The sequence below is a fragment of the Nitrosomonas sp. genome, assembly GCA_031316255.1.
Classification (GTDB): domain Bacteria; phylum Pseudomonadota; class Gammaproteobacteria; order Burkholderiales; family Nitrosomonadaceae; genus Nitrosomonas.
Genome location: JALDQW010000001.1, coordinates 3,460,069 through 3,575,411, shown reverse-complemented (window position 1 = coordinate 3,575,411; position 115,343 = coordinate 3,460,069). Strand labels below are relative to the sequence as shown.

Annotated in this window: 107 protein-coding genes and 1 pseudogene (2 of these 108 only partly in view); 72 read left to right on the top strand and 36 right to left on the bottom strand. The window is 45.6% G+C overall.

Annotation, left to right across the window (positions count from 1 at the left end; translation table 11 throughout):
- The 4 genes from MRK00_15865 to MRK00_15850 form a co-directional block, all read right to left on the bottom strand.
- Positions 1-2 carry a 2-nt sliver of a nitric oxide reductase activation protein NorD gene (locus MRK00_15865; protein ID MDR4518846.1) on the bottom strand. Its footprint begins 2,326 nt before the window's first position, so just 2 of its 2,328 coding nucleotides fall inside the window; only part of the start codon is in view: it crosses the left edge, with 2 bases visible at positions 1-2; its stop codon lies beyond the left edge, outside the window.
- Positions 3-59: 57 nt separating this feature from the next.
- Positions 60-866: a CbbQ/NirQ/NorQ/GpvN family protein gene (locus MRK00_15860; protein ID MDR4518845.1), complete on the bottom strand. Its 807-nt coding sequence runs from the start codon at positions 864-866 to the stop codon at positions 60-62.
- Positions 867-1,024: 158 nt separating this feature from the next.
- On the bottom strand, positions 1,025-1,381 hold the full coding sequence (locus tag MRK00_15855; protein MDR4518844.1) for a ribulose bisphosphate carboxylase small subunit: 357 nt from the start codon (positions 1,379-1,381) through the stop codon (positions 1,025-1,027).
- Positions 1,382-1,439: 58 nt separating this feature from the next.
- Positions 1,440-2,861 carry a form I ribulose bisphosphate carboxylase large subunit gene (locus tag MRK00_15850; protein MDR4518843.1) on the bottom strand — a complete coding sequence of 474 codons (1,422 nt, stop codon included), beginning with the start codon at positions 2,859-2,861 and terminating at the stop codon, positions 1,440-1,442.
- A 250-nt stretch (positions 2,862-3,111) separates the two neighbouring features.
- On the opposite strand from MRK00_15850, the gene MRK00_15845 reads away from it, so the two are divergent.
- Complete coding sequence (locus MRK00_15845) at positions 3,112-4,029, top strand: LysR family transcriptional regulator (GenBank protein ID MDR4518842.1); 918 nt, start codon at positions 3,112-3,114, stop codon at positions 4,027-4,029.
- Positions 4,030-4,362: 333 nt separating this feature from the next.
- Complete coding sequence (locus MRK00_15840; GenBank protein MDR4518841.1) at positions 4,363-5,253, top strand: hypothetical protein; 891 nt, start codon at positions 4,363-4,365, stop codon at positions 5,251-5,253.
- A 40-nt stretch (positions 5,254-5,293) separates the two neighbouring features.
- Here the strand turns inward: MRK00_15840 and MRK00_15835 are convergent, their stop codons facing one another.
- Genes MRK00_15835 through MRK00_15820 form a run of 4 tightly spaced genes read right to left on the bottom strand, consistent with a single transcriptional unit; the run spans position 5,294 to position 7,166 of the window.
- The gene (locus MRK00_15835) at positions 5,294-5,830 is read right to left on the bottom strand and encodes a GNAT family N-acetyltransferase (protein MDR4518840.1); all 537 of its coding nucleotides are present in this window, start codon (positions 5,828-5,830) and stop codon (positions 5,294-5,296) included.
- Positions 5,831-5,887: 57 nt separating this feature from the next.
- The gene (locus MRK00_15830) at positions 5,888-6,271 is read right to left on the bottom strand and encodes a SirB2 family protein (GenBank protein ID MDR4518839.1); all 384 of its coding nucleotides are present in this window, start codon (positions 6,269-6,271) and stop codon (positions 5,888-5,890) included.
- Entirely contained in the window at positions 6,268-6,756 is a 489-nt protein-coding gene (locus MRK00_15825; GenBank protein ID MDR4518838.1) for a hypothetical protein, read from the bottom strand. Before MRK00_15825 ends, MRK00_15830 begins: the two co-directional genes overlap by 4 nt.
- A gap of 56 nt (positions 6,757-6,812) precedes the next feature.
- A complete protein-coding gene (locus MRK00_15820) occupies positions 6,813-7,166 on the bottom strand; it encodes an STAS/SEC14 domain-containing protein (GenBank protein ID MDR4518837.1) in 354 nt (117 codons plus the stop codon).
- Between the two features lie 348 nt (positions 7,167-7,514).
- On the opposite strand from MRK00_15820, the gene MRK00_15815 reads away from it, so the two are divergent.
- On the top strand, positions 7,515-9,374 hold the full coding sequence (locus MRK00_15815) for a diguanylate cyclase (GenBank protein ID MDR4518836.1): 1,860 nt from the start codon (positions 7,515-7,517) through the stop codon (positions 9,372-9,374).
- Positions 9,375-9,606: 232 nt separating this feature from the next.
- On the opposite strand, the gene MRK00_15810 is transcribed toward MRK00_15815, so the two are convergent.
- On the bottom strand, positions 9,607-10,818 hold the full coding sequence (locus MRK00_15810; protein ID MDR4518835.1) for an IS256 family transposase: 1,212 nt from the start codon (positions 10,816-10,818) through the stop codon (positions 9,607-9,609).
- A gap of 411 nt (positions 10,819-11,229) precedes the next feature.
- Here MRK00_15810 and MRK00_15805 point away from each other — a divergent pair, with 411 nt between their 5' ends.
- The 11 genes from MRK00_15805 to MRK00_15755 all read left to right on the top strand — a co-directional run bounded on the left by MRK00_15805 (position 11,230) and on the right by MRK00_15755 (position 28,113).
- The gene (locus tag MRK00_15805; protein MDR4518834.1) at positions 11,230-14,022 is read left to right on the top strand and encodes a response regulator; all 2,793 of its coding nucleotides are present in this window, start codon (positions 11,230-11,232) and stop codon (positions 14,020-14,022) included.
- Entirely contained in the window at positions 14,003-16,129 is a 2,127-nt protein-coding gene (locus MRK00_15800) for an EAL domain-containing protein (protein MDR4518833.1), read from the top strand. Before MRK00_15805 ends, MRK00_15800 begins: the two co-directional genes overlap by 20 nt.
- Complete coding sequence (locus MRK00_15795; GenBank protein ID MDR4518832.1) at positions 16,116-18,035, top strand: diguanylate cyclase; 1,920 nt, start codon at positions 16,116-16,118, stop codon at positions 18,033-18,035. The genes MRK00_15800 and MRK00_15795 overlap by 14 nt, the downstream gene beginning before the upstream one ends.
- Positions 18,036-18,142: 107 nt before the next feature.
- Positions 18,143-18,649, top strand: a complete 507-nt coding sequence (locus MRK00_15790; GenBank protein MDR4518831.1) for a YfiR family protein — start codon at positions 18,143-18,145, stop codon at positions 18,647-18,649.
- Complete coding sequence (locus MRK00_15785) at positions 18,649-20,721, top strand: TonB-dependent receptor (GenBank protein MDR4518830.1); 2,073 nt, start codon at positions 18,649-18,651, stop codon at positions 20,719-20,721. Before MRK00_15790 ends, MRK00_15785 begins: the two co-directional genes overlap by 1 nt.
- 299 nt (positions 20,722-21,020) lie before the next feature.
- Complete coding sequence (locus MRK00_15780) at positions 21,021-21,944, top strand: branched-chain amino acid transaminase (GenBank protein MDR4518829.1); 924 nt, start codon at positions 21,021-21,023, stop codon at positions 21,942-21,944.
- Between the two features lie 22 nt (positions 21,945-21,966).
- Positions 21,967-22,170: a zinc-finger domain-containing protein gene (locus tag MRK00_15775; GenBank protein MDR4518828.1), complete on the top strand. Its 204-nt coding sequence runs from the start codon at positions 21,967-21,969 to the stop codon at positions 22,168-22,170.
- A gap of 57 nt (positions 22,171-22,227) precedes the next feature.
- Positions 22,228-23,616: a phosphomannomutase/phosphoglucomutase gene (locus MRK00_15770; GenBank protein ID MDR4518827.1), complete on the top strand. Its 1,389-nt coding sequence runs from the start codon at positions 22,228-22,230 to the stop codon at positions 23,614-23,616.
- A 22-nt stretch (positions 23,617-23,638) separates the two neighbouring features.
- Positions 23,639-25,255: an NAD+ synthase gene (locus MRK00_15765; GenBank protein ID MDR4518826.1), complete on the top strand. Its 1,617-nt coding sequence runs from the start codon at positions 23,639-23,641 to the stop codon at positions 25,253-25,255.
- Between the two features lie 453 nt (positions 25,256-25,708).
- The gene (locus MRK00_15760) at positions 25,709-27,535 is read left to right on the top strand and encodes a TonB-dependent receptor (protein ID MDR4518825.1); all 1,827 of its coding nucleotides are present in this window, start codon (positions 25,709-25,711) and stop codon (positions 27,533-27,535) included.
- 65 nt (positions 27,536-27,600) lie between these two features.
- Positions 27,601-28,113 (top strand): YfiR family protein, encoded by a 513-nt coding sequence (locus MRK00_15755; protein MDR4518824.1) that lies wholly within the window; start codon positions 27,601-27,603, stop codon positions 28,111-28,113.
- An 18-nt stretch (positions 28,114-28,131) separates the two neighbouring features.
- Here MRK00_15755 and MRK00_15750 read toward each other — a convergent pair whose 3' ends face one another.
- A complete protein-coding gene (locus tag MRK00_15750; protein ID MDR4518823.1) occupies positions 28,132-29,295 on the bottom strand; it encodes a slipin family protein in 1,164 nt (387 codons plus the stop codon).
- 78 nt (positions 29,296-29,373) lie between these two features.
- Between MRK00_15750 and MRK00_15745 the strand changes: the two genes are divergently transcribed.
- Positions 29,374-29,556 carry a hypothetical protein gene (locus MRK00_15745; GenBank protein MDR4518822.1) on the top strand — a complete coding sequence of 61 codons (183 nt, stop codon included), beginning with the start codon at positions 29,374-29,376 and terminating at the stop codon, positions 29,554-29,556.
- A gap of 253 nt (positions 29,557-29,809) precedes the next feature.
- On the opposite strand, the gene MRK00_15740 is transcribed toward MRK00_15745, so the two are convergent.
- On the bottom strand, positions 29,810-31,036 hold the full coding sequence (locus MRK00_15740; protein ID MDR4518821.1) for an RtcB family protein: 1,227 nt from the start codon (positions 31,034-31,036) through the stop codon (positions 29,810-29,812).
- A 268-nt stretch (positions 31,037-31,304) separates the two neighbouring features.
- On the opposite strand from MRK00_15740, the gene rtcR reads away from it, so the two are divergent.
- Positions 31,305-32,906: an RNA repair transcriptional activator RtcR gene (gene rtcR, locus MRK00_15735; protein MDR4518820.1), complete on the top strand. Its 1,602-nt coding sequence runs from the start codon at positions 31,305-31,307 to the stop codon at positions 32,904-32,906.
- 693 nt (positions 32,907-33,599) lie between these two features.
- Here rtcR and MRK00_15730 read toward each other — a convergent pair.
- From MRK00_15730 to MRK00_15720, 3 genes are all read right to left on the bottom strand, one after another.
- The gene (locus tag MRK00_15730; protein MDR4518819.1) at positions 33,600-33,962 is read right to left on the bottom strand and encodes a hypothetical protein; all 363 of its coding nucleotides are present in this window, start codon (positions 33,960-33,962) and stop codon (positions 33,600-33,602) included.
- Between the two features lie 111 nt (positions 33,963-34,073).
- Positions 34,074-34,757 (bottom strand): Crp/Fnr family transcriptional regulator, encoded by a 684-nt coding sequence (locus MRK00_15725; GenBank protein ID MDR4518818.1) that lies wholly within the window; start codon positions 34,755-34,757, stop codon positions 34,074-34,076.
- Between the two features lie 389 nt (positions 34,758-35,146).
- Positions 35,147-35,998, bottom strand: coding sequence for an HDOD domain-containing protein (locus tag MRK00_15720; protein MDR4518817.1), 852 nt, complete (start codon positions 35,996-35,998; stop codon positions 35,147-35,149).
- Between the two features lie 107 nt (positions 35,999-36,105).
- Between MRK00_15720 and MRK00_15715 the strand changes: the two genes are divergently transcribed.
- Positions 36,106-36,576, top strand: coding sequence for an MEKHLA domain-containing protein (locus MRK00_15715; GenBank protein ID MDR4518816.1), 471 nt, complete (start codon positions 36,106-36,108; stop codon positions 36,574-36,576).
- 16 nt (positions 36,577-36,592) lie between these two features.
- On the opposite strand, the gene MRK00_15710 is transcribed toward MRK00_15715, so the two are convergent.
- Entirely contained in the window at positions 36,593-37,462 is an 870-nt protein-coding gene (locus MRK00_15710; GenBank protein ID MDR4518815.1) for an HDOD domain-containing protein, read from the bottom strand.
- Between the two features lie 135 nt (positions 37,463-37,597).
- Positions 37,598-38,098: a hypothetical protein gene (locus MRK00_15705; protein MDR4518814.1), complete on the bottom strand. Its 501-nt coding sequence runs from the start codon at positions 38,096-38,098 to the stop codon at positions 37,598-37,600.
- On the opposite strand from MRK00_15705, the gene MRK00_15700 reads away from it, so the two are divergent.
- From MRK00_15700 to MRK00_15665, 8 genes are all read left to right on the top strand, one after another.
- Positions 38,080-38,616 carry a DUF1614 domain-containing protein gene (locus MRK00_15700; protein ID MDR4518813.1) on the top strand — a complete coding sequence of 179 codons (537 nt, stop codon included), beginning with the start codon at positions 38,080-38,082 and terminating at the stop codon, positions 38,614-38,616. The genes MRK00_15705 and MRK00_15700 overlap by 19 nt on opposite strands.
- A gap of 62 nt (positions 38,617-38,678) precedes the next feature.
- Positions 38,679-40,442: an NAD(P)H-dependent oxidoreductase subunit E gene (locus MRK00_15695; protein MDR4518812.1), complete on the top strand. Its 1,764-nt coding sequence runs from the start codon at positions 38,679-38,681 to the stop codon at positions 40,440-40,442.
- A 24-nt stretch (positions 40,443-40,466) separates the two neighbouring features.
- Positions 40,467-41,207 (top strand): 2Fe-2S iron-sulfur cluster-binding protein, encoded by a 741-nt coding sequence (locus MRK00_15690; GenBank protein MDR4518811.1) that lies wholly within the window; start codon positions 40,467-40,469, stop codon positions 41,205-41,207.
- Entirely contained in the window at positions 41,200-41,742 is a 543-nt protein-coding gene (locus MRK00_15685) for an NADP oxidoreductase (GenBank protein MDR4518810.1), read from the top strand. The genes MRK00_15690 and MRK00_15685 overlap by 8 nt, the downstream gene beginning before the upstream one ends.
- An 11-nt stretch (positions 41,743-41,753) precedes the next feature.
- Entirely contained in the window at positions 41,754-43,268 is a 1,515-nt protein-coding gene (locus MRK00_15680) for a Ni/Fe hydrogenase subunit alpha (protein ID MDR4518809.1), read from the top strand.
- 226 nt (positions 43,269-43,494) lie between these two features.
- A complete protein-coding gene (locus tag MRK00_15675) occupies positions 43,495-43,941 on the top strand; it encodes a RimK/LysX family protein (protein MDR4518808.1) in 447 nt (148 codons plus the stop codon).
- A gap of 120 nt (positions 43,942-44,061) precedes the next feature.
- Positions 44,062-44,982, top strand: coding sequence for a 30S ribosomal protein S6--L-glutamate ligase (gene rimK / locus MRK00_15670; protein ID MDR4518807.1), 921 nt, complete (start codon positions 44,062-44,064; stop codon positions 44,980-44,982).
- 215 nt (positions 44,983-45,197) lie between these two features.
- Complete coding sequence (locus MRK00_15665) at positions 45,198-46,241, top strand: succinylglutamate desuccinylase/aspartoacylase family protein (protein MDR4518806.1); 1,044 nt, start codon at positions 45,198-45,200, stop codon at positions 46,239-46,241.
- Between the two features lie 133 nt (positions 46,242-46,374).
- Here MRK00_15665 and MRK00_15660 read toward each other — a convergent pair whose 3' ends face one another.
- From MRK00_15660 to MRK00_15645, 4 genes are all read right to left on the bottom strand, one after another.
- Positions 46,375-46,929, bottom strand: coding sequence for a hypothetical protein (locus tag MRK00_15660; protein ID MDR4518805.1), 555 nt, complete (start codon positions 46,927-46,929; stop codon positions 46,375-46,377).
- A gap of 115 nt (positions 46,930-47,044) precedes the next feature.
- Positions 47,045-47,851, bottom strand: coding sequence for a methane monooxygenase/ammonia monooxygenase subunit C (locus MRK00_15655; GenBank protein MDR4518804.1), 807 nt, complete (start codon positions 47,849-47,851; stop codon positions 47,045-47,047).
- A 358-nt stretch (positions 47,852-48,209) separates the two neighbouring features.
- Complete coding sequence (locus MRK00_15650; GenBank protein ID MDR4518803.1) at positions 48,210-48,884, bottom strand: response regulator transcription factor; 675 nt, start codon at positions 48,882-48,884, stop codon at positions 48,210-48,212.
- A gap of 10 nt (positions 48,885-48,894) precedes the next feature.
- Positions 48,895-50,739, bottom strand: coding sequence for a PAS domain-containing protein (locus MRK00_15645; protein MDR4518802.1), 1,845 nt, complete (start codon positions 50,737-50,739; stop codon positions 48,895-48,897).
- Positions 50,740-50,996: 257 nt separating this feature from the next.
- On the opposite strand from MRK00_15645, the gene MRK00_15640 reads away from it, so the two are divergent.
- From MRK00_15640 to MRK00_15615, 6 genes are all read left to right on the top strand, one after another.
- Positions 50,997-52,319: a toll/interleukin-1 receptor domain-containing protein gene (locus tag MRK00_15640; protein ID MDR4518801.1), complete on the top strand. Its 1,323-nt coding sequence runs from the start codon at positions 50,997-50,999 to the stop codon at positions 52,317-52,319.
- Entirely contained in the window at positions 52,312-53,424 is a 1,113-nt protein-coding gene (locus tag MRK00_15635; GenBank protein MDR4518800.1) for a MoxR family ATPase, read from the top strand. The genes MRK00_15640 and MRK00_15635 overlap by 8 nt, the downstream gene beginning before the upstream one ends.
- Before the next feature lie 14 nt (positions 53,425-53,438).
- Positions 53,439-56,549: a formylglycine-generating enzyme family protein gene (locus MRK00_15630; protein ID MDR4518799.1), complete on the top strand. Its 3,111-nt coding sequence runs from the start codon at positions 53,439-53,441 to the stop codon at positions 56,547-56,549.
- Positions 56,550-56,633: 84 nt separating this feature from the next.
- On the top strand, positions 56,634-56,981 hold the full coding sequence (gene avd / locus MRK00_15625; GenBank protein MDR4518798.1) for a diversity-generating retroelement protein Avd: 348 nt from the start codon (positions 56,634-56,636) through the stop codon (positions 56,979-56,981).
- A gap of 19 nt (positions 56,982-57,000) precedes the next feature.
- On the top strand, positions 57,001-58,140 hold the full coding sequence (locus MRK00_15620) for an RNA-directed DNA polymerase (GenBank protein MDR4518797.1): 1,140 nt from the start codon (positions 57,001-57,003) through the stop codon (positions 58,138-58,140).
- Between the two features lie 309 nt (positions 58,141-58,449).
- Positions 58,450-59,463, top strand: a complete 1,014-nt coding sequence (locus tag MRK00_15615) for a formylglycine-generating enzyme family protein (protein MDR4518796.1) — start codon at positions 58,450-58,452, stop codon at positions 59,461-59,463.
- Between the two features lie 147 nt (positions 59,464-59,610).
- Here MRK00_15615 and MRK00_15610 read toward each other — a convergent pair whose 3' ends face one another.
- Positions 59,611-60,027: a type II toxin-antitoxin system VapC family toxin gene (locus MRK00_15610; protein ID MDR4518795.1), complete on the bottom strand. Its 417-nt coding sequence runs from the start codon at positions 60,025-60,027 to the stop codon at positions 59,611-59,613.
- Complete coding sequence (locus MRK00_15605) at positions 60,024-60,272, bottom strand: hypothetical protein (protein ID MDR4518794.1); 249 nt, start codon at positions 60,270-60,272, stop codon at positions 60,024-60,026. Before MRK00_15605 ends, MRK00_15610 begins: the two co-directional genes overlap by 4 nt.
- Before the next feature lie 159 nt (positions 60,273-60,431).
- Here MRK00_15605 and MRK00_15600 point away from each other — a divergent pair, with 159 nt between their 5' ends.
- Complete coding sequence (locus tag MRK00_15600) at positions 60,432-61,631, top strand: ISNCY family transposase (protein MDR4518793.1); 1,200 nt, start codon at positions 60,432-60,434, stop codon at positions 61,629-61,631.
- 219 nt (positions 61,632-61,850) lie between these two features.
- On the opposite strand, the gene MRK00_15595 is transcribed toward MRK00_15600, so the two are convergent.
- Entirely contained in the window at positions 61,851-62,054 is a 204-nt protein-coding gene (locus MRK00_15595; GenBank protein ID MDR4518792.1) for a DUF2905 domain-containing protein, read from the bottom strand.
- Positions 62,055-62,134: 80 nt separating this feature from the next.
- On the opposite strand from MRK00_15595, the gene MRK00_15590 reads away from it, so the two are divergent.
- From MRK00_15590 to MRK00_15545, 10 genes and pseudogenes are all read left to right on the top strand, one after another.
- Positions 62,135-62,569: a hydrogenase maturation protease gene (locus MRK00_15590; GenBank protein MDR4518791.1), complete on the top strand. Its 435-nt coding sequence runs from the start codon at positions 62,135-62,137 to the stop codon at positions 62,567-62,569.
- A gap of 160 nt (positions 62,570-62,729) precedes the next feature.
- Positions 62,730-63,071: a hydrogenase maturation nickel metallochaperone HypA gene (hypA, locus tag MRK00_15585; protein ID MDR4518790.1), complete on the top strand. Its 342-nt coding sequence runs from the start codon at positions 62,730-62,732 to the stop codon at positions 63,069-63,071.
- 12 nt (positions 63,072-63,083) lie between these two features.
- Entirely contained in the window at positions 63,084-63,938 is an 855-nt protein-coding gene (gene hypB, locus MRK00_15580; GenBank protein MDR4518789.1) for a hydrogenase nickel incorporation protein HypB, read from the top strand.
- Positions 63,931-65,064, top strand: coding sequence for a carbamoyltransferase HypF (locus MRK00_15575; GenBank protein MDR4518788.1), 1,134 nt, complete (start codon positions 63,931-63,933; stop codon positions 65,062-65,064). Before hypB ends, MRK00_15575 begins: the two co-directional genes overlap by 8 nt.
- A 4-nt stretch (positions 65,065-65,068) precedes the next feature.
- Positions 65,069-65,932 carry an Hsp33 family molecular chaperone HslO gene (locus MRK00_15570; protein MDR4518787.1) on the top strand — a complete coding sequence of 288 codons (864 nt, stop codon included), beginning with the start codon at positions 65,069-65,071 and terminating at the stop codon, positions 65,930-65,932.
- 530 nt (positions 65,933-66,462) lie between these two features.
- Positions 66,463-66,855: pseudogene (locus MRK00_15565) on the top strand (TonB-dependent receptor plug domain-containing protein).
- A 21-nt stretch (positions 66,856-66,876) separates the two neighbouring features.
- Positions 66,877-68,373, top strand: a complete 1,497-nt coding sequence (locus MRK00_15560) for a TonB-dependent receptor (GenBank protein MDR4518786.1) — start codon at positions 66,877-66,879, stop codon at positions 68,371-68,373.
- On the top strand, positions 68,361-70,493 hold the full coding sequence (locus MRK00_15555; GenBank protein ID MDR4518785.1) for a TonB-dependent receptor: 2,133 nt from the start codon (positions 68,361-68,363) through the stop codon (positions 70,491-70,493). The genes MRK00_15560 and MRK00_15555 overlap by 13 nt, the downstream gene beginning before the upstream one ends.
- A complete protein-coding gene (locus MRK00_15550) occupies positions 70,493-71,083 on the top strand; it encodes a YfiR family protein (protein ID MDR4518784.1) in 591 nt (196 codons plus the stop codon). The genes MRK00_15555 and MRK00_15550 overlap by 1 nt, the downstream gene beginning before the upstream one ends.
- A 160-nt stretch (positions 71,084-71,243) precedes the next feature.
- Positions 71,244-72,131: a hypothetical protein gene (locus MRK00_15545; GenBank protein ID MDR4518783.1), complete on the top strand. Its 888-nt coding sequence runs from the start codon at positions 71,244-71,246 to the stop codon at positions 72,129-72,131.
- A 159-nt stretch (positions 72,132-72,290) separates the two neighbouring features.
- Here MRK00_15545 and MRK00_15540 read toward each other — a convergent pair whose 3' ends face one another.
- Both MRK00_15540 and fur read right to left on the bottom strand, forming a co-directional pair.
- A complete protein-coding gene (locus MRK00_15540) occupies positions 72,291-73,520 on the bottom strand; it encodes a lytic murein transglycosylase (GenBank protein ID MDR4518782.1) in 1,230 nt (409 codons plus the stop codon).
- A gap of 33 nt (positions 73,521-73,553) precedes the next feature.
- A complete protein-coding gene (gene fur / locus MRK00_15535) occupies positions 73,554-73,994 on the bottom strand; it encodes a ferric iron uptake transcriptional regulator (protein ID MDR4518781.1) in 441 nt (146 codons plus the stop codon).
- Between the two features lie 97 nt (positions 73,995-74,091).
- On the opposite strand from fur, the gene MRK00_15530 reads away from it, so the two are divergent.
- The 3 genes from MRK00_15530 (at position 74,092) to MRK00_15520 (ending at position 76,246) form a co-directional block, all read left to right on the top strand.
- Positions 74,092-74,499, top strand: coding sequence for an outer membrane protein assembly factor BamE (locus MRK00_15530; protein MDR4518780.1), 408 nt, complete (start codon positions 74,092-74,094; stop codon positions 74,497-74,499).
- 34 nt (positions 74,500-74,533) lie between these two features.
- Entirely contained in the window at positions 74,534-75,340 is an 807-nt protein-coding gene (dapB, locus tag MRK00_15525; GenBank protein ID MDR4518779.1) for a 4-hydroxy-tetrahydrodipicolinate reductase, read from the top strand.
- Positions 75,341-75,424: 84 nt separating this feature from the next.
- Positions 75,425-76,246 carry a symmetrical bis(5'-nucleosyl)-tetraphosphatase gene (locus MRK00_15520; protein MDR4518778.1) on the top strand — a complete coding sequence of 274 codons (822 nt, stop codon included), beginning with the start codon at positions 75,425-75,427 and terminating at the stop codon, positions 76,244-76,246.
- Here MRK00_15520 and MRK00_15515 read toward each other — a convergent pair.
- A complete protein-coding gene (locus MRK00_15515; GenBank protein ID MDR4518777.1) occupies positions 76,179-76,973 on the bottom strand; it encodes a 1-acyl-sn-glycerol-3-phosphate acyltransferase in 795 nt (264 codons plus the stop codon). The two genes, MRK00_15520 and MRK00_15515, sit on opposite strands and share 68 nt — an antisense overlap.
- A gap of 166 nt (positions 76,974-77,139) precedes the next feature.
- On the opposite strand from MRK00_15515, the gene leuC reads away from it, so the two are divergent.
- The 16 genes from leuC (at position 77,140) to MRK00_15435 (ending at position 94,516) form a co-directional block, all read left to right on the top strand.
- Positions 77,140-78,555, top strand: coding sequence for a 3-isopropylmalate dehydratase large subunit (gene leuC, locus MRK00_15510; GenBank protein ID MDR4518776.1), 1,416 nt, complete (start codon positions 77,140-77,142; stop codon positions 78,553-78,555).
- A 49-nt stretch (positions 78,556-78,604) separates the two neighbouring features.
- Positions 78,605-78,730 (top strand): entericidin A/B family lipoprotein, encoded by a 126-nt coding sequence (locus MRK00_15505; protein ID MDR4518775.1) that lies wholly within the window; start codon positions 78,605-78,607, stop codon positions 78,728-78,730.
- 8 nt (positions 78,731-78,738) lie between these two features.
- Positions 78,739-79,377 carry a 3-isopropylmalate dehydratase small subunit gene (gene leuD, locus MRK00_15500; protein ID MDR4518774.1) on the top strand — a complete coding sequence of 213 codons (639 nt, stop codon included), beginning with the start codon at positions 78,739-78,741 and terminating at the stop codon, positions 79,375-79,377.
- Between the two features lie 22 nt (positions 79,378-79,399).
- Positions 79,400-80,461, top strand: coding sequence for a 3-isopropylmalate dehydrogenase (gene leuB / locus MRK00_15495; GenBank protein MDR4518773.1), 1,062 nt, complete (start codon positions 79,400-79,402; stop codon positions 80,459-80,461).
- A 74-nt stretch (positions 80,462-80,535) separates the two neighbouring features.
- Complete coding sequence (asd, locus tag MRK00_15490) at positions 80,536-81,648, top strand: aspartate-semialdehyde dehydrogenase (GenBank protein MDR4518772.1); 1,113 nt, start codon at positions 80,536-80,538, stop codon at positions 81,646-81,648.
- A gap of 172 nt (positions 81,649-81,820) precedes the next feature.
- Positions 81,821-84,511, top strand: a complete 2,691-nt coding sequence (locus MRK00_15485; protein MDR4518771.1) for a hypothetical protein — start codon at positions 81,821-81,823, stop codon at positions 84,509-84,511.
- A 74-nt stretch (positions 84,512-84,585) separates the two neighbouring features.
- Positions 84,586-85,380 (top strand): tRNA pseudouridine(38-40) synthase TruA, encoded by a 795-nt coding sequence (truA, locus tag MRK00_15480; protein ID MDR4518770.1) that lies wholly within the window; start codon positions 84,586-84,588, stop codon positions 85,378-85,380.
- A gap of 29 nt (positions 85,381-85,409) precedes the next feature.
- The gene (locus MRK00_15475; GenBank protein MDR4518769.1) at positions 85,410-86,027 is read left to right on the top strand and encodes a phosphoribosylanthranilate isomerase; all 618 of its coding nucleotides are present in this window, start codon (positions 85,410-85,412) and stop codon (positions 86,025-86,027) included.
- The gene (trpB, locus tag MRK00_15470; protein MDR4518768.1) at positions 86,024-87,223 is read left to right on the top strand and encodes a tryptophan synthase subunit beta; all 1,200 of its coding nucleotides are present in this window, start codon (positions 86,024-86,026) and stop codon (positions 87,221-87,223) included. Before MRK00_15475 ends, trpB begins: the two co-directional genes overlap by 4 nt.
- A gap of 96 nt (positions 87,224-87,319) precedes the next feature.
- Positions 87,320-88,132 carry a tryptophan synthase subunit alpha gene (gene trpA / locus MRK00_15465; GenBank protein MDR4518767.1) on the top strand — a complete coding sequence of 271 codons (813 nt, stop codon included), beginning with the start codon at positions 87,320-87,322 and terminating at the stop codon, positions 88,130-88,132.
- Between the two features lie 24 nt (positions 88,133-88,156).
- Positions 88,157-89,035, top strand: coding sequence for an acetyl-CoA carboxylase, carboxyltransferase subunit beta (gene accD, locus MRK00_15460; GenBank protein MDR4518766.1), 879 nt, complete (start codon positions 88,157-88,159; stop codon positions 89,033-89,035).
- An 84-nt stretch (positions 89,036-89,119) separates the two neighbouring features.
- Positions 89,120-90,421, top strand: a complete 1,302-nt coding sequence (gene folC / locus MRK00_15455) for a bifunctional tetrahydrofolate synthase/dihydrofolate synthase (GenBank protein MDR4518765.1) — start codon at positions 89,120-89,122, stop codon at positions 90,419-90,421.
- A 16-nt stretch (positions 90,422-90,437) separates the two neighbouring features.
- Positions 90,438-91,088: an SPOR domain-containing protein gene (locus MRK00_15450; protein ID MDR4518764.1), complete on the top strand. Its 651-nt coding sequence runs from the start codon at positions 90,438-90,440 to the stop codon at positions 91,086-91,088.
- Between the two features lie 77 nt (positions 91,089-91,165).
- Positions 91,166-91,687, top strand: coding sequence for a CvpA family protein (locus MRK00_15445; protein MDR4518763.1), 522 nt, complete (start codon positions 91,166-91,168; stop codon positions 91,685-91,687).
- A 71-nt stretch (positions 91,688-91,758) separates the two neighbouring features.
- Entirely contained in the window at positions 91,759-93,279 is a 1,521-nt protein-coding gene (purF, locus tag MRK00_15440; GenBank protein ID MDR4518762.1) for an amidophosphoribosyltransferase, read from the top strand.
- A gap of 61 nt (positions 93,280-93,340) precedes the next feature.
- Positions 93,341-94,516: an O-succinylhomoserine sulfhydrylase gene (locus MRK00_15435; protein MDR4518761.1), complete on the top strand. Its 1,176-nt coding sequence runs from the start codon at positions 93,341-93,343 to the stop codon at positions 94,514-94,516.
- A 76-nt stretch (positions 94,517-94,592) separates the two neighbouring features.
- Here the strand turns inward: MRK00_15435 and MRK00_15430 are convergent, their stop codons facing one another.
- Together MRK00_15430 and MRK00_15425 are read right to left on the bottom strand one after the other, a co-directional pair.
- Positions 94,593-95,084 (bottom strand): peptidylprolyl isomerase, encoded by a 492-nt coding sequence (locus MRK00_15430; GenBank protein ID MDR4518760.1) that lies wholly within the window; start codon positions 95,082-95,084, stop codon positions 94,593-94,595.
- A 14-nt stretch (positions 95,085-95,098) separates the two neighbouring features.
- Complete coding sequence (locus MRK00_15425) at positions 95,099-95,692, bottom strand: peptidylprolyl isomerase (protein MDR4518759.1); 594 nt, start codon at positions 95,690-95,692, stop codon at positions 95,099-95,101.
- Positions 95,693-95,836: 144 nt separating this feature from the next.
- Between MRK00_15425 and cysS the strand changes: the two genes are divergently transcribed.
- Positions 95,837-97,219, top strand: coding sequence for a cysteine--tRNA ligase (cysS, locus tag MRK00_15420; protein ID MDR4518758.1), 1,383 nt, complete (start codon positions 95,837-95,839; stop codon positions 97,217-97,219).
- A 54-nt stretch (positions 97,220-97,273) separates the two neighbouring features.
- Here the strand turns inward: cysS and MRK00_15415 are convergent, their stop codons facing one another.
- The 6 genes from MRK00_15415 to MRK00_15390 form a co-directional block, all read right to left on the bottom strand.
- Positions 97,274-98,032 carry a class I SAM-dependent methyltransferase gene (locus MRK00_15415; protein MDR4518757.1) on the bottom strand — a complete coding sequence of 253 codons (759 nt, stop codon included), beginning with the start codon at positions 98,030-98,032 and terminating at the stop codon, positions 97,274-97,276.
- A gap of 30 nt (positions 98,033-98,062) precedes the next feature.
- On the bottom strand, positions 98,063-98,995 hold the full coding sequence (gene motB / locus MRK00_15410) for a flagellar motor protein MotB (GenBank protein MDR4518756.1): 933 nt from the start codon (positions 98,993-98,995) through the stop codon (positions 98,063-98,065).
- 40 nt (positions 98,996-99,035) lie between these two features.
- On the bottom strand, positions 99,036-99,896 hold the full coding sequence (gene motA, locus MRK00_15405; GenBank protein MDR4518755.1) for a flagellar motor stator protein MotA: 861 nt from the start codon (positions 99,894-99,896) through the stop codon (positions 99,036-99,038).
- Positions 99,897-100,435: 539 nt separating this feature from the next.
- Positions 100,436-100,948, bottom strand: a complete 513-nt coding sequence (msrB, locus tag MRK00_15400; GenBank protein ID MDR4518754.1) for a peptide-methionine (R)-S-oxide reductase MsrB — start codon at positions 100,946-100,948, stop codon at positions 100,436-100,438.
- Positions 100,949-101,098: 150 nt separating this feature from the next.
- Positions 101,099-101,992, bottom strand: a complete 894-nt coding sequence (locus MRK00_15395) for a TIGR01777 family oxidoreductase (GenBank protein ID MDR4518753.1) — start codon at positions 101,990-101,992, stop codon at positions 101,099-101,101.
- A gap of 188 nt (positions 101,993-102,180) precedes the next feature.
- Positions 102,181-104,037 (bottom strand): response regulator, encoded by a 1,857-nt coding sequence (locus MRK00_15390; protein MDR4518752.1) that lies wholly within the window; start codon positions 104,035-104,037, stop codon positions 102,181-102,183.
- 203 nt (positions 104,038-104,240) lie between these two features.
- Between MRK00_15390 and MRK00_15385 the strand changes: the two genes are divergently transcribed.
- Positions 104,241-104,660, top strand: coding sequence for a secondary thiamine-phosphate synthase enzyme YjbQ (locus MRK00_15385; protein MDR4518751.1), 420 nt, complete (start codon positions 104,241-104,243; stop codon positions 104,658-104,660).
- Between the two features lie 65 nt (positions 104,661-104,725).
- Here the strand turns inward: MRK00_15385 and MRK00_15380 are convergent, their stop codons facing one another.
- The gene (locus tag MRK00_15380) at positions 104,726-104,986 is read right to left on the bottom strand and encodes an acyl carrier protein (protein MDR4518750.1); all 261 of its coding nucleotides are present in this window, start codon (positions 104,984-104,986) and stop codon (positions 104,726-104,728) included.
- Positions 104,987-105,005: 19 nt separating this feature from the next.
- On the bottom strand, positions 105,006-106,223 hold the full coding sequence (fabF, locus tag MRK00_15375) for a beta-ketoacyl-ACP synthase II (GenBank protein MDR4518749.1): 1,218 nt from the start codon (positions 106,221-106,223) through the stop codon (positions 105,006-105,008).
- Between the two features lie 614 nt (positions 106,224-106,837).
- Between fabF and MRK00_15370 the strand changes: the two genes are divergently transcribed.
- The 9 genes from MRK00_15370 to bamB all read left to right on the top strand — a co-directional run.
- On the top strand, positions 106,838-107,218 hold the full coding sequence (locus tag MRK00_15370; GenBank protein MDR4518748.1) for a hypothetical protein: 381 nt from the start codon (positions 106,838-106,840) through the stop codon (positions 107,216-107,218).
- A 148-nt stretch (positions 107,219-107,366) separates the two neighbouring features.
- Entirely contained in the window at positions 107,367-107,792 is a 426-nt protein-coding gene (gene ndk / locus MRK00_15365) for a nucleoside-diphosphate kinase (GenBank protein ID MDR4518747.1), read from the top strand.
- A gap of 32 nt (positions 107,793-107,824) precedes the next feature.
- On the top strand, positions 107,825-108,961 hold the full coding sequence (gene rlmN / locus MRK00_15360) for a 23S rRNA (adenine(2503)-C(2))-methyltransferase RlmN (GenBank protein ID MDR4518746.1): 1,137 nt from the start codon (positions 107,825-107,827) through the stop codon (positions 108,959-108,961).
- 89 nt (positions 108,962-109,050) lie between these two features.
- The gene (pilW, locus tag MRK00_15355; GenBank protein MDR4518745.1) at positions 109,051-109,773 is read left to right on the top strand and encodes a type IV pilus biogenesis/stability protein PilW; all 723 of its coding nucleotides are present in this window, start codon (positions 109,051-109,053) and stop codon (positions 109,771-109,773) included.
- A 1-nt stretch (position 109,774) separates the two neighbouring features.
- A complete protein-coding gene (locus MRK00_15350) occupies positions 109,775-110,869 on the top strand; it encodes a DUF4115 domain-containing protein (protein ID MDR4518744.1) in 1,095 nt (364 codons plus the stop codon).
- Positions 110,870-110,932: 63 nt separating this feature from the next.
- Complete coding sequence (gene ispG / locus MRK00_15345; GenBank protein MDR4518743.1) at positions 110,933-112,171, top strand: flavodoxin-dependent (E)-4-hydroxy-3-methylbut-2-enyl-diphosphate synthase; 1,239 nt, start codon at positions 110,933-110,935, stop codon at positions 112,169-112,171.
- On the top strand, positions 112,171-113,430 hold the full coding sequence (gene hisS, locus MRK00_15340) for a histidine--tRNA ligase (GenBank protein MDR4518742.1): 1,260 nt from the start codon (positions 112,171-112,173) through the stop codon (positions 113,428-113,430). Before ispG ends, hisS begins: the two co-directional genes overlap by 1 nt.
- A 149-nt stretch (positions 113,431-113,579) precedes the next feature.
- Positions 113,580-114,218, top strand: a complete 639-nt coding sequence (locus MRK00_15335) for a tetratricopeptide repeat protein (protein MDR4518741.1) — start codon at positions 113,580-113,582, stop codon at positions 114,216-114,218.
- A gap of 25 nt (positions 114,219-114,243) precedes the next feature.
- On the top strand, positions 114,244-115,343 hold the 5' portion of the coding sequence (gene bamB, locus MRK00_15330) for an outer membrane protein assembly factor BamB (protein MDR4518740.1). Its footprint extends 106 nt past the window's final position; only the first 1,100 of its 1,206 coding nucleotides appear in the window; it begins with the start codon at positions 114,244-114,246; the stop codon falls past the right edge of the window.

The following is a 115,343-nucleotide window of genomic DNA, read 5'->3' as shown; positions in this document are numbered from 1 at the left end:
ATGACGTCACCTGCGTATTGGTAAAATAAATACTGTTAATGTATTTCGTTTTGAAATACTTAATTAAAGAACGTTGATACAGCTGCATCGAGCGCATCGCGCATGTCCGGATCATCAGTAATTGGACGCACCAGGGCAACGCGGCATGCGTCATGTGGCGCTACTTTCTTGGCAATCAGGCTGCCTGCATAAATCAGCATGCGGGTCGATATGCCTTCATCGAGACCGTGACCTTTCAAATTGCGCGCGCGTTCGGCGATCGATACCAGTTTTTCGGCAATTTCCGCGGAAACGCCGGTTTCGTGAGCGACGATCCTGCTTTCGATTTCATGACTGGGGTAATTGAAATCCAGTGCGCCAAAGCGTTGCTTGGTTGATTGCTTGAGGTCTTTCATCAGGCTTTGGTAGCCGGGGTTGTATGAAATGACTATTTGAAAATCTTTATGCGCATGGATTAATTCGCCTTTTTTCTCCAGCGGCAATACCCGGCGGTTATCGGTCAATGGATGAATGACAACCGTGGTATCCTGTCTTGCTTCAACCACTTCGTCGAGATAGCAGATGGCGCCGTGACGTGCTGCAACGGCGAGCGGCCCATCCTGCCAGGTGGTGCCTTTGGCATCCAGCAGATAACGGCCGACCAGATCGGACGCGGTCATGTCCTCGTTACAGGCGACGGTAATCAATGGTTTTTTGAGTTTCCATGCCATATACTCGACAAAACGGGTTTTGCCGCAGCCGGTAGGTCCTTTCAGCATCATGGGCATGCGTACCGAATAAGCCGCTTCATAAAGTTCCACCTCATCCGCGACGGGATGGTAATAGGGTTCAGTTTTAACGTGATACTGGTCGATAATTTTGTTCATAACGAACTCCTGTTTTTAAACATCAGGCTTTTTGAAAACGCTGAAAAATGCAAATCAATTCGAAATTCCTGCACCAGCAGCTTTTTAGGCCGAAAAAAAGCCCCCGCCCCTTTCGGGTAGGGGGCTTTGGGTAATTTTGTATACCCGCTGGTAATCGCTTACACGGTTTTGCCGCGGTAGATAACCATGGATGTGCCTTGGCTTTGCGCGAAGTTATCGTAACCGATCAAACGCACATGATTGTTCGGGTTGGCTTTGTGACAGGCCTCTGCTTCAGCTAAAATACGTGCTACATCGGTCTCGCCAAACATCGGCAGTTTCCACATATACCAGTAGTTATCCATCAGATGCTCCGGTTCGGTATGTTCAATCGCCGGGTTCCAGCCTTTTTTGACGATATATTCCACCTGCTTTTTGATTTGTTTTTTGTCCATTGCCGGCAGGTATGAAAATGTTTCGAATTTGCGGCTGGCAGGATCGCTCAAGCGACTTTTATAATCCAATACTTCAGACATTTATATTACTCCTGATAAATTTAACTGTCGGCGCATGCACCATGCGCCGGAAAATAGTTTACTTGTGTGCCACGTCCAGCTTGTCGACAGTGTCAAACTCGAATTTAATTTCTTTCCAGGTTTCCATGGCAATCTTGAGTTCCGGACTGCTCTTGGCGGCATCGGTTAGAATCGCTTTACCTTCTTTTTCGATCTGTACGCCACGGTTACGCGCTTCTACACAGGCTTCGAGTGCGACACGATTGGCAGCCGCGCCAGCAGCATTACCCCATGGGTGGCCCAGTGTACCGCCGCCAAACTGCAGGCAGGCATCGTCACCAAAAATTGCAACCAGCGCAGGCATATGCCAGACATGAATGCCGCCGGAAGCAACCGGGAATACGCCAGGCATTGAGCCCCAGTCCTGATCAAAGAAGATACCACGATTGCGGTCTTCCTTGACGTAGGATTCGCGCATCAAATCAATCCAGCCCAGTGTTGCTTCACGATCGCCTTCAAGTTTGCCGACAACAGTGCCTGAATGCAGGTGATCACCACCGGACAAGCGCAGGATCTTGGTCAATACACGGAAGTGGATGCCATGATGCGGATTGCGATCCAGTACGGCATGCATCGCGCGGTGGATATGCAGGAGTATACCGTTGTCGCGGCACCAGTTAGCCAGACCCGTATTGGCGCAGAAGCCGCCAGTGATGTAGTCATGCATAATGATCGGCGCACCGATTTCCTTGGCATATTCTGCACGTTTGTACATTTCTTCCGGTGTTGGTGCGGTTACATTCAGATAGTGACCTTTACGTTCGCCAGTTTCGCGTTCTGCTTTGTGAATGGCTTCCATCACAAAATCAAACCGTTGGCGCCAGCGCATGAAAGGTTGGCTGTTTATGTTTTCGTCATCTTTTGTTAGGTCCAAGCCGCCGCGTAAACATTCGTATACGGCGCGGCCATAGTTCTTGGCGGACAGGCCCAGTTTCGGTTTAATAGTACAACCCAAAAAAGCGCGGCCATATTTGTTAAAGATATCGCGTTCAACTTGAATGCCATGAGGCGGTCCGCCGCAGGTTTTGACATAGGCGATCGGGAAGCGAACATCTTCCAGGCGCAAGGCACGAATTGCCTTGAATCCAAATACGTTACCCACCAGTGAAGTGAACACGTTGACAACAGAACCTTCCTCGAACAAATCAATTGGATAAGCAATAAAGGCGTAGAAACAGGTGTCGTCGCCAGGTACGTCTTCAATGTGATAGGCACGGCCTTTGTAATAATCCAGATCGGTGAGCAAGTCAGTCCAGACTGTAGTCCATGTGCCGGTTGAAGATTCCGCCGCAACCGCTGCGGCTGCTTCTTCACGGTCAACACCGGGTTGAGCGGTGATTTTAAAACATGCCAGAATATCTGTATCTAATGGGGTGTATTCGGGCATCCAGTAAGTCTGCCGATATTCTTTAACACCAGCGCTGTATGTTTTCGCCATAATTTTCTCTCCAGTAAAATCCGCTCGATTCAGTTCATGTCGAAAGAAAAGAGCGGAGGTTTAAGTAACAATTAATAAATGACAAGTAATAATTAACGAAACAAATTTGAAAACAAGAATGTACTCAAGTACGAGTACGGTATGAGCATTTGAAACATGGTGTAACTATAAAGAATACTAATCATAAGCACAAATCAATTATTTTGATAAGTATGATAAGCTTATACTTATATAAATCAAGAGACACCAATTAATGCTGCATCTTACGTTACGACAACTGAAAGTATTTGAGACGGTCGCCCGCCATTTAAGTTTTTCCCGCGCTGCGGAAGAGCTGTATTTAACCCAACCAGCTGTTTCCATGCAGATAAAACAACTGGAAGAGAATGTAAGTTTGCCCCTATTTGAGCAAATGGGCAAGCAAATTTATTTGACCGAAGCCGGGAATGAACTGTTCCGGTATAGCCGTGATATTTTACAACGGCTATCGGACCTTGAAGTGACGCTCGATGAACTCAAAGGCATGGAACGCGGCAAATTAAACATCGCGGTTGTAACCACCGCCAATTATTTTGCACCGCATTTGCTGGCAAAATTTTGCCAGCGTTTCAACAATGTTACCGTCAGTTTGAATGTGTCCAATCGCGAGACGATACTCAAACAGCTCGATGATAACGCCATTGATCTGGCGATTATGGGGCAGCCGCCAGAGAATCTGGATATTACCAATCAATCGTTTATGGAAAATCCACTGGTTGTGGTCGCGCCACCGGACCATCCGCTCAGTAAGAAACACAATATTACAGTCAAAAGGCTTGCACAGGAGGTGTTTCTGGTGCGTGAACCCGGTTCAGGCACGCGCAGCGCAATGGAACGTTTTTTCAAACAACATGGCGTGCGAATCAACACCGGTATGGAAACCGATACTACCGAAGCCATCAAACAGGCTGTTCAGGCTGGGATGGGCCTTGGCATCATGTCACAGCATACTGCGGAACTCGAACTTGAAACTGGCCGGCTAAAAATTCTGGATGTACAGGGCTTTCCCATAGTGCGCTACTGGCATGTTGTCATTCGCAAAAACAAACGTCTGTCCGCAGTAGCGCAGGCATTCAGGGATTTTCTGTTGCAGGAAGCGGCCGGATTGGTGCATCAGCCCGAGAAGAGCTGATTATACCAACATACCTCGAAAACAAATTGTGTGGACTTTGACGACGTTGTTTGGTCATGAATTCTCGAATTTCGAAATATGGCTTCGACGAAACTCGCTTTGTTCAATTTCTTGTATCCTGTACTACGTGCGCCATGTTAATTGATCGTTTGTGAATTTCTTTTTGAGGTATCCTGTATTTAAACCTTTTCCCATCCTGACAGAATTAACAGTTTATAAAAAGTTAGAATGGATTTTCTGAGAGGGAACTTAGTCTATAAGTCAGTTTCAGTCTTTGCTGAAATAATGGTGCATAGCATTTTGGAATAAAAACACATTTCAAGGAGATTTGTCATGAATTCAAGCAGTAACAAACAGTATACCTTTACCATTGTCAATGGTGCAGTGGTTGAATTTTTTGAAGTTGAGAACGGTTTTACGGAGCAGGAATCAATCGATAGCAGTGATACGTTTGTTATCGAAGGCAGCCAGATTACCCATACCAAGCAGACTTCAAGTGGTCTTGAGGTAACCGTTTTTTCAGATCCGGAAGGAGACGGTTTTTATAGAGTTGCCTCCCGGTCGGATGACGATTCGGGTTCTGGTGGTTCGGGCAGTGACGACGGTTCTTCTGGCGGTAGTCGTAAAGCGTTTAAATTTGATATTGTAAATGGCGAGGTTGTCGGCGTTTTTGAGTTAGAAGATGGTGTGCTGGAATCCAAATCAATCGATGATGACGGCAGTGAAACTTACGTTGTTGAGGGCGATGTGGTTGTGCGTACCGAGCAAAAAGCGTTTGGCGCCGAGGTTACACGCTATGAGGACCAAGATGGCGACGGACTTTATTTGCGCATTTCCGAACAATGGGTGTCTTCATCCGATGCGCCGTCGGGTGGTTTTGCGCATAAATTGTCCAATCCCCTCAGTTTTTCCTTTACCGATGATGATGATTTCATTGCTGTGCGCGGCGGCGATGATAGTCGCGGCGGTCTTGGTTCTGATCAGTTTGTTATCCGTGAGGCTGCGCATTTACGCATCGAAGACTTTAGTTCAATTGAAGGTGATTTGTTGGTATTTGATACCGGTTATGGCCTAGCGTCAAAGGCGCATTTGGCGCGTTTTATCACAGATATCCATCACAATGGTCAAGATTTTATTGTTGACTTCGGGCCGAATGTGTCCATTACGCTTGTCGGCGTGCAGCCTGGTCAGATCAGTGTGGATGATGTCAGTGTTTTGAGTTAGGGTCCGAGACCGGTTTTATGTAATTACCCGTTGTATGTTGTTAACGGAGTTGTTTTTCCAGGAACTCGATAGTCAGTCCGTCTACTTTTGGAACGCCGATTTTTAATCGTAGCGGATAGGGTTCCTGGCTGCCGGTGGGTTGATAGCCGCGGCGCTGGTAAAATGCAATTAGTTCGGGGCGCTGAGAGACGACGAACATACGAACTTTTGTTGTGGCGTATTGTTGCATGACGATGGCCTCAGCTTGTTGCAGTATATGCTTGCCGACGCCGCGACCCTGGAAGTCTGGGTGCACCGAGAAGAAACCGATATACGCATGGCAGTGTTCTTTTGAGAGATAGATGCACGCCGCAAGCAATTGTTCTTGATAGACGACATAGAACTGCGCGCCGGGTTTTGCCATTGCTGCGGTGACTTCATCGAGGCTGGTTCGGTCGCCGCCGATGATGTGCGTTTCGCGGGTCCACCCCATTTCGCCGCGATAGGTGAGGTTGACCAGATTGCAGATATCCGGGCAATGATCGGGTTTTGCGATTGTGAGAGTGAATCGAGACAGATCGATGATGGTTTGTTTCATTGTTTGGAAAGTTTGAAAAACACGTGCTGGTGACGAAGCATGTTTCTCAAAGGCCTGCTAAAACAGGTTCAGTACGGGACTTTTAGTTAACGCTACGCCAACAATATACGCAAAAACACACTGTGCGGCGATCCACGCGTTGATGCGAGTTTTACGTGATTTGCCAAAGCGCATGGCGATCATGCCCAAACCGATATAAACCAGCAAACCCAGGACTTTGGCAGTGAGCCAGGAATCGCTGATCGGGCTTTGCTGGATTTTATAGGCCAACGTAATGGCGCTGACCAACAGGATGGTGTCGACGACATGCGGCAGAATTTTGACCCAGCGTTGGCGCAGACTGGATGAGTCCTTGATTATCCAAATGCCGCGCAGAAAGAAAAGCAGAAAACTGGTGATTACACTGCCGATATGGATCATTTTCAACAGCGCGTAACTCATGATGCCCCCACTGAAATCAGCCAGCCATGACTGCCGGCAACTGCACCGGCTATGGTGAGCAGGCTTAGAATGAGCAGTGTCATATGTTTGCGCTGGATTTTTGCGAATGTTTGCGCGCTGATTTGTTTTTGTGCAGCTGGGTCTGGCTGTCGCCTTGCGCGCGGCTCAATAATAAACAGCATGACTGTAAACAACAGCCACACCAATACCATGGTATGCATCCACCAATACTGCCACTGGGTAAAACGGGACCAGGCATCAAGTACATGGGTCATGTAAAATCCGCTCAAACCGACAAGCAATGTCGTAAAGCGCGCCTGCGCAGCAAAGCGGCGGCGGAAATCAGTAAAAAAACACATGGCTTCTGTAGGCGATGACATATGCTTTAACGTGGGGAGCAGCACCGTCGTAACCATTGCAACACCGCCAATCCAGAGCACCACAGCCAGTACGTGAATAACACGGGCGAGCGTGAAATCGTCCATTTGCTGTTATGAAAATTGGGTAAATTGATTCAAGTTTGTATTTTTTATACGCTGGACTAGTCGTCTTCGCTTGTTGCCCAGTCTACAGCTTTGTCGTAATCATCAAACACAAGAACGTTAGCGTTGGTAAACAGATTGGAGACCCAGGCGCTCCAGGTTTGCCATTGGTCGTCTGTTACGACGGCAACATGATTAAAGTCGTTGCCGTGCTCGTGCATAAATTTAATATCTTCCCAGGCGACATCAACGGTATAGTCGAGCATGTCGCGTAAATCAACCACGACATTAACTTTTCCTTCAAAACTGGATTGATAGATGACCTGTTCTTCAAATGACTTGTAATCGGTTAATGTAAATTCGCCGATTACAGCAACGATAACCAGACTATTTTGTTTTTGTATTGTAATCATGATTTCACCTCAAAAGACAAGGCCCTATTATCGGCAAATAAGCTCAATGGTGCAAATATTGTGTAAATTCCTGATCGCTTATGCCGTAGTCAGTTTGAACAATTTTAATTGGTGAGTTTTTCTATCGGATTAAGTTTTGATTGGAGCTATCTACGCTTAATTCTACAGCGTGTTAAAAATTAAGGGGTAAAAAAACTTTTGTTTCGCTGGCTGCCAGAAAGAAAAATAAAGTAACATTTATAGCTATAGGGTTTTTACTCAATTTAATGCTGTAAGAACAAAGATATTAGAATCTGGCAATTAAAATAAATGCATTTTTCCTGAAAATAATTTGCTAACAAAAAATTCATGACTCAATCCAATAATATTGCTCCTTCGATCATTGCACGTGAAACACTGTTAAAACTCGGCTCATTAAAACTTCAGCCAACACCGGATAATTACCACAAAATCTACGATGAGATTGCTGGCGTGCCAGTTAACCAGATGCCTGTAAGTACAACGAGAATGCTTGCCATGTTTGCAAACGATTTCCCGCGTCATACACAGGAATTGTCCCGTTTTGCCAATATGCTGGAACAGGCAGTCAAAAATAGAAACTGGAATGAATATAAAGCGGTTTTGATGAAAATGGCTGGCTTGGTCGGCGACCTGGACAAACACGATAGCCTGTCAAGTAGAGCTGCTCCGGTCGATAAAATTTTATGGACTGAGACGATTGCCACACTTTTAAAAAAGCTTGATAAGAATCATGGTCAAGTGACTGCCGCCAGAAAACGCGAAGGCTTGAATCGCGTGTTGGCGAATTCCTCGTTAGATTCTTTTGAACTTCAGAAAAAATTGAATGCGCTGGTTGCATCATGGGATGTTTTGGCAACCGAGGCAAATGAATCTATTGAAGTTGGCAATACTGATGATTCTATGCGGGCAGAAGCGTCAACTGATACGATTGATGAAGAAACAGAGTCTATAGCCGTTCAACACGCGCAAAATAGTGTGTCCGCTGACGGTATGGCCGATGAGATAAAGGCGTTGTTGGTGCAAATGTTGGAACAGGTTGCTTTCATACAATCGGATGATACGGTATTGGGTAGTGACGTGAAGCGTTTGGCGCAGAGTGTTCATTACATTCAGAGTAAGCAAGAGCTGGAACAGTTTGCGACTGATTTCAAGAAATTTCTCGAGAAATTTGAATATTGTGGTAACGATAATGAAAAGCTGCAACAGAGATTATTGAAATTAATGGACCGACTTCTGGACAGTACCGGTGAGTTCCTGTCCGAAGATGAATGGATAAGAAATCATGTTTCCAAACTGCGCAGAACTATAGCGCAGCCATTGGATAAACGTCTGTTGGCTGAGGCTGAAAGTTATTTGGAAGCGATTATTCAAAGGCAGGAAATTATTAAACGCGGACTGGGTGATGCCAAAAATACATTAAAAGAAATGGCCACTTGTCTGATCGGTAATATTGAAGAGCTTTCAGATGAAACGGGTGAATACCATAAAAAAATAGAAAGCTACTCAGAACAGATTAGTCAGACGGAAGATTTAGAGGCGTTGAATCAATTGCTCGTTGAAGTCATGAAAGACACCCGGCAAATGCAGGAAAGTACACAAGGTTATCGGGACGGGTTTATAGCAGCGCGCGCGGAAGTTGAAATTGCTCAGGAAAAAATAGTACAGCTGGAATCCGAAATACTGCAAATGAACGAGAAGATACACGAAGATCATTTGACGGGGGTTCTGAATCGCCGAGGATTGGATCTGGTATTTGACCGCGAAGTAGCGCGCGCCAAACGTCAACAGCAGCCGGTTTGCTATGCATTGCTTGATGTCGATAATTTCAAAGCGCTGAACGATACTTATGGCCACAAGGCCGGCGATGAAGCGCTTGTGTACTTGGTTAATGCTGTAAAAAATGTGACGCGAAGTGATGACGTTGTCGCGCGGTATGGCGGTGAAGAATTTGTAGTTCTGCTACCGAATACGCAACTGAAAGAAGCAGTAGAAGTGCTGTCAAGAGTAAGGCGCGATTTAACCAAAAAGTTCTTTTTGCATGAAAATAAAAAGGTTTTAATTACATTTAGCGCCGGTGTGGCCGAATATAAATCGGGCGAGTTGCAAGATAATATCTTTAAACGCGCAGACGAGGCGTTATACCGGGCAAAAAAGAATGGAAAGAATTTAATCCTGGAAGCTGCATAGAACTCAGTTGCAGTAATGCTGGAGTGTAGTAGTTTAGACTTGATCTGACAGTTATCGACCATAAGGTCAAATTCATTTCAACACATTTTCCGAGGGTGTTCAAAATTCTGTGTCAGTTTGCCAATCACCTAACGCGCTTCGCTTGTTAACCACTGAAACCGGTGACCGATCGACACAATTCGTGTCAATACGCTAACCAGTTTCAGCGGTGACATAAAAATCTGTATTAAATTCATAAATCCAGTGCCGCATCCAAACGCCCCTCAAAATATATCGCAAGCTGGGATAATGTCAAATTCCAGTTTAGTATTGGCATTGTCCATTTTTTGCTGGCGTTTTTGATACCAACATACAATAATTTCAACAGACTGTTTTCATTCGGAAATCCACCTTTGGTTTTTGTCAGTTTGCGAAATTGACGATGAACGGCCTCAATCGTGTTGGTTGTATAAATCACACGGCGTATCGGTTCAGGATATTTGAAGTATACCGATAAATTTTCCCATTTGTTGCGCCAGGATTGAATCACGATGGGATAGTGTTTTCCCCATTTGGCTTCCAGTGCATCAAGCGCATCTTCGGCTGCATCAATGGTCGGCGCTTTGTATACCGGTTTCAGGTCAGCCATGAATGCTTTTTGATTTTTTGACGCCACATATTTCATCGAATTGCGGATTTGATGAATAATGCACAACTGAACCTCGGTTTCAGGAAAAATACTGTTGATTGCCTCAGGAAAACCCACGAGTCCATCAACGGCGGCAATAAGGATATCCCGTACGCCACGGTTATTTAAGTCTGCCAGTACGGAAAGCCAGAACCGGGCGCCTTCGCTTTCCGATACATACAACCCCAGTACTTCCTTCTTTCCTTCAATGTTTAAGCCAAGTACGGTATAGACTGCCTTGCTGATATAACGGCTGTCTTCTTTCACCTTGTGATGTATGGCATCCAGCCATACGAACGGATAGTGACTATCCAGCGGGCGCTGTTGCCATTCCCTAAGCTCCGGAATAAGCTTATCTGTGACTGCGCTGATCGTCGCCGTTGAAACATCAATGCCGTACAGTTCGGCAATATGCCCAGAAATATCCTGATAGCTGGAACCCAACGCAAATAACGATAAAATCTTGCGTTCGATTTCATCGGTAAGATGGGTCTGATGCTTTTTAACCAACTGTGGTTCAAATGTACCGTTGCGGTCTCTGGGTGTTTCCAGTTGAAAACTACCTGATGCTGATTTTACAGTCTTTGGCGTCGTGCCATTCTTCCGGTTCTGTTCATCCCCGGATTTGATATGCTGTTCAAGTTCCGCCGCCAATGCAGCTTCAGTGAGTTGTTTGATCAATGGCGTTAATATGCCATCTTTTCCATTCAAATTCCGCCCCGCTTTCAAGGATTCCAAGGCTTCTTCAAAATCAAATTGCACTGTAGTCTTGTTCATTCGTCACTCCTATAAAATTTAATACTAAAGGAATGACACAGAATTTCTAATACTCCCCATTTTCCCTTTTGATGCACTTGATGCCGTTGTGTGCTAATGCTGAATTCATCTGTATTTGCCGGGTTCTGTGCGCTTGTCGGCGTCCATGCGCTGCCTTCGATTTTTGGCAAAAGAATATCATTTCCTGCAAGGTATACCGTGCTATGTGCCGGGAATTCAATAACATAGTCGGCCAATGCATATTCAGTTTTCTCATCGACATAACCTGTTTAATACCAAATATTTCTATTTATTTGAAATAGAAAGACAATTGCCATGGAGTTTAACGTTTTCCTTACATAAATTTCATTTAATATCTTCCGTTTAAAGAAGGACTACATTTTATTACGGCCTCTTAAAACTAAATCGGTTATGCAAACTTCAACATCCCCATCTGTGACTACATTACGTTCCAGATTGCAAGAAATAAGTTTTGCCACACAAAGCACTGCCATTTTTCTGTTCGCTATTGTTGTCATCTTAAGCAGTTTTCTAATTAATTATTTTTCTTTACTGGAAAAGAGTCATTCCACTGCTAAATTATTGGTTGAAAATGCAACGGCTTCAATAATGTTTCAAGACACTGCGGCAGCGGAAACGCTTTTGCATTCTCTAAGTAACACGAAAGAAGTTCACGCAGCTGCTTTGTATGATGATAAAAGCGTACTCATTTCTCAATATCATATTGGCAGAAATATTCCTCCTCAACAATTAAATTCGCTTAAAGAAGACTTTCAGTGGAATATCAATTTCATTTCAATTATTGAACCTGTTCACATGAACGACCAGCTTCTGGGTGGCCTTTACCTGGAAATTAGTCTGTATACACTCTACCAGCAGATTCTATTGCAAATTGTTATCACAATAGTTGCTGCAATTGCCGCACTGATTATCGCGCATCTGCTATTGCAGCAACTCAATAAATCGGTACTGAATCCACTCAATCAACTTTCTGGTGTTATCGAACATGTTTCGCATAATGCAAACTATTCGGTCAGAACAGTGCCAAGCAATATTCTTGAGCTGAATACGCTGGCTAATGGATTTAATAGCATGCTTGATGTGATCCAAGAGCGCGATGCAAAATTAGCGAATCATTTGGATCATTTGGAAGAAGAAGTTGCTATTCGAACAGAAGAACTGGTGATTGCGAAAGAAGCGGCTGAATCGTCCAGTAAAGCCAAAAGTGAATTTCTTGCAACCATGAGTCACGAAATCCGTACACCGATGAACGGAATTCTTGGCATGATCGATTTACTTTTGGGTAGTCGGTTGAATACAGATCAGAGGCATTTTGCTGAAACAGTACAACGCTCAGGCCAACATTTGTTGGGGATAATAAACGATATTCTCGACTTCTCAAAAATAGAATCCGGTCATTTGCAGCTAGAGACGATTGATTTTTCACTGATAAAGCTAATTGAAGATACAATGCTAATGTTCTCACAGCAGGCCGATGAAAAAAAGCTTGAACTGGCGGTTCAATTTATGCCGCCAGACAACGCTTTCCAGTTTAAAGGAGATTCTTTCCGATTACGCCAGGTCATTGTGAATCTGCTGAGCAATGCCATTAAATTTACAGCAGAGGGAGAGATCGTTGTTCGTGCCCGAGTAGAGAATGAGGCCGAATCCGACGCTACAATCAGTATCAGTGTTGAGGATACAGGGTTGGGTATAGATTCCCATCAACAAGAAAATATTTTCAAACATTTTACTCAAGCAGATGGTTCTACAACGCGTCAATACGGAGGAACAGGTCTTGGTCTGAGTATTTGTAAAAGTTTGATTGAATTAATGGGTGGCACAATTTCAGTTGAAAGTTCGTTGGGCCATGGTTCAAAATTTAGGATTGATCTTCAACTGAAAAAGGCCAATTTTGAACAAAATAGCCTGCAAGAAAATACGTTAGAAAATATGAATGTCCTGGTGGTTGACGACAATAAAACCAACAGAGAGATCCTGGAAGCTTATCTTAAGAACTGGCGGATGAACGCTTCTTGTGCTGACGGCGCTGAGCAGGCGCTCGAACTTATGAATCGAGCATTTGATAATGGGAATCCCTATCAATTCGCCATTTTGGATCTGAATATGCCGGGAATGAACGGGTTGCAGTTGGCGGAAAAAATTCATACGGACACCAATTTGTCTAAAACGCGTGTATTGCTGTTGACTTCAAGTTATTGCCATGTTGACGAGGTCGAAGCGCTGCGACAGAGACTCGGTAATTTGCATTGCGTCAATAAACCCATACGTCAACAAGAATTATTTGAATTAATTTCGAGTGCTATCAATAATTCGCCTGATTTTTCTACTTCAAATCCTCCATCGCGACAAGATTCGCTCGAACAAATTATCTTAAACTCCCGTGGCAAGGTTTTACTTGCTGAAGACAATCCAGTTAACCAGGATGTGGCCTTGGCGATGTTGGCCAAACTCGGTATGGAAGTTGAACTTGCCAAAAATGGCAAGGAAGCGCTGGAGCTTGCTTCCAGAACGCAATACGATATTATCTTGATGGATTGTCAGATGCCAATTATGGATGGTTTCGAGGCAACTTCACTCATTCGTAAAGAATGCGAAAATAATGTGCATACTCCGATTATCGCTGTTACTGCGAATGCTACGACAGACGATCGCGAAAATTGCATCAACATGGGAATGAATGATTTTATTTCAAAACCTTATACGCTTGAACAATTGCAACATGTAATCTCGCATTGGATATCTGCAGAAGCGGTTAAATCAAATAACACTGAAAAAGCAGGCAAGGCGATCGCAAATCTCCAAACAGAGAATACTTCAGTCATAAATTTTAAACAGCTTGATCAAATTCGAGAGCTTGATGCGTCACATGGCAATGAATTGGTGCATAAGATTCTTAGTACCTTTCTTGAAAATACTGAAAGTCTGGTTCGTCAGATTGGACACTCAATCTTATATGGCGATGCTGAGGGGTTACGGCGGACGGCGCATGCCTTAAAATCAAGTTCGGCCAATATTGGTGCTGAAGGATTATCAAATATGGCCAAGGAATTGGAATCCTTTGGCCGTGTAGGGGAACTTGAGCCCGCCACGAAACTGCAAGAAAGTTTAGAGCAACAATACAGTCAAGTCATCGACGAAATAAAAAAGATATTGAGAAATGATGAAAGCAGTGTCATTTAAAGTTCTGGTGGCTGATGATGATGCAACCATCAGACTGCTGATGCAGACTGCATTAGAGAATGCAGGGTTCAGTGTTTCGTTGGCGAGTAATGGCGAGGATGCCATACGTTTGTTTGAAGAACTGCCACATGATTTGGTTATGCTGGATGTGGATATGCCGATTATGGACGGCTATAAAGTTTGTTTGCATCTTCGAAAACTAAAGGGTAATGAACTTCCTATCATCATGGTGACAGGTAACGATGATATGGAGTCTGTCAATCATGCTTTCGAAGTCGGTGCAACGGATTTTATTGCAAAGCCTATAAACTGGAGTTTGATCGGTTATCGTGTACAGTACTTAAAACGTGCTTATTTGAATCTGCTCGAACTAAAAACAGTCAATGCGCGCAATACGGCAATTTTTAGTACTATTCCCGATGCGATGTTTATTCTTAATGACAGCGGTTATGTTGTCAATGTATGTGTCTGTCCTGAACATTCCATATGGCAAACACTAAACTGTGGAGAGTCAATTGATCAGTTTTTTCCAGAAGATATCGCAAAAGTTTTTTTAAATAGCATATTCCGTGCACGTGAGGACGGCAATGTTGCGCATTTTGAGTTTGATTTGCAAATAGAGAATGAGAGAACAAGGAGCTATGAAACCCGGGTTGTAACTATAAAATCTCATGAAACACTTTGTTTAATCCGTGATATTACCGATCGCAAGGAGTCAGAAAATAAAATATTCCGCCTCGCCAATTTTAATTTTCTTACGGGATTGCCCAACCGCAAATTTTTAAAGGAACGGTTAAAAAGAGAAATAAACCGTACTAAGGATGTAGGCAGCATACATGCGGTATTTCATATGGATATTGACGGATTCAAAAGTATTAATGAAGCTATGGGGCATCATACCGGGGATGAAATTCTTCGAAATATCGCAAAACGCCTTCAACGCTGTGCTGATGACCTTGGATCAATACAAAATAATCAACATGCCTCATCCTTTGAGATTGAGTTTGCCCATCTTGGAGGAGACGAGTTTGCAGCGGTCATTCCTAATTTACATCGTGTTGAAGATGCCTTGATTGTCGCAAATCGATTGCATGAGATCATGCGCAATCCTTTTCATCTGGACAGCCTGGATGTTGTGCTGACAATGAGTGTGGGTATTGCTTTGTATCCTATTGATGGTAATGATACTGAAACTTTATTTAATCATGCTGATACCGCCATGCATCACGCGAAGAGTAAAGGAAGAAATAACAGCCAATTCTATAGTAATTCCTTGACGCGACATGCTGAACACAGACTCAATCTGGAGAATGATTTACGCAATGCTTTGCAGAATAATGAGTTCTTTCTTGCCTATCAACCACAACTCAATATTGCCAGTGGAAGGATTCAATCCGTTGAAGCGTTGATCCGTTGGCAGCACCCGGAACGCGGCTTGATTTCTCCGAACGAATTCATTCCCATGGCTGAAGAAAACGGATTGATTATTCCTATCGGAGAATGGGTTTTGCGCACAGCATGTGCTGAAGCGGTACAATGGGATAAAGATGGTGTCAGTTTACGGATGGCGGTTAATCTTTCTCCGGTGCAATTTAAAGACCCTGAGCTAGTCAAATGTGTACTTGGAATTTTAGCTGAGACCGGGTTATCACCCAGCAGGCTTACTCTAGAAGTGACCGAGAGCGCTGTAATGAACTGCGTTGATGAAACACAGAAAACACTCAATGTATTGCGTAATTGCGGAGTACATGTCGCACTTGACGATTTTGGAACAGGCTACTCTTCCATGAATTATTTAAAGCAGCTACCAGTTAACAACATTAAGGTGGATAGAAGCTTTATCAATGAAATGATAGAAGATAAAAATTGCCTTGCCATAGTTCGATCAATTATTACTTTATCCAAGAATTTAAATTTTAGCGTTACAGCAGAAGGGATTGAGAAGATAACTCAAGCAGAAATTTTAAAAGATTTAGGATGTGATTATTTGCAGGGAAATTACTTCAGTCAACCTGTTAATTCTAGAGAAGAAGTGATCTTTCTTGCAAAAAGATACTGGCCAATACATGTGACCCAACGCGATGTAATAGAAAATGAAATTTGTTGACATTGACCTTGACCTTCTAAAACTAAACGCACTGTTACCGACGCCAAGTGGAGTGGCGCTTGGGATAATGGAGATTTGTCAGCGAGATGACGCTTCTGTCAGTGAAATGGCTAAACTCATTAAGACCGATCCGGCACTTTCCAGTCGTTTGATCAAAAAAGCGAATATGTCGCATCAAGGCTCACGTGCCATTTTATCTGTTTCAGATGCGGTTTCATATCTTGGAATGAATGTGGTTAAGCAGCTGGCTCTCGGATTTTCATTGATTGATCAAAATCTGAGTGGTGCGTGCAAGGGTTTTGATTTCCAACAATTCTGGTCGCATTCATTGCTCATGGCGATTGCGGCCCAAAATCTGGGGAAGTCTATTCAGATTTGCCCTGTGGACGAATTGTTTACATGTGGTTTGATGGCGCGAATCGGTTGCTTAACCCTGGCCACCGTTTATCCTGAGAAATATTCCGATTTGTTAGAGAAACAAAGCTCGGATAGTTCTTTTGTCGAGCAAGAAAAAAATTATTTCCAAACCGATCACAATGAATTAACGGCTGCATTGATGATCAATTTTGGTATTCCTCAAATAATGGTGGAGGCGATTTATTATCACGAAATCCCTGCAGACTCAGGTTATTTGGAAGAATCTCGCCCGTATCAAATACTGAACTTATTTAATATTGCAAAACAAATTGCAGATTTTGGGATTAGTACTCAATCGGAACGTGACAACCAGATATCCGAGCTGATTCTGCTTGGTGGAAAAATAAGTCTGGATTCGAAATTATTCGGTGAATTTATCGATGAAGTCATGGCCGAGTGGTTAGTCTGGAGTGAATTGCTCAAGATACCGACAATAAAACTTCCACCATTTGACACAATGATCAAGGTTTCTGTGTCGCGAACAGATAATGCATCGAATCCTGCTTTACTTCGCGTGCTTGCAGTAGATGACGATCCGTCCAGTTTGATCTTTATTGAAGGATTGCTGTCGGATGCGCTCGGTCATACTGTCTTTAAAGCAAATAATGGTGAACAGGCACTGTCATTAGCAATGGAAGTCATGCCTCATATCGTGATTACTGATTGGTTGATGCCGGTAATGGATGGCCTTGTACTGACGAAATCCCTGCGTTCCACAGACTGGGGACAGAATATCTATATCATTATGCTGACAGGGATTGAAGAAGAAGATGAAATTATTGAAGCATTTAATGCAGGTGTAGACGATTATATCGTTAAGCCGATAAATGTAAGGGCATTTCGCGCCAGATTACGTGCTGCCTGGCATTATCGGAAGTTACAAGAATCATGGGAGCGTGATCGCGAGTATCTCAAACGTTTTGCTGCCGAGTTGGCTGTTTCAAATCGAAAACTAGAGTACCTGGCGCTGACTGACATGCTAACGGAGTTGCCCAACCGGCGTGCGGGAACTGAAGCATTAGAAAAAGCATGGAGTGAAGCAAGTCGTTCCGGACAGGCGCTTTACCTGATGTTAATCGATATTGATTTTTTCAAAAAAATTAATGATACCTATGGTCATGCAGCAGGCGATCAAGTACTTAGAACAATAGCAGCAGCACTTAAGTCGTCAGCACGCAATAGCGATACGTTTTACCGGGTTGGCGGTGAAGAATTTATGGTCATCTCTCGGAATACTGATCAAGACGCAAAATCCATTGTTTTTTTTGCTGAAAGACTCCGTCGCCATATATCATCGCTAAAAATTGATATCAATACATCTCAAATTCAAGTTACGGTCAGCATCGGTGTGGCTAAAAAAGACACGAAGTTGAAAACTGAGGATGAACTGATGAGCGTTGCAGATAAGGCATTATATGCGGCAAAAAATTCAGGTAGAAATAAGACTTGTTTGTACTTTCAGGACAAGATACTAAACTGCAACTTGTGACAAGAAGAATAAGACCAAAATCAATCACGCTAATGCCTTACGTTCAACAACGTTTCCGGAAAAAAACAGTTGGGATCAGAACAAAACTAACCAGGATACTCATCAGTATGTTGCTGAGCGTAGCGCCTTTTTTTCAGCTGCACGCATCTCCAGTCATTGAATCCCAGGTCAATGAATATGGTGTCAAAGCTGCATTCATATTTAATTTTATTGCGTTTACTCATTGGCCTGACAGTAGCGATCAGGAACTTAATCTATGTATCTATGGAAATGATTATTTTGGACAGGAGATCGATCAATTACAAAAAAAGCCTGTTAACAACTCCGCTATCAAGACATTGCGACTAACCGATATTGAAAAAATTGAAGCGTGTCAGGTTCTTTTTATTTCCAAGTCAGCAATCGGCGGTCTGCCCGCTATTTTAAAGAAAATATATAACAAACCTATTCTAACAATTGCAGATAGCCAGGATGCGGCAAGTCAAGGTGTCATCATCAACATGATGTTGATTGAAAATAAAATCAAATTTGAGATCAACTTGAAATCGGCGCGCGATGCCGATTTGCAGATTAGCTCAAAGTTATTGCAACTGGCGACGAAGGTTTATCAGTAATGATAGTGCGTTCAACATTCATTACATTGATGATTTACCTCATCGCGATCATGATGACGATGAGATGTGCTGCAGAAAGTACGTATGCAGCCAAATATTCCACCGATAGTGTTCAAAACAATATGAATAGACTCATGGATATGAGTATAGAGGAATTGATGAACATTGAGGTGACCACGGTTACCCGGCATGCGCAAAAACTGTCAAAGGTTTCATCCGCTGTTTTTGTTATTACACAGGACGACATAAAGCGCTCCGGCGTTACCAGTATACCGGAAGCGCTGAGGATGGCTCCAGGCGTGCAAGTCGCACGTATTGGAGCTGATAAATGGTCGATCAGTGTGCGCGGTTTCAACGGCCGTTTTGCCAACAAACTGCAGGTTCTTATGGATGGACGCAGTGTCTACAATCCGCTTTTTGCGGGTATCTTGTGGGACCAGCAAGATACGCTCATGGAAGATATTGAACGCATTGAAGTCATACGTGGCCCGAGTGCGGCTATGTGGGGCGCCAATGCGGTCAATGGTGTCATCAACATCATCACCAAAAAAGCATCAGACACCCAGGGCACTTTGCTAACCGCAGGCGGCGGCAGTTTTGAACAGGGGTTCGTGGGCGCCCGTTACGGTGGGAAAATCGATGACAACACACCTTTCCGTTTTTATGCAAAGGGATTCACGCGTGATCACTTAAACTCAACTCGAGGCGGCAGCGCCAATGATGCCTGGCATAGTGCCCGGGGTGGCTTCAGGATGGATCATGTTCGTGGAATAGATCAATTTACCCTGCAGAGCGACATTTTTTACAATGCACAAGGCGACAGACTGGACAAATCTCTTTTGATTGCGCCCATTATTCAGGCTGAATCAGTAAGAGGGAACAGCAAAGGGGGTAATATACGCTTTCGCTGGGACCGCGCCTTTTCGGAAAAATCATCGCTGAGTCTGCAAACTTACTATGACATTATCGATTTCAGGATGGCAACCTGGTCCAATGTCAGAGCGGAAAGTTTTGATATCGATTTTCAGCATCGTTTTCCTTTGTTTGACCGCCATGATATTACCTGGGGCGCTAATTACAGGTTGTATCACAACAAGGTGTTTGATACCGAGCTAATCTCACTGAATCCTCGTGAACAAACCAATCATCTTGCCAGCGCATTTCTTCGCGATGAAATCACATTAATCCCTGAAAAACTTAAATTAACACTGGGTTCGCGGTTCGGTTACAATGATTTTACCGGCATGGAAATTCAGCCTAATGCACGCTTAATGTGGATGCCAAGCATGCAGAATTCGGTTTGGATGTCCGTTTCCCGGGCCGTACGCATACCGTCCAGAGCCGAGAATGACATACTTCTGAATGCCCAAACACTGAGTGAAATTCCAGGTGGTTCCAATCTGATATCATTTCCGGTTCTTACTCAAATCCTGGGGACGCCAAGTTTCAATTCAGAAAAATTGCTGGCTTATGAACTAGGCTTCCGGCATCAGTTTCCTTTTCAGGCGTCTGTTGATATCGCTACATTTTTTAATGACTACAGTCAGTTACGTGATCTTTCAGCAGGCATTCCTTCTTTTCTTGCCAATCCTATACCGCATCTGGTATTGCCAGTCAGTTTAACAAACAAGGCTTCCGGGCATACCTATGGCGTTGAAATATCGGCTGATTCACGTCCGCTTGAGAATTGGCGCCTGCAACTCAGTTATAGTTATCTGAATATGCATATCAGTTCCGATTCAATACTCAAGCAGCTTGATCCAACGACGGGCAGTGCCGCCAAAGTAAACCCCCAGCATCAAGTTTCATTGCGGTCAAACTACGATCTGTCGGATAAAATACAATTTAATCTATGGTTGCGGTATGTCAGTAGTGTTGATTTTTTCAATATCCCCAGTTACGTGACCATGGATGCCAAACTCGCATTCAAACCTGTCAGGAATGTCGAGTTATTTTTGGTTGGACAAAATTTACTCAAACAGAATCACAATGAATCGGTATCTGCCTTTATTCCATTAGTTCCGTCATCTATTCCGCGCGGGATTTATGTGGGCGCAGAATGGCGTTTTTAAAGTATCCTTAATATCAGTACTTTAAGTTCGGCATGTGTGGGTATGAACATGGCGTTTTTGATATGTCGCATTGCCTTTGTTGATCTGGCGAAAAAAATCTGGTTTTATTGGTAATGCAACTATATTGGTGATACCAGGGATCTTATACAACTGTGTGCAATGAGTCGTTTTTTTGATTTTTGAGTGTTAACTGGAAATCCAATTTTAGTCATACGGGATTTTGAAAACAGGGAATTCAACCTCACCTCAAAAATCAGTTAGAATATGACTTTTTACTGATCTTTTCGGGGAGTCTCTGGATGTCAATGTCTGATCGTGATGGCGTTATCTGGTATGACGGCGAAATGGTTCCCTGGCGGGATGCCAATACGCACATACTGACGCATACGCTTCACTATGGATTGGGGGTGTTTGAAGGGTTGCGCGCCTATGAAACAGCGCAGGGTCCGGCTATATTCCGGTTAAAGGAACATACCGACCGGCTTTTTAATTCGGCGCATATCTTTATGATGAGAATGCCGTTCGACAAGGCTACTGTGCTGCAAGCGCAATGCGATGTCGTCAAACAGAATAATCTGGCCTCAGGTTATATCCGCCCCATTGTATTTTATGGCTCTGAAGCCATGGGTCTTTCGGCGACAACGCTATCGGTGCATGTTGCAATTGCTGCGTGGTCATGGGGTACCTATCTGGGCGCTGAAAGTCTGGATGAAGGCATTCGTGTTAAAACTTCATCGTTTACGCGGCATCATGTCAACATTAATATGTGCCGGGCGAAATCGGTGACAACCTATGCCAATTCCATATTGGCGCATCAGGAAGTGGCTCAGAATGGTTATAACGAAGCGTTGCTGCTGGATATGGAAGGTTATGTCGCTGAGGGGTCTGGGGAGAATATATTCGTCGTCAAGCAGGGGAAAATTTATACCCCCGACCTTACGTCGTGCCTGGAAGGGATAACCCGGGCTTCAGTCATGGAGTTGGCGGCAGAATTAGGTATTCCCGTCATTGAAAAACGCATTACGCGCGACGAAATTTATTGTGCAGACGAAGCGTTTTTTACGGGCACTGCAGCAGAAGTGACCCCAATTCGTGAACTGGATAACCGTATGATCGGTAGCGGGAAGCGCGGGCCGATTACAACGCAATTGCAGGCCCTGTTCTTTGACTGTGTAAAAGGCAGGAATGATAATCATAGCGACTGGCTTACCTTCGTAAAATAAGTCGTATTGGAGCGTGTTTTTTATGAATGAACAAACCGACAATAAAACAAGAGAAATCGAAATTACAACCGACGACCTGCCGCTGCATTGTCCAACACCCGAAATGAAACTCTGGAATACGCATCCAAGAGTTTATTTGCCGATAGAGCAAACAGGCGAGGCCTTGTGTCCCTATTGCGGCACGCATTATACCCTCAAGGGTGGCGCCATTGCCGGACACCACTGACAGAGCGCTAAAATTCGCCAAAAATTTGTATTAACCAGTCAACCAATAATTTTTTAAATGAACGATATAAAACAATCTGTTCCACGCGAAATTTTTAAGGCCTATGATATTCGTGGTGTTGTCGATAAAACGTTAACGATCGCGCATGTTGAGGCAATTGGCCATGCAATCGGTTCTGAAGCGCGCGAACGCGGGCTGACGTCAATTGCAGTGGGACGGGACGGCAGATTGTCCGGGCCGTCGCTTTCAGAAGCGCTGACAAGGGGTATTCTCAAAAGTGGCGTTAATGTCGTGGATGTCGGGATGGTGGCGACACCCATGCTTTATTTTGCTGCGCATGAGCATTGTAATTACTCCGGTGTGATGGTAACGGGGAGCCATAATCCGCCGGAATACAACGGGTTTAAAATTGTGATGGGTGGTGAAACACTGGCGGCTGAATCCATACAGGCACTGCGCATCCGTATTGATAACAACGATCTGATGCATGGTGATGGCCGCTATTCTCAGCTTGACATTTGCGACAGTTATATCGATCGTATTGTTGATGATGTCAAACTCGATCGCCCAATGAAAATTGTCGTGGATTGCGGTAATGGTGTGGCCGGTGCGTTTGCGCCTGCACTGTATCAAAAACTGGGTTGTGAAGTGACCGAATTATTTTGCGATGTGGATGGGACTTTCCCGAATCACCACCCTGATCCATCGGTGCCCGCTAATCTGCGGGATGTGGTTCATGCGCTTGCTAACACAGATGCTGAAATCGGCCTTGCTTTTGACGGCGATGGCGACCGGCTGGGTATAGTCACCAAAAAGGGCAATATTATTTTTCCGGATCGTCAGTTGATGCTGTTCGCTGCCGATGTGTTGTCCAGAAATCCGAAAGGTCAGATTATTTTCGATGTGAAATGCACGCGTAACCTTGCGCCCTGGATTGAGCAGCATAACGGAGTGCCCATCATGTGGAAAACCGGTCATTCATTTATTAAAGCCAAACTGAGAGAAACGAATGCATTACTGGCTGGTGAAATGAGTGGCCACTTCTTTTTCAAGGAACGCTGGTATGGTTTTGATGACGGCTTGTATGCCGGAGCGAGATTGCTGGAATTGCTTAGTCACAGGGAAAATATAGACAGCGTCTTGAACAACCTTCCGGACTCGATCAATACGCCCGAACTGCAAATCAGGGTTGAGGAGGGCGAAAACCACATATTGATCGCTGCGTTACAAAAAAATGCCCGGTTTGACAGTGCGCAGCGGGTGGTTACCATCGACGGTCTGCGGGTTGAATACGATGATGGATTCGGTTTGGCGCGTGCATCCAATACCACGCCAGTCATAGTGCTACGGTTTGAAGCGGAGAATGAAGCCGCACTGAAACGTATCCAGCAGGATTTTCGCGTCAATATTCAACGGGTAAAGCCGGATGCCGAACTGCCTTTTTAGCTGAAATTAGTTTTTTGTATTCATGAAAATTGCCATAGCTCAGATCAATGTTGCCGTTGGTGATATAGCCGGTAATGCTAAAAAAATAATCGACGCTGCCGAGCAAGCGAAGAAATCCGGCGCTGAATTGATGGTTACTCCTGAACTGGCGTTGTCGGGTTATCCACCTGTTGATTTGCTACTGCGCGAAACATTCTATGCGGCCTGCGCCGATGCGCTGCATGATCTGGTGCAAAAAATTTCCGGTATTACACTGGTTGTCGGTCATCCGGATTTCCGGGACGGTAAACTCTACAATGCGGCTTCGGTTATCCAGGATGGGCAAATTATTGCCAATCATCAAAAGCATATTCTGAACAGGGCTCCTTTTTTTAATGAATATTACTATTTTGATAAAGGTGTCGAACCTTGCCGGTTTGAAGTGGCTGGTATCCGGTTTGGTATACTGATTTGCGCCGATTTCTGGCAGGTACATACAGCAGCCGACACGGTTCTGTTTGATTCGAATGTTGATCAGATGCTGGTGCTCAGTGCTTCGGCATATCATATCGACAAACAGGTTTCCCGTTACCAACTGACCCAGCAATTTATCAAAGAGACGGCAATCGGGGTCATTCATGCCAATCTTGTGGGTGGTCAGGATGAACTGGTTTTTGACGGTGCGTCGTTTGTGATGGATCGGCAAGGCGTGTTGACACACCAGTTTGCTGAATTCAAGGAAGAAGTGGGTCTGGTTGAAATCGAAGATAATGTCCCGGTTAATGGGCATATCGAACCGCATCTGCCGACAGTGGCCTGTATTTATCAAGCGCTATGCATGGGCGTCAGGGATTATATCGATAAAAACAATTTTCCCGGTGTGCTGATTGGCCTGTCCGGTGGTATTGATTCAGCATTAGTTCTGGCTGTTGCAGTGGATGCGCTGGGTGCGGATCGGGTTCAGACAATCATGATGCCAACACAATATACGTCGGGCATCAGTCTCGATGATGCGCACAAGATGGCCCAAACACTGGGCGTCAAGCACCGCCAGAGCTTGATCAAACCCTTGCTCGATCATTTTTTATTGACGCTGGAAAACGATTTTCAGATTTCGCCAGAAAACAGCTATGTCAGTACTGTGCCGGAGAATCTGCAAGCACGCATACGCGGCACTTTGTTGATGGCATTATCGAATCAGACGGGTTATATCGTACTGACTACGGGAAATAAATCGGAAATAGCTGTCGGATACTGCACCTTATACGGGGACATGGTTGGCGGTTTTGGTGTTCTTAAAGACATCAGTAAAACAATGGTTTATCAGCTTTGCAAATACCGCAATCAGATTGCCGAAGTCATTCCTCAACGTATTATAGAGCGTGCGCCTTCAGCAGAGCTGCGTTTTAACCAGACCGACCAGGATAGCCTGCCGCCGTATGAAGTGCTCGATTCGGTCATGGAAGCCTATGTGGAAAATAACCTGACGCCTGCAGAAATTATTGAAAAAGGGTTCAGTGAAACCGATGTTCACCGCGTTATACACCTGATCAAGGTTAACGAATATAAACGCCGTCAGTCACCGCCGGGCATTCGTGTCACGCAATGTGATTTTGGCACCACCTGGCGGCATCCGATTACCAACGGGTTTGATGAATGAATCCGGTGCTCAACCGGTTCTGAAAACGTTTGAATATCGGGTTTCCCGATTTTGTAGCAAAAACAGTTAGATACTGCGTTTTCGGAATTGCTCTCAAAAGTATACAAGTGCAAATAATGATCTCAGATTAAGTTTAAGCTTGTCGTGCAAATAATCTTTCAAATATGCTTTTTCAACGTCGATTGACACAGGGGTTTTCATTCTTGAAATGGCGACATGAAACCAAATTTTCTTTCGCCTATAACCAGATGAAAAGAAAGCTATTATTTAACTTATGATTTTAGTTTACGACCGAAATTCCAGATGAAATCGATAATTATAGATAGCCAAACAATACCCAGGGTACAACGATTTTTATATTTTTTGGCTTTTTGTTTGCTGGCAAATATTAGTTTTGCAACACAAGATGTTTCATTGGATTCCAAGATAATGGATATGTCGCTTGAGGATTTAATGAATGTTACCATAACTACGGTATCGCGAAAACCTCAAAACCAGCGTGATACGGCGGCTGCTGTATTTGTCATTTCTCAGGAAGACATTCGCCGCTCCACTGCAAACAGTATTCCCGAGTTATTACGTATGGCGCCCGGATTGAATGTTGCGCGTATTGATGCCAGTAAATGGTCGGTCACATCACGTGGTTTTAGCGGGCGGTTTTCAGATGATCTGTTGGTAATGATTGATGGTCGGACAGTTTTTTCCCCTTTGTTTGCCGGTACTTTTTGGGAGTCGTTGGATCTTCCGCTTGAAGATATTGAACGCATAGAGGTTGTACGGGGCCCAAGTGGCACGATTTGGGGTGCAAACGCCGCCAACGGCGCGATACATATTATTACCAAAAAGTCAAACGACACACAAGGCACTCTGGTTTCAGGCGGCGGTGGCAGCGAAGAGCGCGGTTTTACCACGCTTCGTCATGGCGGAAAAATCGGTGAAGATTTTCATTACCGTGTTTTTGCCAAAGGCTTTGTGCGAGACAATAGTCATAGTCAAGCAGGCGCGCATGACAGTTGGCGCATGGGAACCTTGGGCATGCGAGCTGACTGGTATATTAATAACCAAAACGAAGTTACATTCCAAGGACAATACCATAGTGGCAAGGCTGGTCAAAAAACCAGTTTAGTGTACCAAACGGTTCCAGGTACACTGGTTACTCAGACAGAAGATGTTAATCTGGCGGGCGGTCATGCTCTCATGCGCTGGAATCGCATCACTGGTAAAAATTCCAACATGACCCTGCAAGCGTATTATGATCATAACCGACGAAATGAATTATCTTTTCGCGAGCGCCGGCATACCTTTGATATCGATTTTCAACACCGGTTTCCATTGACGCTGCCGTTTCGTCAGGAGTTTTTGTGGGGTGTCGGTTACCGTTGGACCAGAGATCATTTAAACGCTGGTCTACCGATTTCTTTTGAACCGACCAGTCGCATCATACAAACCACCAATATCTTCGCTCAAACTGAAATTCCATTTATCGAAGACCATCTAAAAGTAGTCGCCGGTCTTAAATTTTTGGATAACACCTTTGCACATGATAATTTTCTCCCCACTTTCCGGGTACTATGGACGCCCAATATCAAGCAAACAATTTGGGCTTCAATAATACGCGCCGTACGATTACCCTCGCGTTTCGAGCGTGATGGTAATCGTTTTATCCGGAATGGCGCAGAGTTTCTCAGACTGATTGGCAATCCCGATCTTGTCGCTGAAACGTTATGGGGATTTGAGACCGGATACAAACATCAACTGACATCGAATCTTTCCGTTGAAATTTCAGGATTTTTCAATGATTACAATCATTCGATCAGTGAGTTCGAAACCTCATCGGAAACTGCGCAATTATTCAGTCAACGAGATACCGAGATATTCGGCTTCGAAATTTACGGTAGATGGGACGCATCCAGAAGATTAAGATTTATGCCAAGCTATAGTCATTTGCAGATTAGAAATCAAGCCCCTCTGGGCCATGAAGTAGAATCGGGTAAAGACCCCAGACATCAGTTCACACTTCGATCACAACTGGATATTACCCACAATATTGAACTGGATGCGTTCTTTCGCCATATCGACAAATTACCCGGGCTGAATGTTGATAGTTACCAAACACTTGATTTACGACTAGCATGGCATCCAGTAGCTGGTTTGGAATTATCATTGATCGGTCAGAATTTGTTGCAATCGCACCATCTTGAGTATATGCCCGAGATTATACAAACCGTGCCGGCGCAAATTCAACGCAGTCTCTATGGCCGGATTATTTGGCGCTTCTAACAATCCTGTCAGTATATATGCCATTTAATACGTGCAAAAATAATAGTGCAAAAAAGCCATTACGGGTGAAATGCTGGCTTTTGCTTGTCAGTATAATGCTGTTTTTACCGACAAAGACATATTCCTCGCAGCCTGATGAATATACGCTGAAATCCGCTTTTTTGTATAACTTTTCCGTATTTACAACCTGGCCCGATCAAAGTTTTGCCACTTTTAACTTATGTATTTATGGTAACGATCCTTTTGGCAAAAAACTGGATTTTTTACTGCAGCAAAAAACAATCTATGACCGGGCGATTGTAGTTCATAGAGTCGATCAACGGGAGAAACTGATTCCGTGCCAATTTGTTTTTATCACACAGTCCGAGGCGCACCATTTCGCCGATATCGTGAACAGCCTGGCAAATTATCCGATCCTGACCGTCGCTGACAGTCCCGGCGCCAGTTTTCATGGTGTCATGCTCAATATGAATGTTAATGACGGCAGAATTACATTTGAGGCTAATCTTACGCAGGCCAAGAAAGTTGGCCTGGTTTTAAGTGCACAATTATTGCGTTTGGCGACCGAAGTGTATTAGGGGCTGTTGACAAAATACTCAAGGGTTATTTGTACGGCTGGTCAGTTTTATCATATCATTCATGACGCCATCCAGCCCGCCATATACATTCAGCGTACTGATTTGCCCGGTAATTCTTTCCAGACTTTCCAGTTCTTTCAATCGCAGCAGAATCGGGTTGTTTTCCATCACTTTCGCTGTGTTATGCAATGAACGGGTTGCCTGCGTTTCTTCGCGGCGTTTGATTAAATTCGCTTCAGCCAGTTTCTCGGCTTCAACCACCTGGGCCAGAATCGATTTCATTTCACCGGGCAGCACAATGTCGCGGGCGCCAACTGTTTTAACACTGATGCCATATTCTTGCGCTTTGGCTGAAACCAAAGCCTTTATCTGACTGTTCAACAGGTTTTTATCCGCGAGTAACTGGTCTAGTGTTTGTGTCGACACAACGGTGCGCAAGGCCAGTTGCATTTCCCGGTACAGATAATCGGTGTGATCCGTCAATGACTGTCGCACCAGATCGGCATTGGCGATTTGCCAGATGGCCGATAAATTGATACGCAGGCTGACTTTGTCTTTGGTCAGTATTTCCTGGCCGTTAACTTCCATATTTTGCAGGCGCATATCAAACAGCTTGACATTCAGCACGCGGCTGAACTTCCACCAGGCATAAGTACCAGTACTTAATGTACGAGTCACTTTGCCATCGATTTCCAGAAAACCGACATGATCTTCCGGTACGGTGGCCGCAAAGATGGTCTTGCTGGCCGATTGACGCAACGGTGCGCTTTCAGCGCCGAGCATCAACGCAGCCATGCGTTGAGAAATGCTGAAATCGTTGCCGATATTGATTTTATCTATACGGGTTTTACGGACGCCTTTCCAATAGGCGCCATGCTGGCCAGGCAGCTTGATGTCTCTGAGCACATTTTGCTCATAAACCAGGCCGATCTCTTCTGCACCGGTTTCCCAGAGATCCACGTGGCGGGAAAATTCGGCGGGATGCGATTCAATGACCGATAATACTTCTTCACTGGTAATCTCCCGGTTTGCAGCGATTGTGCCAACAAGTGTTAATTCATAGTCTTTGTCGACAGACCAGAAGCGGTATTTTCCGGCGTCCAGTACCTTGATGAATTTTTTATCCTTGTACAGCAATCCTTTCTGGTTTTCAGCAACCATGTATTTTTGTTGAAATAACATTTCTTTCTCCAATGAGTATACGGTGCTTTCCTAACTTCGAGTGTGGCATGGCTCATTGTGCACTTTGGGGAATTTGTTTTGCCATCGAACAATCTCCGCAACTTACAAACCCTCAGCCATGGCAAACCCGAAGCCGATTGCGTCAGACCGGAGCATGAAAATAGTAAACAACCTATCAGCATGTCCGGCTTGCCGCATTCGCAGGAAAGCACCTGGGTATTACATCAATATGTTGGATTCGAACCAACTCGCTATCGCTAGCTTTTCCACTTTAAACACCGTTACAGGGTGGTTTCACGGGCGGATTCGAACCGCCGACTCACGGATATCGCATATCCGCAGCTCTCCCAGACTGAGCTATAGTCGCTTTACTTGGTGGTTATCAACACCGATACACCTATTTAAAAAACATAAACTGTGTCAGGCTGGCTTTTTTGAACCAGCGCCGCGAGTGGTGAAAACCGGCCAAATACTTGTCTCCGGAACATTGAATGTCCGGCATATTCATGTCTGTTTATCCTTTTACACAAACAACTTGCTTTAAAGTATGCACAATTTCGACCAGATCGGATTGCGCCGCCATTACCTTGTCGATATCTTTGTAAGCTGCCGGTGTTTCATCGATTACGCTGCTGTCCTTGCGGCATTCAACGCCTTCGGTAGCGGTCAAGTGTTCCTCCAGAGATACGCGGCGCTTGGCTTCTTCGCGCGACATTACCCGGCCAGCGCCGTGGCTGCAGCTGCAAAAACTTTCGGCATTGCCAATGCCGCGCACAATGAATGATCTTGCGCCCATGCTGCCTGGAATGATGCCCATCTCACCCAGCTTTGCAGAAACCGCGCCTTTGCGTGTTATCCAGACATCGCTGCCAAAATGGTGCTCGCGGCTAATATAATTGTGGTGACAATTAACCGCTTCCTGTTCTGCAGAAAAGGGTTTGTCGATGATTTTTTGCAATGCGGCCAGTGTGCGGTTCATCATCACTTGACGGTTTACCCGGGCGAAATTCTGCGCCCATGAAACCGCGGCGATATAGTCGTTAAAATGTTGGCTTCCTTCGGGAATATAAGCCAGATCCCTGTCCGGTAAATGAACAAACCACCGTTCCATATCTTTCTTGGCTTTTGCGATAAACTCGGAGCCGATACGATTGCCGACGCCGCGCGATCCGCTATGCAGCATCACCCAGACATTGTCTGATTCGTCCAGGCATAATTCAATAAAGTGGTTTCCGGTTCCGAGCGTCCCAAGGTGCTGTATGTTATTGGTATTCTTCAACACGGGATGTTTTTCGCACAATCGCTCAAAATCGTCGCTCAGCGACAACCAGGCCTGTACAACGTCGTCAGGCAGGTTGTTCCAGCTGCCTTTGTCCCGTCCGCGCTTTAAATTTGTCGAACGCCCGTGCGGCACGTTTTTTTCTATTTCATGGCGCAGATGTGTCAATGAATCCGGCAAGTCTGTTGCAACCAGGCTGGTTTTGACTGCCATCATTCCGCAACCCAAATCTACGCCGACAGCAGCAGGAATTACCGCACCTATGGTCGGAATAACGCTGCCTATGGTCGCACCTTTTCCCAAATGCACGTCCGGCATGATCGCGATATGTTTATGAATAAAAGGCATGGCCGCAAGATTTTTCACCTGTTCCCGGGCATTGTCGTCAAATGTAACGCCCCGCGTCCATGATTTGATTACTGCACGATTTTGTTCAGCCATGACTTCGTATGTTGTCTTCATTGTGTCTCCTTCTAAACTTTACCCGGATAACAGATTCAATTGCGATTCCGTATCGCCGGCTGGTTGCCGGGGTATTTTTTCAGTGAGTCTGTGCCACTCCGGTTGCTTTTAATATTCGCAATTACTATGCCAGCATTTTAGAAGCGAATTAAAATTTATGTAACATAATGTTTTAATAAAGAAATATATTTTTCATTAAAAATGATAGGATTTGTGGCCGTTACAATTTTGTAATCTAAATTATTTTTTAAGATAGTAAATTATTATTTTGGATAATATTGTAATTGGTATTCTGGGTTCGCGGCTGGATCATGGCGGACTGGGAAAGGGCAGGTTTGGCCGGTGGCGGCCAACGGTATCCGTTGCGATGCAAAAGGATTTTCCACTTGCGCGGCTGGAACTCATTCACCATGTTCACGAGCAGGCGTTGGCCGAATTGACTGCGGCAGATATTCGCGCGCTTTCGCCGGGCATGCAAGTCAATTTATATGCCGTCGATTATGACGATCCCTGGGATTTTGAAACGGTCTACAGCCAGCTGCATGCATTTGCCGAGGCTTATCCCTTTGACCCGGAACGCGAAAACTATTTTGTCCATATCACCACCGGTACGCATGTTGCCCAGATTTGCCTGTTTCTGCTGACAGAAGCGCGATTTATTCCGGCAAAACTGTTGCAGTCTTCTCCGGGCAAGCAAGGCGATCCGAACGCATTGTATGGTTCCATACAAATTATTGATCTGGATTTGTCCAAATATGATCAGATTGCTTCACGTTTTGCTAATGACGCGAACGAGGCGAACAAATATCTTAAAGGCGGCGTCGAAACCCGAAATGCAGCATTTAATCGAATGATTGAACAAATCGAGCAAGTCGCGTTACGTTCAACCGCGCCTATCCTGTTGACCGGCCCGACCGGCGCTGGCAAATCACGGTTGGCCAAGAGAATCTATACGCTGAAACAGCAGCGCATGCATTTAAGCGGCCGCCTGGTCGAAGTGAATTGCGCCACCTTGCGTGGCGACAACGCCATGTCCGCATTGTTCGGTCATGTGAAAGGGGCGTTTACCGGCGCGCAAAATGAGCGCACTGGCTTATTGCGCGAGGCGAATAACGGGCTGCTGTTTTTGGACGAAATCGGGGAATTGGGTCTGGATGAGCAGGCCATGCTGTTACGCGCCCTGGAAGACAAGGTGTTCATGCCGTTCGGTGGCGACAAGGAAGTCAGCAGTGATTTTCAGTTGATCGCGGGCACCAATCGCAAGCTGCATGAACAGGTCAAAAATGGAAGGTTCAGAGAAGATTTATTAGCGCGCATCAACCTCTGGACGTATGAATTGCCGTCTCTTAAAGACAGAATCGAGGATCTTGAGCCCAATCTTCATTACGAACTCAAAAAAGCCACGCAACTGATCGGATATAAAGTCAGCTTCAATCAACTGGCGTTAAAGCGGTATCTGGATTTTGGCATGGCGCCAAATGCAGTCTGGCATGCAAACTTCAGGGATCTCAATGCAAGCGTGATGCGAATGGCCATTCTGGCGGATGGCGGGCGAATCACCGAAGAAATTGTGAACAATGAAATCAGTCGATTGCAGACCGACTGGAAAAGCCTGGCGGCGGATGACGGCAATCATTCACACAACGCATTAGAAAAATATCTGAGCGAGGAAGCCATTGAGCAGCTGGATTTGTTCGAGCGGCTGCAACTGGCCGAAGTTATTCAGGTTTGCAAAAACTGCAAGACCATGGCAGAAGCGGGCCGCATCCTGTTCAATGTTTCAAGACGCCAGAAAAACAGCAGCAACGATACTAACCGTCTAAAAGTTTATCTCAAACGATTTGGTTTGATATTTTCTGAATTACGGTGATTCTATGGATAGAATGCCGGGCTGGTTTTTCAGAAAAAATCTGTGGTTAGTTGGTCAGAGATTAACAACACGGAATCACGTGTCAGAATGACGCCCGTTTGTTATTTTGGACCTGGTTTGGTTCAACTGCCCAACGATCTAATTGGACGGTTGGACAAAAAAACTGCATTTATGTGGGTTTATGGGTTTAACTGAATGATGTTGGATGTTGAAATGGGGTGGCGGGAATCGAACCCGCATACATTTCTGTAGTATCAGTCATTTAGGTTAACCTCTGTTATTTTAGTGTCAATTTAGCGCATTTATACGTGTTTTAAGTAATTTTATAAGCATTTAGTCTAAGCCTATTTAATGAAACTTACAAGATAGGGGACATCAAACAGAAACGATACTTTTCTGTACTTTAATACAATGTTTCATATTTATATAATTCGGTAAAGCAAAAGCAGGCTCAACATTCACCAGAGGACATTTTATTGACCCTGCCGCCCTCTGAATCCATGTATCGCCTATTTTCTGCGAAGGCGACACATGGCTCCAGAGGACAACAGGTTTAAAGGGATATAGATGCTGAATATTGCCAGCTTCTATTAAGGCATAACTGCTATTTTTCTTTGATAAACAATGAGATAAAAGATATAGTAACAAACTATATTCTATAGATATGTATTTGTCGCCCCCCGTGTTACCATTCTATGTATGTTTTTCCTCACCTTTATAGTCAGTAAGAAAACCAATCATGATAATAACAATACCCATTGCGATATAAAAATTTTTCGCGACATCTTCATTTGCAAAACCAAAAATAAAAGGTAAGGCAACTAGCGAAGGTCCGACCAGACGCTCAATCCAGCCATGAATGGTAAATGGAATTAGCTTAAATATGCCAAAGGGAAAATTAGTAGTTAGTGTAACAATCAAATGAACGACAGCCAAGGTATATGCAAGCATGGCCGGTACCTGACTTAAACTCAATAGTGTTGGTGCAAGTAGAAATAGAGCGACTGTAAGAAAATCCAGATAACCGTGTGTGCGAGATGAAATTACTTTTTTCATGGATGTGCTCCTGTATTAAGTTGATGGCGACCCCGATGGTCCATCAGTGCACAGAACTTTAATACAGCTCAAACACAATGTCTGTTAGCTACAGAACAATACTGCTCAAAGTTAAGTTTGTTTACAAAGTCTAGTGAGTGCAACATCATTAATACAAATCTGATCACGCGTATAGTCAAGCATTCCACGGTTTCTGAAATCATTCAAAATTGTGCTTACCACCGAACGACTTGCTCCAGCCAAATCTGCCACTTCTTGTTGAGTTAGATGAATTTCCAATGCATACCCATGAGTACACTCTATTCCAAACATCTCAGCTAATTCTAATAAAGTAGCTATAACACGCATCTCAACTGGTTGTGTCAGGGTAGTTCGTAACTTACGTTCGACTTTCTGCTTTCGGGTATATATCTTCTCAAAAACATACCATGCCAATTCTGGTTGACGAGACATCAGAGCCTTGAAATCGTTGTATGCTATGCTATACACATTAACTTCACCAAGTGCTTGTGCACTCTCTTCTATTTCTTGGAACACAGAATTATTCTGCAAACAACCAATGACATCTCCCTTCTCAAAAATAGCAATGGTAATTTCGGTTCCCTGCTCTGTTAAATGAGAGAGCTTGCCGATACCACTTTTTATCCAGAACAACTCGGAGCGGTGATCACCTTGATGGTAAAGAAAAGCTTTGTTCGAAATATTGATTTCCCGGATGGATGGGTAATCCTTCTGTAATTCTCTCAAATCACACTCGAAAAAATCGTCAATTAATTTTGATTTAGTGTTGTTCATTATTGGCTGCATTTATAATTCTGTCGCATCTATGGGGTCACACGCATCCGCATCTATGGGGGTCAGACTCGATTGGTTTCATAAACACGATACTTATTTGGCTTGTATCCTATGCAATGCTCCTTGTGATCTAAGCCACTTTAAAATTAACACAAAGGGGTCGAATTAACACAAAGGGGTCGCGTTTTGCAATGCCACATTCAATCTTCAAGTGCACCACAAGCTAACCTAAACATTTCGTAGGGAGTTTTGTAATTTAAACATTTTCTAAGGCGATTGTTGAGTAGTTTTTCAATACGATTAATTTCAGCAGCTGTAACTTTATTAAAGTTAGTGCCTTTCGGTAAAAACCCAAGAGGAAAGTGAGTGGTTTTAATGCCCTAAATTCGCTAAACTGTAGACGGTTTGATGCAATTGAACATGTCATTGATCTGAAGTTCTGCAACGGAATTGATCAGTTCGATAACTTCGGTATTTATTCCCAGGTTTTCCCATACATCTGGTTTGCATAAGGACTGTATTTCATCGTGTTTGATGCTATGGCCTTGATGTTTTTGTTTATGACTCGCAATTTTAACCGCTGAATGCAAGATATATGCATCGGTTTTGAATTGCTCTGCATTGGCTGGGTCAAGTTGAGATGCAACAATTTTCCAGATACTTTCCGGCAGACTCCATTCGTTCAAAAAAGCTGCACTGAGTTCGGCATAGGTAAAACCAAAAACCTGCTGTTCGGCAATGATAACGGATTCCTCATCCTGGTTGCTGCTCAAGATTTTACTTGATTCGTCTGGGAATTGACTAAACAAGATTAATTTTCCTATGCTATGTAAAAGTCCGGCGATGAAAATACGTTCACGGCAATTGATATCATATGCCATTAAACGGGCAATGACCCCCGTGCTGACACTATGGTGCCAGAATGATTCCATGTCTACCAGGTCTGAAGGGATGCCTTTAAAAACAGATGTCACTGACGAGGCGATGGCAAGATTGCGCAGTTCCCTGTGCCCAATGAGGGCGATCGCATTTGATACGGTTTCAATTTTTTTGGGAAACCCAAAATAAGCGCTATTCGCAAATTTCAGCAGTTTGGCCGTTAACGCCGGGTCATTCAGAATGGTTTGTTCCAATTCACTATTGGTGGTATCTCCTGAATTGATGAGTTCGTTGATTTTTAAAACAACCTCGGGTAATGAAAAAATTGATTTTACGCTTGTCGCGACAGCATGTGGTTCCATAAAAACCTCGGATATATAAATGTTTGAATATTTTAAAAGATTGAGATTGTTTTGAATTTTGAAATTAAGTTAGACTTTTTATTCTGTTTTTTGAATAAGGTAAAAAAATGATCGAACAAACCGATTGGGAAAACCCTCAAATGTTGCAGTGGTGTCAAAATATGTTAGATAGTTATGCCCACTGGATTAAACACGAATTAATACCAAGAACAGGTTCTTCCTGCGACCAGGCAGAAAACTTGTTTAACTGCTCTTTTGTTGTTGTTTCCCATGCGCTACAGGATGATCCGGTGCTAAATTATGGTAATCGGGTGGCGTTAAATCTGTGGGAGATGGACTGGCACCAATTTACACAGACACCTTCTCGTTTAACTGCCGAACCTGTAAATCGAGAAGAACGCGCCAGAATGTTGTTGCAGGCAAAAGAACAAGGCTATATCTCAGATTATCGTGGCGTAAGAATATCCCGTACTGGAAAACGGTTTTTTGTTGATCATGCCATTATCTGGAACGTCATTAATCCCGATAGAGCGGTTATTGGTCAGGCTGCAACATTTTCAACATGGCGATTCTTGTAATGCGCAGAAAATAGCGCTAATAAATGATGACAACTTCAGGCTTTATCCTAATTAAGATATCAAGTATTTTCGAGCTTGTTTTCTCGACTGTTGGATAAATGATGTCAGTGTTTAAGCCTAATTGTTTCCAAACCTCAATATCATATTTTGACTTCATGTCAGTATAATCCCGGGCTTGCAGGGACGTTGGCTCCATATTGCAGGCTATTTTTAGAGCGACATAAAGCAGGCTGGTGTCAATTTTTGAGGCTTCCCGATTTAACGGATCAAACTGGAATTTAACAGGCTGCCATATACTTGCGGGCAATTGCCAATGATTAAGCAATTCTGCGCCCAACTCGGCATAAGTAAAACCGAAGATTCTGCGTTCTGCGGTAATAACGGTGTCTTCGCCCAATTCGCTGATGCGCAGTACTTCGGAAGACTCATCCGGGTATTGAGAAAGCAATGCAAATTTGCCGATGGCGTGCAACAGCCCGGCAATAAAAAAACGTTCTTTTTCTTTACGATGCATTTTGATGGCAAGTATTTGTGCGATAACACCGCATGCGATGCTGCGATACCAAAGCGACTCCATGTGTGCATGTTCTTGGGAAATATCCGGGTTAGCATGAAAACCCGCTGTAGCTGAAACGAGTGCGAGAAGCTTTTTTTTACCAATAATTGAAATTGCGCGAGATACAGTATCAATTTTTCGTGAAAAACCGTAATCAGAACTATTGGCCAACCGCAAAATTTGTACAGTTAATGCCGGGTCACAAAGAATCAGTGTTGTTAATTCTGCGTTACTGTATTTTTCAGAGTATATTATTTGTTTAATCTTTAATGTAACTTCTGGTGATGAATAAACGACGCGGATATTTTTTACAATTGTTTTTGGTCTCATTGGTACATTTATATATACGTTAAATGTTCAATCTATAACGGCATATTGGTTGTCTACTTCAAGATTCTTTTACAGGATGCTGAGAGGTTATTTGTGTTCTTGCTCAGTTAAAAACAGGCCTGGATTGCACATCTATTATGCGTAAACTTTGCTTTTTTCTGTTTTTGCCGGCCGGAGGTAGTTACGAGAACGATTTACAACAGCCTGATAAAGCCTGGCAAAGTTGATGCAGGCAACAATTTCTTTTTGAGGGTACCTCTTCAGCGTTTTAAACAAGACGAGGCGAGAACAAAAAATATTGACGCAGCATATTATTGATAAGTAAGGAAATGTTTTTTGTGAACAACGACGTGTTGTGACGAAACGGGGTAAGCAGGCAATCCGCGATCCGGATGCTCGCAAATATGGATTTATAGAGATGCCCTTGAGTTGTTTCAAAAATACAGGACTACATTCTCGACAGGTACTGCGATGTTGATCACAAGATGAAAAACCAGTTTTCACCCGCTCATTTGATTCTTTTTCTTGTTCTGCTGGTATTTCTATCGATTTTAATCCAGCTGGAATTACTTGTTTTTGCATTTGAAAGGCTAAATGTACCGCCTCTGCTGGGCCTGATGATATTGGTGTTTTCACTGTTTGGAAGCGTGGTCAACTTGCCCGTTTGCCGCATCAGATCAGATGCCTTTCCCTCGCCAATAGTGCAGCAGAAGCATTGGGGAATTTTTAGAATACCGCCACAGCCATTCCAGAATGAAACACTGATTTCAGTGAACCTGGGTGGTTGTCTGATACCGACAGCACTTTCTGTTTATCTTTTTGAAAATAGTGAGTTAACTTTGATTACTGCCTTGACCGGTATTTCGATTATCGCAGTTATCAGTTATTTCTTCAGCCGTCCCATTCCAGGAGTCGGAATAGGCATGCCCATACTGATTGCGCCGATCAGTGCAGCACTGGTGGGCATTTTTCTGGAGCCCGAACTCAGTGCTCCACTGGCCTACATCAGTGGGACGCTGGGCGTACTGATAGGTGCGGATTTGCTGCATTTGAAATCAATCCCCCGGTTAGGTGCGCCGCATGCATCCATCGGCGGGGCAGGCACTTTTGACGGCATTTTTATTACCGGCATTGTGGCGGCGATATTGGCCTGATGATGAGAAACAATTTGGTCTTTTTGTAATGTTGCATAAATTGCCGCTATACTGCCTGTATGATGAATCAATATCCTAATCATTGTGTTGATTTCTATGCGTCGCATGTGCTGCACAGGTTATATGAAATTCAGCATACCGAGCGCCACATTTCGGCCGAATCAATGACGCGGGTTGCCAATGAATTCAAGATGTCGGCCAGTCAGGTTGCTTCGGTTGTCAGTTTTTATGCATTTTTTTACCCGGAACCCGTTGGTTTTTATCATATCCTGTTCAGCAATTGCACGAGTTGTGGATACCAGGTCGGTCAGCTCAATCTGTTGGAAAAAATTTGCCGGCTATTATCGGTTGTAGCCGGAAAAACACGCGGAGATGGATGGGTAAGTGTCGGTGAGACTTCCTGTATCGGCATGTGCGATCATGGCCCATCCATGCTGATTAATGGCATGCCGCTGGTCTGGCTTGATGACGAAAGGATAACGCAGATTTCCTGTTTGATCTCGGAACAAAAACCACTTGAACAATGGCCGGTTGAATGGTTCCGGGTTGAATCCAGCATCCGAAAACATGGATTGTTGCTCAGCGAAACGGTACAACCTGGAAGCAGTTTAAAAAAAGTACTGGCCAGTGCGCCACAACAAATACTCAATCACATTATTGATTCCGGTTTGCGCGGACGGGGCGGCGCTGGATTCGATACCGGCAAGAAGTGGCAGTTTTGCCGCGACTCGGCGGGAGAAGCGCGCTATGTTGTTTGTAACGCAGACGAAGGGGAGCCCGGCACGTTCAAGGATCGTGTTTTGCTGGAAAACAATGCAGATGCACTGTTTGAGGGTATGGCCATATGCGCCTATGTCATTGGGGCCAAAAAGGGATATCTTTATTTGCGGGGGGAATACCGTTATTTGCTGGATCATCTGCAAAATGTGCTTAAACGCCGGTATGCGAAGAGCCTGTTAGGGCAATCCATAGTCGGGCAGGCCGGATTCGATTTCGATATTGAAATTGTGGTCGGTGCGGGCGCGTATATCTGCGGCGAAGAATCCGCGCTGATCGAATCACTGGAAGGCAAACCGGGGATTCCCCGTATTCGTCCCCCATTTCCGGTAACCCGGGGTTATCTGGGCCAGCCTACGGTTGTCAACAATGTCGAGACACTCATTGCCGCAGCGCATATCGCAAAAAACGGTCGCGACTGGTTCAAGTCCATGGGCACGGAAGAATCAACCGGGAGCAAGATTCTGAGTGTCAGCGGTGATTGCCGGAAACCCGGTGTTTATGAGTATCCATACGGTGTCAGTATTCAACAAGTGCTGGATGATTGTGAGGCAGACAATGTTCAGGCGGTGCAAATTGGCGGGCCTGCCGGAACAATGGTCGCCAGGAAAGATTTTTCCCGGCAAATCAGTTTTGAGGATTTATCGACCGGTGGTTCATTCCTGGTATTTGGAGAAAACTGTGATCTGTTGTCGGTGAATCAGAATTTCGCCCGTTTTTTTGCGCATGAGAGCTGCGGCTTCTGCACGCCCTGCCGGGTGGGCACCAGTCTGCTGACAAGCAGTTGGCAGAAAATAATGGATGGGCGTGCAACTTCACTGGATATACATGAGATTAAACAATTGAGCGCCCTCGTCAAGCGCTATTCGCATTGTGGTCTTGGGCATACGGCAGCCAACCATATCCTGGACAGTCTGCAGCAATTTTCTGAACGCGTTGAGAAACGGTTAACGCGAAAAACGTTTACGCCCCAGATTGACCTCGATGCGGCACTGGAGGCGGCGCGAAAAATGACGGAGCGTAATGATGCAGATGCGCATCTGGAGTAGTGCGGTAAGAGAGCAGATAGTAAGATGGCGAATAACGAGCATACAATTACTATAGACGGCACGGAAATTCATTTCAAAGCGGGTCAGACGATCATGGATGCGGCCTTGTCCGCAAAAATTTATATTCCGCATTTGTGTCATTATCCAGGGTTGACGCCTTCGGGAAACTGCCGGTTATGCGTTGTTGAATTAAATGGCAAACATGTTACCGCGTGTACGACGCAAGCTCAGTTCGGGCAACAGATTCGCAATCAGACGCCGGAACTGCATGCCGCCCGCATGGCGATAACTCAAATGTTGTTTGTCGAAGGGAATCACATTTGCCCGTCGTGTGAAAAATCAGGTAATTGCAAGCTTCAGGCCATGGGGTATTATCTCGGCATGCGTGATGAGCATTATCCACAATTTAACCCGCGCCGTGAAATGGATGCGTCGCACCCGGCTGTTTTGCTGGATCGCAGTCGCTGTATTTTATGCGATTTATGTGTCCGCGCCAGCCGCGAAGTCGACGGCAAAAACGTATTTGCAATTGCCGGGCGTGGAATTCATGCACACCTGATTGTCAATTCAGCCAGTGGCAAGCTGGGCGACAGCGATATTGCCGTTGATGATGTGGCGGCAAATATCTGCCCCGTAGGCGCGATACTGATCAAGGAAAAGGGATATGTGACGCCTATCGGCAGGCGAATTTACGATCAGCGTATGATCAGTGAAGTGGCTTTTGATGAACATGTTCCTGAGCACGAAGAACACGGCAATGACTGACCACAAAATCAAAATAGCCACAACTTCACTGGCTGGGTGTTTTGGTTGTCATATGTCTTTTCTGGATATGGATGAAAAGCTGGCGATATTGAGTGAATATATCGAATTCAATCGTTCGCCTTTTACCGATATCAAACACTGTGAACCCAGCGATATCGGTTTGATTGAAGGCGGTGTTTGTACTGCAGAGAACGTGCATGTGTTGCGAGAATTCCGCACCCATTGCAGAATCCTCGTTGCTGTCGGTGCATGCGCCATTACAGGCGGTGTGCCCGCGATGCGAAACTATTTTGATTTGCGTGACTGTCTCGAAGAAGCCTATCTTCATGGAGCGGGAATCACAAATCCACAAATTCCAAACGATACAGAACTACCGCTATTGCTGGATAAAGTCTACCCAGTCGGTGATGTGGTGAAAATCGATTATTTCCTACCCGGTTGTCCGCCACCGGCTGATGCGTTTTTACAGCTGCTGTTGCCATTACTGGATGGGAAAGCACCACAAATGACCGGTGAAAAACTGCATTACGATTAAGGCATCAGAATATGACGACAGGTCAATCATCGGAATCCGCTTCAAAGAAAGGTGTGCGGCGTATTGCCATTGATCCCGTAACGCGCGTTGAAGGGCATGGGAAAATCACGCTGCTGCTGGATAGCGACAATCATATCCGGGAAGCACGCTTTCATATTGTCGAGTTTCGCGGTTTTGAGAAATTTATCCAGGGACGGCCCTATTGGGAAGTGCCTTTTTTCGTGCAGCGTTTATGCGGCATTTGTCCCGTCAGTCATCAACTGGCGGCGGCCAAGGCAGTTGACCAACTGGCCGGTGTCGACCGGCTGACGCCAACGGCAACCAAATTGCGCCGCCTGCTGCATTTCGGTCAAATTCTGCAATCGCATGCACTGCATTTCTTTCATTTGACTTCGCCCGACTTTTTGTTTGGTTTCGGCAGCGATCCCGTGCGGCGCAATATCGTGGGTGTGCTGGAAAAGCATCCTGAAATAGCGCTGCAGGGCGTAAAGCTACGCAAATATGGCCAGCAGATTATTGAGGCGATTACAGGCAAGCGCGTTCATGGCACCGGGACACTGCCCGGCGGCATGAATAAACCGCTGACAACCGGCTGGCGTGATGCCTTACTGGCCGATATTGAAAATATACTGCTATGGAGCGGAAACGCCGTAAAACTGAACGAGCAGATTCATACAGCCAATCCCGAACATGCCGATTTTGCCACTTTCCCTTCCAATTATCTTAGTCTGACCGGTGAAAAAGGCGAACTGGAGCTTTACCACGGCGAGCTGCGTGCGCGTTATCCCGACGGCGCGTTTATTTTCGATCAGTTCGACTACTGCGATTATCAACAGATTTTGCGCGAAGAAGTGCGTTCCTGGAGTTACATGAAATTTCCATATTTGCATCAGCTTGGAAAAGATCACGGCTGGTACCGGGTTGGTCCGCTTGCACGCGTCAATAACTGTGACCGTATTTCCACACCGCGTGCAGAAGCTGAGCGCAAGCGTTTCAGGGCATATGGACATGACAAACCGATACACAGCACACTGGCCTATCACTGGGCGCGCATGATCGAGGCGTTGCACTGTGCCGAATCGATCCAGAACCTGCTTCACGATCCCGATATCAGCGGAACCGAACTGGTTGCCGAAAAAGGCGACAGGCGTCATGAAGGCATCGGTGTCATTGAAGCACCCAGAGGCACTTTATTCCACCACTATCAGGTCAACGACGAAGGCATTGTCACCCGTGCAAACCTGATCGTATCAACCACCAGTAACAACCAGGCAATGAATGAATCCATTCGCATCGTGGCTAACCGGTATCTCGACGGGCGCGAAATTACCGAAGGGCTGCTCAACCATCTCGAAGTTGCAGTGCGGGCCTACGACCCCTGCCTGTCGTGCGCAACGCATGCACTGGGTAAAATGCCGTTGCAGGTGGAACTGGTTGATGCAAGGGGTGCGTTGATTCATCGGTTGGTTAAGAATAGTGATGGTCAATATGAGCAATGTATTACAATTCAGGGCGGCAATTATTAAATATCTTGAGATATGTATGTTCCCTGAACGTGCTAATCGGGAGCGATGTGCTTCACTATCTTCATCGTGTCCTGCGGCCCCATGAATTCAGTGGCATGCCGTACTGCAGAATCCAATGTTAGACTCTGTTATGTATGTACTAGCGATTACCAGAATACTCGTTTTTTCGACCCTGAAACGAAATCAATTTTTATCTGATCATTTTTAGATGCTATTTCCTGTTTAAATGAAAAAAGCAACAAGCACGCAAATTCCGATTATTGGATGGAGAGAATGGCTGGCACTGCCAGACTTGAGAATTCCAAGAATAAAGGCAAAAGTGGATACCGGGGCTCGAACATCTGCACTGCATGCTTTTTGGATTGATGCGTATAAAAAAAACAATCAACCGTGGATCAGGTTTGCAATCCACCCCATCCAAAACAGTATTGAAACAGTTATTGAATGTGATGCGCTGGTGAAAGACAGGCGCATTGTGACAGATTCTGGCGGACATAAACAACGCCGCTATGTCATTGAAACGCCAGTATGCCTGGGTGCTTATGTTTATGCTGTGGAATTGACGTTGACCCAGCGTGATACAATGAAATTTCGTATGTTGCTTGGCCGTACCGCCATCAATAATCGTTTTCTGGTGGATCCCGCTGCATCCTTTCTGCTAGGGCGATTGTAATGGAGCTGCTGCGATTTCGCAGCAAGTCCAGTCAATTCGCCATTGATTTCAGTAATTCTGCGACACAAAACACCTCAAGTTTCGACTATTGTGCGCTCTTAAATAACAGAGGAGTAGGTCATGAAAATTGCAATTTTATCGCGTAACGCCAAGCTTTATTCTACCAGGAGGCTTATAGATGCAGCGACTGAGCGTGGCCATGACGTGCAAGTACTGGATGTCTTGCGGTGTTACATGAATATCACAGCGCATAATCCGAGAATCCATTATCGGGGGGAGATATTGGAAGGGTTTGATGCGGTGATACCCAGAATTGGCGCATCGGTTACTTTCTACGGCACCGCAGTATTACGGCAATTCGAAATGATGAATGTATTCCCATTGAACGAATCAGTCGCCGTGACGCGTTCAAGGGATAAATTAAGATCTTTACAGCTGCTGGCCAGGAAAGGCGTTGGCTTGCCGGTAACCGGTTTTGCGCATAATCCGGATGATATTGACGACCTGATATCCGCTGTCGGTGGCGCGCCGCTCGTAATCAAATTACTGGAAGGAACGCAAGGGATCGGTGTGGTGCTTGCCGAAACCCAGAAAGCGGCGGAAAGTGTCATTCAGGCATTTATGGGACTCAATGCAAATATTATGGTGCAGGAATTTATCAAAGAGGCGGGGGGGAGCGATATTCGCTGTTTTGTAGTGGGAGACAAAGTGGTTGCGGCAATGAAACGTCAGGCGATCGAGGGTGAATTTCGATCTAATTTACACCGTGGTGGACAGGCTTCTTTGGTGCGCCTAACGCCAGAAGAGCGCTCAACAGCCATAAGAGCAGCAAAAATAATGGGCCTGAATGTGTGTGGTGTTGATTTGTTGCGATCCAATCACGGGCCTGTCATTATGGAAGTCAATTCATCTCCCGGTCTGCAGGGGATCGAAAATGCCAGCGGTAAAGATATTGCCGCGCTGATTATTCAGTTCATTGAATCGAGAATCAAATCACTTGAAAACACATCGGAGCGATCCAAAACCCGTGGCAAAGGATAATTAGTCCAGAGCGAATGAGCTCCAGCAAAATCTATTTAATCGAATAAGCGAGGCTCCAAACGATGACACAGTATTCTTCTTGATTTCTTTTAATAAGACCGATCTGATTGCGCCGCCCCAACTTGGAACAATAAAAAAGCTGATAAAGCTCAACCGAACGATACGGCGTTATTCGCAGAACAACAGTAAATTACGCAAGGAAAATTCAATCTGATATGGTTTCAGAGCTTATTATCAATGACGAAACAGTCGCGCCTGGCTGTCGGGTCACAATTGATCTGCCGCTTCCCAGACTCTATACCCATACGCTGATGACGATGCCGGTTCATGTGATACGGGGTAAAAAACAGGGACCGAGATTATTTGTCAGTGCTGCCATTCACGGCGATGAGCTCAATGGGGTAGAAATTATACGGCGATTGCTGAAACAACCTGTGTTAAGCAAGTTGCGAGGTGACTTGATCGCTATTCCTATGGTGAACGTTTACGGTATCATTCATCATTCAAGATATTTGCCCGATCGGCGAGATTTGAACCGGTCTTTTCCTGGATCAAAAAAAGGCTCTCTAGCAGCGCGAATAGCTGATCTGTTCATGACAGAGATTGTAGAAAAATGCACACATGGAATTGACTTGCACACTGGAGCCATTCATCGTAGCAATCTGCCACAGGTTCGTGCAAACCTTGACGATGCGGAAACAATGCTTCTGGCAAAATCATTTCACGTTCCGGTTTTACTGAATGCAAATTTCCGCGATGGGTCATTAAGAGAAGCTGCTTCTGAATTCGGCATTCCAATGCTGTTATATGAAGCGGGTGAAGCCTTAAGGTTTGATGAAGTTTCTATCCGGGCAGGCCTTCGTGGAATATTAGGTGTTTTAAGGCATATGGGCATGCTGCCGCCCAGCAAAAACCGTAAATATTCTGGACAAGAACCTTTTGTGGCCCGATCCAGTCAATGGATAAGGGCGCCAAGGAGTGGCATTTTTAGGGTAGCCAAGTCTTTGGGAGAAAAAATAAAATTTAAAGATACGCTGGGTTCCATCAATGATCCGGTTTCAAATCTGGAAGTACCGGTAGTTTCTCCATGCAATGGCTTAATTATTGGTCGTTCCGAATTGCCATTGGTTCACGAAGGGGAAGCGATCTATCATATTGCCCAGTTTGAAGATAACCGTGAAGTGGCGGAACATATAGAAATATTTCAGGAAAGCATTACACCCGAATTAAAAGCAGAAGAAGAAAAAGGTCCTGCATAAAATATTGTGAAAATCATGAACGGATTCATTGATCATTATATTTCATAAAAAAGCCCTCCGGATTGGCCGGAGGGCAATGTGCGCCCCCTTAAGAGTTTGAATGGCAATACAGGATTTGGGGCAACATTGATTGCTAATATTGAACCTGACGTTTTTTCAGATATTTATCCGTCAATAACGCCATTAACAGGAATGCAATAATATAAGGCGTAATTGTAAAAAAAGTATCTGTTAGGCTTTTATATTGTACTTGTATTGGATATTCATAGTGCAAGGCTGGTACGCCTACGCCTGTAACAAAAAGTGTATATTGCCCTTTATCTAGGTTAAATTCACCTTTAATAATGCCATCCGAATGATCCGTTGAGTATATGGACGCAACTGTTTCGCTTATGGAATCGCCGATGCCGCGTACTATTTTTATATCAATCGGTCTATTGCGCAGGGCCTGATCAATGAGGTCCAGAACCCAGAACGTTTCACCTTCATTGGGAATCTCGGTGCAGTACTCGGCCTGCGGGTCATGTTGCGGCTGGTAGGTACTCAGATGGATCATGCTGCCCGCCATGTTGCGTACGCAAACATCTGTTTCAAGGGGAACATTTCCATGTGCCGCGACGAAACCAGAGTAAAATAGTGTAATAATTATCGTGCCTAAAGCCCCAAATTTTTTCAAATGCTCTAACATTTAACAACTCCTATAGTTATTGATCAATGATTTCTGGAGTTTTATTGTTGTCTGGACTATCCATGGCCGGGTTACACAAGCCATGGATAGCAGTAGTCGTTAAATTAAATTGAAATTAAGGAACAATCCTGTTGTTAAGGATTTCTTTGCTTTGACCATTCCAGATCACGTCTGTCAGGTTAGAGTAACGGGTCACAATCTGTGCCGCGATACCACCTGAGAACAAACCTGCCCAGCCCAGAATCACAAAACCCCAGTGCAATGGCGCGCTAAACAGCTCTTCCATGAACCAGAATGCATGACCCCACTCGTTCAATCCAACGTTCGGCAGAATCATCAACGGACCAGCAATCGCCATAACCAGCGGGAATGATGTGCCACGGCTATACAGTGGCAAACGGGTCATCGCGTACAGGTATGCCGCTACACCACATACAATGTACATCGGGAATGAACCATAGAACACAACTACGTGACTTGGCGTGAAACTCGTGTCACGAATAATCACCTGATGCCAGGATGCATCTTGCTCGGTGAAGAAGCTGCCGCCCCAGTAAACACCAAACAGATAGACACCCAACCACATCATCCAGTAAAAATAACGCTTAACTTCAAGCTTTGGATCCAGGTTGTCCAGTTGCTCCTTGGTGTCACGGGTCTTCAGAATCCAGCCCCAGGTTACCAACGCAAACAATGGCATCAGGGTCATGTGTACACGCCACAAGCCCATCCATACACGGTCAAATTCCGGCTCCATTGAGTCCATACCATGTGAATACGCAAATGTACGCTGATACCAAATCCAGAATATCGCTACCGCCAGCATAATGCCCATGCCCAGCTTGTAGTACTTGGAGTCGTACCACAATGACATGTCATAGTCAGCACTCGCTGCATGACTTGTTCCATATGTTGTTGCCATCATAAACCTCCATAATGCTTGAATTTTATTAAAAATAGGACCTTAAGGTTAATCAGCGTATCGATAGGAAATCAAGAAGATAATCCGAATAACCTTTTTTGAGCGATTAAGGATAGCGGATTACAATTTTTTTACAATGAGGGGATGCCCTCATTTTTACTGAAAGGGCGCTTCTAAAAATCCAGATTTTGTTACAATACGTCGTTGTTCACAAAAAATATTGTCTTACATATCAATTATATGCTGCGTCAAAATTTTTTGTTCTCGCCTCGTCTTGTTTAAAACTCTAAATTTTTAGAAATGCCCTCAAATTCAAGTTGAAAGTTTTAGGTTGTTTAGTGGAAAAGAAAACGAGCAATTAGCTGGAAGAAGAGGAGGGCAGATCATTCGAAAGAAAGCTGTCCGGATGATAGGCTTTTAGCTGCAAGGCAAAGTTAATCAAGCTGTTGGGGCCGCTGAGATCCAGCTTGCGCGAGATATTCATGCGGTGGTTTTCTATGGTTTTTTTGCTTAAAAAAAGCTTTTCCGCAATTTGGGGCGTGGTGAGCCCTTCTGATATTTTGTTGAGCACCTTGCGTTCCGCTTTGGTGAGCGTTGGCAGTTTTTCATATGCGGCTTCAATCAAAGGATCTTTTTCAGCGTTGTTTTTTCTTGCTTTGACAAGTTTTTCAGCCCTCGCCGTGATGCTGTTGATCAGTTCTTCTCGGGTAAACGGCTTGGTGAGATAATCGTCGGCGCCCATATTCATACCGGTACGGGTATCGGAACGGGTGGATTTTGCAGTCAAAAAGATAAAAGCGCTTGATGCACAGCCCGGAATCTGTTTTATCCGGGTGAAGACTTCATAACCGTCTATTCCCGGCAGCATAATGTCGCAAACGATAACGTCGGGAGAATACTCTGTTGCGCGCTCGAAGCCTTCTTCGCCTGTGGCGGCGGCAACCACGCGAAAACCGTAATGTGCAATGATTTCAGTGATGTTTTCGCGTAATGCTTTCTCGTCTTCAATAACCAGGATCTTGACATCGTTCATTACTGTTCATTTAAGCGCATTGTATGGTCACCGTGCAGCCGCTGCCGGCTTTACTTTCACAATTGATAGTGCCGCCATGCAACAGGATTAACCGTTTTGCAATCATCAGTCCGAGGCCGCTGCCCGGGAAATTTTTGGCATTTGACGCCCGGAAAAAGGATTGAAACAGAAAAGGCTGATCTTTTTCGGGAATGCCAATGCCGTAGTCTTTAATCCGTATGAAGTAGGCGTCGTCAGCGCAGTAAACGGTGAGTTCGGGCGCTTGTTTACCTTCGGAATATTTAAATGCGTTTGACACGATATTTCGCAAAACATTCCGCATCAAAATTTCGTCCATGCTGATAATTTTATCCGGCGCATTGAAGCGATAGTTCAGTTTTCTATACTGACCGCCGGGTTCGGCATTCGATTGGACAAAAGCGTCCATAAACGTTTTGAACGGAAGGTTTTTCTTGGCCAACTCGATTTTGCCTTCATCCATTCGCCCGATATCCAGAATATTCTCCATAAGCTCTGTCATGCGTATGGTTTCTTCCGTCATTATCGCCTTGTGCTTACGAAAGTAGTCGGCAAAGGAAGAAGAATGACCGGTCGACTCGATTTTAAGATCGAGCAGATCAATACTGGAACGGATGGTGGCGAGCGGCGTGCGGAACTGGTGTGACGCCAGATTGACAAACTGAGTTTTAAAGCGATTGAGTTCGCGTTCTTTTTCCATGGCCTGTTGCGATCGTTGCTCGGCCAGTTTGATCTGCGTAATGTCATTCTCAACCGCCACATAATTAATCAATTTTCCAGAATCATCGTGCACCGCGGCGATGTTCAGATAAAGCCAGATTCTGTCGCCGTTTTTGGTGTAATTCAGTATTTCGCCAGAAAAGGAGCCTGTACTTTTCAGTGAATCGGATATTTCACGAATTGTTTCGGCAGACGTGTCGGGGCCCTGAAGAAACTCGGCGGGATTGCGCCCGATCACCTCTTCGGTGCGGTAACCCAGAATTCTTTCAAAGCTGTTGTTGATCCATATTATTCTCCGTTCAGGATCGGTAATCATGACGATGCCACTGGTTTTTTCCGCAACATAGGCCATACGCTGCAACTCAAGCTCATATGCCTTGTTGGCGGTGATATCCAGGCCATATTCAATAAAATATTCCATATTCCCACTGTCATCCCTGAGCGGAAACAGCGTCATTAAATAAATCCGTTCATGACCTTCCGAATCGGGCTTTTTTTCTTCAAACGTGACCGGCTGCCGGAAAGCGATGCATTGTTTTATCGCCAGACTTCTTCTGGATTCAGCTGACCGGGTTGGACTGTTGATTTCTCGTGCAGCGGCAGCCTGATTCTTATAGACATGCTCACCTTCGGTATTCAGTACCGTGAGTGCTGCTGGCAATTGATCGAATATCCGGGGGTATAGCTCGCGGTCTTTCCTGTTTAGTTTCGCTGAAGAAACATTCTGCACAATGCCGTACAAACCGATAACTTCTCCGTTGTTGTCGAGTACCGGATGGATGGTCGTGGTGTGCCACTTTGATCTGCCGTCTTTCAAAACAATCACGAATTCTTCAGAGCGCGCTGCTTTTGTTGATACAACGTGTTCAATGAACGCATGCATTCTCTCTTTTTCCGATGGGCTATAAAAATCAACGCCGTCGAAAAGGGTTGCACAGTCGAAATCTCGATTGAGTTCGTAAAAATCATAGAGAGAGTCTGACCACGTCAGGATATTGCTCGAGAAATTGAGAAACCATTCCCCGATTTCGGCTTTTTTACCCAGAATACCCAGCCGTACCTTCAAAAATTCTGGCGAATCAAAATCGGACGAATTGATGTTTAACGTGGAAGACATAACAGGGCGACCAATGCAATCAGCGGTAAATAAATGAAATTTTGGTTTTAATAACAATGCGTTTAGACATGTCGGCTATTATTTAAGCATGATTAATCGATTTTGGGAATACGGATAACCATCAACTTAGAACAAAATCCTGTGCCGCTAAATTGGCAAGTGACCGTGCAATAGCCTTGCCAAAAGTGAGTTTTTCTTGCCACTAATAGCTTATGTTAAAATCAGTCGGTTTGTAACAATCTTTTCCAAAACCGGCTGTGTCAAATCATGAAATAATGGAAGAACAGAAGAAGAAAGATTTTTTTATAAGCCATTCAAGTATTGACAAGGAATATGCCGAATGGATTGCCTGGACGCTGGAAGAGGCGGGTTATTCGACGCTTATCGATAGCTGGGATTTTCCAAGTGGAAAAAGTTTTGTTAAATGCATGCAAGAAGGCCTGGTGTGCTCTGAGAGGATTGTTATTGTTGCATCCCCGGATTATTGGAAGGCAGATTTTACCCAAGCAGAATGGGAGTATTTTTATAAGCTTGATCCAAAAAGTGAAAATCAAGCAATCATTATCGTAAAAATTAAAACCTGTACGGTAGATGCGGTTTTAAGTACCAGAATAAATACTGGGCTAATTGATTCTACTGAAGAAGGTGAAGCTAAACATAAGTTATTGAACGGCTTGCCTGGAGATATTCAAAAAATTAACTCACAACAAAGAAACCCGCCAAAATCTAAACCACCTTTTCCACCCGCTCAGTTGAAAAAATCCTCACAAAATCATATCTGCGACAAAAAATTTCTTTACCGTCTTGGTAATTTGAACCAGATCGATCAACGCAATCATTTTATTGAACATGTGCCCTGGGAAGTTTGCCTGAGTAACGGTAAAACCCAGGGTTTTATTGTCGCAGGGCCGCAACAGGAACTCCCTGAAATTATCGTGTTTACGTTATCGCATATCCTAAGCGAATGGATGGCGGATGAATGTGTCGGTGAAACGCCGGAAATAACAAAATTAACTTCGGGAAATTGGAAAATGTATGAGAAAAGGCCTGAAGAATTTTTGTGGAAGCGGTTTAAACTGACTACTGATATTCAAAATGTAAAAAGCCTTGAAGATAGAAAGCACCAAATCAAGGCGGTGCTGGAAACCAAAACAACATGCCAGATTTTTTACCGGGAAATTCAAAGTGACGAGTCGAGAAATCAACAGTTTCTGCTGGATATGTTAATGGCATGGGCCGGTCTGGATCTGCAGGAAGATTCACCCAGTCATTTTTTGTTACTGATTTGTGAAACCGATTCAATCGGTGATGAACAGGAAAGTACGCTGTGGAAACAAAAGCTTAAAGTGCTGCTTGAACACAATGATCGTCATCAAGCAATGCTTCCCCCGCAGACATCGCCAACGATTCATGAAGACCTGCGCAACTGGATGAAGTTGTGGGATATCGATCTCGCGTATCGTGAAAGGATTATTGCCAGATTTGCCGGGAAAGCGAATATGCCATTTCTGCAATTAAAAAATGAACTGTGTGCCATTTTAAAAGATTATCCATTTGATGGAAATTTGAACCATGAATAATTCAATTGATGCCAAACCCTATACCGGCCGCGGCGACCCTGGAGAATTAGGACGCAGCGTGACAGAAGCTGATCTTATCCACCCCCGTTTTTATGTGGCGCCGCCAGGTTTGGTTGCTGCGGTCAACGTTGCGCGGGAGTTGGGCATGCCGTTATTGCTAACCGGAGAACCGGGTTGCGGCAAATCCCAATTGGCGCATAGCGTGGCCTGGGAATTTGGCTGGGGAGAACCGTTAACATTTACCGTCAAATCCGATACCCATGGACGGGACTTGTTTTACAGCTATGACACACTCGGGCGTTTTCATGCTGCGCATATCACGGATCAGCCGGACGATCCCTACCGTTTTCTGCACTTCAATGCGATGGGAAAAGCAATCTGTCGTGCTTTAGGGTCAGAGGAAATTTCCGAAGACGATGAAAAATTGGCGGCTTGCCTGGGAAAAGTCGAATTTGGTTCACCTCAGTCGGTGGTGTTGATCGATGAAATCGATAAAGCGCCGCGCGAAGTGCCCAATGACATTCTGAATGAAATCAATGAATACAGTTTCGAGATTCCGGAATTACCCTCGCATCCGAAGTTTTCATTGAAAAGAAACTTGCAGGGTGAACCGGAGCCCATGCAAGTCCTTAGAAAACCATTTGTTATCATGACCAGTAACCGTGAACGGGAACTGCCCGAGGCTTTTTTGCGCCGCTGTGTATATTACCATCTTGAATTGCCACCGTTTCGCAATACAGTTGACCGCAAAAATACGGATCATTCCGTGACCATTGAAGATATTATCCGAATGCGATTGGGCGTCGATATCTCGGCATCAGATGACAATACGGTTAACGCTAAAAAAAGCGTCTGGTCGGGCAGCGTTTCCTTTTTTGCCTATTTACGCAAGATGCGGCTGCAAAAAATTCCATCGACTGCCGAACTGTTAAGCTGGTTATGGCTGTTGCATAACCGCCATAGCCCAACAAAAAATTTGCATCAGGCAACAGTGGAAGATATCGGCGATTTCCTGCCCAGCGCCAAGGTTACCTTGTTCAAACATATGGAAGACCAAAAACGCGCTGACGCTTTGTTCGAGAAATGGCGGACGAGTAACAGCTAACCAGGCGGGTATCGGTGGATATCGAAAAATTTTACGCTGAGAACCTGCCCAGACTGGATAAGCTGTTGCGTGACGCAGCCATGTCCAGTAGCCCCGATGTATGGCTATTGGCCGTTCAATTGCTGGAACGATTAAAACAACAGAACAGGCTGCCTAAGCAGGAACGGGAATTGATGCCATTGTTGCGCCCGGTATTCTGTCGCACGCCCGAGGATCAGGCCCGTTTCCCACATCTATTCGAACAATGCCTGAATGATAAAAAGCCGGTTAGCATTGCTACCGTGAATCATCTTGTTTCCACCGAGCAAGGCGTATTCAATACCCTGCGCGACAGCGCCCGAAGGCTGGATAAATACTGGTGGCTGGCAGGAATACTGATTGTCGCCGCAGTATTTTGGTTTGTCATTGAATATCCAGCGGAAAAAAATGATCCAGAAATTAACGGTGGCGAGTCACCCGAAAAAATTGATGATCCGGGAACGGGAACTGCAAAACCGGAGCCTAAAGCTTCAACAGAACCACAAATACCCATCGTCGACCGGATTTTACCCCGAACGCAACCTGAACCAGAGGAACTTCCAAATGATATCCCGTGGCCGGTTATCGTGCTGCTTTATACCGTGCCATGGATACCTGTTGCAGTTTATTATTTCCGAAATTATTTCCGCAAGCTGAAATTCAGCCGTTCGACATCGACCGGCGATGAGCTGTTCAATCAATTTCATTTTGACCGCAATTTAATACCGGTATGGGGTGGCGCAAAGGCTGAGCGTGCGCTGCGGGATTTGCGCGCGGTGCAGTATCTGCCAACCCGCCGGATGGACATTGCAGCAACCGTGGAAGCTACGGCGCGCAGTGGCGGCTACTTTCAGCCGGTTTACCGCAACCGGCGCGAACCGCCGGAGCATGTGATGCTGGTGCGCAGCCTTGACCGCCACGATCAACACGCCGGTCTGGTGGAAGAGTTGGCCGGGCGGTTCAAGTCGCTCGGTTTGAACGTGCATGTTTATCGTTTCCGTGACAATCCGCGTTTATTGATACGCTGGGATGAAGAAACGGGCGATTCTTGTCGGCTTGAACAGGTTCTGGCACGGTATGGCAATGCACGGCTGATGGTATTCAGCGAAACCGATATCCTGTTTCATCCATACAGTGGCGAAGTTCGCCCCTGGTTAACCGATTTGAAGCCGTGGCAGCATAAAGTCTGGTTGCATCCGTTTGATGCACACGCAAACCATGCCCGATTACTGGCTGATCGCGAGTTTTTAATGCTGCCATTAACGCGTGACAGCCTGCCGCAGTTGGTCAGTCATCTGACGATGGGTCATACTCCCAAACTGAGAGAACAGCCGGTCGATCCTGAGCCGCTACCGGAGATGATCGCCGAGAATCCAGATGCCTGGCTCGATGAGCATCCACCGCAGGGCGTTGACCTTGTTGAATTGTTTAAACAACTAAAACATTATCTCGGTAATGAGGGTTTGCTGTTGTTACGGACCATCGCCGTGTATCCGAAACCGGGATGGGAATTGACCAAAGCACTGGACTTTCTGCTATGTGGTCATGCCGGTGATACGGATACCGCCGGGCAGCGAGAGCAACGGTTTTTCCGGTTGAGTCGGTTACCGTGGCTGACACATGGATTTTTACCCAATTGGCTGCGTGAAGTGTTGTTGCAGCACAGCAGTCCGGATGAAAAACAGCGCGTTGTTACGGTCTGGCAAAGTCTGTTCAGTCAACTGACCAGCGAGGACCAGCCCGGTGCATTGCAACTGGATTTCAGCACGCCATCCAAACGGCAATTCAAGCTGCGTTTTGACGAACAACGGATGATGCGGCAAAGCGATGCGCTGAACGATCCGATTTTTGCGCATATCCTGCTCGATGGCAAACTCGGGTTACTGGATTTTCACATGCCGCGGTTCCTGAACAAACTAATGCCCGGAGCCAATCAATGGATTATCCTTCGCCCGGCGCTGGTACTGTGGTTTTGTGTGGCGATTTTAGGTTCGTGGGGAATCACTCAATACGGCGTTCAAGCGTATACCACTATTCAACAACAACGAAATGAACTGCATTTTGCGCAATGGCACATCACTCTACAGTATCAATCAGATACACAAGCACTTGTTGACTTGTTGCAGCAGCGCCTGCTGCAAGATCAATTCCGGGTTATGCAGCCCGCTGAAATCAGCGATGCAGCGCTGAAAACCAATACCATCATTTATCCTGCCGGCGGAGAAAAAGCGGCTGCCAGAATCAAACTTCGCATGAAAGGGTTGGCGTATGGTGCGGAAGTGGTTTTACGTGAGTCGCCAGAATTGGAGCCCCATGCCATTCAGGCACACTGGGTAAATTCGTACGGTGCGGCATTCAACGATGAGTTGCGGATGCCAGCAGAACCGCGCTTGCCGTTTGAGCCTGAAATGGTGCGTATCCCGCCCGGAAAATTCCTGATGGGATCGCCGGATAATGAAGCTGGAAGATGGAGTGTAGAAAGCCCGCAACGTGAAGTGACGATTGCGTATGCGTTTGAAATGAGCAAATATGAAATCACGTTTGACGAATACGATGCGTTTGCCAAGGCGACCAACCGTAAATTGCCGAGTGATAATGGCTGGGGGCGCGGCAAACGACCGGTAATCAATGTTTCCTGGGATGATGCGCAGGCGTATGTAAAATGGTTGTCCGATAAAACCGGCAAAAAATACCGCCTGCCGACCGAAGCCGAATGGGAGTACGCCGCGCGGGCGGGGTCACAAACCCGCTACTGGTGGGGCGACGATATCGGCATAAATAATGCGGTGTGTTACGACTGCGGCAGCCAATGGGATGGCAAACAAACCGCGCCGGTGGGTTCGTTCAACGCGAATGCATTTGGATTGTACGACACCGCTGGTAACGTGTGGGAATGGGTTAAGGATTGCTGGCATGAGAATTACAATAATGCGCCAGTTGACGGTTCCGCGTGGCTGGAAGCTGCTGGCGGTGAGTGTAATCGCCGGGTGGTTCGGGGCGGGTCGTGGTACAACAATCCACATATCCTGCGGTCGGCGAACCGTGTCAGGATCAACACCGTTAATGCGGTCATCAACGTCGGCTTTCGTATCGCCAGGGCTTTTTGATATTTGATCTTTGTGCTTTTGCCCTTTGCGGGGTTTCGGCACATCCTACGTGATACAACATAATCCAACTTGCGGAGAGTCATGATGAAACAACAAACCACTATGCCGAGAGCTGTGGAAGACTGTCATGAGTTGCTGGCATGGATGATTCCGAAACTCGATCAGTTTCCGCGCAACCGCCGTTTTACCCTAGGCGAGCGTATCGAAAACGGTTTGCTGATGGTACTGGAAAATCTGATACAGGCCACATACCAGAAACCGCATGCGGCCTATCTGCAGGCTGCTAATGTGCAACTCGATGTGGTGCGCCATTTGTGGCGGCTGAGTCATACCCTGCAATCGGTATCGCATCAAAATTATGGCAAGGGCGCGGAGCGGCTAACCGGGTTGGGGCGGCAGATCGGTGGTTGGCGCAAATCTTCGGATAAATGAATGAAAACGTGAAGATGGCATGAATCCCTTGAAAGCTATCTGGCAATCCATTCTCGATTGGGAAAATCTGTTGCTGGCGTACCGCAAGGCACGGCGCGGCAAGCGCGCCCAGATTGAAGTCCAGAAGTTTGGTTTTGATCTGGAATATGAACTGAGCGATATTCGCGAGCAGTTGCAGCAGAAAACCTACCGGCCAGGTAAATTCCGGCAATTTCAGGTGCAGGACAGGAAGGTGCGGTTGATTTCAGCCGCGCCGTTTCGCGACCGGGTGGTGCAGCATGCGCTCATGAACCAGGTGGAGCCGGAACTGGATCGCCAATTCATTACCGACAGTTACGCGAGCCGCAAAAACAAGGGTGTACATGCGGCTGTCCGGCAATACCGTGAATGGGCGAATTGTTACCCGTATGCGTTGAAAATCGACATCAGTCGTTATTTTGACAGCATCGATCACCGCATCCTCAAGCAAAAAATCGCCCGGTTGATTGCCGATCCTGACGTGTTGTGGCTGTTCGATGTGATTATCGATTCCAGCCCGTGGCCGCAGCGGCCTGCGGTTGTCAGAGCGCCCGATGACACGCTGCTGGATTTGATGGAGCGCAACGTCGGTCTGCCGCTGGGTAATCTGACCAGTCAGTTTTTGGGGAATGTGTACCTGAACGATCTGGATCACACCGTCAAGGAAGTACTGCAAATTCCCGCCTATCTGCGCTATGTGGATGACATGATCATCCTCGGTGACAGCAAACAACAGCTTTGGCAATGGTGCGCAGCCATCGAGCAATTTCTGACACAAGAACGTATTGGCATTCATCCGCGCAAGAAAATACTGGTGCCGGTTTCCTGTGGCCTGGATGTGTTGGGTTATCGCGTATTTCCACAAGTGACACGGCTTGGACGCGGCAGTGGTTACCGCTTTCGCCGCAAGTTGAAACATCTGGCCAAAGCATATGGTGAGCATCGCATGACGCTGGCAGAAATCAAACCGCATGTCGCCGGCTGGCTCGGGCATGCCCGTCAGGCGGACAGCAAAGGACTGTGCAAAGCAATCCTTGGACAGGTATACTTTGGTAAAGGGGATACCGCTGGACGATCGCCGGGTGGTTCGGGGCGGGTCGTGGAACAACAATCCACAAAACCTGCGGTCGGCGAACCGTAACAGGAACAACACCGATAATGCGAACAACAACGTCGGCTTTCGTATCGCCAGTACGCTCGCAAATGCCGGAACCGGATGATTCAAGGATCATCCGGGCGCGCAAGCGGGTGCCCATACGCGGCATCTCCTGGCTGCGCCGGTACGGGCAGCCAAAGATCAATCGATGGATGAGTAGTGGCAGGGCAATGGACATGCGTAGGGGTAGGATGTGCCGGAAGGCGCATCAAATCGGGAACGATGCGCCTCCGGGTGTCGGCACATCCTACGTGCTTTGTGATGGGTAGGGCAATGGAATAAGAATATGGGGTTATGCAGCAAAACTATAAATTCATCATGATGTTGACTGCCGGTTTGTTATGCGGGCCGTTGTTGGCCGGTGACGTGAATGAACGGCGCATTGCAGAACCGCTCGGTGAGCGCACGGAACAAGGCCGGAAAGCGTCGCAGGCGTTGGCGCAAACCTGCCGCACCGGGCCGGAACAGGCACCGACGATGGTTGCGATTCGTCCGGGACGGTTTCTGATGGGATCGCCTGACAATGAAACCGGCCGTTTTGATGCCGAAGGTCCGCAACATGAAGTGACCATTTCCAAACCGTTTGCGATCAGCCGATGCGAAGTTACCGTCGGCCAGTTCCGACAGTTTGTCGAGGATACGGATTATCATCAGGGGGAACCATACATGACGACTGTAGAACAGAGTGGCAAGGGCTGTTATGCTTGGGTTAATAATAACTGGCAGCAGCAGCCGGAGCATCATTGGAAAAATCCGGGCTTTGATCAAACCGACAATCATCCGGTGGTGTGCGTATCGTGGGACGATGCACAAGCGTATGTACAATGGCTGTCGCGCCGTACCGGCGCACAATACCGCCTGCCAACTGAAGCCGAATGGGAGTACGCCGCGCGCGCGGATACCGTCACGGCACGGTTTTACCGGGACGATTTGCAATGCGATTATGCCAATGGCCTAGGCCAGGAAGGCAAGATGATTGCCGATTCCGGGTGGACTCTGGCCGAGTGCAACGATGTGCATGTGTATACCGCACCGATGGGCAGTTTCGGGGAAAACCATTTCGGGCTGTTCGATATGCTTGGTAATGCCTGGGAATGGACGCAGGACTGCTGGCATGAAAACTACAATAACGCACCGCGTGACGGTTCCGTCTGGCTGGAGGCCGATGGCGGCGATTGTGATCGCCGGGTGGTTCGGGGCGGGTCGTGGAGCAACGATCCACAGTTCCTGCGGTCGGCGTACCGTTACAGGAGCGGCACCGATAATGCGGACGTCAGCGTCGGCTTTCGTATCGCCAGGGCTTTTTGATCTTTGATCTTTGCGCTTTTGCCCTTTGCGGGGTGCAGGGGCGCAGCTCCTGCTGTTTTCTGTTTGGGGTGAATGTTACGGCACACTATTTTTAAACCAACTTTGGTGTATTTGGCTATACTACTTTTATGGTAATGGTGTTGAAATTTATAACCAGGGGTTAATGATTTCAATACCGCAACCATTAAAATCCTTGACGTTACGGGTGGCAATTGCAGCTTGATGGGTTTTTGCTATGGCTGCGATCATCAAATCTACCGCATCTGTGTTGATACCTTGCATTTCACATTGTGCAGCGATTTGGCCATAGTGATAAGCGGCTTCTTCGTCAAATGGAAAAATTCTGCCATTAAACGCTTCTGTAAGGAATGCCTCGAAACTGGTAGTCAACTGTGTGCGGCGTTTACCTGTTGGCAGGCGCATCAGTCCTCTTTGGATTTCTGCGACGGTAGCCGTTGAGATGCCCAGATGGATTGAGTTTTGTTTGCTAATCCAGTGTTTGACTTTTATTTCCGGTTGCTCGCGCATCAGCTCGGAGATGATGTTGGTATCCAGGATAATCACTCGATAAAATCAATGGATGAACGCCGTGTCTTGCGTTCAGGTAATGCGAGTTCAATACCGTATCTGGCGCCGAAATACTTCTCTGCAATTTGTGCAATGTCGACTGTTTCACCTTCAGGAGTCAATGATGCTTTTTGCAGAATATGGCAAATATAAGCTTCTAACGAAATACCGGCATGTTCTGCGCGAATGCGCAATAATTCCTCGGTTTTATCGGGTAAGTCACGAATTGTAAGATGGGCCATCGGGAGTTTTTCGGGTTGATTGAATTTATAAAATAGCTAATATAATCAATATGGTATAAATATGCAACTTTATGATGATTCTGTGTAGAGAACAAATAAACTGTCCGGGTATGTAGCAAATGATTTGTCCGGATTATCTTAGTCCCAGGAGGGACAAGGATGAAACGGACAGAATGGCTACAGGAGACACGGAAGATGAGATTTGAGGAAGCCTATGGGAATTATAAAAGTGGGAGTATCACGCAAGACGAAGCAGCAAAGCTGCTTGGTGTATGTGATCGCACATTTCGGCGCTACATGAACAAATACGACGAAGGTGGTCTGGATGCGTTATTGGACAAGCGGCTGACCCAGGCATCGCACCGCTGTGCGCCAGTGGATGAAGTGATGCGTTTAACGGAACAGTATCGCAACCGTTATTCTGGCTGGAATGCCAGGCATTTTCATGCATGGTATTGCAAGGACGGTGGCACACGCAGTTATACGTGGGTTAAGAGCCGGTTACAAGAAGCTGGGTTGATCAAACGTACATCAAAGCGTGGCGCGCATCGAAAACGTCGTGAACGCTCACCACTGACCGGAATGATGATTCATCAGGATGGCAGCACCCATGAATGGGTAGCCAATCAGAAATGGGATTTAATCGTCACTATGGACGATGCAACCAGTGAACATTACTCGATGTTTTTTGTTCAGGAAGAAGGCACTGCCAGCAGCTTCAGAGGCGTTCAGGCGGTGATAGAGAAGCAAGGATTGTTCTGTTCCTTTTATTCAGACCGAGGCAGTCACTACTGGCATACACCAGAGGCTGGTGGCAAAGTAGACAAACATAATCTTACGCAGTTTGGACAAGCCATGAAGCGGCTCGGAATTGAAATGATCGCGGCCTACTCGCCACAGGCGCGTGGACGCAGTGAGCGCATGTTCCGCACCCATCAAGAACGTTTACCCAAGGAACTGGCGCTGGCAGGCATCGCCGACATGGAAACGGCAAACCGTTATCTGCAGGAAGTCTATATGCCTGCTTTTAACGATGAATTCAAGCAGCCTGCTGCGGTAGATGGATCAGCATTTGTACCCTGGATCGGTGGAGAAATTGAGGATTTCCTGTGCGAGCGTCATGAGCGTGTCGTGGGTCATGACAATTGCGTCAGCTTCAACAACTTGAAGCTGCAAATTCCTGCCAATCAACATCGGTGTCATTACGTGAAGGCCAAGGTGACAGTACTGCGCTATCCCGACGGCAAGTTAGCGATCTTGCATGGGCCGCGGAAAATTGCCCAGTACGATAAAGCAGGCCAGGAAATAAAACATGATGAAAAGCTGTTGCGTAAATCCGCCGCCACAGCTTCGCAATGAACATCGAGAGGAGTTCACTGCGTTTAATTGCAAAGCGGACAGTTTATTTGCTATAAAACCGGACAATTCTATTTGTTGACAACACTTTATGATGATTCTGTGTGATCGGGGCGGGTGTAACAGCGTCGCGCCGTTCATCAAAACAATTGTTATTCTGCCGGTTCACTTTGCAATCGGTTTGTCAGCGGCGCAGGAAGAATCATGTAAGGTTGCTGCGGCTCATTTGCGTATCCAGAACCACAGCAATACCGACAAAACAATTGAGATCAATAGCCCTGTCATCAGCGGGAAATAGAAGGTAAAATTTTCCCGTTCGATAACAATATCGCCCGGCAGGCGGCCGAACGGGAATTTGGACAGCAGCGGCCAGGCCAAGCCCAGAATGAGTAAAATGATTCCCAATAGGATGAGCAGTTTTTGCATGGTATTTCCTGGAAAAAAACGATTGTATCCTATCAAACGCTTTTCGACGGCTCAACCGTGTGCACTGATCTCATGAACTGATGGCGAAAATACTTCTGTTTGGTTATGGTAATCCGGGGCGCGGTGATGATGCGTTGGGGCCGTTGCTGGTGGAGCGGTTCCGGCAGCCGGAGCGGGCGCATGTCCGTGTGCAGGCGGATATGCAGTTGCTGATTGAGCATGTTACCGATCTGCAGGGCTGCGGGCAGGTGGTATTTGCCGATGCCGATGTCAGTTGCGCCGAGCCGTTTCATTTTTCTGCGATTCAGGCGCAACAGGATGACAGCTATACCAGTCATGCGTTGACGCCAGCCGCATTGCTGCATGTTTACCGACAGGTTTATCGATGCGATGCGCCGGCTGCTTTTTTATTGCGCATTCGCGGTTATAATTTTGCGTTGGGCGATCCGCTCAGTAATCAGGCGGCTGATAATTTGAATGCCGCAGTCCGGTTTATTAACCAACGGATTATGTAGTCTTGAAACTTTTCAAAACGACGCGAAGCATAGGTCTGGCAATCGTATATTGGATTTACCTAAATTACATGACGTCAAACGTGATCAATGGCGCGTGATAATTGTTTGACGCTGCAGAAAGGTATGGCGTGTCTGCGGTGTGGATTAACAGGAAGTAGATATGCATGAACTGTCGCTTGTGGAGAATATGGTGCGGATTATTGAAGACGCGGCAGTGGCGCAAGGTTTTTCCCGTGTCAAAACCGTGTGGATGGAAGTCGGGCAATTATCCTGTGTGGAGAAGGACGCGTTGCAGTTTTGTTTCTCCACCGTTGTGGACGGCACCATTGCGCAGCAGGCAACGCTCGTAATCATTGATATTGCCGGGTGTGGGTGGTGCGAGCAGTGTCATTGCGAGATTGCCATTACTACGCGTTATGATGGGTGCCCAATCTGCGGTAATCATGCGATAACGGTAATCCGCGGCGAGGAAATGCAGATCAAGGAACTCGAAGTGGAATAAGGTGAAATAAAAATGTGTACGACATGCGGCTGCGGAACGGATCAGGTTCATATGGATGGCAAAATACTGCATCATCACGATCACGGTGATGCGGTGGACAGTCATGCGTATTCACATGTCCGTGGCCATGCGCCGGATCATGTGTCGGGTGTGAGCGCGTCGCGCAGGGTCAGGATAGAGCAGGATATTCTGGCGAAAAATAACCGTTATGCGGACGATAACCGGCGTTACCTGACCGGTCATGGGATTTTTATGTTGAATCTGGTTTCCAGTCCCGGCTCGGGAAAAACCACGCTGCTGATTGAGACGATTAATGCATTGAACGCATTGCAGCAAAGCCCGTCGATTGCAGTGATAGAAGGCGACCAGCAGACTGATCAGGACGCGCTGCGAATCCGTGCCACCGGCGTGCCCGCGATACAGATCAATACCGGTAAGGGCTGCCATCTGGATGCGCATATGGTGGGCCATGCCATGGAAAAACTGGACTTGCAGGATAACAGTGTGCTGTTCGTCGAGAATGTCGGCAATCTGGTCTGTCCCGCCGGTTTCGACCTTGGCGAAGCGCATAAGGTTGTCATCCTGTCGGTCACTGAAGGCGAGGACAAACCGTTGAAGTATCCCGACATGTTTCATGCCGCCGATCTGATGCTGTTAAACAAATGCGATTTACTGCCTTATCTGTCATTCGATGTCGAGCGGACGATTGAGTATGCGCAGCGTATCAACCCGGCGCTGCAAATATTCCAGATATCGGCCACTCAGGGAACAGGCATGCAGGACTGGATAGACTGGATTAAAGCCGGTCACCATCGCACGGTTACGACGCAAAAGGCGATATCGCAGCCGCTGCATTCCAGTGGCTGAAATTGCGCCATCCGCCATCACCCAAATCGATCTGCCTGCATGCGGGCCGGCCGTGCTGGCCTGCGGCGCATGGCTGAAAAACACCATTTGTTTGACGCAAGGCAATAAAGCGTATCTCTCGCCCGTTATCGGCGACCTGGACAATGCCGAAGCCCGGCGCAGACTGGACGATACGGTTGCCGCCATGTGTCATAGGCTGAAAATCGAGCCTGAAATTGCGGTGCATGATTTGCATCCGGATTTTTACAGCACCGAGTTTGCGTGTGCCTTTGCTGCGCAAATGGGTATTCCGGTGATGGCAGTGCAGCATCATCACGCGCATATTGCGGCGGTCTGCGCCGAACATCAGGTTGCCGCTCCGGTGTTGGGACTGGCGCTCGATGGGGTAGGGCTTGGAACGGACAATACGTCTTGGGGCGGAGAACTGTTGCGGGTGGACGGTTGCGAATTTCAGCGCATCGGCCATCTGGCGCCGCTGGCATTGCCCGGTGGCGACCGTGCGGCAAGGGAGCCGTGGCGGATGGCCGCGGCTGCGATGGCAAAGCTGGGACGCATTGACGAAATTGTGCAACGTTTTCACGGGCAGCCTGCTGCACAGTCTGTTGCGGCCATGCTGCAAAACAATATCAACTGTCCGCAAACCTCGAGTATGGGGCGATTATTCGATGCGGCAGCCGGTTTGCTCGGTGTGTGTCTGGTTCAGTCGCATGAGGCGCAGGCAGCGATTGCGCTGCAACAGCTGGCCGAAAAAAATGGCCCTGCAGATGCGCTCATGAATGGATATCGGATAACAGACGATAACCTGCTGGATTTCTCGCCGCTGTTGGGTGTCATAGTTAACGAACCGGATTTTGTTCGGGATGTCGCGAAAGCTGCGGCAGTGTTTCACGCGACCTTAAGCGCTGGACTGGCAGCGTGGGCGAGGCGCGCCGCCCAGTACTATGGCGTTACCCGGCTTGCGCTTGGCGGTGGCTGCTTTCATAATGGAATCCTGCTTAAAGAACTAAAAAACCGGCTTGAAGGGTGTTCCATCAGCCTCCTGTCCGCAGAAAAATTACCGCCTGATGACAGCGCGATTGCATTAGGGCAGGCATGGATTGCGCTTCAAACGCTGCAGAAAACATGAAATAATGAAAGTTATGAATAATTACGTACAACGCTTTTTACTTGAGAATCTGGATATCCGTGGCGCAGTGGTGCGCGTGGAAAGTGTCTGGCAGCAGATGCTGAAAGACCGGCAGTATCCCGAACCCGTGGTGCAATTGCTCGGAGAACTGAGCGCTACTGCACTATTGCTGGGGGATAATCTTAAACAATCCGGCCGCCTGACTGTGCAGTTGAAAGGCGACGGGCCGGTTTCGATGCTGGTTATTGACTGTGATGACAGTCTGCAGTTAAGAGGTATGGCGAAATACGCTGCAGAAGTGGCCGCACAGCCGGTGCCGAGTCTATTAGGGCATGGCCAATTGGTATTGACGCTGGATATGCATTCCATGCGCGAGGCTTACCAGAGCATCGTGCCGCTCGATGGCGATACCATCGGTGAAATTTTTGAGCATTATTTCAAACAATCCGAGCAGTTGCCGTCCCGCCTTTTTTTGACGGCATCGGATAATGCCCTTTTTGGCATTCTGCTGCAAAAACTGCCTTCGGCCGATCAGTGCGATCCCGATGGCTGGACACGTATTGAAGCGCTGGCAGCAACTACGCACGATCAGGATTTATTCAAACTGACCGCCGAGGAAATCCTGACACGGTTATTTTTTGAAGAAACCATTCGCATTTTCGATGCGCAATCCGTCAGCTATGGATGCCGTGAAGATGCGTCGAAAATCTATGACTTGCTGCAATCGCTCGGCCGCGAAGAGGTGGATGCGATTTTGAGCGAACGCGGAGAAATTGTTGTGCATGACGACATCTGCAACCGCGAGTACCGTTTCGATGCGTTGGCCATAGACGCTATTTTCCGTGAAGCCGGGCCGACAATTCACTGACGGACACCTCTAAAAATTCATCGGCATAATACGCAATTCATCAGTATAGCCTGCCCGCCTTGTTTTAAATCGCTGAATTTTTGCGATCCCCTTAAAAAATCCGGTAATGTTCGATCACGTTAGATTGGTACGATTAATCCGATTTTAGTATCCGATAAGTTTCCGGTATCGGTTTGTGAATGGTAACCGCGCGTAATGTCCCAGCATTACGGGTGCAGCGTTATTTTGCTGCGCAAAGTTTAGCCAAATTTTCATTCACAATCAGTATAAAAAGAATATCAAAGCACTTTTTTTCATGACTTTATAGTGCGATCTCTTCCTATACCATGCCTGTCTGAAAAAATTCTTCTTCTCAAACTAAAATTACCCGGTCAGTCTGAAAAAAAAGCATGGTTTTAAATAACAATCATACAAATCGAACAAATGTCAAGTCATTGTTCTTTCTTGTTATTTGTTGCTTTATGCCTATTGCCGGTGCAGCCGGAAAAAATATTGAAAATCAATTGCTCGGGCTCAGTATCGAGGAGTTGATGAATATTGAGGTGATTACGGCGTCAAGACATTCACAGAAATTGAATGACGTCGCCGCAGCCGTTTTTGTCATTACGCAGGACGATATCAAGCGTTCCGGTGCGACCAGCATCCCCGATGCATTGCGTATGGCGCCTGGCGTTCAGGTTGAACGGGTATCCACGGATAAATGGGCGATCAGCATCCGGGGATTTAATGGCGTTTTTGCGAATAAGCTCCAGGTGCTCATGGATGGCCGCAGTGTCTATCATCCAATGTTCGCCGGGGTACAATGGGAACAGCAGGATACGCTGCTTGAGGATGTCGAGCGTATCGAAGTTATCCGCGGTCCGGCAGCTGCAGTATGGGGCGCAAATGCGGTCAACGGCGTCATCAATATCATCACCAAAAAAGCGGCTGACACACAAGGGGCATTGCTCACTGCGGGAGGCGGCAGCTTCGAGCACGGTTTCTTTGGCGCACGTTACGGCGGCAAAATAAACGATGCAACGCCTTATCGGTTTTATGCCAAGGGATTTACACGCGATCATTTGACATCGACTGCGGGCGATAATATTCACAACCAGTGGCATTCAGCCCGAGGCGGCTTCCGCCTTGATCATGCACGCGGTATTGATCAATTTACCCTGCAAGGTGATATTTTCTACAATGCCAACGGCGATACGGTGGATCGCAGTCAGCTCAATCTGCCCGGAATGCCTCAGAACGAATCGCGCGGTTACAACACCGGGGGGAATATCCGTTTGCGCTGGGACCGGGTTTATTCCGAACAATCCGCTGTTATGCTGCAAATGTATTACGACCGTGTTCGCTTTGAGCTGGAGCCTATCGGAAGCACAGATGCAGAGAGTTTTGATGTTGATTTTCAGCAACGTTTTGGTTTATTTGAAAAACACAATGTCACCTGGGGACTCAACTATCGGCTTTATCACAATACGAGTTTTGACTCCGTTATAACTAAATTCACGCCCCGCAAACAGACCAATCATCAGTTTGGCGTTTTTGTGCGTGACGAAATTTCATTGCTGCCCGAACGCCTGGTGCTCACCTTAGGCACGCGTCTGGATCATAACGATTTCACCGGCCTCGAGGTACAGCCCAATGCGCGTCTCATATGGACGCCCAATTCCTCAAATTCTGCATGGATGTCCGTATCCCGTGCCGTACGCATACCATCACGGGGTGAAAATGATGTTACCGCTGTCGTCCGGCAGCTTCAGGGGCTGCCTGGATTGCCAATTTTTTCCGGCTCGATCCTGACGGCTATACAGGGTTCGAGTAATTTTAACTCGGAAAAGCTGATTGCCTATGAGGTGGGTTATCGCCATCAGATAAGCCCGCAGGCGTCGGTCGATATTACCGGTTTTTATAACGACTATACACAACTGCGTGATTCCAATTTCGGTACATTTGCAACCAATTCAGATTTTCCCGGGCAATTTGTTTTACCTGTCGTTCTTGGCAACAGTGCGTCAGCGCATACCTTTGGGGTTGAAGCATCCGCTGACTGGAAGCCGTCGAATCAATGGCGCTTGCAGGCCAGCTACAGTTATTTGGATATGCATATTCATGCGAACGAATTTCTGAAGCAACTTGATCCGACAACGGGTGGCGCAGCCAGTGTAACCCCGCAGCATCGCGTATCATTTCGCTCGAATTACGACTTTACCGAGAAACTGCAACTCAATCTTTGGCTGCGTTATGTCAGCAATATTGCGTTTTATGACATTCCCGATTATGTCACGATGGATGCAAATCTGACATTCAAGCCGACCAAAAATGTTGAGTTGTTTCTCGTTGGCCAGAATTTGCTCAGTGAAAATCACCGGGAATTTGTTTCCGACACCATCCCTACATTACAAGGTGTTATTCCGAGGGGAATCTATGTGGGGGCGCGATGGCAGTTCTGACGGCAAGTCGCAGCGCCAGGTGTATGTTTGGTGGGTTAATCACACGGACACAAATGTGTCTGCACGCCGGAAAGGGGCGTTTAAATACACTGTGCCATAGATTATTTTCTTGCGTCGTATTGTGCTGTATTGCCATTCATGCGGTTGCCAGTCCTGCGTTTGGTGATAATCCGTTCCTGAAGTTCACGATCGAGGAATTGATGGATGTCAGGGTTGTCAACGTGTCTTCTGTATCCCGGAACAAACAAAAGCTTAATGAAGTGGCGTCAGCTATTTTTGTGATTACCCAGGACGATATCCGCCGGTCAGGCGTAACCAGCATACCGGAAGCGCTGCGCATGGCGCCGGGTGTGCAGGTTGGACGAATCAGCACGGATAAATGGGCGGTCAGTATCCGTGGTTTTAACGGTTTTTCATCCAGCAAGGTCCAGGTGCTGGTCGACGGACGCAGCGATTATTCGCCACTATTTGCCGGAACACTGTGGGCGCAACAAGATACTTTGATGGAAGATATCGAACGTATCGAAGTCATTCGCGGTCCTGCAGCTTCGGTGTGGGGAACCAATGCAGTCAATGGTGTGATTAACATTATCACTAAAAGCGCCAGCAACACACAAGGAACATTTTTGACCGCCGGTGGCGGAAGTTTTGAACGCGGTTTTATGAGCGCGCGTCACGGTGGCAAGTTTAATGAAAAAACACCATTCAGGATTTTTGCAAAAGGATTTTCAAGAGACAGTACACGCAGTTTGTCTGGCGCCGACAACCATGAACAATGGCATTCTGCCAGAGCGGGATTCCGTGTTGACCACAACCGCGGTAGCGATCAGTTTACGTTGCAAGGCGAACTCTTTTATAACGCGCTGGGTCAAACCATAGATAAAAACACCCTCGATTTACCCACAATTACGGGCGAGGCGCAACGCAATAACCAAAAAGGCGGTTACCTGCGTTTTCGCTGGGACAGAACGTTTTCTGACAAGTCTTCTCTTTGGTTACAGGCGGCTTACGACCGCAACCATTATCAACTGTTACCGATTTCAAAGTATGAAGCTGAAAGTGTTGATGTTGATTTTCAACACAATTTTCCATTGCTGGACAAACATAACTTTACATGGGGCGCGCATTACCGAGCGAACCGAAACAAGGTTGTCGATTCAGAAGCGATCACTTTTGATCCGCGGCAAGCGACCAATCATTTCTTCAGCGGTTTTGTCCGTAGTGATATCGTGCTGATTCCCGATCGGCTTTTGTTTGCTATCGGAACCCGGGTGGATCACAATGAGTTCAGCGGCTTGGAAGTTCAACCCAACGCGCGGTTAACCTGGATCCCAGATAATAAAAACTCCGTATGGATGGCTGTATCCCGCGCGATTCGTACGCCCTCCCGCAGTGAACATGATGCACATATCAATCTTGGTCTTAAAACCGGTTTGCCGGGTAACTCCAGTTTCCCGATTTCGTCTTTAAGCTTCATCGATAGCAATGGTAAATTCGGATCGGAAAAACTGCTCGCCTACGAACTGGGATATCGTCATCAGTTTTCATCACAGGCATCTATAGATGTTGCTGGTTTTGTCAATGACTATAGTGACTTAAGAGATTTTAGTTTTGGCGCATTATCGTTCAGCACAGGATTGCCGCAGCATCTTATTGTACCCGTAACTGTCAACAATAAAGCATCCGCGCTTACTTACGGATTCGAAGTGTCCACTGACTGGAATCCACTCGATCGCTTGCGCTTTCAGGGCAGTTATAGCTACCTTAAAATGGACGTTTCATCGAATGAAGCATTTAAAACATTCGATCCATTAACGGGCGGTGCAGATAAAGTCAGTCCTCAGCATCAATTATCAGTACGTTCAAGTTACGATATCTCGAATAGATTACAGCTTAATCTGTGGTTGCGTTATACCAGCAGAGTGGAGTTTTATAATATACCTGATTACGTCACAATGGACGCCAAGTTGGCGTTCAAACCGGTGCGAAATATTGAGTTATTTCTTGTCGGCCAGAATTTGTTTAGTGAGAACCACAGGGAATACGTATCCGATATTATCCCATCTACAGCAGCGCGTCTTCCGCGCGGCATTTACGTGGGAGCGCAGTGGCGCTTTTAATGGCAAACGCAGATATGAATTTTTTTAACCGCTTCATCCAACCATTGAGCATGCGCTTGAAAAGAGGTGTTGTGCATGCTGTGTGTGTTGTATGTCTTGGTTTTGTACTGCCATATGCACAATCTGATGCTTTTGCCGAGGAAATCATCGAATACAAGGTAAAGGCTGCCTTTATATATAACTTTCTGATATTTACGCAATGGCCGGAAGAAACAGGCGAGACGCTAAATCTCTGTATTTATGGACGGGATTATTTTGACGGTGAAATTGATTTGTTGGAAAGCAAGCCGGTGAATGGTCGACAAATTCAGGTGAAGCGTATTAGCGTTACAGATCAGTTTAATGACTGCCAGGCTATATTTTTCTCCAAATCGATCAGCAATGAACTATCAACGCTGTTGGATAAAATTTCAGACAAGCCCATCCTGACGCTCGCTGATAGTTCAACTGCGGTCACTCATGGTGTTGCAATCAACATGGATTTATCGAATGAAAGAATAATTTTTGAAATTAATCTGCGTAATGCGCGCGATGCAGGTCTTAATATCAGTTCAAGATTATTGCAATTGGCGGTTAAGGTGCATCAATAGATGCTTATCAATCAGAAAAGTATATGGTTTTAGTCCGTTTTATTTCGTTTATGAATCATTAATAATGCAAGTATGCTTGCTATTGCAATATCCTTTTCAGCGGGCTAATCAACACGCGTGCTCAAGTACTTATCCAACAATAGAAGAGAGGTTTCATGGTATGAAGTTAAATTCTAAAAACTTTTTTCAAGCAATTCTGGCGGCGATTTTATTTACGCAAATACAGTTAACCTTTGCAGATACCGCTGATGATACTGCGACAGTGCTTAACTGGGCTGAAAACAAATTTCCGGAAGTTTTTCCTGGTCATCGCGCAACACAAAATATCAGTCCATGGTTGTTTAGGTTTTACCCTGAAACCGCTGTTTACGTAGGCGTCAATACTAATGATAATAATGTTTATGTTTTGGGCGGCCCCTGGGGCGACACGCCAACACGGGTTGATTCGCTCGCTAACCTGGTGAATCTGGTGAGAAAATCAGGTGGCGGCGGCATCAGTGCCTGTAATACGGAAAATGTGCCCAGTGGTATTAATTATAGTCAGAGCGGCAACGTCGTGACGGTCACAACCAACGGTCAATGCGTGCCTGCACCAAATATATCCGATCCGACCAATAGCAATCTCTGCGTAATACCGCAGCAACAAAATGCGAGTGGTATTTCCGTGCTGAGTAGTAATACGGTTACTGCTTCGAGTCTAGAGGGCATTACCATAACTACCCCTGGATTGCCCAATCCGTTTCAGGCCATTGTCGATGCGAATGCAAGTGTCAAACATTGTACAATCAATGCCGCAACCGGAACGGCGGATCTGATTGTTAATTCTGACCTGTGTTTTGATATTACAGAAACACTTTCCGAACTGTTGGCCAGTTTTCCGTTGGAAGGCGTGCAGGTAACGCCGCCCGTTACCTATGCTTCGGCCGGAACCTATGCGAGCCAGGTCGTGCCAGATTGCTTTGCAACGGACGCCGCAACTGTGACCGACGCATTTACCGGGGAAGTATGGATTAACCAAAACGGCGATTTTGTTAAGCTCGGTAATTAAACTGATTTGAGATTGGGTGAATTGTTGCAGAAGCTACTGTAAGCGGGTATTGCAGTAGCTTTTTTATATGTGTTGTATACAAAAAACAGCTCGCGAAGCGGATGCCTGCAAATAGGGATTTTTCAAGAGTCGCTAAAGCGATTCCGGCAATCTTGCGTATTATTGTGCTGCGGCGCGCACCGCTTCCAGTAACGTGCTATCAAGATATCCATCCGCAATGCGTTGCGTTCTGTGCTGAAAAATGCTGATGGCTTTCCGGGTTTGCGGTCCCATGACGCCATCGACACCGCCGGGATCAATGCCGAGTGCATGCAGATCACTTTGTAATTGACGGACTTGTTCGCGCGAGATTTTGATGCCATCTGCGGGCGGTTGCCGGGACAATTCAGGCTCGCCGTATATGCGATCAGCCAGATGGCCTACAGACAGCGCGTAATATTCAGAACGGTTCCAGCGCATGATGACCTGGAAATTCTGGGTAACGAGAAAAGCAGGGCCTCGATGACCCGCCGGTACCAGTAAAGCGGCTTTTTGACCGGTTGGCAATAAACTGGGGCCCGATACGGGGGTTACCCCGAGTGCCGCCCAGTCACTCAATGTTCGTTGGTGATTACTACCGGCCAGTGAATAATCGAAATCTGACGGCAGTTTGACTTCCTGTCCCCATTCGAGATCAGGATTCCAGCCCATTTTGCGCAAGAAATTGGCGGCCGACGCCATCGCATCTTCAATACTGCCCCATAGGTCCCGGCGTCCATCGCCATCAGCGTCTTTGGCGTAATTTAAAAAGGTGGACGGCATGAACTGCATATGTCCCATTGCGCCTGCCCATGAACCGACCATACGTTCAGGTGTGATGTCGCCTGCATCGATGATACGCAGTGCGTTGAATAATTCCTGTGTAAAAAATGCGCTGCGGCGTTGATCACAGGCTAGCGTGGTCAATGAATCCGGTACGGACCAGTCTCCAAAATATCCGCCGAAATTGCTTTCCAGTCCCCAGAAAGAAACCAGATATTTGGCTGGAATTCCGGTTTCCAGTTCTATTTTGTTCAATAATTCACGATGCGCTTCCAGCAGCCGGCGTCCATTTCTAATTCTTTCATTGGTTATACGCGCATTAAAATAACCGGCAAAGGTTTGAGTAAATTCGGGTTGGCGGCGATCCAGTTCGATAACGCGGGCAAGATGCTTGACTTTTCCCAGAACCGTGTTAATCGTATTGTCCGATATGCCTTGCTGACGCGCTTTGGATTTCAGTTCGGAGACACACTGACTAAACTGCTGGCTTGCGACGATTGCCGGACTCAGAAGCAGTGCGCCGGCCAATAAAAGGATTTGGCAATATTTTTTTGAGTTCGTGTGTTTTGCTATGATCGAGCGCGGCATGGTTATTACTCAGTCAATAAAGTGGTAACGCATTTATTTGCGGTGCGGGCATTCATTGCGCATGCAATCGGCATACAACGATAGTGAATGCTCCTGCAATTTAAATCCGCGATCTTTCGCGATGGCCAGTTGGCGTTTTTCGATTTCGGCGTCGTAGAATTCTTCCACGCGGCCACATTGCAGGCAAACCAGGTGGTCGTGATGGCCGTCGCTTTTGAGTTCGAACACGGCTTTGCCGCTTTCAAAATGATGCCGCTCGAGTAATCCGGCTTGTTCAAATTGCGTTAACACCCGATAAACAGTGGCCAGGCCAATATCTTCATTCTCATTGATCAATTCTTTATATACATCTTCGGCCGATAAATGACGCACAGAACTATTTTCAAACAAATTCAATATCTTGAGTCTTGGCAGTGTGGTTTTTAAACCGATCGTTTTAAGATCGATGCTTTTGAGGTCTCCAGAATTGCTCATGGTAATTTCTGTCAAGTAAATTATTTACTGTATCATATTGTGCTCAATCATGCTGAGTCTACACTACAAACATAACATATCAATACATATCAACAAAATGGTTGTAAAAATAATCACGATGCTGGTTTTTTTTAATTTGACGGGGTGCTTTCTGGTTCCGCATGTGCTTTACAAAATCGATGTACAGCAGGGCAATGTTGTGACCGATGAAATGCTCGACAAATTGAAACCGGGTATGACCAAATCCCAAGTGCGGTTCGTGCTGGGTTCGCCGCTTGTCGTCGATGTGTTTCGAGATAACCGCTGGGATTATGTCTATATCCAGCGCATAAAAGGCGATCTGGTTGAACAAAAAAGGCTGACAGTTTATTTTAATGACGATCGGTTGATGCGAACTGAAAATGAGCAGTTGTTTTCATTGCATCCAATGAAACCGGAAATATCGCAACCAGAAGATGCAATTGATGAAACTGTGAAGGCAACGACCGAAGACGAAGGCAGATAACCCTACATACTTTTGATAACTTAACAGGAATAACATGACGATTCAAAAAATTGCCATTGCAGGCAGTGGCGGCCGAATGGGCCGCGCCTTGCTTGAAGCGATCACGCAGTCAGATGACATGCAGTTATCGGCTGCACTGGAGCAAAAAAACAGTCCGTATCTGGGCAAGGATGCCGGGGAATTGATCGGTTCAAGTAACGGTGTTCATATCACGAGCGATTTTGTAACTGCCTTGACCGGCAGCAATCAGTTGATTGACTTTACCCGTCCCGAGGGCACGCTGGCGCATCTGGCAGTTTGCCGCGAAGCCGGGGTGAAAATGATTATTGGCACCACTGGATTCTCGGCTGAAGAAAAGGAAAAACTCAAGGAGGCTTCAAACGATATCGCCATTGTTTTTGCGCCAAATATGAGCGTGGGGGTCAATGTAACGTTCAAACTGCTTGAGATAGCCGCCAGGGTATTGAACCAGGGTTATGATATCGAAATTATTGAAGCGCATCACCGTCATAAAATTGACGCGCCATCCGGAACCGCTTTGCGGATGGGCGAAGTGATTGCCGATGCTTTAGATCGCGATTTAAAAAAAGTGGCTATTTATGGCCGGGAAGGCGTAACGGGTGAACGCAACGATGAAACCATCGGATTTTCAACGATACGCGCGGGTGATATTGTTGGGGAGCATACCGCCATGTTTGCCGGTATCGGCGAGCGCGTCGAAATTGTGCATAAAGCGAGCAGCCGGATGACGTTTGCCATGGGCGCGGTGCGCGCTGTTCGTTTTCTTCAGAATAAAACGAGAGGCCTGTTTGATATGCAGGATGTACTCGGGTTGCGTTAATTGTGACATTCGATTACACGTTTCTGGTTTTGGCCCACGTTTTTGGTGCGTTTATTTTCTGCAAAACGACAAAAAATACTTCATATGGCAATCTACGCAATCGGTGATATCCAGGGCTGCTACTCGTCGTTTAGGAAACTGCTTGACGTGATTGAGTTTGATGACTCGAACGACAAGTTGTGGCTGGTCGGTGATATTGTCAATCGCGGCCCGGAATCATTGGAAATGCTGCGTTTTGTTAAGCAGTCGGGAGATACGGTCGTCACGGTGTTGGGTAATCACGATTTGCACTTGCTCATGGTTGATGCCGGGATAGCCCGCTGCCAAAAAGGCGATACCATTCAACCGATTTTGGATGCGTCAGATCGTGAAGAATTGTTGAGCTGGTTGCGGCAGCAACGGTTGTTTTATTATGAGGACAACTATGCACTGGTGCATGCCGGCTTGCTGCCGGACTGGTCTGTTTCTAAAGCTGCGGTGCTGGCCAGTGAAGTGGAAGCAGCGTTGCGTCATGATGATTATCGGGTGATTTTCTCGCAATTATACGGTAACGAACCGGACTACTGGCAGGATGGCTGGATAGGTGCGGAACGTTTGCGCGTTATTATCAATGCGATGACGCGCATGCGCATCTGCAGCAAGGATGGACGTATGAATTTTTCGTATAAAGGCACTTTTCAGGATATTCCATCCGGTTTTTTTCCATGGTTTGATGTGCCAGAACGCGTCAGTCAAGAAAAAACGATTATCTGTGGACATTGGTCTGCACTGGGTTTGTATGTGACGGATAAGCTTGTTGCGCTGGACAGCGGTTGCGTCTGGAACGGCCGGTTATCCACTATGCGTTTGGAAGATAGGAGGGTTTTTCAGATTCCTTGTGATAGGAAGACAGCGACAGGCTGTTAGCAATAGCCTGTTCGGACAGGCGCGCCAGTTCGCGCCGGTTTTTGCCTTCGCTATGAATGGCATCGTTGCTGTTTAAAACAGCATCAATACGGGTTTGGCTTAAAATCTTTTTTAATGAGGTGATGAGTGATATGTCCGTATAGGCGGCGTCGCGGCATAAGTTGCCTGTGTCATCCAGATAACGGATTGCGACAGGATATATCAGCGCGTTGGCGTTTACGGCGGACTGCAACAGGGAAGCGTGAAAATGTTGAATCTGCATGCCGTCGCTGGTTGCACCTTCCGGAAAAATACAAACGCGCTCGCCGGTCATTAAAACATTGCCGATCACCTGGTTGATCCGCGCGGTATCGCTGCGTTTGGCGCGCTCTATAAATAGCGTGCCCACTCTTCTGCATAAAAAACCAATGACCGGCCATCTGCGGATTTCTGATTTGGCGACAAACTGTGTCGGACAAATTGCCATTAACAGACAAATGTCCAGCCATGAGACATGATTGGCGACCAGTAAAGCCTGTTGATCATTCTTGTCAGGAAACTTGCCGGTATGGTGCAGTCTGATATTCAAAATTTTTAATACTTTCATCGCCCAGTTTTTCATCATGTGATGCTGGGTGGCACGGGAAACATGAGGGTAGGCAATAGATTGCAGAATGCCTGACACTACATGCAGTATCAGCCGGGCAAAACGGATAAAACGAATGGCAACAGGCGTTGTCTTTTTCATAATCATGCGGGAAAAGTTGAGTCAACAGGATAATTTTACCTTGGCTGATGCTGGTAGATGAAAAAGTTTTACTCATGGAAAAAGCTGACGCTGTTTCTCATGCATAGTTTATGTAATAATTTAGGGTTGGATAATTAAACTCATTTCAATAAATTAAATTTGCAAAATGCAAACGTTATACGACAAACTCTGGGCGCAACATGTGGTTGATACGGGTTCGAACGGTGCTGACAGCATGGCATTGCTGTATATCGATCGCCATCTTGTTCATGAGGTCACTAGTCCCCAGGCATTCGAAAGTTTGAAAATTGCCGGGCGCAAGCCTTGGCGTATCAGCTCGATTCTTGCAGTAGCTGATCATAATGTGCCAACAACCGGGCGTGATCAGGGCATTAGTGATCCAACGTCACGCTTGCAGGTTGAAACACTCGATCAAAATTGCGATGAACTGGGTATCACCGAGTTTAAGATGAATGATCAGCGTCAGGGCATTGTTCATGTCATTGGACCGGAACAAGGTGCGACGTTACCCGGAATGACAGTCGTTTGCGGTGATTCGCATACCAGTACCCACGGTGCATTTGGATGTCTTGCTTTTGGTATCGGTACATCCGAAGTTGAGCATGTGTTGGCGACGCAATGTCTACTGGCCAAGAAGTCCAAGTCGATGCGGATTGTTGTAGAAGGCAGGCTTGGATTGGGTGTAACCGCCAAGGATATTGCCCTGGCAATTATTGGCAAGATAGGCACTGCTGGTGGAACAGGCTATGCGATTGAATTTGCAGGCAGCGCAATACGAGCCTTGACCATGGAAGGCCGTATGACGTTATGCAACATGGCGATAGAAGCCGGTGCGCGTGCTGGAATGGTCGCTGTGGACGAAACAACGATTCAATATATCCAGGGTAGGCCGTTCGCGCCGCAAGGCGAGCTGTGGAATAAGGCGGTTGCTTATTGGCGGACACTGCACAGCGATCCGGATGCCGTTTTTGATCAAACGGTCAATCTGGAAGCGGCCAGTATCCGGCCGCAGGTTACTTGGGGGACTTCTCCGGAAATGGTGACAACGGTGGATGGTGTTGTGCCTGATCCGAACGATGTTATGGAAGACATTAAACGTCAGGATATGGAACAGGCCCTGAAGTATATGGGGCTGCAACCCAGTACGCCGATACAGTCGATAACACTTGATAAAGTATTTATTGGTTCCTGCACCAACTCGCGGATTGAAGATTTGCGTGCAGCCGCTGAAGTGGTCAAAGGAAAACACGTTGCTTCGACAATTAAATTGGCATTGGTGGTGCCCGGATCGGGCTTGGTTAAGTATCAGGCCGAACAGGAAGGGCTGGATAAAATTTTTCAGGCTGCAGGCTTTGAATGGCGTGAACCCGGTTGTTCGATGTGTCTGGCAATGAATGACGATCGATTGTCTAAAGGAGAGCGATGTGCTTCAACGTCCAATCGTAATTTTGAAGGCCGGCAGGGTCCCGGTGGTCGTACGCATCTGGTTAGTCCGGCTATGGCTGCGGCTGCGGCTATAGCCGGACATTTTGTCGATGTGAGTCAGTTGAGTCTATCTTGAACACGCTGTCCCTTGAACAATTTGTTTATTTTTTGTGGAGGAGAAAATCATGAAACCAATGACAGTAATCATTACATTAATTGCAATTTTCAGTCTGACCGCATGTAACACTATGGCCGGTTTCGGCAAGGATATTCAGCAAGGCGGTGAAGCTATAGAGCGTTCTGCACAATAATTCACAACATGGAAAAATTTCGGACATTTACGGGTGTCGTCGCACCCCTTGATCGGGCTAATGTCGATACGGATGCTATTATTCCAAAGCAATTCCTGAAATCGATCAAACGTTCGGGTTTTGGGCGCAATCTGTTCGATGAGTGGCGTTATCTGGATCACGGCGAACCTGAGATGGATGTTACACAACGCCAGTTAAATCCGGATTTTATTCTGAATAGACCGCGCTACACATCCGCCCAGATATTGCTGGCGCGGGACAACTTCGGGTGCGGTTCGAGTCGAGAGCATGCGCCTTGGGCGCTTCAAGATTATGGATTCAAAGTAATTCTTGCGCCAAGTTTTGCAGATATATTTTTTAATAACTGTTTCAAAATTGGATTGTTACCGATTGTTCAGGAAGGAAAGATTATCGACCAGCTATTTCATGAGGTGAATGAAACCGAAGGGTATGCATTAGCGGTGGATTTGGAAAAGCAAATCTTGATCACGCCAAGCAATGCGCATTTCTCATTTGAAGTGGATGCGTTTCGCAAACATTGTTTGTTAAATGGTCTGGATGAAATTGGTTTGACACTGCAACATGCCGAAAAAATAAAACAATTTGAACAGAAACGGCGTGAAGAACAACCCTGGTTGTTCTCATGAGCATAATCCAAAAATGACGACTATGAAAATTGCAATTCTGGCGGGTGATGGTATTGGTCCTGAAATCGTTGCCCAGGCCGTACGTGTATTAGATGTGTTGAAGACCGATGGGCTCGGGATAGCGCTTGAACACGGGCTGATTGGTGGTTGTGCAGTTGATGCAACCGGTGAGCCATATCCCGAGGCAACGCATAAACTGGCCGCGCATGCCGATGCGATGTTGCTGGGGGCTGTGGGCGGCCCCAAATATGATAGTCTTCCGCGTGCTCAGAGACCCGAGCGTGGATTGCTGGCGATACGTAAAGCGTTAAACTTATTCGCAAACTTGCGGCCCGCGATGCTTTATCCGGAACTTGCCGATGCGTCCAGTCTAAAGCCTGAAGTGGTTGCCGGTCTTGATATTTTGATCGTGCGCGAATTAACCGGTGATATTTATTTTGGTGAGCCCCGTGGTATCGAAGAACGTAATGGTCAGCGTGTTGGTTTTAACACCATGATCTATAATGAGAGTGAAATTCAACGTATTGCACATGTGGCTTTTCAGGCCGCGCAAAAAAGAAACCGCAAGCTATGTTCGATTGACAAAATGAATGTCTTGGAATGCACCCAGTTATGGCGTGATGTGGTTGAGGAAGTTGGCCAGGAGTATCCCGATGTAACGCTCTCGCATATGCTGGTCGATAACGCGGCCATGCAGCTGGTGCGTGACCCCAAGCAATTTGATGTAGTTGTAACCGGAAACATGTTTGGTGATATTTTATCGGACGAGGCGTCCATGCTCACTGGCTCTATCGGAATGCTGCCTTCCGCATCGCTTGATAGCAACAACAAAGGATTGTATGAACCAATTCATGGTTCAGCGCCGGATATTGCCGGTAAAAATATCGCAAATCCCCTGGCGACTATTCTTTCGGTTGCCATGATGATGCGCTATACATTCAATCAGGAAAGTGCGGCGCAACGCATAGAAAATGCGGTTAAAAAAGTTTTGACACAGGGTTTTCGAACAAGCGATATTGCAAGTCCAGGTATGCGAATAATTGGAACCCGTGAAATGGGCGATGCGGTACTGTCAAACATGTAAAACCGTTGATAGTACGGATTGTTTTTATGTTTAAATACAAGATGTGTTTTTTTATTTAGGACTATAGGCAAGAAATGAAACAGGTCGGTTTTGTTGGTTGGCGAGGTATGGTGGGTTCTGTGTTGATGCAGCGTATGCGAGAAGAAAATGATTTTTCTTTGATTGATCCTGTATTTTTTTCTACCTCTCAGAAAGGGGCAAAAGGACCGGATATCGGTAAGGAAATTCCTCCACTTAAAGACGCTTATGATTTAACAGCGCTGGCTGAGATGGATGTGATCATCACCTGTCAGGGCGGTGATTATACCAATAGCATTGCCAAGGAACTGAGAAAAAACGGATGGCAGGGATACTGGATTGATGCCGCATCAGCATTGCGGATGGATGATGATGCTGTCATTATCCTTGATCCGGTGAACATGCCGGTCATACAACAGGCCTTGCACAAGGGTGTAAAGAACTATATTGGTGGCAATTGTACCGTTAGTTTGATGCTGATGGCTGTTGGTGGACTTATAGAAAAAGGCTTGGTTGAGTGGGTAAACGTTATGACCTATCAGGCGGCATCAGGTGCTGGCGCCCGTAATATGCGAGAACTGCTGCAACAAATGGGTGAGGCGCATCGTGTCGCTAAAGACTTGTTGGATGACCCGGCTTCCAGTATTTTGGATATTGATCGGGAAGTCGCTGGGACTTTGCGAGACAAAAATTTTCCGGTTTCAAATTTTGGTGTACCGCTTGCCGGAAGCCTGATTCCCTGGATTGATAAAGCTGTAAACAATGGTCAAAGCCGTGAAGAATGGAAAGGGCTGGTAGAAACCAACAAAATTATGGGTAGAACAAGTCAACCGGTTCCGGTTGACGGTACTTGCGTACGCGTCGGCGCCATGCGTTGTCACAGCCAGGCGCTCACCATGAAGCTCAAAAAGGATATACCATTGGACGAAGTGGAAGATATTATTGCCAAATCCAATGAATGGGTTCAGGTTGTGCCAAACGAGAGAGAAGCGACCACTGAAAAATTAACCCCTGCTGCTGTGACCGGCTCTTTGTCCATACCGATAGGGCGTATACGTAAACTGGCTATGGGAAATGAATATCTGTCTGCATTTACCGTGGGCGATCAACTGCTATGGGGGGCTGCCGAGCCGTTACGCAGAATGCTCAGAATTATAGTACAACATTAAATCTATACAATTATTGACTGATTATTAAGACAAATGATATTGTCTTATTTGAAAGCTAACATTTTTTTTTCTGGAATTAGCATATAATTCAAGGAATATTCAACGCTTTCACTATCAAAGTTCGTGCTAGTCTAGGTCTATTTTCTTTTTGAAAACAAGAGAGGGGTCCTCGGTGTTTACTTCTATAATTAGAGCATGCTTATTATTAGTCGGTTTGGTTTTTTCCTTAACTGTTCACGCTGCAGGGCTTGGTAAACTAACAATCAATTCGTCTTTGGGTCAGCCGCTCAATGCAGAGATTGATCTTGTCTCCGTCAGTGATGAGGAATTTTCTACATTAAAAGCTGTTTTTGCCTCACGTGAAGCATTCTCTCAAGCGGGTATACGCTACGAAAATTATTATGACACTTTCAGTATCTCCATAGAATCACGTATCAACGGTGATCCTTATGTGAAAATTATTTCTCCACAAGCGGTTAATGAGCCATTTCTGAATATGCTGGTGGAAATAAGCTGGGCTTCTGGGCGATTGTTACGTGAATATACCGTATTGCTTGACCCGGTAGATGCAAGAAGACCGGAACCGATTGCACCGATTGTACCTGCCATTGAGGAAAAAACTGCATCTGCAAATGCAGCGGAAGTAGAAGCGGCGCCTCTGGCTCAAGATAGCACTCAACCGACAACAATTGCTTCAGCTGAGGAAAGGACTGTAGAGACGCTACGGCCAGCATCTCAAGCTTCGGTTCAGACTCCGGGTACATATGGACCGATTTTAGAAGGCGATACATTGTCTTCGATAGCCAGGCAGGTTAAACCCGAAGCGGTTAATATCAACCAGATGCTGGTTGCGTTATTCAGAGCCAATCGCGAAGCTTTCATTGCAGACAACATGAATTTGCTGCGAACCGGCGTCATTCTGAAAATTCCGAATTTGCAGGAATTGGCTGAGATTAGTGAAAGAGAAGCCAATATTGAGGTCAGAGTACAGGTTAACGACTGGCATAAATATCGCCAGAATTTGGCTTCGTCGACTCAAGAGCCGCATGATCTTGATGCCTTGAATCAGCAAGCTTCAGGGCAAATTACAACAGCGGTCGATAATGCTGCTGTTTCGCGCAGTGAACCGCCCGAAGAAGTGTTGCGGCTTTCAAGTGGTGAGCGTTTACTAGATTCTCAAGATCCCTATTCAGAGATCAGTACGCAAGAACGTCTGCGTATGATGGAAGAAGATGCGATTGCACGTAATCTCGCTTTGAAAGAAGCGAATGAACGTGTTGCCATGTTGGAAAAGAATATTGAGAACTTGCAAAAATTATTGGCGTTGCAAAGTCCTGAATTGGCACAGGCGCAAATTAATGCTGAAACTCAAGCAGCAGTTGAAGCAGAACAGCCGCAAGCTGAAATTGAATCCATTGAAGTTATCTCATCAGAATCTGTTCCTGCAACAGGAACTGAATTTGATTTCATTCAGGAATCTGAGACCATTGCAGTACAAACACCGAATGATGAAGACAATATAGCAAGCGAGCCTGTTGTGCCGGCTACTCAAGTTGCAGCGGTTGCATCCATGTCGAATCCAGTGTTGCTGCCTGAGTCAGAGGAAGCTTCAATCCTCGATCAAATGATGGACAATATGACCTATATTGGCGCGGCTTTTGCAATTCTTTTGCTCTCGATGTTTGCTGTCATTTATCGTCGTAAAAGAAAAGCTGCGGAGGAAGAGGCGCTAGCGGAAGAATCCAGATATGAAGAACTATCTTCGGCGTTGCGAAATAAAACAGCTGCGGCAGTTGCTGCAGCCCATGCAACGGATGGCAAGGATGAAGATATCGATGAATTTGATCAAACAAATCAATTTTTTCCGGATGAAAATCCAGAGGAAAAAGTAGATGCCGCAAAACTGGATTCTGCATTTTCAGCTGAAGAACAGGCTCACGACGGGGAAGAAGAGCCATTTGATTCGGAGCAACCAATTGAATTGGATTTTTCCAAGGAAAATGAAAAGGCGGAAAATGAATTGGATAATCCACTAGATGAACTTGAGATGGATGCCTTTGACGAGAACCAGCCTGAGAGTGGGTCGCTTGACGACTCTATCGAGGGAGACGACGGAAATAGTCTCGATTTCGAAGCTGATTTTGATGTGAATGAACAGTCCGCAAGCGTACAGGTTTCTGATGAAAAATTGGATATTGATCAAGAACAAATTCTGGATTTTCCACATGAGGAGGAACCAACTTCTTCGGACAGTGAATCAGACTATGAATTGAAGATTGACTTTGATGAACCGGGTGAAGCTGAAGAAAGTGATGCGTTAAAATTGGATTTGGCTGACCAAGAACCAGAATCAGAGCTCGTGCAAAGGGAATCAGACTTAAATAATGAGAATACACTTGATTTCTCATTGGATTCATCGACATTCGAGCTGTCGGACGAAAGTGGCAAGCGTGAAGAGCAGACTCCTGTACAGGAGTCATCATCAGATGACGAGATGAATACGCTTGACATGGCGGAGACAGGAGGCGCAACTGACGATGCTATGAATTCTTCTGCAGGTTCAGGGGAACAAATATCGGATATTGATTTTTCAGATATTGATTTGGATATCGAAAAGGAAAACTTACCTGACGTTTCAGAGAATCCGGTAACAGAAGAACATGTAGATACAATCGAGTCAGCAGCGCCTGAAACAGAAACAAAAAGCGAGCAATGGCATGAAATAGAAACCAAAATAGATCTGGCCAAAGCTTATCTGGAAATGGAAGATCTAGAAGGCGCGCGGGAAATGCTTGAGGAAGTTGTTCAGGAAGGCGATGAGAATCAACAAAAAGCCGCGCGGGAATTACTGGAAAAACTGTAATGTTCTTGTTTGAGTGTATTTGTAATCACAATGTGGACGTTTAACTGGATAGTATAGTTGATCGCTATGATATTGTGAGAATTGCACTCATTCTTGAATACAATGGAAGCAATTATTGCGGCTGGCAGAGCCAGCCGGACGGCTGCTCAATACAAGATAAACTCGAATTTGCGTTGACTCAGGTTGCTTGTGAAAAAATTCGAGTTGTCACAGCCGGAAGAACCGATGCAGGTGTGCATGCGTTGTACCAGGTTGTACATTTTGATACGTCAGCTGTACGACCATTGACGGCCTGGATACGTGGTGTTAATGCATTTCTACCAAAAGATATCGCAGTACTCTGGGCAAATCAAATGTCTGAGCAGTTTCACGCGCGTTTTAGTGCGCGTGAACGGTGTTATCGATATTTTCTGCTTAATCATCCTGTTCGGCCAGGTATTCATTCCAAAATATTGGGTTGGTTCCATCAACCACTTGACCTGAAGAAAATGCAAATCGGCGCCAGAAGTTTGATCGGTGAGCATGATTTTTCCGCTTTTCGAGCCGCTGAATGCCAAGCAAAGTCGCCCGTACGCATACTCACACGACTGGACATATCCTGTCATGGTAATATTATTGCTTTTGATTTATGTGCCAATGCTTTTTTACAGCATATGGTACGGAATATAGTCGGATGTCTTGTCTACATTGGTAAGGGAAAATATCCTCCGGAATGGGTACAATCCGTACTAGAAAATTGTGATAGAGCATTTGCTCCACCAACATTTTCAGCGTCGGGATTGTATCTGACAGGTATTTTGTATGATCCTAAATGGAATATTCCTCAATTAGAAGGGAGATCAAATTTTTTTGATTGCCCGAAAATTTAGTAATTATCGTTTCGTTCAATTCAATTGTTATGGCAGTACGTGTAAAAATTTGTGGTATCACACGCGTTGAAGATGCCATGTCAGCAGTCAACTTAGGTGCGGACGCCATTGGTTTTGTTTTCTGGCCGGAAAGTGTGCGCTATGTGACGCCCCAGAAAGCAAGTGAAATTTCAAGTAAAATACCTGCGTTTATCAATACTGTCGGGGTTTATGTGAATCCTGAGCGTGACTGGGTTTTAGAAACTGCTTCAATAGTGAAACTGAGTCTATTGCAATTCCATGGCGATGAGGAACCGGAGTTTTGTGAACAGTTTTCACTGCCGTATATTAAAGCAATTCGCGTCAAGGATGGTGTAGATTTGTTACAATACGCCAACCGGTATAACACTGCCAAAGGATTATTACTGGATACTTATGCAAAAAATATGCCTGGTGGTACTGGACATGTGTTTGATTGGGGTTTGATTCCTCGTTATTTACCGCTGCCGGTAATTTTATCCGGTGGATTAAGTGCCGAAAATGTTGCGGCCGCCATCCAGCAGGTTCGACCCTGGGCAGTAGATGTTTCAAGTGGTGTTGAAGCAGTAAAAGGTATTAAAGATCAGGGAAAAATTTCTGCTTTCATGCAAGGAGTTCGAATAGAGTGAATGTTTATGACTTGCCAAATAAGAGTGGCCATTTTGGGCCCTATGGCGGTGTGTTTGTTGCCGAAACGCTGATTTCGGCATTGGATGAATTGCGTGAGCGGTATGAGCACTATCGGAATGATTCCGAGTTCCAGCAAGAATTTGCCCACGAACTAAAGCATTACGTTGGTCGCCCAAGCCCTATTTATCATGCCAGGCGTTGGTCGGAACATCTCGGCGGTGCTCAGATACTTTTGAAGCGGGAAGATTTAAATCATACTGGAGCGCACAAGGTTAATAATACTATTGGGCAGGCCTTGTTGGCCCGCCGTATGGGGAAAAACCGGGTTATTGCAGAAACGGGCGCCGGGCAGCATGGGGTGGCTACAGCAACGGTAGCTGCCCGTTACGGTATGCAGTGTGTCGTTTATATGGGCGCTGAAGATGTCAGACGCCAAGCGACCAATGTGTATCGAATGAAATTGTTGGGTGCTGAGGTTATTCCCGTTGAGTCAGGTTCGCGTACGCTGAAAGATGCGCTTAATGAAGCCATGCGAGACTGGGTGACCCATGTTGAAGATACCTTTTATATCATCGGTACAGTTGCAGGTCCACATCCTTATCCAGTGATGGTTCGTGATTTTCAAACGGTTATTGGTAATGAAGCCAAAGTTCAGATGTTAGAAACCTACGGAAGACAACCTGATGTGTTAATTGCTTGTGTGGGTGGCGGATCCAATGCGATAGGATTGTTTTATCCGTATATCGACGACAAGACTGTGCAAATGATTGGCGTTGAAGCGGCCGGTAAGGGCTTGGATACAAATCAGCATGCAGCTACATTAATTAAGGGAAAGCCAGGCGTGCTGCACGGGAATCGTACTTATTTAATTCAAGATGAAAATGGTCAGATTATTGAAACACATTCCATTTCAGCTGGTTTGGACTACCCGGGCGTCGGTCCGGAGCATGCCTGGTTGAAAGATATTCACCGCGCTGAATATGTCGGGATAACAGACAACGAAGCGCTGGAGGCATTTCATGCGTTATGCCGTTTTGAAGGTATCATGCCTGCACTTGAGTCAAGCCATGCTCTGGCCTATGCGGCCAAGCTTGCTCCGACACTCGCTAAAGACAAGCTGCTGTTGGTTAATCTTTCCGGGCGTGGCGATAAAGATATGGCGACAGTCGCGCAGATGTCTGGAATATCACTTTGATAATTCTGGCCACCCAGTTTTTAGCATTCAAACTTGAAACATACAGACTAAACATTTTTGGCTTACCTTCCAAATTAAAAGACTTTTATAAATAGTATGAATCGCATTGCGCAAACATTTGCTGTCTTGCAGTCTAATCGTAAAAAAGCACTCATCCCGTTTATTACAGCGGGGGATCCTGATCCTGCATTAACTGTCGATTTAATGCACTGTCTGGTTGAATCGGGTTCGGATATCATTGAACTTGGTGTACCGTTTTCGGATCCGATGGCCGACGGACCAACGATACAACGTTCTTCCGAGCGTGCCTTAAAACACCACGTGGGTCTGAACAATGTGATCGAGTTGGTTTCTGAATTTAGGCGACGCAATACTCAAACGCCTGTGGTTTTAATGGGTTATGCAAATCCTGTAGAGGCAATGGGCTATGAGCGCTTCGCTGTAAAAGCAAAAGATGCCGGAATTGATGGCGTGCTGACAGTTGATTATCCACCGGAAGAATGCGAGGATTGGGTCAAGTGTCTTGAGCAACAGGGTATCGACGCAATTTTCTTGTTGTCGCCCACGACCTCCCAATCACGCATTCAGCAGGTTGCAAGACTGGCTAAAGGATACATATATTATGTTTCGTTAAAAGGCGTGACAGGTGCATCCCATCTTGATCTGAAGAATGTTGAGTCCATGCTGGCAAAATTGCGCGCATCTGTATCGATTCCAATTGGCGTTGGTTTCGGTATACGTGATGGATCAACTGCAAGCGCGGTTGCGGGATTGGCCGATGCTGTTGTTATTGGCAGTCGGATCATTGAAGAAATTGAGCATTCATCTCAGTCGGAAGTGTTGGATAATGTTGGGCGCTTAGTCGCGAGCATGCGCGAAGCCATAGACACAAAACCCAGTCAGAACTAATTTTGCAGAGTAGAGAACGCATTTATGAGTTGGTTCCAGAATATAATACCCCCTAAAATAAAGCGCAAAGAAAACGGGGAAAAGAAAATTGTTCCAGAAGGACTCTGGAGCAAATGCAGTTCCTGTGAAGCCGTGCTTTATTATACCGATTTGGTGAAGAATCTGAATGTTTGTCCCCGTTGTGATTATCATAACCGTATTTCAGCAAGGACACGGATTGATTATTTGCTCGATGAACACAATCGGCAAGAGATTGGTATTGAAGTACAGCCGACCGATCCCTTAAAATTCAAAGATAGTAAACGCTATGTGGATCGTTTATCTCAGGCTAAATCCAGCGTCGAAGAAGACGATTCATTAATTGTCATGAAGGGCAGCATTCTGTCAATTCCACTGGTTGTTGCGGTATTTGAATTTGGATTCATGGGCGGCTCTATGGGTTCAGTCGTTGGCGAACGTTTTGTCCGCGGCGTCAATACCTGTATTGATCAACATGTGCCATTTGTTTGTTTTAGTGCAAGTGGTGGCGCAAGAATGCAGGAAGGCTTATTTTCGCTGATGCAAATGGCTAAAACTTCTGCGGCATTAACACGCTTAAGCCGTGAGAAATTACCATTTATCTCAGTGCTTACCGACCCGACAATGGGTGGTGTGTCGGCAAGTTTTGCTTTTATTGGTGATGTTGTGGTAGCTGAACCGGGTGCCTTAATTGGTTTTGCGGGCCCACGTGTTATAGAACAAACAGTACGACAGAAATTACCGGAAGGGTTCCAACGTGCTGAATTTTTGTTAGAACATGGTGCGGTCGATATGATCATTGATCGCAGGAATTTGCGTGAAAAAATAGCAAATTTATGCACATTGTTGATGCGTAACCCTATGCCTGTCTCGACGTCTGCATAGATAAGGTTGTAAATGGTCATTGTTTCCGTTTATTTGCAATGACATCGGTCATTTATGTCAATAGGATGACGAATTGAGCAATTTATGCGCTCTGATCTAAATTGCAATTCGCTGGCAGGATGGTTGGCGTATCTCGAACAACTTCATCCTAAAACAATTGATATGGGGCTTGAGCGTGTCGGCCAGGTTCGTGATGAATTGGTATTAAGGCCTGTGTTTCCAGTAATAATTGTGGGCGGAACCAACGGGAAGGGTTCTGTTTGCGCAATTCTCGAATCAATTCTGACAGCTGCGGGATATCGTGTTGGATGTTATACCTCGCCACACCTGGTTTGCTATAACGAGCGTATTCGCATTGAGCAAAAAGAAGTTTCCGACCAGCAATTACTCCTGGCGCTAATGTCAATTGATCAGGCGAGAATAAAATGTGACGTCTCATTAACATATTTTGAATTCGGCACATTGGCTGCAATGTATTTATTTATTACCGAGCATGTTGATGTTGCCATACTTGAAGTGGGACTGGGTGGGCGTTTGGATGCTGTGAATATTTTTGATGCCGATTGCGCTATTCTTACCAGTGTAGACCTGGATCATCAGAACTATCTGGGTGATACCCGTGAAGCGATTGGTTACGAAAAAGCGGGAATTTTCAGGAAGAACAAACCGGCTGTTTGTGCCGAAGAAGATTTGCCATACAGCATAGAGCACTATGTGAAGACAATACAAACGCAGCTGATTATGATCAATCGGGACTTCGGGTTTACTCGGAAAAATGATCAATGGGATTTCTGGAGTCATAAAGGCAAACGCTATACACTGCCGTTCCCCGCATTGCGTGGATACAAACAGCTTGAAAATGCCTGCACCAGCCTTGTGGCATTGGAAACGCTTGGCGAACAATTGCCAGTTGACATGCATGCAATTCGAAAGGGATTGATCACAGTTTTTCTACCGGGAAGATTCCAGGTGTTATCAAGTCAACCCATGACTATTTTAGATGTTGCCCATAATCCTGCAGCAGCTGTTACATTTACAAAGAATCTTGAAATGACTCAGTCTTCAGGGAAAACCTATGCAATTTTTGCGATGCTGGAAGACAAGGATATTTCGGGGGTAATCCAGAAATTGGAGCGCCATATCGATGTCTGGTTATTATCACCGATTGATGCACCTAGAGGTGCGAGTGTCAAAGTATTACTGCATCATTTTTACAAGCTGGACATTACCCGGGAAAATCGCATCATTCATGAATTTGAAGATATTGTTTTGGCCTATGGATTTGCCTGTGAACATGCAGACAAAAATGATAGAATTTGCGTATTGGGTTCATTCTATACGGTTGGTGCAGTGTTGCAACATCATGAAAAAGTAAATCATCAGTAATACTTGGATATTTATAATGAATAAAAATATCACCGAAGAAGAGCTATTACTTAGAAAGCGCGCCAGACGTCGTCTACTGGGTGCTATCGTCTTGGTTATCGCATCAATAATCATTTTGCCCATGATTTTTGATGAGCCCAAGCCGGATACGGAAACGCATGAAATAGACATTCATCTTTTCCCGGAAGAAGATATTACCGAAATACCCCCGTTAGTGTTACCGTCAGAAGATTTTCCGCAAAACAACGATGTTGATCAAGCTATCGATCAGTCAGAATTGTCAACTGATTTTTCTCATATACTTCGATCGTTAGATCAAATGAGTGAATCAGAAGAACAGGATGAAAGTACGAAAAAGAATCACATTCCAATCCCCGGCATTAAACCGCGATTAGCCATTGTTCAGGCAGAAAATATTAACCAGCCGGGCCAAACTTCGGAAGAGTTTGTTGTGCAGTTAGGTGCGTTTTCCGATCAATCGAAAGCGCAACAGCAGCTAAACAATCTTAAATCAAACGGGATTAATGCTTATACAGAGACACATACACACAATGGCAATGTAATGACACGTGTTCGTATCGGTCCTTTTTTAAGTCGCATGGCTGCTGAAAATGAGCTGGAGAAACTCAGAAAACAGGGACTGGATGGTGTTGTCACACCAAAATAAGAAAACTATAAATGTTCAATTGCTTTTTGATAGCGTTGGACTAAATAGTAAGTTTATTGAGTACGATTTTCTTCGCGATGACCATTTTTGACTATGTTGTTCTTGGGATATTTTTTATTTCAATTATTCTAAGTATTGTAAGGGGTTTAGTACGTGAAGTTTTATCAATTGCAGGATGGGTAATCGCCTTTATCGCAGCAAGTACTTTTGCATACGATTTTGAGCCTTATATACCACCTGAACTCAGCGGAGAATCGTTGCGGATTATTGCGGCATTTATTCTGGTTTTTATTGCGACGTTAATTATTTCCGTAATGATTACCATGCTGCTAAATGCACTGATTAAGAACGTGGGCCTGGGGTTCATAGATCGAATTCTGGGCGCTTTTTTCGGATTCACCCGTGCACTGGTTGTTGTCATGGTTTTGGTTTTGATTGCCGGCCTGACCGCTTTGCCACAACAGTCTTTATGGCGGCAAGCAGTGTTAAGCCCAACACTGGAAATGATGGCTTTGCAGGTCTTGCCTTGGCTACCTAATGATTTGTCTAAACATATCAGTTATGAAAAAAAAGAGGAAATCTTGCAACACAAGCGCTAAGACTGTGTTGCCGTTGTTATCGAATAAATTCTGTTTTTTTGTGCCATTTATTGGATTGATGGAGTAGGCGTATGTGCGGAATACTCGGTATTGTCGCAAAATCACCGGCGAATCAATTGCTTTATGACGGTTTGCTGATGTTGCAGCATCGTGGTCAAGATGCGGCGGGAATTGTAACGGCCCAAGGAAACACGTTTCATATGCACAAAGGAATGGGGTTGGTTCGCGATGTGTTTCGCACCCGGAATATGCGAGCATTTCACGGCAATATGGGTATTGGACATGTGCGTTATCCGACGGCCGGGTCGTCTCAATCACCTGCCGAAGCGCAGCCTTTTTATGTGAACTCGCCGTTTGGGATTGTGTTGGGACATAATGGCAATCTCACAAATGCAGAACAATTGAATCAGGAATTGTTTCGTACAGATTTACGTCATGTGAATACGCAATCAGACTCGGAAGTTTTATTGAATGTACTGGCGCATGAATTGCAGGAAAGTACGGGTAATTGCCATCTTGACCCAGATACTATTTTTGCGGCAGTCAGTGGTGTTTATAGGCGTTGCGAAGGTGCTTATGCCGTTGTTGCAATGATTGCCGGTTATGGTCTTCTGGCTTTTCGTGATCCTTTTGGAATACGTCCGTTGGTTTTTGGTTCGATAAAAACAGAACAAGGAAGTGAATATCTCGTCGCTTCGGAAAGCGTTGCGTTGGATACGCTTGGATTTAAACTGGAACGCGATATAGCACCGGGAGAAGCCATCTTTATAGATGAAGCGGGAAATTTCCATAGCAAGCAGTGCGTTGAAGGCACCACGCTAAATCCCTGCATTTTTGAATATGTTTACCTGGCACGGCCGGATTCGGTAATTGATGGTGTTTCAGTATATGAAACCCGTTTGAATATGGGCAGATCTCTTGCTCAGAAAATTAAGCATTCTATGCAGCATCTTGATATCGATGTGGTTATTCCAATACCCGATTCCAGTCGGCCAAGCGCCTTGCAACTGGCCAATCAGCTGGGTGTGGACTTTCGTGAAGGTTTTATTAAGAATCGCTATGTCGGGAGAACATTTATTATGCCGGGGCAGCAACTGCGCAAAAAATCGGTGCGACAGAAATTAAATGCCATGAGTATCGAGTTTAAGGGTAAAAATGTTTTGCTTGTTGATGACTCGATTGTGCGCGGTACTACTAGCCGAGAAATTGTGCAAATGGCGCGTGATGCGGGAGCCAACAAAATTTATTTTGCGTCTGCATCACCGCCTGTGCGTTTTCCAAATGTGTATGGAATAGATATGCCCACCCGGCAGGAATTGATTGCAACCGATCGCGATACAGAAGAAATCTGTCATGAGATTGGTGCTGATTATCTGATTTTTCAGGATCTGGATGCTTTGACTCGGACGGTTTCAAAAGTCAATCCGATTTTGACGAGTTTCGAGACATCCTGCTTCAATGGGGACTATATAACAGGTAGTGTAACCCCTGAATATTTAGATGCGCTAGAGGTCAAAAGAAATTTCGAGCAAGGTGCGTCGCGATCAACCGCAAAGACGCAGCTTGATTTAAGTCTGTCTGTATCTGAATAGTTCGTATCATGCGCATAACAATTGTCATTTATTTATAAAGTGTCCGGGAGTAATTTTTAGCATGCCTGACCCACTCAAGCCTGAAACCCTCGCGCTGCGAACGGGTATAAATCGTAGTCAATTTAATGAGCATTCAGAGCCGATTTACTTAACATCGAGTTTTGTTTTTGATAATGCTGCACAGGCAGCTGCCCGATTTTCAGGTGAAGAATCCGGTAATATCTATTCACGATTCACCAATCCAACAGTTACCGCTTTGGAAGAGCGGCTTGCCGCAATGGAAGGTGCTGAAACCTGTGTTGCAACTTCAACCGGAATGTCCGCGATCCTGTCATGTGTGATGGGTTTGCTTTCCGCAGGAGATCATATTGTTGCTTCGCAAAGCCTGTTTGGTGCTACGGTTAACTTGTTTAATAATATTCTGAAAAAATTTAATGTTGAAACGACTTTTGTTTCGGCAACTGATATCAGCGCCTGGGAAGCTGCGGTTAAACCGAATACCAAACTTTTTTTTCTTGAAACACCTTCCAATCCGTTAACAGAAGTTTCAGAAATTTCCGCGTTAGCGCATGTTGCCAAGAAATCTGGTGCATGGCTTGTGGTGGATAACTGTTTTTGTACGCCAATTTTGCAAAAGCCACTTGATTTGGGTGCGGATATTGTTATTCATTCAGCGACCAAATATTTGGATGGGCAAGGCAGGGTATTGGGTGGCGCTGTTTTGGGGCGTCGTGATCTCATGATGGAAGGTGGCGTTTATGGGTTTTTGCGTACTGCAGGACCGACTTTAAGCGCATTCAATGCCTGGGTTATCTTGAAAGGATTGGAAACCCTTAAAGTGCGTATGGATGCGCATTCAAGAAACGCAATGCAAATGGCTCAATGGCTAGAGGCGCATCCTAATATTGAGCGGATTTTTTATCCTGGCTTGCCCTCTCATCCACAATATGAGCTGGCTAAACGGCAACAAAATACAGGCGGCGGTATCGTATCGTTCGAAGTAAAGGGCGGTAAAGAAGCTGCCTGGCGGGTTATTGATAATACAAAACTTGTTTCGATCACAGCCAATCTCGGAGATGCCAAAACAACACTGACACATCCGGCAACGACAACGCATGGCCGCATCAGCCAGGAAGCACGTGATGCGGCCGGTATAACCGATGGACTGTTACGTATTGCTGTTGGCCTGGAAGCTGTTGAAGATATTCAGAATGATCTGGCACGAGGACTGGGTTAAAGCAATTCTTGTGGTATTAAATGCTTCAGTGATTTCGTCCGCATACAACTGAATTTTTTCGGTGTGGGTGTTCTGCCTAAATGATTTCAGCTTTCTGGATGACGACATCATCGAGCGGAACATTCTGGTGACCGTTGCGGTCGCCCGTTTTGACTTTCTTGATTTGATCGACCACATCCTGGCCTTCAATGACTTTGCCAAAAACGCAGTAACCGAACCCCTGTATGGTTGGTTCCTTGTAATTCAGAAACCCATTGCTGGCAACATTAATGAAAAATTGCGATGTCGCTGAATGGGCATCTGCAGTTCTTGCCATGGCAATGGTATAGACATCATTTTTCAGGCTATTGGCAGCTTCATTTTGTATAGGCGGTTGTGTTTGCTTCTGCTTCATGCCGGGTTCAAAACCGCCGCCTTGGATCATAAAATCATCGATAATCCGATGAAAAATAGTGTTGTCATAAAACCCGCTTTTTACGTAATTTAGAAAATTTTCGACGGTTTGTGGCGCCTTTTCGCTGTCGAGTTCAAGCGTGATAATGCCAAAATTGGTTGTTAATCTGATCATAAAATTACCTTTATTTATTCTTCGTTATTAACGGGTGCAGATGGTTGCACAGACATCTCTTCAATAATAATCATATTTCTGGGAACGTCTCCTGGAAATGGCCCGCCAGGCCCGGTGGGTGTTTTGGCAATCTGATGTACGATATCCATGCCGTCAATGACTGTTCCAAAAACGGTGTAACCATATCCTCTTGAGCTGGGGGCCGTAAAGTTAAGGAATGCATTGTTGGCAACATTAATGAAAAACTGTGCAGTTGCGGAATGTGGATCCGATGTGCGCGCCATGGCAATAGCGCCTATTATATTTTTAAGACCGTTATCGGCTTCGTTTTCTACCGGAGCGCGCGTAGGTTTTTGGTTGAACGTGGTATCAAAGCCGCCGCCCTGGGCCATGAAATTGGGAATCACACGATGAAAGATTGTATTGTTATAAAACCCAGCTTCGACATATTGCAGGAAATTCTCGACCGTTTTGGGTGCTTTGTCAGGATAAAGCTCGAGTGTTACTGTGCCTAAGTTTGTTTTCATCAATACCTGGGGATTGGCGGCATGACTCGAGATGCTGCAAAAAATCAATAATATAAATATCAGAAATTGAGAGAGTCGCATAGGTTTCCTTGGTGAATAATAGATTGAAGATCAGAAGTTAGCCAAGCGAGTTATGCTATACTCCGCAGGCTTTTCTGGTTAAATTTGCACATTCGGGATTCTAGCAAGAAGAGAGACAATTCTACAATCATAACCATTCTTTGCATGTTAACAATTTATAACACACTGACACGTGATAAACAGGATTTTGTTCCATTAACGCCTGGAAAAGTAAAAATTTATGTATGCGGCATGACTGTGTACGATTTTTGCCATCTTGGCCATGCACGTGTCTTGGTGGTATTTGATATGGTCGTTCGCTGGCTTGAAGCATGCGGATTTGAGGTCATTTATGTGAGGAACGTCACCGATATTGATGACAAGATTATCAAACGCGCACTGGAGAATGGCGAAACGATTGAAACACTGACATCACGGTTTATTGCGGCCATGGAAGAAGATGCGGATGCACTCGGTGCCGCTAGACCAACGTATGAACCGCGTGCGACGCAGTATGTTGAAAAAATGATTGTGATGATCGATACATTAGTCAGAAAATCGCTGGCGTATACAGCCGATAATGGTGATGTATATTTTGCGGTGCATAATTTTTCGGGATACGGAAAATTATCCGGAAAATCACTGGAAGATTTGCGCGCTGGTGAACGCGTTGAAATCGATGTCAATAAAAAAGACCCGCTTGACTTTGTTTTATGGAAATCTGCCAAGCCAGGAGAACCATATTGGGAGTCACCGTGGGGCAACGGACGCCCAGGTTGGCATATTGAATGTTCGGCAATGAGCGAACATTTTTTGGGAGAACATTTTGATATTCATGGTGGTGGTCAGGATTTGCAATTCCCTCATCATGAAAATGAAATCGCCCAGAGTGAGGGCGCCCATGATCATCCCTTTGTGAATTACTGGATGCATAATGGTTTTGTACGTGTCGATAGTGAGAAAATGTCGAAATCTTTGGGTAATTTTTTTACCGTAAGAGAAGTGTTAAAAAATTATCAGCCTGAAGTTGTGCGTTTTTTTATTCTGCGCGCCCATTATCGTAGCCCTTTAAACTATTCAGATCAGCATTTAAATGATGCCAAGCTTGCTTTAGACCGGTTATATATTTCGTTGAAAGATATTGAAGGCGCAGAAAATAGCGAAATAGACTGGACGAATGAACATGCGGATGCCTTTATGGCGGCGATGAATGATGACTTTAATACGCCTGAAGCGATAGCTGTGCTGTTCGAGTTGACCAGTATTGTAAATAAAACGCAGTCAGTCAGCAGTGCATCGCTATTAAAATCACTCGGCGGTATTTTGGGGTTATTACAGCAAATGCCGCAAGCCTATTTACAGAATAGCCCTGCGGAAACTGCTGCAGCAGTTATTTCCCCTGAGGAAATAGAACAATTAATTCAGCAACGCCTGAAAGCAAGAAAAGCGGGCTGTTATACTGAAGCGGATGCGATACGTCAGAATCTTTTAAACTCAGGTATTATTCTGGAAGATGGCTCGCAGGGCACCACCTGGCGGAGAAATTAACGTCATATTTATAAATCAACCCGGCATGTCTCATGTGTTGACGTAAAAAATGCACTAAATACGCCAGATATATAAAGTCGCGTCTGAAAAATCATTCAACTTGATGCATTTGTCGGGCTTAATGCCTGGGACCATAAATGTGTTACTGATAAAAAAACTACCGGGACGCATTTCAAGAGACACTTTGTCCCACAGTGACTTCATCGGTACCGGAGACAAATAAGCATAGACAATATCATAGTGTGATAGATTCTGTTTCCACAAGTCACCTAGCCGGATCTTGTAATTGGGCTGAACGAACAGGTTTCGTATCCTGCAGATGAAATAGGGCAGCAAGGCCGCTTCTATGCCGTGAAATGTGCCGTTGGCGTGTGTTTTACTGAGTTTGCTGAGCAATCCGCCGCAACCACAACCAAGATCCATGAATGTGAAATCCTTTTTTTGCGGCAAGAGAGTCGTCAAAACTTCTGTTGCCTGATTGCTGGAAAGATATAGTGGAACCTGGGTTTGATAGGTTTTGCCATAGATTAATATCAGTATAACAAAAGCCAGAGCGAACCAGATCGGGGATAGCCCAATGGTATGCGTTACAACGATGGCTGGCATGAAACTCAGCTGTATTGGAATCCACCAGATAGCCATATTGAAAACATAACTCAAGAAGGCCGCTATAATCCCGTGTAATATTGCCCATTCCAAAATGCTAACAGAAGGATAGTGCGCAATTATTGGAGAAATGAGCGCTAAAGCTGCCAGTTGTACAAGTAATGCCAGCAATGCCGGTTTTTGTTTATATTTTATACTGGTTTGCATATCTTGATTTGATCGCAATAAGACATAATGTTAGTTGGCAGGTGTCATCAATGGTTGCGAATCAAAATTTGTTTCGCCGCTTACATTGACGACTTCGCTTTCATTTGTAATTGCCTTTTCAGTTTTTTCATTCATGACGATAATGCTGATTCGACGGTTAATAGGATTGTAGGGATCCTCTTTATCAAATAATACCGCTGACGATAATCCCACGACCCGCAATACTTTATTGGTATCCATACCGCCCGTTATCAATTCCCTACGAGATGCGTTAGCGCGGTCGGCGGATAATTCCCAATTGCTGTATCCTTTATCACCCGATGGAAATGGTGTCGCATCAGTGTGACCGGAAAGACTGACTCTATTTGGAACATCATTCAATGTTTTGCCTATTTCATGCAAAATGGCTTTCGTATACGGTTGTAGCTCAGCTCGTCCACTGGCAAACATCGGACGATTCTGTTCATCCACAATTTGAATGCGCAATCCTTCGGTTGTAATATCCAGCAATAGCTGGTTTTTGAATCGATTTAATATTGAATTTGCGTCCATAGCGGCTTCAATTTTGGATTTCAGCTGGTTAAGGCGCAATAATTCCATTCGTTCTCGCTCAGCTTGTGCAGCTTTGAGATCCAGAACTTTTTTTTCAGCGATCGTTTCGCCTTTTTTAACTTGACCGGTGCTATGTGTTAAATCGGTACCCCCGCCTTTTACGATACTGCTTGCATCTCCCACGTTTGAGCCACCGAACATGGCAATTTTTAATGGTGTTTTGAAATATTCGGATATGCCTTCCAGGTCACCTTGTGAGGCTGAACCGAGCAACCACATTAACAAAAAGAAAGCCATCATGGCGGTTACAAAATCGGCGTAAGCGATTTTCCATGCGCCGCCATGATGTCCTCCAGCAACTTTCTTTATACGTTTGATAACGATTGGGCGTTGTGAAAGATCATCAACCATGAATTACCTCGTATTTGTAGTGTTCAGTGCGAAGAAATAGTTAATCCGCTTTGCTGTTCTTGACATGTTCTTCTAATTCAAGGAAAGAGGGGCGTTCGGTGGTAAATAATACTTTTCTGCCAAATTCAACCGCTAAAACAGGTGAATAGCCGTTCAGGTTGGCTAGTAAAGTGATTTTGATGCATTCAAACAATTTACTTGATTCATGTAGTTGATGTTCAAGTTTTCCCGCAAGCGGAGAAACAAAGCCGTAAGCCAGAAGAATGCCTAAGAAAGTCCCCACTAAAGCTGCAGCAATCAGAATCCCCAGTTCCGCGGGTGGCAAATGAACCGATTCCATGGTATGTACCACACCCATAACTGCGGCGACGATGCCAAAAGCCGGAAGTCCGTCCCCAAGTTTTGCAACGCAATGAATGGGAACTTCGCCTTCTTGGTGATGGGTTTCCAATTCGCTGTCCATCAGGTTTTCGATTTCTAAAGCATTCAAATTTCCACCAACCATTAATCGGAGGTAGTCTGTAATAAACTCCGTGACATGATGGTCGGCGAGTATGGTGGGATATTTGGTGAAAATCGGACTGTTTTGCGGGTCGTCAACATCCGATTCTATTGACATTAATCCTTCTTTGCGTATTTTTCCAAGAATTTCATACAACAATGTCATGAGTTCCATATAGACTGCTTTGGTGTATTTTGAACCTTTAAAAACACCGGGCAGACCTTTCATGGTGGCTTTAAGGGCCTTACCGGAATTGCCAACTACAAAAGCGCCAATCGCACCGCCACCAATCATCAATACTTCAACCGGTTGCCATAAAGAGGCCAAGTGCCCTCCTGCGAGTGCAAAGCCACCAAATATAGATATAATGATAATGAGATAACCAACAATAACTAACATTGTAGAAAGTCCCTGGGAGTAAATTAAACTGTTATTCGGTTAAAAAATTTTCAGCAAAAATTAACATATACATTCAAAAATAAAGATGTAAGAAAACGCGAATTTAACCCGTATTTCCGGAGATTTTTGGAGTATTTGGAAAAAATAAATAAAAATCATTGTGTTGCATTTAGATAAAAATATTCAATAGTGACTGATTCATAAACCTGTTAGAAGTATTCACCTTTGAAAATAGTTTGAACAGGTGGGTAGTGTAGATTCTACTCAGTTAATTTCTACTGCAAATTTAGCTGTACTGAAGCGAGTGGCAACGTGTCTTGACGTTTTTTAAAGAACAAGTGGACTGGATGACTTAAAACTGCGGATACGCAGTACCTAACCTGACGGATGGTTAGAGAGTCTGGCGTTGTTAATTAAAGCCCGGTCATTGGTTGAAATAGGCGTGCCTGCCATAATCAGCACCTACTCTTGGATAAATCGTGTGAATCATAAATTGTGTCCGGGTCTTGTCCGGTTGTTTTAAACGTTGCGCTAACGTTTTATCCTCTTAGTGTTGGCAATGCTTCCGCTATAGGCACAAACTTTAAGGCATAGCCGTTGTTGCACCAACGCTCGCCACGGGGTTGCGGCCCATCTTTAAAGACATGGCCCTGGTGGCCGCCGCAGCGTACGCAGTGATATTCCGTCCGCGGCCAGATCATCTTGAAGTCTATTTTGGTCGCCACATGTCCAGCAATCGGCTGGGTAAAGCTCGGCCAACCAGTCCAGCTTTCATATTTATGCGCGCTTTCGAATAGCGGCAGATAGCATGCCGCACAGAGATAAGTGCCATCGCGCTCCTCATAAACAAGGTTGCTCGATTCCGGACGTTCGGTCGCTTCTTCAAACAGTATTTCGTATGCCCTGTGCGAAACCAGACCGCGCCATTCCTTGTGCGGTTTGTTTAACGGTGTAACCGGAGTGATGGATTCACCAACCACTTGTGAGCACGCCGGGACGAGAGGCATTACTGACAGAGCGGCAAAGCTTTTTAGTACAGCGCGACGTTTCATAAAATATTACTCCTGGCGGCTTCCTGATACTAAAACCTGTATAAAGTAAATATCATAAATGCGCTTGGATGGGCGAGCAACATCACATGGCTATTTTCCTCGCAAAAATAGGAAAGCGCATATGTGGACAATGATCTGCTCAGTTTGGCTTTAAAGTACATTTTTCAACGCTGTTTCCAGATTGGGATATTTGAACTGGAATCCAGAGTCGAGAATATGCCGTGGAATGACACGTTGGCTGCCCAGTAATAATTGTGACATTTCACCGAGTAACAGCTTTAACGCCCAACTTGGCATGGTAAGGAAGGCAGGTCTGTTCAGTTGTTTTGCCAATCTACGGGTGAACTCATCATTAGTAACCGGATTGGGTGCTGTCAGATTAAAAATGCCGTCAAGTTGATTGTTATCCAGCAATGTTAGACAAATTCCGACATAATCATACATGTGAATCCACGGCATCCATTGTGTGCCGGAACCGAGTTTGCCGCCAAGTCCCAGTTTGAATGGTAAAATCATCGGTTGCAAAAAACCGCCGTTTTTTCCGATAACCAGTCCGGTGCGAAGCAAACAAACGCGCACGCCGTATTCCTTTGCTTTTTCAGCCGTGTGTTCCCAGTCCGCACATAATCGGTGGCCAAAATCGTCATGCCCTGATGCTGATTCGTCCAGCGGGTTATCGCCCTGGTCGCCATAGAAGCCAATTGCCGATCCGCTAAGTAAAACGGATGGTTTTGTTTTTGCACGCGCGATAAATTCAACAAGTTGTTGCGTAATATTAATGCGGCTTTGTGTCAGTACTTGTTTGCGTTCATCAGTCCAGCGTCTGTCAAAAATAGGCGCGCCGGCGAAGTTGAAGATGGCATCAAAGTGATCATCGTCAGATAAAAGCGTTATCGAATTGAGTTGTTGTATTTGATCGCCGAGAATGGAAGAAACCTTGTTGGGATAGCGACTTAAAACAGTGATCGAATGTCCTTTTGAAAGCAATGCCGGACATAGAGATTGGCCAATAAAACCAGTTCCGCCAGTTACCAGAATTTTCATAAAACCCTCGTTTGTTTATTTGTCGAAAACCATGCCTAGTTAGCAGTGTCTTTTTTTTTAATTTAAACAAACATGTTATAGCGCGTATTGGTTATGGATTGCAAGCAACTTGATCATAATAGGAGTTAAATTGTTTGCTGTACAAATAACTGCACAGTTTGACTAACATCTGAAATCAAGAGACAGGTTTAATGCCTCGACGTGTTACGCTTTTCAAGTGCTGCTAGACCTGATTGTCCTGATTGTGTTGAGGCGCTAAGAGAGAACTGTTGTAACAGTGCTCTTAATTGTGTAAGGTCAAAAGGCTTGCTGAGATGTTCATCCATACCTGCATCGAAGCATTCCTGTTTGATATGTTCGAATGCATGTGCTGTCAACGCAATGATTGGTATCGGTTTGGTCTTATTTTTCTGTTCTAGAATCCGGATATGTCTTGTCGCTTCAAACCCATCCATGACAGGCATATTGCAATCCATTAAAATCAAATCAAAATGCCGAGTTGAAAATGCGTTGATTGCTTCGATGCCATTGTGGGCCAACACAACTTCACAGTTGAAATTCTCCAGCATTGCTTTACTTACAATCTGATTGACTTCATTATCTTCGACAACCAGAATACAGAGATAAGGCGTGTCCGGCGTTTGTTGTTTTAGGATAATCGGGTTGTTTTTGTGATTATTTTCTATCTCGGGGTTTTCATATTTGAGTGGGATGGATACTGAAAATTGAGAACCTTTGTCTAGTTCGCTGGATACGGAAATATTGCCGCCCATGAGTGTCAATAAATTATAGGTGATGGCGAGACCAAGCCCGGAACCTTCGAAATGTTGCGTTGATTCGCCGACTTGTGAAAATTCCTGAAATAGATGCGTTTGGTTTTCTGCAGAAATGCCAATGCCAGTATCTGTTATGACAAGCTGCAACATTACTTTTTCTTCATCAGGATGTTTAGCGCATTGTACATTGAGATGAACGCGGCCTTTGTGCGTAAACTTGAAGGCATTGCCAAGCAAATTAAAAAGAATCTGCTTGATCCTGTGCGTGTCGCCAATCAGTTTATAGGTAGGAACATCTTCTAGATTAACGGTAAATTCGAGCGATTTTTCTTTTGCTTTGATGCGAAAGAGTAACTCAATTTCTTTAATACATGCTTGCAAATCAAATGATTGGTTAATTATGGAAATTTTTTTTGCTTCTATTTTGGCGAAGTCAAGGATGTCATCAATAATGCGCAGGAGCGTTCGCCCTGAATTTTGAATCATGCTTAAATAATTTGCCTGCTGATGATCAAGCCGTGTTGTTGCCAGAACTTCGGTTAAGCCGAGCACACCGTTCATGGGTGTGCGGATTTCGTGACTCATTGCTGCCAGAAAGGCCGATTTTGCTTTGTTTGCAGCTTCCGCTTGTACGCGTGATTGTTCCAGATCGGCTGCCTGTTTTTCCAGAAGTACTGCTTGCTGACGCATAATCCAGTAGTTGTCATGCTGTAATTTTCCGTTGTGAATGGAAAACAGGAAAAATCCGATTCCGGTAATCAATATCACCCAACTGATATTTCCCGGTGTAAACAAAACAAGACTGATGAGGCTTGGCACATAGATCAATATGGCAAAAGCAAGCATCAAACGAAAACGTGGAGAGATAGCTGCAATGCCGCCGGACAGAAACCCGACAGTCGACAAAATGGCAAGTGCCGTTCCATTATCAATACTGCTAACTGTCTGAAAAATCCAAATCAGAAAAACAGCCCAGGTAAGCGCGGTGGAAATGTAGAGTAACGATACGGTATGCTCATGAATCAGAATATTGGAATTTTCCTGATCGAGAATGCGGTTGCCGATGAATAAACGGAGTATCGCTAGAACAGCAAATAGTACTACAATGATTCCAATATAACGCTGTGCAAGCAGCACGGGGGAGGTCGCAATAATTGCGATGCAAAACGGAATATAAAAAAGACCGCCCAGGCGCATGCGTCTTGCCATATCCTGATTGGTGCCGACGCGTACCGATTCAAGATTCGCTATTTCCGGTTCTGACCACATAGACCTGTTGCCTGTTCTGCAAGATTTTAGAAATCCTTAATGCGCTAAAATGTCAAGTATGGTAAGGCAGAAGACAATTTGAGTCTATGAATAAAAAGAGAATGAAATACAGGCTATTTTGATTTAACGATTGCACAAAATTATGCTGTGCGTGTTAAAGAAAACATCATTGCTCGAACGGTCGGGCTATAAGATAATTTACAATGTGGCTACAAAAACAAATCTATTTAAAGGCAAGGCCCCGCGGGTTCCATTTAATCACGCAAGAAATTGTGCAGCAATTGCCTGAACTCAGTTGCGTTAGTGTGGGTCTGATGCATCTCTTTATACAACACACATCGGCTTCCTTGACCCTGAATGAAAATGCAGATCCAACCGTTCGCCAGGATTTTGAATCCTATTTTAACCATGCGGTGCCGGAAGACGAACCGTACTATCAACATGTGAATGAAGGCAGCGATGACTTGCCTGCACATTTGAAATCCAGCTTGCTCGGTTGTGGCCTGACAATTCCTGTTACCGATGGCCGCCTGAATCTTGGTGTTTGGCAGGGGATATATCTGTGCGAGCATCGAAATTATGGCGGCGGCAGAAGCCTGTTAATTACGGTTTTTGGAGAATAACGGTTGCTGCCTGAGAAAGATCCAGGCAGTAAGTTTGTTTTGCGATTAATGAACAGTTTTTTTCTTTACGACTCAGATGATGCCGAAGATTGATGATTGCTGATGTAATCGATAATATCCTTGACACAGTGAAAATCTTTGACTTCATCATCCTCAAAGGTTACGCCAAACGTTTCTTCGGCATCAAACAGAAGCTGAACCCGGTCCATGGAATCGAGACCCAGTTCCTCAAATTCTGAAGTGGCGGTGATTGTCGAAGCATCGACATCTTCAACTTTTGAGGCGATAAACTCAATCACTTTTTCTTCGATATTTTCAGTATTCATTTTTGGTTCAACCCTTATTTTAGACAGTTGTGAAAATGAGGCTTACATTGTTGCCGCCAAAACCAAAAGCATTGCATAAAGCGACATTTGCTGATTTTTTAAGTGCCTGGTTGGGCGTATAGTTGAGGTCGCATTCCGGATCAGCTTCGTCAAGATTAATGGTGGGGTGAATAATGCCGGTTTGCAGCGACATAATTGCGGCAATACTGCCAATTGCTGCAGATGCACCGATCGTATGGCCGATCATGGATTTTGTGGCGCTGATCGCAATATTCTGTGCGTGCGCTCCAAAAACCTGCTTGATTGCATTGGTTTCGACAATATCGCCTAACGGTGTGGATGTCGCATGTGCGTTGATATAGTCAACTGCTTCAGGTTTGATACCCGCATCCTGAATGGCGGCTTCCATTGCCGCGACTTGTCCATCCGTGTCTGGTGCCACAATATGCGCAGCATCGCATGCGCAGCCGAAACCCGCAAGCTGCGCATAAATTGTTGCGCCCCGCTGTTTTGCTGCATCCTCTTTCTCCAAAACGAGAATGCCTGCGCCTTCACCCATAACAAAACCATCGCGGCCGACAGCAAATGGCCGCGAGGCATGTTCGGGATCGTTATTAAATCCGGTTGATAGCGCATGCAATGCTTCAAAACCGGCAATAGTCAATGGTAGAACACAGGCTTCGGCGCCGCCGGTGACGACAACGTCTGCTTTTCCTGTGCGTAACAGGTCTAACCCCATGCCAATGGCATTGCCGCCTGATGAGCATGCGGTGCTGCAAGTCAGATTAACGCCTTTTAATCCAAATTGCGTAGCTATCCACGCTGCTGCGGAATTTGCCATGGTTCTCGGTACTGTAAAAGGTGGAATAGCCTTGTTCTGAAGTCTGCGTTCAGCGGATGCTTCAAAGGTTGCAAATCCACCCATGCCTGAACCCAGGCTGACTGCCAACCGACGTGGTTCATAGCAATCAAGACTGCCAGCATCTTCCATTGCCTGATTGGCCGCGTGCAATGCAAGCTGTGTAAACCGGTCGGTTTGTTCTATTTGCTTGTTCTTTAAAAAAGATTTCGGATCGAAATCAGCAATTTCACCCGCAATGCGGGAGCGGTTATTCGATGAATCAAAGCACTGAATACTGCGAATTCCGCTTTTGCCATTTTTGGCGGCATTCCAGAATTGATCTATGCCGGTGCCAATCGGTGAAACAATTCCCAGTCCGGTAACAACGATGCGCATATTAGATTTGAACGGATGAATCTAAGGTAGGGTTTGACAATCCAGGGTAAATAAAATGCATTTTCTAAAAGACGTGCAAATATACTTCAAAGACAGATTTGTTGTCAAACACCTTGATAAGTATTGGAAAAACTGTATTTGAATGTCGGGTTTTTTTAGAACCCAATTCAATGAAGTCGATTTCTCCTTAACTAATCGGGGAAAATCCTGATGAAATTTTCTACGAAAACGCATCTATATTACCGTGGAATCTGCCTTTGTTCTATGAATTTACATGTTTGTATTATGAACGGCGAGTGATTTATCTGTATCCACAAAATCATGCTGCCAAACCTAAAATCCTAATGAAACTGCGTCATGCGGGCTTTTTTGGTGCTCCGACTGCTATTAGGAAGCGCAATGTTTTTTGTTGACTGATATTATTAGGTGACCGCTTGCGCTTGAATGCCGAAATTTGAAGTGCAGTAAGTATTTGAGCAGAGTAGAATTTCTATCATGCGCAAACAATCAATTTTCATAAACAACATGTCTGCCAAATAATCCGTAAAGCCATAAAAAATATGATGAAAAAAAATTGCTTACTACTACTGTTACTATTTTCCTTGTTTGTTCTGGTGGCAGTTCAAACTGCTTTTGCTGAAAATTTGGCGCCGGAAGAAATTGCGGGCGCACGCACGATTTCAACGCAAACGGCCAAGCTGTTTCTGGATAGAGGATATCCTTTTGTCGATGTACGGAGCAAATCTGATTTTGATAAAGGGAATTTGCCTGGAGCTTATCATTTGTCGGTAAAAAGTACTGATTTTACTGCCGAGAATCTAAGCAAAATTGCAACCAGAGACGAAGCGATAGTTTTTTATTGTAATGGAATTGCGTGTATGGGTAGTGCGATGGCCACTGAAAAGTCGGTTCAGTGGGGTTGGCACAATGTGTTTTACTATCGTGAAGGGTATAAGGGCTGGCTGGAGGCAGGGTACCAGACGCTATCAAATTGAAAGAATACCAATTCACCTCAGGTGTCTGGATTAATATGTTCAGGTTTAGGAGGACTCCATAACATTAAGTTGTGCGGATTTTCCAGATTTCATATCTTTTTTTTGGTAGAATACGCCTTTAATTAACTAATATTATTGGAGTTATTTGATGGCAATTGAAAGAACTTTTTCCATTATCAAACCTGATGCAGTCGCAAAAAATGTGATCGGGCAGATTTATTCACGTTTTGAATCAAATGGATTAAAAATAATTGCCGCACGTATGACTCAGCTTTCCAGAGCTGAAGCTGAACAATTTTATGCCGTGCACCGTGAGCGTCCTTTTTTTAGTGATCTGGTTGAGTTCATGATTTCCGGGCCTGTGATGGTACAGGTGCTTGAAGGAGATAATGCAATCAGTAAGAATCGTGAACTGATGGGTGCAACCGATCCGCAAAAGGCGGAAAAAGGAACAATCCGCGCGGATTTTGCTGACAGTATTGATGCCAATGCTGTTCATGGCTCGGATGCACCTGAAACGGCTGCCGTTGAGATCGCCTGTTTTTTTCCAACTTTGGAGTTGTATTCTAGATAATTCCGATCATTCCAATGCGCATAGAATAATCTGTGATCGTTAATTTACTCGATTATGATAGAGATGGGCTTACTGATTTCTTGACGGGAATAGGTGAGAAGCCTTTTCGTGCCAGACAAATATTGAAATGGATTCATCAGTGTGGTGAATCCGATTTCATGCAAATGAACGATCTGACGAAAGGATTGAGGGATAAGCTTTCAAAGCTCGCTGTTATAGCTGCGCCACAAGTGATACGGGACCATACCGCTGCTGATGGTACGCGAAAATGGCTGTTGTCTGTTGGTGCAGGTAATGGCATCGAAAGTGTTTTTATTCCCGAGACAAATCGCGGAACGTTATGTGTTTCCAGTCAGGTGGGCTGTGCTTTGTCCTGTGCCTTTTGTTCTACAGGAAAACAGGGATTTAATCGTAATCTGACTGTTGCTGAAATTATCGGCCAACTTTGGTTGGCCAATAAATCGCTCAAAGAAAATTCGGATAATCAATCATCGTCTCAAGCACAACACAATTCAATATCAGAGCAAATTGCGCAGCCGGCACGCGTGGTTAGCAATGTTGTCATGATGGGTATGGGTGAGCCGCTTGCCAATTTTGAAAATGTTGTCGCCGCATTGGATTTAATGCTGGACGATCATGCCTATGGGTTATCCCGCAGACGTGTGACGGTCAGTACTTCAGGATTAGTTCCTGCGATGGACCGGTTGCGTGACCGCTGTCCGGTAGCACTGGCTGTGTCATTACATGCGCCTAGCGATGCTTTGCGTGATTACCTGGTGCCCATAAACAAAAAGTATCCGATAAAAGAACTGCTTGCAGCGTGTCAGCGTTATTTAGAAGCTGCGCCACGTGATTTTATTACATTTGAGTATGTGATGCTGGATGGTGTTAATGACAGCGCATCTCACGCGAATCAATTGGTAAAACTTGTCAAGGATATACCCTGTAAATTTAATCTGATTCCGTTTAATGCTTTTCCGAATTCAGGTTTTAAACGCGCTTCACGTGAATCGATTCGTGTTTTTCGTGATATTCTGATGCAAGCCGGGTTGGTTACTACGGTGCGTAAGACACGTGGAGATGATATCGCTGCTGCCTGCGGCCAGTTGGCGGGTCAAGTGCACGATAAAACACGCCGGGTTGCCAAGGTGAACATGGAGGCAATATGATGCGATGTGTGCCAATAAATTGTGTTTCAATTGAGCGTCTAAGGTTAACAGGATTTATATTTTTACTGAGTGTTGTTTTAGGTGGATGCGTGCATGAACCCATTGAAGGCCGTTTGACGCCCGAACAAGCCGCTGCACGCGCAGAGCAGAGCGCCCGTATTCATACCGAACTGGCCGGAGAATACTACCACCGTGGACAATATAAAGTGGCGCTTGAAGAAGTTGATCGAGCATTTAAATCAGATCCCAATCATGCGCCTGCTTTTAGCATGCTTGGTTTGATTTACATGGCGTTGAATGAAGATGGAAAGGCGTTGACAAATTTTGAGCGGGCGCTGAGCAGAGAGCCGAAAAATTCTGAAATTCACAACAATTATGGTTGGTTTTTATGCGAACGCTTCCCGGAACAAATGGACAGTGCGATCAATCACTTTATGACCGCATTGAAAGATCCACTCTATGGAACGCACCATGTTGCCTATGCGAATGCGGGTCTTTGTGAACTCAAACGTAATAATTTTAATAAAGCATCCTTGTACTTTCGTGAATCGCTTTCGCTTCAACCCGCCTATAGACCTGCATTGGTTGGATTGATTGAGATGGATTTTAAGGAAGGAAATATTGCTGCTGCACGGTCAGAATTGCGCGAATTTATGAAAAGATATCAACCGACTGCGAGAAGTTTGTGGTTGGGTATCCAAATAGAGCAGGCTTCGGGGAATGCGCGCGCAGCGGATAGTTATCGTTTCCAATTACAAAAGTATTATCCAAATTCCAGGGAAATCAAAGCTGTAAGAGAAGGTGGATTCTGAAATGAATGATTATATCGATGACGGCAAAGACAAAAAAAATGAACATGAACATGAACATGAACATCTGGATGATGTAACAACGCAATATTCTGGAAAAGAAGAGGCTTGGGCTGGAGCTGTGTCTGAAATTGCCGCGTTGGATCAGGGAACGGTCGGGGATCAGGATTCCGGGGAGAATGATAATGCGACCGTCCAGAAAACAACTGTAGAGCCTGGACCGGAAATTAGTCATTTTTTGAGAACCGAGGATCATTCTGCTTCATTTGATCGTGATATGGTGGACTCAGCGAGCGTAGTCCATGGCGTTGGCCATATGTTACGTAATGCGCGAATGGATAAAAGAATGAGCGTTGAAGACGTTTCGCGGCAACTGAGAATTTCAGTGCAACAAGTTGAGGCGATTGAAAGAGAAGACTTTGATGAATTGCCGGGACGGACTTTTGTACGAGGATTTGTGCGAAATTATGCCAATCTGCTGCAACTGGATTCAGCTGCGATTGTAAAACTGTTGCCTGGACCGACAACAACCGTATCCCATATTGAACATACACCCTTTAAAGTTCAGGAAATGACTGCTTCTTCCAGAGACGGTAAGGGAATGAATAGCACCTTGTTTACTCTCGTTATTCTGCTGCTTTTGATAGTGGCCGGATATTTTCTTTATCCGAAGATTTCATTTTGGCAACAAACTGAACAAAGTTCCGATTCTTCTGTGCAACTTGAAAACGGTCAGGCTTCTATAGAGTTGCGGCTGCCTTTATCATCGCTCAAATTATCGGATGAAACAAATAAAACGGCTTCGTTTGGTCAAAATTCATTGTCTACGATGGGTTCTGCTTCCTCAATGAACATCTTTGGAACGATCACTTTGAACTTTGCCGCGCAAGCGCATGTTAGAGTCACTGATGGAAACGATGACGTTATTTTTGAACAAAACAATGCCCGGGGAACCCAGCAGCGGGTTAGTGGTAAAAAACCATTGTCGATCGTTATCAGCGACGCATCGGCGGTTGAGGTCACTTATAATGACAGATTAATTGATATAAAACCTTATACCAACGCGCAAAATGGCAGCGCACAGTTAATGCTCGAATAGTTTGTCGATTTGTAATTGTTTTCGATGTCTTTTCACGAATTCTAAAATAAAAATTTAAGTATGATGTCCCAGAATAATTTAACCGCTCAACGCCGTTCAAGTGTCGGTGTTGATGTTGGAACAGTCAAAATCGGCGGGGGCGCTCCAGTTGTCGTGCAATCGATGACCAACACCGATACAGCAAATGCGGTGGCCACTGTCGAACAGGTTTTCCAATTGGCGCGCGCCGGCTCTGAGTTGGTGCGTATTACGGTAAATTCGCTTGATGCCGCAAAAGCTGTACCCGAAATTCGTCGACGTCTGGATGAGATGGGATGTCATGTGCCCTTGATCGGTGATTTTCATTTCAATGGTCATAAGTTGCTTACCGCTCATCCTGAATGTGCGCAGTCTCTGGCCAAGTTTCGAATCAATCCGGGAAATGTCGGCAAAGGAAAAAAACGTGACGAACAGTTTGCGACCCTGATTGAAACGGCCTGTCGCTTTGACAAGCCTATACGTATAGGTGTCAACTGGGGTAGTCTTGACCAGGAAATGCTGGCGCGCATAATGGATGAAAATGCCAGGTCGGGTGATCCGCAAGATGCGACTTTTGTCATGCGTGAAGCGCTGATTACTTCAGCACTGGAAAGCGCAGCCAAAGCCGAAGAACTGGGGTTGCCGCGTAACAGAATTGTGCTTTCATGCAAGGTGAGTGGTGTTCAGGACTTGATCATGGTTTACCGTGAACTGGCATCGCGTTGCGACTATGCGTTACATCTGGGATTGACCGAAGCAGGAATGGGTTCAAAGGGGATAGTGGCGTCGACAGCTGCTTTGGCCATTCTGTTGCAAGAAGGTATTGGCGATACAATACGGATTTCACTGACGCCCGAGCCGGGCGGGTCGCGTTCTCGTGAAGTCATTGTTGCGCAGGAAATTTTGCAAACCATGGGTTTGCGCGCATTTGTGCCGCTGGTTGCTGCGTGTCCCGGTTGCGGACGTACTACCAGCACGTATTTTCAGGAGCTCGCGGAAAATATACAGGGTTATGTGCGTGATGAAATGATCGTCTGGCGTGACCAGTATGAAGGTGTGGAGAATATGACCTTGGCGGTAATGGGTTGCGTTGTGAATGGCCCTGGAGAAAGCAAACATGCCAATATTGGTATCAGTTTGCCGGGGTCAGGTGAAAGCCCGGTAGCACCCGTGTATGTAGATGGTGAGAAAACAGTCACATTAAAGGGTGATAATATCGCCTCCGAATTTCGGCAAATTGTCGAAAACTATGTTCGAGAGAAGTATCCGAGAAAAACAGGATAATGGCCAAGGTTGTAAAAGCGATTCGCGGGATGAATGATATTCTTCCCGACGAAGCTCATAAATGGCGTTTTTTTGAACAGACAGTGCAAGACTGGCTGGAGATGTATGGCTATCGTAATATTCGTACACCGATTGTCGAACAGACTGATTTGTTCGTTCGTTCCATCGGCGAAGTTACCGATATTGTTGAAAAAGAGATGTACAGTTTTGTTGACCATCTCAATAATGATAGCTTGGCTTTGCGTCCTGAAGGTACAGCATCCTGTGTGCGTGCGGTAATCGAACATAATTTGTTATACAGTGGTCCGCAAAGACTTTGTTATTCAGGTCCGATGTTCCGGCATGAGCGGCCACAAAAAGGAAGATACCGACAATTTCATCAGGTTGGTGTGGAAGCACTTGGATTTTCAGGACCCGATATTGACGCTGAATTGATCATTATGTGCGCGCGTTTGTGGAAAATGCTGGGCATAACCGGTCTCCGCCTGGAAATTGGAACATTAGGCAATGCTGAATCCAGAACAGTACACCGTGCGAGATTGATCAAATATTTTGAGCAGCATGTCAAGCGAATGGATGAAGATGCCAACAGACGGTTGCATGCGAATCCGCTGCGTATTCTCGATAGCAAGAATCCGGAAATGCAATCGATCATCGAACATGCGCCCAAGCTTATTGATGATCTGGATGAGCCATCTCGGGTTCATTTTGAGACATTGCAGCATATTTTGCGTGAGCAGGGTATTACTTTTGAAATCAATCTGCGGTTGGTCAGAGGGCTGGATTATTACAATCGCACAGTTTTTGAGTGGATTACTGACAAACTTGGTGCGCAGGGTGCAGTTTGTGCCGGGGGGCGTTACGATGGACTCATCGAGCAGGTCGGCGGGAAATCTGCTCCGGCGTGTGGATTTGCTATGGGTGTAGAGCGATTGTTGGCGTTGATGCAAGAATGTGGCAAAGAAGTCGCGCGTACCGTACCGGATATTTACATCGTGCATCAGGGTGAACTGGCCATGGATTATGCCTGGAAAGCGGCTGAGTTATTGCGCAGTGAAAACCGTCATGTTGTTTTGCATTGTGGTGGCGGTAGTTTTAAGTCGCAGATGAAAAAAGCTGATTCCAGCGGCGCGCGTTTTGCGTTAATCATTGGAGACGATGAAGCGCAGTCACAGGAAGTTACACTGAAATCATTGCGAGAAGCTGTCGACCAGACGAGAGTCAGTTTGAATAAAGTCAGTGAATTGGTGGGTACGTAGACTTGAAAGTTTAATCCTGCATTGAGTTAAGCGTTGTAGTTGAAGAAAAGAACACTGAAGAATTTTTTTTTCATTGTGTTTTCAATAAACTGAATAAAAATCTGCAAGCTGTATTCGTTTTTTATGTGAATGATGATCGGGAAAAGATAATGGCAACATTTAATCGTGAAGAAGAAGAAAAAATTGAAGGTGTTAAGGCTTGGTGGAACAGGTATGGGACACTAATAACGATACTCTTGGCAACGTTAGTAGCGACTACTGGCGGTACGCAAGTATGGAAGTACTATCAACAACAGCAGGCGCAGCAGGCAGCCGATTTGTATGCATTGCTCAAACAGGTGCAGACAACTCAAAATATCGAAAGAATCAATGATGCGGCGCATTTACTCACCGAGGGTTATCCGTCCAGTGGTTATGCGCCCCGTGCTGCATTGATCGCAGCCAAGGCAAGCGTGGAAGCAGGCAATTTGTTACAGGCCAAAGCACAGTTGCAGTGGATACTGGATCATGCCAATGAACCCGAAATAAAGGATTTAGCCCGGCTCAGACTGGCTGGTATCTTGCTGGATGAAGAGAATTACAGTGAAGCGTTGCGGCATTTGAATACTCAGCATATTGATTCTTTTTCCGGTTTATATGCTGACCTGAAAGGCGATGTATTGCTGGCATCAGGAAAAACAGAGGAAGCGCGCTTGTCCTATCAAACCGCCATCGATAAACTCAATAAAAATAACAGTTATTTCAATATTGTCCAGATGAAACTGGATGCATTGGGTGAGCCCAACTAACACGTATGATGTGTTGAGAATTGAAGTGTTAAAACGAAAAGATTGTCTATGGTTTTTTTGGGTGATATTCCTGGTCGGTGGTTGTAGTAATCTGCCGACTCCGTTCAATCCTCGTATGTTTGATGCATTGGGCTATCAAATTGCTGAACTAATTGAACGGGAAGAAAAAATCGTCATTGACGAAGAGGAATTAGAAGCGCTTAACGCACTTGATGAAATTCCACTTTTATGGAAGAGCGGTGTAGGGAAAAGTGAAATAGCCCGGTTTCGGGTTGCTTATGAAAATAATGTCATATTTGCTGCCGATGAAGCAGGATTGCTGGTCAGTTTAAATCTGCAATCGGGTGAACAGGTATGGGCAGTCGAAACGAAATATCCATTTTCGGCTGGTGTGGGTGCAGCTGAAGGTATGGTGTTGATAGGCACATCTAAGGGTGAAGTGCTTGCATTTAACGAATCCGGCCACTCTGTATGGAAAGCCCAAGTCAGCAGTGAGATACTGGCTCCTCCTCAGGTTGGAAGCGATAGGGTTGTTGTCCGAACAGTCGATGGCAGGATATACGGGCTTGATGCGTTAGACGGTTCACGAAAATGGGTTTACCAGGGTGCAACGCCGGCTCTAACGGTGCGCAGTACAGCCGGTGTTGTGATTACGCAGGGTGCAGTTTTTGCCGGATTTGCCGGTGGTAAAATGGTAGCCATGAGTTTGTTGAACGGCAATGTGGGCTGGGAGGCTGTCGTATCTCAGCCGCGCGGTGTGACCGAGTTGGAAAGAATGACTGATATTACCAGTTCCCCGGCTATCGATGATCGGTTTGTTTGCGCTGTAGCCTATCAAGGACGAGTAGGCTGCTTTCAAATTATAGATGGAGCACAGATCTGGGCGCGGGAATCCTCAAGCAATGCCGGTCTGGCAATGGATAATGATTATGTCTATGTTACAGAAGAAAATGGTGTGCTGACTGCTTATGATAAAAGAAGCGGTGCGGGCATGTGGAAGCAGGGCAGGTTGGGCAGCAAGCGATTAACCGCGCCTTTGGTGGATGGTCATTTTATTGTAATCGGCGATGATAAAGGCTTTGTTAATATCTTGAGAAATTACGATGGCGTTGTGTTGGCGCGTGC

Excerpts from the sequence above, each read along its gene's own strand:
- MRK00_15860 (MDR4518845.1), bottom strand. The coding sequence starts at position 866 with ATGAACAAAATTATCGACCAGTATCACGTTAAAACTGAACCCTATTAC.
- MRK00_15855 (MDR4518844.1), bottom strand. The coding sequence starts at position 1,381 with ATGTCTGAAGTATTGGATTATAAAAGTCGCTTGAGCGATCCTGCCAGC.
- MRK00_15845 (MDR4518842.1), top strand. The coding sequence starts at position 3,112 with ATGCTGCATCTTACGTTACGACAACTGAAAGTATTTGAGACGGTCGCC.
- MRK00_15840 (MDR4518841.1), top strand. The coding sequence starts at position 4,363 with ATGAATTCAAGCAGTAACAAACAGTATACCTTTACCATTGTCAATGGT.
- MRK00_15835 (MDR4518840.1), bottom strand. The coding sequence starts at position 5,830 with ATGAAACAAACCATCATCGATCTGTCTCGATTCACTCTCACAATCGCA.
- MRK00_15830 (MDR4518839.1), bottom strand. The coding sequence starts at position 6,271 with ATGAGTTACGCGCTGTTGAAAATGATCCATATCGGCAGTGTAATCACC.
- MRK00_15825 (MDR4518838.1), bottom strand. The coding sequence starts at position 6,756 with ATGGACGATTTCACGCTCGCCCGTGTTATTCACGTACTGGCTGTGGTG.
- MRK00_15820 (MDR4518837.1), bottom strand. The coding sequence starts at position 7,166 with ATGATTACAATACAAAAACAAAATAGTCTGGTTATCGTTGCTGTAATC.
- MRK00_15815 (MDR4518836.1), top strand. The coding sequence starts at position 7,515 with ATGACTCAATCCAATAATATTGCTCCTTCGATCATTGCACGTGAAACA.
- MRK00_15810 (MDR4518835.1), bottom strand. The coding sequence starts at position 10,818 with ATGAACAAGACTACAGTGCAATTTGATTTTGAAGAAGCCTTGGAATCC.
- MRK00_15805 (MDR4518834.1), top strand. The coding sequence starts at position 11,230 with ATGCAAACTTCAACATCCCCATCTGTGACTACATTACGTTCCAGATTG.
- MRK00_15800 (MDR4518833.1), top strand. The coding sequence starts at position 14,003 with ATGAAAGCAGTGTCATTTAAAGTTCTGGTGGCTGATGATGATGCAACC.
- MRK00_15795 (MDR4518832.1), top strand. The coding sequence starts at position 16,116 with ATGAAATTTGTTGACATTGACCTTGACCTTCTAAAACTAAACGCACTG.
- MRK00_15790 (MDR4518831.1), top strand. The coding sequence starts at position 18,143 with ATGTTGCTGAGCGTAGCGCCTTTTTTTCAGCTGCACGCATCTCCAGTC.
- MRK00_15785 (MDR4518830.1), top strand. The coding sequence starts at position 18,649 with ATGATAGTGCGTTCAACATTCATTACATTGATGATTTACCTCATCGCG.
- MRK00_15780 (MDR4518829.1), top strand. The coding sequence starts at position 21,021 with ATGTCAATGTCTGATCGTGATGGCGTTATCTGGTATGACGGCGAAATG.
- MRK00_15775 (MDR4518828.1), top strand. The coding sequence starts at position 21,967 with ATGAATGAACAAACCGACAATAAAACAAGAGAAATCGAAATTACAACC.
- MRK00_15770 (MDR4518827.1), top strand. The coding sequence starts at position 22,228 with ATGAACGATATAAAACAATCTGTTCCACGCGAAATTTTTAAGGCCTAT.
- MRK00_15765 (MDR4518826.1), top strand. The coding sequence starts at position 23,639 with ATGAAAATTGCCATAGCTCAGATCAATGTTGCCGTTGGTGATATAGCC.
- MRK00_15760 (MDR4518825.1), top strand. The coding sequence starts at position 25,709 with ATGAATGTTACCATAACTACGGTATCGCGAAAACCTCAAAACCAGCGT.
- MRK00_15750 (MDR4518823.1), bottom strand. The coding sequence starts at position 29,295 with ATGTTATTTCAACAAAAATACATGGTTGCTGAAAACCAGAAAGGATTG.
- MRK00_15740 (MDR4518821.1), bottom strand. The coding sequence starts at position 31,036 with ATGAAGACAACATACGAAGTCATGGCTGAACAAAATCGTGCAGTAATC.
- MRK00_15730 (MDR4518819.1), bottom strand. The coding sequence starts at position 33,962 with ATGAAAAAAGTAATTTCATCTCGCACACACGGTTATCTGGATTTTCTT.
- MRK00_15725 (MDR4518818.1), bottom strand. The coding sequence starts at position 34,757 with ATGAACAACACTAAATCAAAATTAATTGACGATTTTTTCGAGTGTGAT.
- MRK00_15720 (MDR4518817.1), bottom strand. The coding sequence starts at position 35,998 with ATGGAACCACATGCTGTCGCGACAAGCGTAAAATCAATTTTTTCATTA.
- MRK00_15715 (MDR4518816.1), top strand. The coding sequence starts at position 36,106 with ATGATCGAACAAACCGATTGGGAAAACCCTCAAATGTTGCAGTGGTGT.
- MRK00_15710 (MDR4518815.1), bottom strand. The coding sequence starts at position 37,462 with ATGAGACCAAAAACAATTGTAAAAAATATCCGCGTCGTTTATTCATCA.
- MRK00_15700 (MDR4518813.1), top strand. The coding sequence starts at position 38,080 with ATGATATTGGTGTTTTCACTGTTTGGAAGCGTGGTCAACTTGCCCGTT.
- MRK00_15695 (MDR4518812.1), top strand. The coding sequence starts at position 38,679 with ATGAATCAATATCCTAATCATTGTGTTGATTTCTATGCGTCGCATGTG.
- MRK00_15690 (MDR4518811.1), top strand. The coding sequence starts at position 40,467 with ATGGCGAATAACGAGCATACAATTACTATAGACGGCACGGAAATTCAT.
- MRK00_15685 (MDR4518810.1), top strand. The coding sequence starts at position 41,200 with ATGACTGACCACAAAATCAAAATAGCCACAACTTCACTGGCTGGGTGT.
- MRK00_15680 (MDR4518809.1), top strand. The coding sequence starts at position 41,754 with ATGACGACAGGTCAATCATCGGAATCCGCTTCAAAGAAAGGTGTGCGG.
- MRK00_15675 (MDR4518808.1), top strand. The coding sequence starts at position 43,495 with ATGAAAAAAGCAACAAGCACGCAAATTCCGATTATTGGATGGAGAGAA.
- rimK (MDR4518807.1), top strand. The coding sequence starts at position 44,062 with ATGAAAATTGCAATTTTATCGCGTAACGCCAAGCTTTATTCTACCAGG.
- MRK00_15665 (MDR4518806.1), top strand. The coding sequence starts at position 45,198 with ATGGTTTCAGAGCTTATTATCAATGACGAAACAGTCGCGCCTGGCTGT.
- MRK00_15660 (MDR4518805.1), bottom strand. The coding sequence starts at position 46,929 with ATGTTAGAGCATTTGAAAAAATTTGGGGCTTTAGGCACGATAATTATT.
- MRK00_15655 (MDR4518804.1), bottom strand. The coding sequence starts at position 47,851 with ATGGCAACAACATATGGAACAAGTCATGCAGCGAGTGCTGACTATGAC.
- MRK00_15650 (MDR4518803.1), bottom strand. The coding sequence starts at position 48,884 with ATGAACGATGTCAAGATCCTGGTTATTGAAGACGAGAAAGCATTACGC.
- MRK00_15645 (MDR4518802.1), bottom strand. The coding sequence starts at position 50,739 with ATGTCTTCCACGTTAAACATCAATTCGTCCGATTTTGATTCGCCAGAA.
- MRK00_15635 (MDR4518800.1), top strand. The coding sequence starts at position 52,312 with ATGAATAATTCAATTGATGCCAAACCCTATACCGGCCGCGGCGACCCT.
- avd (MDR4518798.1), top strand. The coding sequence starts at position 56,634 with ATGAAACAACAAACCACTATGCCGAGAGCTGTGGAAGACTGTCATGAG.
- MRK00_15620 (MDR4518797.1), top strand. The coding sequence starts at position 57,001 with ATGAATCCCTTGAAAGCTATCTGGCAATCCATTCTCGATTGGGAAAAT.
- MRK00_15615 (MDR4518796.1), top strand. The coding sequence starts at position 58,450 with ATGCAGCAAAACTATAAATTCATCATGATGTTGACTGCCGGTTTGTTA.
- MRK00_15605 (MDR4518794.1), bottom strand. The coding sequence starts at position 60,272 with ATGGCCCATCTTACAATTCGTGACTTACCCGATAAAACCGAGGAATTA.
- MRK00_15600 (MDR4518793.1), top strand. The coding sequence starts at position 60,432 with ATGAAACGGACAGAATGGCTACAGGAGACACGGAAGATGAGATTTGAG.
- MRK00_15595 (MDR4518792.1), bottom strand. The coding sequence starts at position 62,054 with ATGCAAAAACTGCTCATCCTATTGGGAATCATTTTACTCATTCTGGGC.
- MRK00_15590 (MDR4518791.1), top strand. The coding sequence starts at position 62,135 with ATGGCGAAAATACTTCTGTTTGGTTATGGTAATCCGGGGCGCGGTGAT.
- hypA (MDR4518790.1), top strand. The coding sequence starts at position 62,730 with ATGCATGAACTGTCGCTTGTGGAGAATATGGTGCGGATTATTGAAGAC.
- hypB (MDR4518789.1), top strand. The coding sequence starts at position 63,084 with ATGTGTACGACATGCGGCTGCGGAACGGATCAGGTTCATATGGATGGC.
- MRK00_15570 (MDR4518787.1), top strand. The coding sequence starts at position 65,069 with ATGAAAGTTATGAATAATTACGTACAACGCTTTTTACTTGAGAATCTG.
- MRK00_15555 (MDR4518785.1), top strand. The coding sequence starts at position 68,361 with ATGGCAGTTCTGACGGCAAGTCGCAGCGCCAGGTGTATGTTTGGTGGG.
- MRK00_15550 (MDR4518784.1), top strand. The coding sequence starts at position 70,493 with ATGGCAAACGCAGATATGAATTTTTTTAACCGCTTCATCCAACCATTG.
- MRK00_15545 (MDR4518783.1), top strand. The coding sequence starts at position 71,244 with ATGAAGTTAAATTCTAAAAACTTTTTTCAAGCAATTCTGGCGGCGATT.
- MRK00_15540 (MDR4518782.1), bottom strand. The coding sequence starts at position 73,520 with ATGCCGCGCTCGATCATAGCAAAACACACGAACTCAAAAAAATATTGC.
- fur (MDR4518781.1), bottom strand. The coding sequence starts at position 73,994 with ATGAGCAATTCTGGAGACCTCAAAAGCATCGATCTTAAAACGATCGGT.
- MRK00_15530 (MDR4518780.1), top strand. The coding sequence starts at position 74,092 with ATGGTTGTAAAAATAATCACGATGCTGGTTTTTTTTAATTTGACGGGG.
- dapB (MDR4518779.1), top strand. The coding sequence starts at position 74,534 with ATGACGATTCAAAAAATTGCCATTGCAGGCAGTGGCGGCCGAATGGGC.
- MRK00_15520 (MDR4518778.1), top strand. The coding sequence starts at position 75,425 with ATGGCAATCTACGCAATCGGTGATATCCAGGGCTGCTACTCGTCGTTT.
- MRK00_15515 (MDR4518777.1), bottom strand. The coding sequence starts at position 76,973 with ATGAAAAAGACAACGCCTGTTGCCATTCGTTTTATCCGTTTTGCCCGG.
- leuC (MDR4518776.1), top strand. The coding sequence starts at position 77,140 with ATGCAAACGTTATACGACAAACTCTGGGCGCAACATGTGGTTGATACG.
- MRK00_15505 (MDR4518775.1), top strand. The coding sequence starts at position 78,605 with ATGAAACCAATGACAGTAATCATTACATTAATTGCAATTTTCAGTCTG.
- leuD (MDR4518774.1), top strand. The coding sequence starts at position 78,739 with ATGGAAAAATTTCGGACATTTACGGGTGTCGTCGCACCCCTTGATCGG.
- leuB (MDR4518773.1), top strand. The coding sequence starts at position 79,400 with ATGAAAATTGCAATTCTGGCGGGTGATGGTATTGGTCCTGAAATCGTT.
- asd (MDR4518772.1), top strand. The coding sequence starts at position 80,536 with ATGAAACAGGTCGGTTTTGTTGGTTGGCGAGGTATGGTGGGTTCTGTG.
- MRK00_15475 (MDR4518769.1), top strand. The coding sequence starts at position 85,410 with ATGGCAGTACGTGTAAAAATTTGTGGTATCACACGCGTTGAAGATGCC.
- trpA (MDR4518767.1), top strand. The coding sequence starts at position 87,320 with ATGAATCGCATTGCGCAAACATTTGCTGTCTTGCAGTCTAATCGTAAA.
- accD (MDR4518766.1), top strand. The coding sequence starts at position 88,157 with ATGAGTTGGTTCCAGAATATAATACCCCCTAAAATAAAGCGCAAAGAA.
- folC (MDR4518765.1), top strand. The coding sequence starts at position 89,120 with ATGCGCTCTGATCTAAATTGCAATTCGCTGGCAGGATGGTTGGCGTAT.
- MRK00_15450 (MDR4518764.1), top strand. The coding sequence starts at position 90,438 with ATGAATAAAAATATCACCGAAGAAGAGCTATTACTTAGAAAGCGCGCC.
- MRK00_15445 (MDR4518763.1), top strand. The coding sequence starts at position 91,166 with ATGACCATTTTTGACTATGTTGTTCTTGGGATATTTTTTATTTCAATT.
- purF (MDR4518762.1), top strand. The coding sequence starts at position 91,759 with ATGTGCGGAATACTCGGTATTGTCGCAAAATCACCGGCGAATCAATTG.
- MRK00_15435 (MDR4518761.1), top strand. The coding sequence starts at position 93,341 with ATGCCTGACCCACTCAAGCCTGAAACCCTCGCGCTGCGAACGGGTATA.
- MRK00_15430 (MDR4518760.1), bottom strand. The coding sequence starts at position 95,084 with ATGATCAGATTAACAACCAATTTTGGCATTATCACGCTTGAACTCGAC.
- MRK00_15425 (MDR4518759.1), bottom strand. The coding sequence starts at position 95,692 with ATGCGACTCTCTCAATTTCTGATATTTATATTATTGATTTTTTGCAGC.
- cysS (MDR4518758.1), top strand. The coding sequence starts at position 95,837 with ATGTTAACAATTTATAACACACTGACACGTGATAAACAGGATTTTGTT.
- MRK00_15415 (MDR4518757.1), bottom strand. The coding sequence starts at position 98,032 with ATGCAAACCAGTATAAAATATAAACAAAAACCGGCATTGCTGGCATTA.
- motB (MDR4518756.1), bottom strand. The coding sequence starts at position 98,995 with ATGGTTGATGATCTTTCACAACGCCCAATCGTTATCAAACGTATAAAG.
- motA (MDR4518755.1), bottom strand. The coding sequence starts at position 99,896 with ATGTTAGTTATTGTTGGTTATCTCATTATCATTATATCTATATTTGGT.
- msrB (MDR4518754.1), bottom strand. The coding sequence starts at position 100,948 with ATGAAACGTCGCGCTGTACTAAAAAGCTTTGCCGCTCTGTCAGTAATG.
- MRK00_15395 (MDR4518753.1), bottom strand. The coding sequence starts at position 101,992 with ATGAAAATTCTGGTAACTGGCGGAACTGGTTTTATTGGCCAATCTCTA.
- MRK00_15390 (MDR4518752.1), bottom strand. The coding sequence starts at position 104,037 with ATGTGGTCAGAACCGGAAATAGCGAATCTTGAATCGGTACGCGTCGGC.
- MRK00_15385 (MDR4518751.1), top strand. The coding sequence starts at position 104,241 with ATGTGGCTACAAAAACAAATCTATTTAAAGGCAAGGCCCCGCGGGTTC.
- MRK00_15380 (MDR4518750.1), bottom strand. The coding sequence starts at position 104,986 with ATGAATACTGAAAATATCGAAGAAAAAGTGATTGAGTTTATCGCCTCA.
- fabF (MDR4518749.1), bottom strand. The coding sequence starts at position 106,223 with ATGCGCATCGTTGTTACCGGACTGGGAATTGTTTCACCGATTGGCACC.
- ndk (MDR4518747.1), top strand. The coding sequence starts at position 107,367 with ATGGCAATTGAAAGAACTTTTTCCATTATCAAACCTGATGCAGTCGCA.
- MRK00_15350 (MDR4518744.1), top strand. The coding sequence starts at position 109,775 with ATGAATGATTATATCGATGACGGCAAAGACAAAAAAAATGAACATGAA.
- ispG (MDR4518743.1), top strand. The coding sequence starts at position 110,933 with ATGTCCCAGAATAATTTAACCGCTCAACGCCGTTCAAGTGTCGGTGTT.
- hisS (MDR4518742.1), top strand. The coding sequence starts at position 112,171 with ATGGCCAAGGTTGTAAAAGCGATTCGCGGGATGAATGATATTCTTCCC.
- MRK00_15335 (MDR4518741.1), top strand. The coding sequence starts at position 113,580 with ATGGCAACATTTAATCGTGAAGAAGAAGAAAAAATTGAAGGTGTTAAG.